The sequence below is a fragment of the Leifsonia shinshuensis genome, from assembly GCF_014217625.1.
In the GTDB taxonomy this organism is placed as follows: Bacteria; Actinomycetota; Actinomycetes; order Actinomycetales; family Microbacteriaceae; genus Leifsonia; species Leifsonia shinshuensis_A.
This window is the reverse complement of the sequence record NZ_CP043641.1, coordinates 3,307,056-3,420,306: the sequence shown is the minus strand read 5'-3', so window position 1 is coordinate 3,420,306 and position 113,251 is coordinate 3,307,056. Positions and strand designations below refer to the sequence as shown.

The 113,251-nt window shown below is 71.3% G+C and carries 106 protein-coding genes (2 of these 106 only partly in view); 53 read left to right on the top strand and 53 right to left on the bottom strand.

Annotated features, from left to right (window positions below):
* The 6 genes from kynA to purQ form a co-directional block, all read left to right on the top strand.
* A protein-coding gene (gene kynA, locus F1C12_RS16645; RefSeq protein ID WP_185276004.1) for a tryptophan 2,3-dioxygenase crosses the window boundary here: on the top strand, nt 1-632 show its 3' portion. It extends 229 nt beyond the left edge of the window; 632 of the gene's 861 nt are visible here — the last part of the coding sequence; its start codon lies beyond the left edge, outside the window; the stop codon is at nt 630-632.
* A complete protein-coding gene (locus tag F1C12_RS16640; RefSeq protein WP_185276003.1) occupies nt 629-1,822 on the top strand; it encodes an amidohydrolase family protein in 1,194 nt (397 codons plus the stop codon). The genes kynA and F1C12_RS16640 overlap by 4 nt, the downstream gene beginning before the upstream one ends.
* Nucleotides 1,819-3,159, top strand: coding sequence for a kynureninase (locus F1C12_RS16635; RefSeq protein WP_185276002.1), 1,341 nt, complete (start codon nt 1,819-1,821; stop codon nt 3,157-3,159). The genes F1C12_RS16640 and F1C12_RS16635 overlap by 4 nt, the downstream gene beginning before the upstream one ends.
* Nucleotides 3,156-4,076 carry a PaaX family transcriptional regulator gene (locus F1C12_RS16630; protein ID WP_185276001.1) on the top strand — a complete coding sequence of 307 codons (921 nt, stop codon included), beginning with the start codon at nt 3,156-3,158 and terminating at the stop codon, nt 4,074-4,076. Before F1C12_RS16635 ends, F1C12_RS16630 begins: the two co-directional genes overlap by 4 nt.
* Nucleotides 4,077-4,143: 67 nt before the next feature.
* Entirely contained in the window at nt 4,144-4,377 is a 234-nt protein-coding gene (gene purS / locus F1C12_RS16625) for a phosphoribosylformylglycinamidine synthase subunit PurS (RefSeq protein ID WP_258045953.1), read from the top strand.
* Entirely contained in the window at nt 4,377-5,075 is a 699-nt protein-coding gene (purQ, locus tag F1C12_RS16620) for a phosphoribosylformylglycinamidine synthase subunit PurQ (RefSeq protein ID WP_185275999.1), read from the top strand. Before purS ends, purQ begins: the two co-directional genes overlap by 1 nt.
* Here purQ and F1C12_RS16615 read toward each other — a convergent pair.
* Both F1C12_RS16615 and F1C12_RS16610 read right to left on the bottom strand, forming a co-directional pair.
* A complete protein-coding gene (locus tag F1C12_RS16615; protein ID WP_258045952.1) occupies nt 5,047-6,363 on the bottom strand; it encodes a low temperature requirement protein A in 1,317 nt (438 codons plus the stop codon). The two genes, purQ and F1C12_RS16615, sit on opposite strands and share 29 nt — an antisense overlap.
* A 13-nt stretch (nt 6,364-6,376) precedes the next feature.
* Entirely contained in the window at nt 6,377-7,171 is a 795-nt protein-coding gene (locus F1C12_RS16610; RefSeq protein WP_185275998.1) for a helix-turn-helix transcriptional regulator, read from the bottom strand.
* Between the two features lie 77 nt (nt 7,172-7,248).
* Between F1C12_RS16610 and ilvD the strand changes: the two genes are divergently transcribed.
* Nucleotides 7,249-9,114, top strand: coding sequence for a dihydroxy-acid dehydratase (ilvD, locus tag F1C12_RS16605; protein WP_185275997.1), 1,866 nt, complete (start codon nt 7,249-7,251; stop codon nt 9,112-9,114).
* 15 nt (nt 9,115-9,129) lie between these two features.
* Here ilvD and F1C12_RS16600 read toward each other — a convergent pair whose 3' ends face one another.
* Nucleotides 9,130-9,720 carry a GrpB family protein gene (locus tag F1C12_RS16600; protein WP_185275996.1) on the bottom strand — a complete coding sequence of 197 codons (591 nt, stop codon included), beginning with the start codon at nt 9,718-9,720 and terminating at the stop codon, nt 9,130-9,132.
* Between the two features lie 20 nt (nt 9,721-9,740).
* On the bottom strand, nt 9,741-10,118 hold the full coding sequence (locus tag F1C12_RS16595; protein WP_185275995.1) for a TfoX/Sxy family protein: 378 nt from the start codon (nt 10,116-10,118) through the stop codon (nt 9,741-9,743).
* 219 nt (nt 10,119-10,337) lie between these two features.
* On the opposite strand from F1C12_RS16595, the gene F1C12_RS16590 reads away from it, so the two are divergent.
* Nucleotides 10,338-11,267 (top strand): DUF2599 domain-containing protein, encoded by a 930-nt coding sequence (locus F1C12_RS16590; RefSeq protein ID WP_185275994.1) that lies wholly within the window; start codon nt 10,338-10,340, stop codon nt 11,265-11,267.
* Between the two features lie 319 nt (nt 11,268-11,586).
* Nucleotides 11,587-13,905, top strand: a complete 2,319-nt coding sequence (purL, locus tag F1C12_RS16585) for a phosphoribosylformylglycinamidine synthase subunit PurL (protein WP_185275993.1) — start codon at nt 11,587-11,589, stop codon at nt 13,903-13,905.
* Between the two features lie 71 nt (nt 13,906-13,976).
* On the opposite strand, the gene F1C12_RS16580 is transcribed toward purL, so the two are convergent.
* Nucleotides 13,977-14,888, bottom strand: a complete 912-nt coding sequence (locus F1C12_RS16580) for a DMT family transporter (RefSeq protein ID WP_185275992.1) — start codon at nt 14,886-14,888, stop codon at nt 13,977-13,979.
* Between the two features lie 56 nt (nt 14,889-14,944).
* Nucleotides 14,945-17,062: a transglycosylase domain-containing protein gene (locus tag F1C12_RS16575; protein WP_185275991.1), complete on the bottom strand. Its 2,118-nt coding sequence runs from the start codon at nt 17,060-17,062 to the stop codon at nt 14,945-14,947.
* A 193-nt stretch (nt 17,063-17,255) separates the two neighbouring features.
* Here F1C12_RS16575 and F1C12_RS16570 point away from each other — a divergent pair, with 193 nt between their 5' ends.
* The 4 genes from F1C12_RS16570 to F1C12_RS16555 all read left to right on the top strand — a co-directional run bounded on the left by F1C12_RS16570 (nt 17,256) and on the right by F1C12_RS16555 (nt 21,767).
* Nucleotides 17,256-18,443, top strand: a complete 1,188-nt coding sequence (locus F1C12_RS16570) for an LLM class flavin-dependent oxidoreductase (RefSeq protein ID WP_185275990.1) — start codon at nt 17,256-17,258, stop codon at nt 18,441-18,443.
* Nucleotides 18,444-18,481: 38 nt separating this feature from the next.
* Nucleotides 18,482-19,177: a CE1759 family FMN reductase gene (locus tag F1C12_RS16565; RefSeq protein WP_185275989.1), complete on the top strand. Its 696-nt coding sequence runs from the start codon at nt 18,482-18,484 to the stop codon at nt 19,175-19,177.
* Nucleotides 19,178-19,272: 95 nt separating this feature from the next.
* Complete coding sequence (gene rhuM, locus F1C12_RS16560) at nt 19,273-20,208, top strand: virulence protein RhuM/Fic/DOC family protein (protein ID WP_185275988.1); 936 nt, start codon at nt 19,273-19,275, stop codon at nt 20,206-20,208.
* A gap of 80 nt (nt 20,209-20,288) precedes the next feature.
* The gene (locus F1C12_RS16555) at nt 20,289-21,767 is read left to right on the top strand and encodes a glycosyltransferase family 2 protein (RefSeq protein ID WP_185279018.1); all 1,479 of its coding nucleotides are present in this window, start codon (nt 20,289-20,291) and stop codon (nt 21,765-21,767) included.
* A gap of 6 nt (nt 21,768-21,773) precedes the next feature.
* Here F1C12_RS16555 and F1C12_RS16550 read toward each other — a convergent pair whose 3' ends face one another.
* Nucleotides 21,774-22,193 carry an organic hydroperoxide resistance protein gene (locus F1C12_RS16550; protein ID WP_185275987.1) on the bottom strand — a complete coding sequence of 140 codons (420 nt, stop codon included), beginning with the start codon at nt 22,191-22,193 and terminating at the stop codon, nt 21,774-21,776.
* A gap of 103 nt (nt 22,194-22,296) precedes the next feature.
* Between F1C12_RS16550 and F1C12_RS16545 the strand changes: the two genes are divergently transcribed.
* The gene (locus F1C12_RS16545; RefSeq protein ID WP_258045951.1) at nt 22,297-22,575 is read left to right on the top strand and encodes a hypothetical protein; all 279 of its coding nucleotides are present in this window, start codon (nt 22,297-22,299) and stop codon (nt 22,573-22,575) included.
* Between the two features lie 10 nt (nt 22,576-22,585).
* Here the strand turns inward: F1C12_RS16545 and F1C12_RS16540 are convergent, their stop codons facing one another.
* Genes F1C12_RS16540 through F1C12_RS16525 form a run of 4 tightly spaced genes read right to left on the bottom strand, consistent with a single transcriptional unit; the run spans nt 22,586 to nt 25,911 of the window.
* The gene (locus F1C12_RS16540; RefSeq protein ID WP_185275985.1) at nt 22,586-23,509 is read right to left on the bottom strand and encodes an SDR family NAD(P)-dependent oxidoreductase; all 924 of its coding nucleotides are present in this window, start codon (nt 23,507-23,509) and stop codon (nt 22,586-22,588) included.
* Between the two features lie 4 nt (nt 23,510-23,513).
* Nucleotides 23,514-23,828, bottom strand: coding sequence for a chorismate mutase (locus F1C12_RS16535; RefSeq protein ID WP_185275984.1), 315 nt, complete (start codon nt 23,826-23,828; stop codon nt 23,514-23,516).
* Between the two features lie 38 nt (nt 23,829-23,866).
* Nucleotides 23,867-25,201 carry a permease gene (locus tag F1C12_RS16530; RefSeq protein WP_185275983.1) on the bottom strand — a complete coding sequence of 445 codons (1,335 nt, stop codon included), beginning with the start codon at nt 25,199-25,201 and terminating at the stop codon, nt 23,867-23,869.
* Nucleotides 25,198-25,911 carry an ABC transporter ATP-binding protein gene (locus F1C12_RS16525; protein ID WP_185275982.1) on the bottom strand — a complete coding sequence of 238 codons (714 nt, stop codon included), beginning with the start codon at nt 25,909-25,911 and terminating at the stop codon, nt 25,198-25,200. Before F1C12_RS16525 ends, F1C12_RS16530 begins: the two co-directional genes overlap by 4 nt.
* 181 nt (nt 25,912-26,092) lie before the next feature.
* Here F1C12_RS16525 and F1C12_RS16520 point away from each other — a divergent pair, with 181 nt between their 5' ends.
* The 4 genes from F1C12_RS16520 (at nt 26,093) to F1C12_RS16505 (ending at nt 29,687) form a co-directional block, all read left to right on the top strand.
* A complete protein-coding gene (locus tag F1C12_RS16520; protein WP_185275981.1) occupies nt 26,093-26,545 on the top strand; it encodes an SRPBCC family protein in 453 nt (150 codons plus the stop codon).
* Nucleotides 26,542-26,982: a MarR family winged helix-turn-helix transcriptional regulator gene (locus F1C12_RS16515; protein ID WP_185275980.1), complete on the top strand. Its 441-nt coding sequence runs from the start codon at nt 26,542-26,544 to the stop codon at nt 26,980-26,982. The genes F1C12_RS16520 and F1C12_RS16515 overlap by 4 nt, the downstream gene beginning before the upstream one ends.
* Nucleotides 26,983-27,040: 58 nt before the next feature.
* Nucleotides 27,041-28,324, top strand: a complete 1,284-nt coding sequence (locus F1C12_RS16510; protein WP_185275979.1) for a GNAT family N-acetyltransferase — start codon at nt 27,041-27,043, stop codon at nt 28,322-28,324.
* Between the two features lie 127 nt (nt 28,325-28,451).
* Nucleotides 28,452-29,687 carry a Fic family protein gene (locus F1C12_RS16505; RefSeq protein WP_185275978.1) on the top strand — a complete coding sequence of 412 codons (1,236 nt, stop codon included), beginning with the start codon at nt 28,452-28,454 and terminating at the stop codon, nt 29,685-29,687.
* On the opposite strand, the gene F1C12_RS16500 is transcribed toward F1C12_RS16505, so the two are convergent.
* Nucleotides 29,684-30,970 carry an adenylosuccinate synthase gene (locus F1C12_RS16500; protein WP_185275977.1) on the bottom strand — a complete coding sequence of 429 codons (1,287 nt, stop codon included), beginning with the start codon at nt 30,968-30,970 and terminating at the stop codon, nt 29,684-29,686. The genes F1C12_RS16505 and F1C12_RS16500 overlap by 4 nt on opposite strands.
* Before the next feature lie 224 nt (nt 30,971-31,194).
* On the opposite strand from F1C12_RS16500, the gene F1C12_RS16495 reads away from it, so the two are divergent.
* Genes F1C12_RS16495 through F1C12_RS16465 form a run of 7 tightly spaced genes read left to right on the top strand, consistent with a single transcriptional unit; the run spans nt 31,195 to nt 40,650 of the window.
* The gene (locus F1C12_RS16495) at nt 31,195-34,056 is read left to right on the top strand and encodes an MMPL family transporter (protein ID WP_185275976.1); all 2,862 of its coding nucleotides are present in this window, start codon (nt 31,195-31,197) and stop codon (nt 34,054-34,056) included.
* Between the two features lie 12 nt (nt 34,057-34,068).
* Nucleotides 34,069-35,985: a hypothetical protein gene (locus tag F1C12_RS16490; RefSeq protein ID WP_185275975.1), complete on the top strand. Its 1,917-nt coding sequence runs from the start codon at nt 34,069-34,071 to the stop codon at nt 35,983-35,985.
* Nucleotides 35,986-36,030: 45 nt separating this feature from the next.
* Entirely contained in the window at nt 36,031-36,723 is a 693-nt protein-coding gene (locus F1C12_RS16485; protein ID WP_185275974.1) for a TetR/AcrR family transcriptional regulator, read from the top strand.
* Nucleotides 36,720-37,442, top strand: coding sequence for a hypothetical protein (locus tag F1C12_RS16480; RefSeq protein WP_185275973.1), 723 nt, complete (start codon nt 36,720-36,722; stop codon nt 37,440-37,442). The genes F1C12_RS16485 and F1C12_RS16480 overlap by 4 nt, the downstream gene beginning before the upstream one ends.
* A complete protein-coding gene (locus F1C12_RS16475; protein WP_185275972.1) occupies nt 37,439-39,334 on the top strand; it encodes a YhgE/Pip domain-containing protein in 1,896 nt (631 codons plus the stop codon). The genes F1C12_RS16480 and F1C12_RS16475 overlap by 4 nt, the downstream gene beginning before the upstream one ends.
* A 60-nt stretch (nt 39,335-39,394) precedes the next feature.
* Nucleotides 39,395-40,240, top strand: coding sequence for a metallophosphoesterase family protein (locus tag F1C12_RS16470; protein ID WP_185275971.1), 846 nt, complete (start codon nt 39,395-39,397; stop codon nt 40,238-40,240).
* On the top strand, nt 40,237-40,650 hold the full coding sequence (locus F1C12_RS16465) for a DUF3052 family protein (protein ID WP_185275970.1): 414 nt from the start codon (nt 40,237-40,239) through the stop codon (nt 40,648-40,650). The genes F1C12_RS16470 and F1C12_RS16465 overlap by 4 nt, the downstream gene beginning before the upstream one ends.
* A gap of 9 nt (nt 40,651-40,659) precedes the next feature.
* Here the strand turns inward: F1C12_RS16465 and F1C12_RS16460 are convergent, their stop codons facing one another.
* Entirely contained in the window at nt 40,660-41,388 is a 729-nt protein-coding gene (locus F1C12_RS16460; RefSeq protein ID WP_185275969.1) for a TrmH family RNA methyltransferase, read from the bottom strand.
* Nucleotides 41,389-41,469: 81 nt separating this feature from the next.
* On the opposite strand from F1C12_RS16460, the gene F1C12_RS16455 reads away from it, so the two are divergent.
* Both F1C12_RS16455 and F1C12_RS16450 read left to right on the top strand, forming a co-directional pair.
* Nucleotides 41,470-42,270: an HAD-IIA family hydrolase gene (locus F1C12_RS16455; protein ID WP_185275968.1), complete on the top strand. Its 801-nt coding sequence runs from the start codon at nt 41,470-41,472 to the stop codon at nt 42,268-42,270.
* 42 nt (nt 42,271-42,312) lie between these two features.
* Nucleotides 42,313-42,861: a DUF4303 domain-containing protein gene (locus F1C12_RS16450; protein ID WP_185275967.1), complete on the top strand. Its 549-nt coding sequence runs from the start codon at nt 42,313-42,315 to the stop codon at nt 42,859-42,861.
* A 10-nt stretch (nt 42,862-42,871) separates the two neighbouring features.
* On the opposite strand, the gene F1C12_RS16445 is transcribed toward F1C12_RS16450, so the two are convergent.
* Entirely contained in the window at nt 42,872-46,315 is a 3,444-nt protein-coding gene (locus tag F1C12_RS16445; RefSeq protein ID WP_185275966.1) for a septum formation family protein, read from the bottom strand.
* A 77-nt stretch (nt 46,316-46,392) separates the two neighbouring features.
* Complete coding sequence (gene pyrE / locus F1C12_RS16440; RefSeq protein ID WP_258045949.1) at nt 46,393-46,941, bottom strand: orotate phosphoribosyltransferase; 549 nt, start codon at nt 46,939-46,941, stop codon at nt 46,393-46,395.
* A 65-nt stretch (nt 46,942-47,006) separates the two neighbouring features.
* Here pyrE and F1C12_RS16435 point away from each other — a divergent pair, with 65 nt between their 5' ends.
* Complete coding sequence (locus F1C12_RS16435) at nt 47,007-47,852, top strand: exodeoxyribonuclease III (protein WP_185275964.1); 846 nt, start codon at nt 47,007-47,009, stop codon at nt 47,850-47,852.
* Nucleotides 47,853-47,904: 52 nt separating this feature from the next.
* Nucleotides 47,905-48,366 (top strand): hypothetical protein, encoded by a 462-nt coding sequence (locus F1C12_RS16430; RefSeq protein ID WP_185275963.1) that lies wholly within the window; start codon nt 47,905-47,907, stop codon nt 48,364-48,366.
* Here the strand turns inward: F1C12_RS16430 and F1C12_RS16425 are convergent.
* The 3 genes from F1C12_RS16425 to F1C12_RS16415 all read right to left on the bottom strand — a co-directional run bounded on the left by F1C12_RS16425 (nt 48,281) and on the right by F1C12_RS16415 (nt 49,969).
* Nucleotides 48,281-49,147, bottom strand: a complete 867-nt coding sequence (locus tag F1C12_RS16425; RefSeq protein ID WP_185275962.1) for a hypothetical protein — start codon at nt 49,145-49,147, stop codon at nt 48,281-48,283. The genes F1C12_RS16430 and F1C12_RS16425 overlap by 86 nt on opposite strands.
* A gap of 12 nt (nt 49,148-49,159) precedes the next feature.
* Nucleotides 49,160-49,633: an acyltransferase family protein gene (locus F1C12_RS16420; RefSeq protein WP_185275961.1), complete on the bottom strand. Its 474-nt coding sequence runs from the start codon at nt 49,631-49,633 to the stop codon at nt 49,160-49,162.
* Nucleotides 49,634-49,732: 99 nt separating this feature from the next.
* Nucleotides 49,733-49,969 carry a hypothetical protein gene (locus F1C12_RS16415; RefSeq protein WP_185275960.1) on the bottom strand — a complete coding sequence of 79 codons (237 nt, stop codon included), beginning with the start codon at nt 49,967-49,969 and terminating at the stop codon, nt 49,733-49,735.
* 145 nt (nt 49,970-50,114) lie between these two features.
* On the opposite strand from F1C12_RS16415, the gene F1C12_RS16410 reads away from it, so the two are divergent.
* The 5 genes from F1C12_RS16410 to F1C12_RS16390 all read left to right on the top strand — a co-directional run bounded on the left by F1C12_RS16410 (nt 50,115) and on the right by F1C12_RS16390 (nt 54,568).
* Nucleotides 50,115-50,969 carry an ABC transporter ATP-binding protein gene (locus F1C12_RS16410; protein WP_185275959.1) on the top strand — a complete coding sequence of 285 codons (855 nt, stop codon included), beginning with the start codon at nt 50,115-50,117 and terminating at the stop codon, nt 50,967-50,969.
* A 75-nt stretch (nt 50,970-51,044) separates the two neighbouring features.
* Complete coding sequence (locus F1C12_RS16405) at nt 51,045-52,079, top strand: aliphatic sulfonate ABC transporter substrate-binding protein (RefSeq protein WP_185275958.1); 1,035 nt, start codon at nt 51,045-51,047, stop codon at nt 52,077-52,079.
* A 7-nt stretch (nt 52,080-52,086) separates the two neighbouring features.
* Complete coding sequence (locus tag F1C12_RS16400) at nt 52,087-52,968, top strand: ABC transporter permease (RefSeq protein ID WP_185275957.1); 882 nt, start codon at nt 52,087-52,089, stop codon at nt 52,966-52,968.
* A gap of 124 nt (nt 52,969-53,092) precedes the next feature.
* The gene (locus tag F1C12_RS16395; RefSeq protein ID WP_185275956.1) at nt 53,093-53,560 is read left to right on the top strand and encodes an SRPBCC family protein; all 468 of its coding nucleotides are present in this window, start codon (nt 53,093-53,095) and stop codon (nt 53,558-53,560) included.
* Nucleotides 53,561-53,590: 30 nt separating this feature from the next.
* The gene (locus F1C12_RS16390) at nt 53,591-54,568 is read left to right on the top strand and encodes a helix-turn-helix domain-containing protein (RefSeq protein ID WP_185275955.1); all 978 of its coding nucleotides are present in this window, start codon (nt 53,591-53,593) and stop codon (nt 54,566-54,568) included.
* On the opposite strand, the gene F1C12_RS16385 is transcribed toward F1C12_RS16390, so the two are convergent.
* The 3 genes from F1C12_RS16385 to F1C12_RS16375 form a co-directional block, all read right to left on the bottom strand.
* Entirely contained in the window at nt 54,543-54,911 is a 369-nt protein-coding gene (locus F1C12_RS16385) for a hypothetical protein (RefSeq protein ID WP_185275954.1), read from the bottom strand. The two genes, F1C12_RS16390 and F1C12_RS16385, sit on opposite strands and share 26 nt — an antisense overlap.
* Before the next feature lie 148 nt (nt 54,912-55,059).
* Entirely contained in the window at nt 55,060-55,959 is a 900-nt protein-coding gene (locus F1C12_RS16380; protein WP_185275953.1) for an SDR family NAD(P)-dependent oxidoreductase, read from the bottom strand.
* A gap of 7 nt (nt 55,960-55,966) precedes the next feature.
* Nucleotides 55,967-56,743 (bottom strand): DNA alkylation repair protein, encoded by a 777-nt coding sequence (locus F1C12_RS16375; RefSeq protein ID WP_185275952.1) that lies wholly within the window; start codon nt 56,741-56,743, stop codon nt 55,967-55,969.
* 284 nt (nt 56,744-57,027) lie between these two features.
* Between F1C12_RS16375 and F1C12_RS22845 the strand changes: the two genes are divergently transcribed.
* The 5 genes from F1C12_RS22845 (at nt 57,028) to F1C12_RS16350 (ending at nt 64,926) form a co-directional block, all read left to right on the top strand.
* Nucleotides 57,028-58,674 (top strand): sigma-70 family RNA polymerase sigma factor, encoded by a 1,647-nt coding sequence (locus F1C12_RS22845; protein ID WP_185275951.1) that lies wholly within the window; start codon nt 57,028-57,030, stop codon nt 58,672-58,674.
* Nucleotides 58,675-58,747: 73 nt separating this feature from the next.
* Nucleotides 58,748-61,846, top strand: coding sequence for an isopeptide-forming domain-containing fimbrial protein (locus F1C12_RS16365; protein ID WP_185275950.1), 3,099 nt, complete (start codon nt 58,748-58,750; stop codon nt 61,844-61,846).
* 44 nt (nt 61,847-61,890) lie between these two features.
* Complete coding sequence (locus tag F1C12_RS16360) at nt 61,891-63,384, top strand: SpaH/EbpB family LPXTG-anchored major pilin (protein ID WP_185275949.1); 1,494 nt, start codon at nt 61,891-61,893, stop codon at nt 63,382-63,384.
* Nucleotides 63,381-64,274 carry a class C sortase gene (locus F1C12_RS16355; RefSeq protein ID WP_185275948.1) on the top strand — a complete coding sequence of 298 codons (894 nt, stop codon included), beginning with the start codon at nt 63,381-63,383 and terminating at the stop codon, nt 64,272-64,274. Before F1C12_RS16360 ends, F1C12_RS16355 begins: the two co-directional genes overlap by 4 nt.
* Nucleotides 64,267-64,926, top strand: coding sequence for a class F sortase (locus F1C12_RS16350; protein ID WP_258045948.1), 660 nt, complete (start codon nt 64,267-64,269; stop codon nt 64,924-64,926). The genes F1C12_RS16355 and F1C12_RS16350 overlap by 8 nt, the downstream gene beginning before the upstream one ends.
* Here F1C12_RS16350 and F1C12_RS16345 read toward each other — a convergent pair.
* Nucleotides 64,910-65,110 carry a hypothetical protein gene (locus tag F1C12_RS16345; RefSeq protein ID WP_185275947.1) on the bottom strand — a complete coding sequence of 67 codons (201 nt, stop codon included), beginning with the start codon at nt 65,108-65,110 and terminating at the stop codon, nt 64,910-64,912. The genes F1C12_RS16350 and F1C12_RS16345 overlap by 17 nt on opposite strands.
* Before the next feature lie 164 nt (nt 65,111-65,274).
* On the opposite strand from F1C12_RS16345, the gene F1C12_RS16340 reads away from it, so the two are divergent.
* From F1C12_RS16340 to F1C12_RS16330, 3 genes are all read left to right on the top strand, one after another.
* On the top strand, nt 65,275-66,720 hold the full coding sequence (locus F1C12_RS16340) for a DUF6421 family protein (protein WP_185275946.1): 1,446 nt from the start codon (nt 65,275-65,277) through the stop codon (nt 66,718-66,720).
* Between the two features lie 80 nt (nt 66,721-66,800).
* On the top strand, nt 66,801-67,442 hold the full coding sequence (locus F1C12_RS16335; RefSeq protein ID WP_308458012.1) for an SDR family NAD(P)-dependent oxidoreductase: 642 nt from the start codon (nt 66,801-66,803) through the stop codon (nt 67,440-67,442).
* Between the two features lie 89 nt (nt 67,443-67,531).
* On the top strand, nt 67,532-68,602 hold the full coding sequence (locus F1C12_RS16330) for a threonine aldolase family protein (RefSeq protein ID WP_185275945.1): 1,071 nt from the start codon (nt 67,532-67,534) through the stop codon (nt 68,600-68,602).
* A 207-nt stretch (nt 68,603-68,809) separates the two neighbouring features.
* Here F1C12_RS16330 and F1C12_RS16325 read toward each other — a convergent pair whose 3' ends face one another.
* Genes F1C12_RS16325 through F1C12_RS16310 form a run of 4 tightly spaced genes read right to left on the bottom strand, consistent with a single transcriptional unit; the run spans nt 68,810 to nt 73,020 of the window.
* Nucleotides 68,810-69,793: a glycoside hydrolase family 43 protein gene (locus F1C12_RS16325; protein ID WP_185275944.1), complete on the bottom strand. Its 984-nt coding sequence runs from the start codon at nt 69,791-69,793 to the stop codon at nt 68,810-68,812.
* Nucleotides 69,790-70,707 (bottom strand): carbohydrate ABC transporter permease, encoded by a 918-nt coding sequence (locus tag F1C12_RS16320; protein ID WP_185275943.1) that lies wholly within the window; start codon nt 70,705-70,707, stop codon nt 69,790-69,792. The genes F1C12_RS16325 and F1C12_RS16320 overlap by 4 nt, the downstream gene beginning before the upstream one ends.
* Nucleotides 70,704-71,717: a carbohydrate ABC transporter permease gene (locus F1C12_RS16315; RefSeq protein ID WP_185275942.1), complete on the bottom strand. Its 1,014-nt coding sequence runs from the start codon at nt 71,715-71,717 to the stop codon at nt 70,704-70,706. Before F1C12_RS16315 ends, F1C12_RS16320 begins: the two co-directional genes overlap by 4 nt.
* Nucleotides 71,707-73,020 carry an ABC transporter substrate-binding protein gene (locus F1C12_RS16310; RefSeq protein ID WP_185275941.1) on the bottom strand — a complete coding sequence of 438 codons (1,314 nt, stop codon included), beginning with the start codon at nt 73,018-73,020 and terminating at the stop codon, nt 71,707-71,709. Before F1C12_RS16310 ends, F1C12_RS16315 begins: the two co-directional genes overlap by 11 nt.
* Nucleotides 73,021-73,192: 172 nt before the next feature.
* On the opposite strand from F1C12_RS16310, the gene F1C12_RS16305 reads away from it, so the two are divergent.
* From F1C12_RS16305 to F1C12_RS16295, 3 genes are read left to right on the top strand one after another with little or no spacing between them, the layout of a single operon-like run.
* Nucleotides 73,193-74,203 carry a LacI family DNA-binding transcriptional regulator gene (locus tag F1C12_RS16305; RefSeq protein ID WP_185275940.1) on the top strand — a complete coding sequence of 337 codons (1,011 nt, stop codon included), beginning with the start codon at nt 73,193-73,195 and terminating at the stop codon, nt 74,201-74,203.
* A gap of 36 nt (nt 74,204-74,239) precedes the next feature.
* Complete coding sequence (locus F1C12_RS16300) at nt 74,240-76,057, top strand: glycoside hydrolase family 2 protein (RefSeq protein WP_258045947.1); 1,818 nt, start codon at nt 74,240-74,242, stop codon at nt 76,055-76,057.
* Nucleotides 76,058-76,095: 38 nt separating this feature from the next.
* Nucleotides 76,096-77,958, top strand: a complete 1,863-nt coding sequence (locus F1C12_RS16295; protein ID WP_185275939.1) for a family 43 glycosylhydrolase — start codon at nt 76,096-76,098, stop codon at nt 77,956-77,958.
* 7 nt (nt 77,959-77,965) lie between these two features.
* On the opposite strand, the gene F1C12_RS16290 is transcribed toward F1C12_RS16295, so the two are convergent.
* A complete protein-coding gene (locus F1C12_RS16290) occupies nt 77,966-78,715 on the bottom strand; it encodes a GNAT family N-acetyltransferase (RefSeq protein ID WP_185275938.1) in 750 nt (249 codons plus the stop codon).
* A 53-nt stretch (nt 78,716-78,768) separates the two neighbouring features.
* Between F1C12_RS16290 and F1C12_RS16285 the strand changes: the two genes are divergently transcribed.
* Entirely contained in the window at nt 78,769-79,092 is a 324-nt protein-coding gene (locus F1C12_RS16285) for a hypothetical protein (protein ID WP_185275937.1), read from the top strand.
* Nucleotides 79,093-79,125: 33 nt separating this feature from the next.
* On the opposite strand, the gene galU is transcribed toward F1C12_RS16285, so the two are convergent.
* The 7 genes from galU to F1C12_RS16250 form a co-directional block, all read right to left on the bottom strand.
* Entirely contained in the window at nt 79,126-80,100 is a 975-nt protein-coding gene (gene galU / locus F1C12_RS16280; protein ID WP_219732628.1) for a UTP--glucose-1-phosphate uridylyltransferase GalU, read from the bottom strand.
* 34 nt (nt 80,101-80,134) lie between these two features.
* A complete protein-coding gene (locus tag F1C12_RS16275; RefSeq protein WP_185275936.1) occupies nt 80,135-81,529 on the bottom strand; it encodes a UDP-glucose dehydrogenase family protein in 1,395 nt (464 codons plus the stop codon).
* A gap of 17 nt (nt 81,530-81,546) precedes the next feature.
* A complete protein-coding gene (locus F1C12_RS16270) occupies nt 81,547-83,040 on the bottom strand; it encodes a glycoside hydrolase family 26 protein (protein ID WP_258045946.1) in 1,494 nt (497 codons plus the stop codon).
* Complete coding sequence (locus F1C12_RS16265; RefSeq protein WP_185275935.1) at nt 83,033-84,559, bottom strand: glycosyltransferase family 2 protein; 1,527 nt, start codon at nt 84,557-84,559, stop codon at nt 83,033-83,035. The genes F1C12_RS16270 and F1C12_RS16265 overlap by 8 nt, the downstream gene beginning before the upstream one ends.
* A 674-nt stretch (nt 84,560-85,233) precedes the next feature.
* Nucleotides 85,234-86,358: a hypothetical protein gene (locus F1C12_RS16260; RefSeq protein ID WP_185275590.1), complete on the bottom strand. Its 1,125-nt coding sequence runs from the start codon at nt 86,356-86,358 to the stop codon at nt 85,234-85,236.
* 269 nt (nt 86,359-86,627) lie between these two features.
* Nucleotides 86,628-86,978, bottom strand: coding sequence for a helix-turn-helix domain-containing protein (locus F1C12_RS16255; protein ID WP_185275282.1), 351 nt, complete (start codon nt 86,976-86,978; stop codon nt 86,628-86,630).
* A 19-nt stretch (nt 86,979-86,997) separates the two neighbouring features.
* A complete protein-coding gene (locus F1C12_RS16250; protein ID WP_258045872.1) occupies nt 86,998-88,131 on the bottom strand; it encodes a tyrosine-type recombinase/integrase in 1,134 nt (377 codons plus the stop codon).
* A 186-nt stretch (nt 88,132-88,317) separates the two neighbouring features.
* Between F1C12_RS16250 and F1C12_RS16245 the strand changes: the two genes are divergently transcribed.
* The gene (locus F1C12_RS16245) at nt 88,318-88,617 is read left to right on the top strand and encodes a hypothetical protein (RefSeq protein WP_185275934.1); all 300 of its coding nucleotides are present in this window, start codon (nt 88,318-88,320) and stop codon (nt 88,615-88,617) included.
* Between the two features lie 21 nt (nt 88,618-88,638).
* Here the strand turns inward: F1C12_RS16245 and F1C12_RS16240 are convergent, their stop codons facing one another.
* The gene (locus F1C12_RS16240; protein ID WP_185275933.1) at nt 88,639-88,989 is read right to left on the bottom strand and encodes a UBP-type zinc finger domain-containing protein; all 351 of its coding nucleotides are present in this window, start codon (nt 88,987-88,989) and stop codon (nt 88,639-88,641) included.
* A 174-nt stretch (nt 88,990-89,163) separates the two neighbouring features.
* On the opposite strand from F1C12_RS16240, the gene F1C12_RS16235 reads away from it, so the two are divergent.
* Nucleotides 89,164-90,153 (top strand): CorA family divalent cation transporter, encoded by a 990-nt coding sequence (locus tag F1C12_RS16235; protein WP_185275932.1) that lies wholly within the window; start codon nt 89,164-89,166, stop codon nt 90,151-90,153.
* A gap of 131 nt (nt 90,154-90,284) precedes the next feature.
* Nucleotides 90,285-90,875, top strand: coding sequence for a nitroreductase family protein (locus F1C12_RS16230; RefSeq protein ID WP_185275931.1), 591 nt, complete (start codon nt 90,285-90,287; stop codon nt 90,873-90,875).
* Between the two features lie 106 nt (nt 90,876-90,981).
* On the opposite strand, the gene F1C12_RS16225 is transcribed toward F1C12_RS16230, so the two are convergent.
* On the bottom strand, nt 90,982-92,031 hold the full coding sequence (locus tag F1C12_RS16225) for a zinc-dependent alcohol dehydrogenase family protein (RefSeq protein WP_185275930.1): 1,050 nt from the start codon (nt 92,029-92,031) through the stop codon (nt 90,982-90,984).
* Nucleotides 92,032-92,158: 127 nt separating this feature from the next.
* Here F1C12_RS16225 and F1C12_RS16220 point away from each other — a divergent pair, with 127 nt between their 5' ends.
* On the top strand, nt 92,159-92,782 hold the full coding sequence (locus F1C12_RS16220) for a GNAT family N-acetyltransferase (protein ID WP_185275929.1): 624 nt from the start codon (nt 92,159-92,161) through the stop codon (nt 92,780-92,782).
* A gap of 19 nt (nt 92,783-92,801) precedes the next feature.
* Here F1C12_RS16220 and F1C12_RS16215 read toward each other — a convergent pair whose 3' ends face one another.
* On the bottom strand, nt 92,802-94,961 hold the full coding sequence (locus tag F1C12_RS16215) for an ATP-dependent Clp protease ATP-binding subunit (protein WP_185275928.1): 2,160 nt from the start codon (nt 94,959-94,961) through the stop codon (nt 92,802-92,804).
* A 99-nt stretch (nt 94,962-95,060) separates the two neighbouring features.
* On the opposite strand from F1C12_RS16215, the gene F1C12_RS16210 reads away from it, so the two are divergent.
* Nucleotides 95,061-95,429, top strand: a complete 369-nt coding sequence (locus F1C12_RS16210) for a hypothetical protein (RefSeq protein ID WP_185275927.1) — start codon at nt 95,061-95,063, stop codon at nt 95,427-95,429.
* 69 nt (nt 95,430-95,498) lie between these two features.
* Here F1C12_RS16210 and F1C12_RS16205 read toward each other — a convergent pair whose 3' ends face one another.
* The 6 genes from F1C12_RS16205 to F1C12_RS16180 form a co-directional block, all read right to left on the bottom strand.
* A complete protein-coding gene (locus F1C12_RS16205) occupies nt 95,499-96,125 on the bottom strand; it encodes a copper resistance CopC family protein (protein WP_258045945.1) in 627 nt (208 codons plus the stop codon).
* 1 nt (nt 96,126) lies between these two features.
* Nucleotides 96,127-96,924: a YcnI family copper-binding membrane protein gene (locus F1C12_RS16200; protein WP_185275926.1), complete on the bottom strand. Its 798-nt coding sequence runs from the start codon at nt 96,922-96,924 to the stop codon at nt 96,127-96,129.
* Between the two features lie 86 nt (nt 96,925-97,010).
* Nucleotides 97,011-97,649, bottom strand: a complete 639-nt coding sequence (locus F1C12_RS16195) for a hypothetical protein (RefSeq protein ID WP_185275925.1) — start codon at nt 97,647-97,649, stop codon at nt 97,011-97,013.
* A 122-nt stretch (nt 97,650-97,771) separates the two neighbouring features.
* Entirely contained in the window at nt 97,772-99,289 is a 1,518-nt protein-coding gene (locus F1C12_RS16190; RefSeq protein ID WP_185275924.1) for an APC family permease, read from the bottom strand.
* A gap of 136 nt (nt 99,290-99,425) precedes the next feature.
* The gene (locus tag F1C12_RS16185) at nt 99,426-100,100 is read right to left on the bottom strand and encodes a GNAT family N-acetyltransferase (protein WP_185275923.1); all 675 of its coding nucleotides are present in this window, start codon (nt 100,098-100,100) and stop codon (nt 99,426-99,428) included.
* A gap of 166 nt (nt 100,101-100,266) precedes the next feature.
* On the bottom strand, nt 100,267-101,388 hold the full coding sequence (locus F1C12_RS16180) for a class I SAM-dependent methyltransferase (protein WP_258045944.1): 1,122 nt from the start codon (nt 101,386-101,388) through the stop codon (nt 100,267-100,269).
* Between the two features lie 49 nt (nt 101,389-101,437).
* Here F1C12_RS16180 and F1C12_RS16175 point away from each other — a divergent pair, with 49 nt between their 5' ends.
* Nucleotides 101,438-101,902 (top strand): hypothetical protein, encoded by a 465-nt coding sequence (locus F1C12_RS16175; protein ID WP_185275921.1) that lies wholly within the window; start codon nt 101,438-101,440, stop codon nt 101,900-101,902.
* Nucleotides 101,903-101,949: 47 nt separating this feature from the next.
* A complete protein-coding gene (locus tag F1C12_RS16170) occupies nt 101,950-103,104 on the top strand; it encodes a glycosyltransferase (protein ID WP_185275920.1) in 1,155 nt (384 codons plus the stop codon).
* Here the strand turns inward: F1C12_RS16170 and F1C12_RS16165 are convergent.
* The 10 genes from F1C12_RS16165 to F1C12_RS16120 all read right to left on the bottom strand — a co-directional run.
* Nucleotides 103,101-103,649 carry an isochorismatase family protein gene (locus F1C12_RS16165; protein WP_185275919.1) on the bottom strand — a complete coding sequence of 183 codons (549 nt, stop codon included), beginning with the start codon at nt 103,647-103,649 and terminating at the stop codon, nt 103,101-103,103. The genes F1C12_RS16170 and F1C12_RS16165 overlap by 4 nt on opposite strands.
* 50 nt (nt 103,650-103,699) lie before the next feature.
* Nucleotides 103,700-105,940 carry a glycoside hydrolase family 31 protein gene (locus F1C12_RS16160; RefSeq protein ID WP_185275918.1) on the bottom strand — a complete coding sequence of 747 codons (2,241 nt, stop codon included), beginning with the start codon at nt 105,938-105,940 and terminating at the stop codon, nt 103,700-103,702.
* The gene (locus F1C12_RS16155; protein ID WP_185275917.1) at nt 105,937-107,103 is read right to left on the bottom strand and encodes a glycoside hydrolase family 15 protein; all 1,167 of its coding nucleotides are present in this window, start codon (nt 107,101-107,103) and stop codon (nt 105,937-105,939) included. The genes F1C12_RS16160 and F1C12_RS16155 overlap by 4 nt, the downstream gene beginning before the upstream one ends.
* A 77-nt stretch (nt 107,104-107,180) precedes the next feature.
* Nucleotides 107,181-108,422: an ABC transporter substrate-binding protein gene (locus tag F1C12_RS16150; protein WP_185275916.1), complete on the bottom strand. Its 1,242-nt coding sequence runs from the start codon at nt 108,420-108,422 to the stop codon at nt 107,181-107,183.
* A gap of 58 nt (nt 108,423-108,480) precedes the next feature.
* Nucleotides 108,481-109,296 carry a carbohydrate ABC transporter permease gene (locus F1C12_RS16145; protein ID WP_185275915.1) on the bottom strand — a complete coding sequence of 272 codons (816 nt, stop codon included), beginning with the start codon at nt 109,294-109,296 and terminating at the stop codon, nt 108,481-108,483.
* Entirely contained in the window at nt 109,289-110,236 is a 948-nt protein-coding gene (locus F1C12_RS16140) for a carbohydrate ABC transporter permease (RefSeq protein WP_185275914.1), read from the bottom strand. Before F1C12_RS16140 ends, F1C12_RS16145 begins: the two co-directional genes overlap by 8 nt.
* A gap of 5 nt (nt 110,237-110,241) precedes the next feature.
* Nucleotides 110,242-111,450 (bottom strand): ROK family transcriptional regulator, encoded by a 1,209-nt coding sequence (locus F1C12_RS16135; protein ID WP_185275913.1) that lies wholly within the window; start codon nt 111,448-111,450, stop codon nt 110,242-110,244.
* Between the two features lie 123 nt (nt 111,451-111,573).
* The gene (locus F1C12_RS16130) at nt 111,574-111,912 is read right to left on the bottom strand and encodes a hypothetical protein (RefSeq protein ID WP_185275912.1); all 339 of its coding nucleotides are present in this window, start codon (nt 111,910-111,912) and stop codon (nt 111,574-111,576) included.
* Nucleotides 111,906-112,253, bottom strand: coding sequence for a hypothetical protein (locus F1C12_RS16125; RefSeq protein WP_185275911.1), 348 nt, complete (start codon nt 112,251-112,253; stop codon nt 111,906-111,908). Before F1C12_RS16125 ends, F1C12_RS16130 begins: the two co-directional genes overlap by 7 nt.
* A 14-nt stretch (nt 112,254-112,267) precedes the next feature.
* Nucleotides 112,268-113,251, bottom strand: partial view of a hypothetical protein gene (locus tag F1C12_RS16120; RefSeq protein ID WP_185275910.1) — the 3' portion only. The gene runs 156 nt beyond the window's last position; the window shows 984 of its 1,140 coding nt (coding positions 157-1,140); its start codon lies beyond the right edge, outside the window; it ends in the stop codon at nt 112,268-112,270.

Below are 113,251 nucleotides of genomic sequence, written 5' to 3'. Positions count from 1 at the left end.
GCGCCGACGAGTTGCCGCAGGCGCTCAAACGCATCGCCCGGGTCAAGCACATCCAGAAGACGCTCACGGAGCAGTGGTCGGTGCTCGCGACCCTCACGCCGACCGAGTACGCGCAGTTCCGCGGCTTCCTCGGCAACTCGTCCGGCTTCCAGTCGTACCAGTACCGCGCGGTGGAGTTCGTGCTCGGCAACAAGAACCGGAGGATGCTGTCGGTCTTCCGCGACGACCCGGGAGCACTCGCCCTGCTCACCGAGCTGCTGGAGGCGCCGAGCGTCTACGACGAGTTCCTGCGCTACCTGGCGCGCGCCGGGCACGCCGTGCCGCAGTCGCTGCTCGACCGCGATGTGACGCAGGCGCACGTGTTCACCCCGGAGCTCGTGCCGGTGTTCCGCGACATCTACGAGCACGCCGCGGAGCACTGGAGCGAGTACGAGGCGTGCGAGGAATTCGTGGACCTGGAGGACAACTTCCAGCTCTGGCGGTTCCGCCACCTCAAGACCGTGCAGCGCACCATCGGTATGAAGACGGGCACCGGAGGCTCGACCGGCGTCAGCTTCCTGCAGAAGGCGCTGGACCTGACGTTCTTCCCCGAGCTGTTCGCGGTGCGGACCGAGATCGGGGCGCCGGAGTGAGCGACCCGCTCGCGCCGAACCGGACCATCCAGGTGGACGCGGTCTGGACCGGCGACGGCTTCGACGGGCCGACGCTCTTCACCGTCGACGGTGATCAGCTCACGCTCGCGGACGCCGTCCCGAACCCCGTCACGGACGCACCCGCGCCGGCCGACTCCACCGGCCCGCTCCTCCCCGCCAGCCCGCGCCTGCCCAACAGCCCGCTCCGCCCCACCAGCCCGCTCCTCGGCGGCACCCTCATCCCATCGCTCATCGACCACCACACGCACCTCGGCCTCACCGACCCGGGCGCACTCTTCGCCGGCGGCATCACGCACGCGGTCGACCTCGGCTGGATCCCGGAGGTCGCGACCTCCTGGCGGGCCGACCTCCCTGGCCGGCCGGCGGTCGCGATCGCGGGCGCGCTGATCACCGCCCCGGGCGGCTACCCGGTGGCGTCCGGCTGGGCGCCGGAGGGCGCTGCGGCCGAGGTGGGCGGCCCGCGCGAGGCCAGGCAGGCGGTGCGGAAACAGGTCATGCTGGGAGCCTCCCGCATCAAGGTGGCCCTCAACAGCGACGCCGGCGAAACCGTGGACAACTCGACTCTCGCCGCGATTGTGGAGGAATCCCACGCGGCCGGGCTGCCGGTCGTCGCGCACGTCCAGGGGCCGGGGCAGACCGCCCGCGCGGTGAAGGCCGGCGTCGACCAGCTCGCGCACACGCCGTTCACCGAGCGACTGGACGACGTGCTCATCGCAGAGTCCGCCCAGCGCGGGATGACGTGGATCAGCACGCTCGACATCCACGGCTGGGGTGTCCCGACCGGGCAGTACCGCACCGCCGTCGACAACCTCCGCCGGTTCGTCGCCGCAGGCGGGCGCGTGCTCTACGGCACCGACCTCGGTAACGGCGACCTCCCCGTTGGCGTGAACGCACGGGAGCTCGCGGCGCTGCAGGAGGCCGGGCTGACGGGTGCCGCGCTCGTGCGCACGATCGCAGGCCGCGCGGCAGAGCCGTTGGGCGAGACCGCGACCGCGACCGACGAAAACCGCCTCGGCCCCCGCGTCGCCTGGATCCCCACCCCACCTCCCGCCGACGACCGCGACCTCCCCGCCTGGCTCGCCACCGTCCGCGGCGTGCGCGTCCCCGACCTCGCGAACATCACCACCACCTCCACCGCCTCCCGACCGCCAGGACAGGACACCCCATGACCGACATCCCCGACGACCTGTTCGCCTACGACCCGCTCGACGACGAGGCCGCGGCGGCCGACGCCGACACCCTCGCCGGCGACGCGCTCGGCGCCGCGCGCGACCTCGACGCGGCCGACCCGCTCGCGCACTTCCGCGAGCGCTTCGTCGGCGTCGCCCCCGCCGACGGCGCCCCCGACCTCGGCACCGCCTCCCCGGTCGCCGCGTACTTCGACGGCAACTCGCTCGGGCGCCCCACGCTCGCGAGTGTCGAGCGGATCCACCGGTTCCTCGTGGACGGCTGGGGCGGCCGGCTCATCCGCGGCTGGGACGAGGAGTGGATGGAGCTGCCGTTCCGCATCGGCGACGCCCTCGGCGCGACGGCGCTCGGGTCCGCGGCGGGTCAGACGTTCATCGGCGACTCCACCACCGTGCTGCTCTACAAGCTCGCCCGCGCCGCCGTGGATTCCCTCCCCGAGCGCAGCGAGATCGTGCTCGACACCGACAACTTCCCGACCGACCGCTACGTGCTCGACGGGATCGCGCGGGAGCGCGGGCTCTCGCTGGTCTGGATCGAGGCGGACACCGAGGCCGGCGTGACGCCCGAGCAGGTCGCGGCGGCGGTCGGGCCGCGCACCGCGCTCGTCGTGCTGAGCCACGTCGCCTACCGCTCCGGCTTCCTCGCCGACGCCCGCACCATCACGCGGATCGTCCATGACGCGGGCGCGCTCGTGCTCTGGGACCTCTGCCACTCCGCCGGCTCCGTACCGGTCGAGCTCGACGCGTGGGACGTGGACCTCGCCGTCGGCTGCACCTACAAGTATCTGAACGGCGGGCCAGGCTCGCCCGCGTTCGGCTACGTGAACGAGCGTCTGCAGCGCCGGCTCGTGCAGCCGATCCAGGGCTGGATGGGCGTGCGCGACGTCTTCCTGATGGGGCCCGAGTACCAGCCCGCCGACGGCGTCCGCCGCTTCATCTCCGGGACTCCCCCGATCGTCGGGATGCTCGCCCTCCAGGACACGGTCGCGATGATCGCGGAGTGCGGGATCGACGCGGTGCGTGCGAAGTCCGTCGCGCTCACGACGTTCGCGGTGCGGCTCGCCGACACCTGGCTGACGCCGCTCGGGGTGACGCTGGCGAGCCCGCGCGACCCTGCGCAGCGCGGCGGCCACGTCACGCTGAACCACCCGGCGATGCGGGAGGTCACGGCGCGGCTGTGGGAGCGCGACGTGATCCCCGACTACCGCGACCCGGACGGCCTCCGCATCGGACTGTCGCCGCTGAGCACGAGCTTCGAGGAGGTCGCGGTGGGGATGGCGGCCGTGCGGGATGTGCTGGGGCAGCTGATCACGGAATGAGCGGGCAGGTGGAGGAGGCGGCGCGGGACGCCGGCGGGCGTGTGGTGCGCGACGGGGAGGCGGCGGACGCCCCCGCGCGCGAGGACCTCGAGGCCCGCAGCGGCTCCGCCACCGCCATGCTCCGCACGATCGTCGGCAGCACCCTGCGCCCGCTCGGCGGCTGGATGAGCGCGGCCGGCGCCGTCGAGCTGATGGCCGCGCTCGGGATCCCGGCCGCCACCGCCCGCTCCAGCCTGGCCCGGCTGTGCGCGCGGGGCGTCCTGGTCCGGGAGCCGCGGGACGGGGTCGCCGGCTACGCGCTCGACCCGGCCGCGCTGCCGATGCTGGAGCGCGGGGACGCGCGCATCTTCGGCGATCGCGCGACGCCGGCCTCCTGGTGCCTGGTGTCGTTCTCGTTCCCCGAGCACCAGCGCTCGCAGCGGCACCGGCTGCGCAGGACGCTCGCCGCGCTCGGCTGCGGGACGGTCGCCGACGGCCTCTGGATCGGGCCCGACGCGCTGGAGGCCGAGCTCGCGGAGGTCGCGCGCGAGTTCGGCGCTGACCTGTTCACCGGCGCGCAGCCGGCCGGCGGGCAGCTCACCGGCACGACCACCAGCCCTGCGCCCGCCGCCCTGGCCCGCTGGTACGACCTCCCCACCATCCGCGCCCTCCACGACTCGTTCCTCTCCCGCTTCGAGTCAGCAGCACCCCCAGCAGACGACCGCGCCGCCTTCGCCGAATGGATCCGCCTCCTCGACGAGTGGCGCGTCATCCCCTACCGCGACCCCGGCCTCCCCGCCGCCGCCCTCCCCGCCGACTGGCCGGGCGCAGCCTCCGCCGCCCTGTTCGCGCGCCTGCACGCCGAGCTCGCCGGCCGCGCGCTCGCCTTCGCGGCGCAGACCGCCGACGCGGACCGAGGGGCCTCCGCCCCACGGTAGAATCGCTGTGGCCCGGATGCGCGAGTGGAGCGGAGATCACCCTTTGTCGACGATCGTTGTGGAAGTCATGCCCAAGGCTGAACTGCTCGACCCCCAGGGCAAGGCCGTCGCCGGCGCTCTCGCCCGCATCGGCAAGGGCGAGTTCTCGGGAGTCCGCGTCGGCAAGCGGTTCGAGCTGACCGTCGACGGACCGATCGACGACGAGATCCGCGCCGCGGTCACCGAGATCGCCAACGAGATCCTCTCCAACTCGGTCATCGAGGACGTGGTGGGCATCCACTACCCGGGCGAGGACGCCTGATGCGCATCGGCGTCATCACCTTCCCCGGCTCGCTGGACGACCGGGACGCGCTGCGCGCGGTCCGCATCGCCGGCGCCGAGCCGGTCGCGCTCTGGCACGGCGACCACGACCTCCAGGGTGTCGACGCCCTGGTGCTGCCCGGTGGCTTCAGCTACGGCGACTACCTGCGCTGCGGCGCCATCGCCTCCCTCTCGCCGATCATGACCGAGGTCGTGGACGCAGCGGGCAAGGGGATGCCGGTGCTCGGCATCTGCAACGGATTCCAGATGCTCGCCGAGGCGCACCTCGTCGCCGGCGGCCTCATCCGGAACGACCACGGCAACTTCATCCGCCGCGACCAGCACCTGATCGTCGAGAACGCGGACACCCCGTGGACCAGCGGCTTCGAGCAGGGTCAGGAGATCGTTATCCCGCTGAAGAACGGCGAGGGCGGCTTCATCGCGTCGGCCGAGGAGCTGAAGCGGTTGGAGGGCGAAGGCCTGATCGTCTTCCGCTACACCGAGGTGAACCCGAACGGCTCGCTGGACGACATCGCGGGCGTCCGCAACGAGCTCGGCAACGTGGTCGGCCTGATGCCGCACCCCGAGCACGCGGTCGAGCCGGGCTTCGGGCCGGACACGGCTGCCGCGATGCGGTCGGGCGTGGACGGCCTGACGTTCTTCACGAGCGTCATCCGCTCGGCTCTCGTGGAGGCCTGACCGGCCCACCGCCGGCCTCCCCGATCTGCCGTGCCAGCGCCGCCGCCTGGTGCCGGTACCCCACGGTCTCGTACCCGACCACGACGACGGCAGGCGACAGCGTCACCAGCATCAGGCTGAGCCCGAGCGACCCTCCCACCGCGGCCAGCCACACGGCCGCGACCAGCACGACCACCGTCCCGGCGAACAGCCCGACGTGGAACGGGTCGCCCTCGTGCACCAGGTACGTGTAGAGCAGGAACAGCACGACCGAGAACAGCAGCACCGGCGCCGCCACGCTGACGATCGCACCGGTCACCCCGATCGACGCCTCCCCGTCGACGAAGTACGCGACGACGTGCAGCCCGGCGCCCGTGGCGGCGATGGCGGAGAACAGCAGCACGTGGCTGTACCCCCAGACCACCGCGCGCCGCCGGTGCCGGCGCAGGATCGCGGACGAGGGGATGATGAAGTAGGTCCACCACAGCCCGAAGGTGAGGCCGACACCCGCGACGGCGACCAGCGCCGCCTCCACGCTCCAGCCGTGCGCCGCCACCAGCGCAGCCACCGACGTCACCGTCCCGAACAGCACCTCGCCGAGGGCGATGATCGTCAGGAGGCCGTACCGCTCGGCGATGTGGCCGGCGTTCCACGGCGTCCCGCCGAGCCGGGTCTCCAAGAACGCCGGGCCGCCGAGCTCCACCAGGTACAGCAGCACGGCCACGACGAACGCCGTCAGGAAGTCGGGCGCGGCGAGCGCCAGGAGCACCCAGCCGACCTGAGCCGCCGTCACGAAGCCCGCGTAGCCCAGCGCGACCCGGCGCCTGGCCCGGTCCTGCACCGCGGCGCGCAGCCACTGCGCGACGAGCCCGATCCGCATCACCACGTACCCGGCGACCACCCCGCCGATCAGGAGGCTGCCGCCGTGCTCCACCGAGGCGAACAGCGTCGGCAGCCCGAGCGCGAGGACGATGACGCCGACCATCTGGACCAGCGTCGTCACCCGGTAGAACCAGTCGTCGGTGTCGTAGGCCGACGCGAACCAGGAGAAGTTGATCCAGGCCCAGCAGATCGCGAACATGGCGAACACGAACGCGCCGATCCCGGCGGCCACCTCCCCGGCCGCGAGCAGGTGGGCGAGCTCCTCCCCCGCCTGGCCGAACGCGATCACGAAGGTCAGATCGAAGAGCAGTTCCAGCGGCGTGGCGGCGCGGTGCGCCTCCCCGGGGTCGCGTCCGGTCATCCGCATCAGGCGGTGGTTGAACCCTGTGCCCGCGGTCGGAGGCGTTCTCGGTGTGCTCGACGACACCCGCCCATTCTGCTCACCCCAGCGCCGTGTACACCACCACCCGCAGGTCCGGATGGTCCGTGGGCGCGAGCTGGTGGTGCTCCAGCGTGACCTCGCCCTGCCGGGGATGCCGGAACCGCCGCTCGCGCGACGCGAATCCGCGGATGTCGTAGCGCTCCCATGCCGCGCGGAACGCCGGGCTGGCCTCCCGCAGCCGCTCCACGAGCGCGCGCACCGCCGGGTCTCCCGCCCGCGTCCCCGTCTCGGCGCGGAACTCGGCCAGGAATCGCGCGCTCGTCTCCTCCCAGTCCGGCAGCAGCTCCCGCACCGCCGGGTCGGTGAAGACCAGCCAGAGCAGGTTGCGGTCCTCGCGCGCGACCCGCGCGACGTTGGGGTAGAGGTCGGCGTACGCGTCGTTCCAGCCCGCGATCCCCCAGTCGGGCGCGAGCGCGAACGCCGGGTTGGCGCCGAGCGCGTCGAGGAGGCGCTGCACGTGCGCCGGCGCATCCTCCACCGGCCGCGTCGGCACGAGCGTCGGCAGGCCGAACCCGGCGAGCGAGAGCAGGTACTCGTGCTCGGGCGGCGAGAGCCGCAGCGTGCGCGCGACCGCCTCGAGCACCGAACGGGACGGGTTGATCTGCCGGCCCTGCTCCAGCCAGGTGTACCAGGTGACGCTCACGCCGGAGAGGTAGGCGACCTCCTCGCGGCGCAGCCCGACGTCGCGCGAGCGGCCGACCGGCGGGAGGCCGTACTCCGTGCGCGGCGCCTGCTCGCGCCGGCTGCGCAGGAAGCGGCCGAGCTCGCCGCGGCGGTCGTCCTGTTCGGTCACGCGGTCGATACTAGTGCTCCCACTACTAGTAGCAGCGCCGTCTTCCACGCGCGCGACCTCGGCCGAAGGATGGGAGCATGCCTGCTCTCCGCTCCCGCACTGTCACCCACGGCCGCAACATGGCCGGCGCCCGCGCACTGCTGCGCGCCGCCGGCGTCGCCCGCGAGGACTTCGGCAAGCCGATCGTCGCCGTCGCGAACAGCTTCACCGAGTTCGTCCCCGGTCACACCCACCTGCAGCCGGTCGGCCGCATCGTCTCGCAGGCGGTTCAGGCCGCAGGCGGCATCCCGCGCGAGTTCAACACGATCGCGGTGGACGACGGCATCGCCATGGGCCACGGCGGGATGCTGTACTCGCTGCCGTCGCGCGAGCTGATCGCCGACTCGGTCGAATACATGGTGAACGCGCACTGCGCCGACGCTCTGGTCTGCGTCTCCAACTGCGACAAGATCACGCCGGGCATGCTGCTGGCCGCGCTGCGCCTGAACATCCCGACCGTGTTCGTCTCCGGCGGCCCGATGGAGGGCGGCCGCACGGTGCTCGTGGACGGCACGGTCCGCAAGCTCGACCTCATCTCGGCGATGGCCGACTCCGCGAACGACGCGGTCTCCGACGAGGACCTGCTGCGCGTCGAGGAGGCCGCCTGCCCGACCTGCGGCTCGTGCTCCGGCATGTTCACCGCCAACTCGATGAACTTCCTGGTCGAGGCGCTCGGCCTCGGCCTCCCGGGCAACGGCTCGACCCTCGCCACCCACACCGCGCGCCGGGCGCTCTACGAGAAGGCCGGCGCGACCGCGGTCGAGCTGGCGCACCGCTACTACGACGGCGAGGACGCGTCGGTGCTCCCGCGCTCGATTGCGACCCGGGAGGCCTTCGGCAACGCGATGGCGCTCGACATCGCGATGGGCGGCTCGACCAACACGATCCTGCACCTGCTCGCGGCGGCGCGCGAGGGCGGCATCGACTACGACCTGGACGACATCGACCGGCTCTCCCGCCGCGTCCCGTGCCTCAGCAAGGTGGCGCCGAACGGCGCGGCGCTCGTGGAGGACGTGCACCGGGCGGGCGGCGTCCCCGCGCTGCTCGGCGAGCTCGACCGGGCCGGCCTCCTCGACCGCGGGGTGCACAGCATCCACGCGCCGTCCCTGGAGTCGTGGCTGGCGGAGTGGGACATCCGCGGCGGGTCGGCGACGGACGAGGCGATCGAGCTGTTCCACGCCGCCCCGGGCGGGGTGCGGTCGGCGCAGGCGTCGTCGCAGTCGGCGCGGTGGGAGACACTCGACACCGACGGCGCGGCCGGTGTGATCCGGGATGTCGCCCACGCCCACTCGGCGGACGGCGGCCTCGCGATCCTCCGCGGCAACCTGGCGCCGGACGGCTCCGTGGTGAAGACCGCGGGCGTCGACCCGAGCATCCTGACTTTCTCCGGCCCGGCCGTGGTGGTCGAGTCGCAGGAGGAGGCCGTGGACGCCATCCTGACCAAGCGCGTGCAGGCCGGCGACGTCGTCGTGGTCCGCTACGAGGGGCCGCGCGGCGGCCCGGGGATGCAGGAGATGCTGTACCCGACGTCGTTCCTGAAGGGCCGCGGCCTCGGCGCGAAGTGCGCGCTGATCACCGACGGCCGGTTCTCCGGCGGCACGTCCGGCCTGTCGATCGGGCATGTCTCGCCCGAGGCGGCGGCCGGCGGCGTGATCGCGCTCGTGGAGGACGGCGACACGATCACGATCGACGTCGCCGCGCGCAGCATCCGCCTGGAGGTGTCCGATGCGGAGCTCGACGCGCGGCGGGAGGCGCTGGCGTCCGGCCGCGGGTTCCGGCCGCTGGATCGGGAGCGGCCGGTGTCGGCGGCGCTGCGGGCGTACGCGGCGATGACGCTGTCGGCCGACCAGGGCGCGGCGCGGGATGTCGACCAGCTGACGCGGGCGGCGGTCCCGACCGCCTGAGCGGCGCCCGGCCGGCTACAGCAGCCCGGCCTCCCGGAACGCACGGTCGTAGATCTCGCGGATGACCGCCTGCTTGCGGAGGTTGTACTCCTGCACCGCGTCGGCGCCCGGGATCGCGGCGCGCTTGGCGTCCACGTACCGCTCCCGGTCGTCCGGGTGGGTGCGCAGCCAGTCACGGAAGATCCGGTGCCGCACCAGCTCCGGGCTGTCCGGGCTCCACACGTGCAGGTTCGCGCGCGGCCCGGACATGCGGGTGAGGCAGCGGTGCTCGTGCCAGGACGGCTCGCGGATGGTCAGCCGGTAGCCGATCGACTCCAGCGCGGGCAGGTAGGCGGCCTCGTCGCGCGAGTCGGCGAGGGTGAGATCGAGGTCGATGACGTCCTTCGCCGCGAGCCCCGGAACGGAGGTCGAGCCGACGTGCTCGAGTCCGAGGACCCGGTCGCCGAGCGCCGCCCGGATGTCCGCGGCCAACGCGGCGGCGCGCTCCGGCCAGCCCGGGTCGTACTCCACGATCACGACCGGCTCGGGAGGCGGCGGCCCATCGACCCACGGGTCCTCGTCCGGGTTCGGGTCGGAGTGGTGGGTGATCTGCTCGGGAGTCGGCATCCTGCGAGAGTAGTCCGCGGTCAGGCCTTCGGCGCGCGCGGCTTGCGCGGCTTCTTCTCCTTCGGCGGCATCCGCCCGACCTGCTCCAGCGCGACGCCGATCCACTCGCGGAGGCGGTCGGGGTCGTCGCGCCAGGCGGCCGGCAGCGACACGTAGCCGCCCATCGGCCGCTCGGCCGGCCCGTACGGACCGGTGCCGTCGATCGCCTGCAGCTCCTCGCGCACGGCGTCGTCGGGCAGCCGCACCCCGACGCTCTCGCCGAACAGTCCGGCGAACATGTTGCCGTTCACGAACGCGCCCAAGTTCGCGAACATCGGCTTGACCTCGACACCCGGGGCGTCGGGGACCACCGAGCGGAACAGCTCCATCGTCTCCTGCGACGGTCGTGGGATCTGCATGGCTGGCCTTCCGTCCGGCAGCGGGATGTGCACAACAGTACGTGTCCACATCCTGCCACTCGGCAGGGCAGCGCGCCTTCCGCGTCGGAGAGTGATCGCTGTCGGGGTTGATAACAGGCCGGCATGTGTGTCAACATCACAGTGTTAGTGTTTACATTTTAGACGATTGATTCTACGAAGGAGTAGTTCATGAAGCTTCGCAAGCGATCCCGCACAGTCGTGAAGACGATCGCCGTCCTGGGTGCCTCGGCGCTCTCGGCCTCGCTACTCGGAGCCGCGGCAGTCTCGTCCAACGCTTCTCAAGACGCCGAAGAGACGCTCGCCGCGATCGCGCCAGACGCTGTGAACGACGCAGCGGAGGACACCTCTGCCACATCGGCTGAAGTGACAGCCACAACAGCCGACTCGACTGTTACGCTGCCGCTCGATCCGGAACAGGGCATCACGGTCGAAGCCGGGGACACGACGTTCACCATCGAGGTTCCGTCCGCAAAAAGCGCGAGCGGCTCGATCAACTCGGATTCGGGCATCGTCTCGTACGACAACCACGACGGCTCGGCCACGGTGGCAGTCGCCAACGAGGACTCCTCAACGTCGCTGCACACCATCATCGAGGGGCCGAACGCTCCTCGGGCGTACGCGTACGACTACGCAGGAGACGTGCGACTCGCGCAGCTCCCGGACGGCGGCGTCGTGCTGATCGGCTCGTCCGGCGATCTGGTCGCGTCGATCGCGGAGCCGTGGGCCAGGGACGCCAGGGGAAAGGCGGTCGCGACCCGTTACATCGTCACCGGGAACACTCTCACGCAGATCGTCGAGCACGACGCGAGATCGACCTACCCGATCGTCGCGGACCCGACCACTCTCGGAAGTAACGCCTTCTACACCAAAGTTGTTCAGAACAGTGGCGCTCAGGGCACGTACATCAGCGTCTACCCGGCGCAGATCAAATGGAACGCCTACAGCGGTGACACGATCTACGCGAACTACCGTGCGCTCGTTCCTTCCGCTTACCAGGGCAACAAGTGGCGCGACCAACTCGTCTGCCATGCAGCGAACGTCGGCATCTGGAAGGCCCCCTGGAATCTCGACTCCTGGCGGCCCGATGTCGGCTATGCGCGCACCGTGCTCGCCGGTTGCAACCCCTGAGATGCAGAGCTGACGAAATGAAGAGACCGCTCCTCGTCGCCGTGGCTTCCGTCACCGCCGGATCGATCGCAGCGCTCTGGGCGGGTGGCGAGCTCTTCTCCGCGGCTCTTCGAGCCGATCAGCTGGGGACGCCGGGTCGGCTGGACCCGATCGGCATCGCCATCTTCGGCGCGGGACTACTGGCTGCGTCGGGCGGTGTGGTCGCAGCAATCTACACATCGGCGAGATGGTTCCGAAGTCGGCACGCGGGGCCGGGCGCTCCCGACCCCCGGTAGACTGGCTCCCATCCCCACCACCGCCAGCAGCCTGGAGTGCCCGCGTGACCGACACCACCGTCCAGCATGTCGTCGACACCGTCGCGAACGCCGCCGCGACTCCGGAGAAGGAGCAGCCGTACGCGGCGCTCGGCCTCAAGGACGACGAGTACGCGCAGATCCGGGAGATCCTGGGCCGCCGCCCCACCTCGGGCGAGCTGGCGATGTACTCGGTGATGTGGTCGGAGCACTGCTCCTACAAGTCGTCCAAGATCTACCTGCGCCAGTTCGGCCAGAAGGTCACGCCCGCGATGAAGAAGAATCTCATGGTCGGCATGGGCGAGAACGCCGGTGTCGTGGACGTCGGCGAGGGCTGGGCGGTCACCTTCAAGGTGGAGTCGCACAACCACCCCTCCTACATCGAGCCGTTCCAGGGCGCGGCGACCGGCGTCGGCGGCATCGTCCGCGACATCATCTCCATGGGCGCGCGCCCGGTCGCGGTCATGGACCAGCTCCGATTCGGCCGCATCGACGACCCGGACACCGCGCGCGTCGTCCACGGCGTCGTCTCCGGCATCTCGTTCTACGGCAACTGCCTCGGCCTGCCGAACATCGGCGGCGAGACCTACTTCGACTCCGTCTACCAGGGCAACCCCCTGGTCAACGCGCTCTCGGTCGGCGTGCTGCGGCACGAGGACCTTCACCTCGCCAACGCGTCCGGCACCGGTAACAAGGTGGTCCTGTTCGGCGCCCGCACCGGCGGCGACGGCATCGGCGGCGCGAGCATCCTGGCCTCCGACACCTTCTCCGAGGGCGGCCCGACCAAGCGGCCGGCCGTGCAGGTCGGCGACCCGTTCGCCGAGAAGGTGCTCATCGAGTGCTGCCTCGAGCTGTTCCGCGACAAGCTCGTGGAGGGCATCCAGGACCTCGGCGCCGCCGGCATCTCCTGCGCGACGAGCGAGCTGGCCTCCAACGGCGACGGCGGCATGTTCGTCGAGCTCGACAAGGTCCTGCTGCGCGACCCCACGCTCACGGCGGAGGAGATCCTCATGTCCGAGAGCCAGGAGCGCATGATGGCGGTCGTCAAGCCCGAGCTGCTCGACGCCTTCCTCGCCGTCACGGCCAGGTGGGATGTCGAGACCAGCGTGCTGGGCGAGGTCACCGAGACCGGCCGCCTCGTCATCAACTGGAAGGGCGAGGAGATCGTCAACGTCGACCCGCGCACCGTCGCGGTCGACGGGCCGGTGTACGAGCGCCCGGTCGCCTACCCGACCTGGATCGACGCCCTCCAGGCCGACTCCGCCAGCGTGCTCGCGCGCCCCAGCACCGGCGACGAGCTGCGCGAGCAGGTGCTCGCCCTGCTCGGCAGCGCCAACCTGGCCGACAAGAGCTGGATCACCGACCAATACGACTACTTCGTCGGCGGCAACACCGCGCTCTCCTTCCCGGACGACTCGGGCATGATCCGCGTCGACGAGGAGAGCGGGCTCGGCTTCGCGATCGCGACCGACGCCAACGGCCGGTACTGCCAGCTCGACCCGAAGCAGGGCGCCAAGCTCGCCCTCGCGGAGGCCTACCGCAACGTGGCCGCCTCCGGCGCCGTCCCCGCCGCGGTCACCGACTGCCTCAACTTCGGCAGCCCGGAGAACCCCGAGGTGATGTGGCAGTTCTCGCAGGCGGTCGAGGGCCTCTCCGACGCCTGCCTAGAGCTCGAGATCCCGGTCACCGGCGGCAACGTGTCGTTCTACAACCAGACCGGCGATGTCCCGATCTTCCCGACCCCGGTCGTCGGCGTGCTCGGCGTGATCGACGACGTCGCGCGCCGCATCCCGGCCGGCTGGCAGGACGAGGGCGAGAACATCTACCTGCTCGGCGTCACCCGCGAGGAGCTCGACGGGTCGGCGTGGGCCGGCACCGTCCACGGCCACCTCGGCGGACGCCCGCCGGCGATCGATCTCGCGGCGGAGCGCACCCTGGCGGAGACGCTGCACGCGGCCTCAGTCGAGGGCCTCGTCTCGTCGGCGCACGACCTCGCCGACGGCGGCCTCGCCCAGGCGCTGGCCGAGAGCGTCATGCGGTTCGGCGTCGGCGCCCGCGTCTGGCTCGGCGAGGTGCTGGAGCGCGACGGCGTGGACGCCGCGACCGCGCTGTTCAGCGAGTCCACCGCTCGCGTCATCGTCTCGGTGCCGCGCGAGGACGACGTGAAGTTCCGCGGGCTCTGCGAGGGACGCGGTGTGCCCCTGCTCCGCATCGGCGTCACCGACGCCGAGGTGGGCGCCCAGCCGGTGCTCGAGGTGCAGGACCTGTTCACGGTCGGCATCGAGGAGCTGCGCGGCGTGCACCGCTCCACGCTCCCGGAGCACTTCGGCCCGACGGTCGCCTAGCCACCACAGATTCGTGACGAATGTCACTTCTGGCGCGGCCAGAATCGACATTCGGCACGAATCTGCGCGGGTCAGTCCGCCTGCGCGACCAGCTCGGCCTGGCGGCGCGTGAAGATCCGTACGCGCTGCTGCGTGAGCAGGATGCCGCACAGCACGACCGCCGCGCCCACCGGCTCGTTCCAGCTCAGGTGCTCGCCGAGCACCAGGATGCCGAGCGCGACGCCGACCACCGGCGTCACGTAGGTCACGCCGGACGTCGCGGTCGGACCCCAGGCCCGCAGCACGTTCATGTTCCAGATGTAGACGACGCCCGTGCCGAGCGCGCCCAAGGCGAGCAGGCTCAGGAGCACGGGCCAGCTGAACGTGATCGGTGACAGCGCCACCACCGGCGTCAGCAGCAGCATGATGACCGCCGCCAGCCCGATGTTGAGAAAGGCGACCGAGGTCGCGGGGATGTCGCGATGGCTGATGAACCGGCGGATGTAGCCGAAGCTGAAGCCGTAGCAGGTGACGGCGCCGAGGCACGCGAGCTGGCCCCAGACGCTGCCGGACAGCGCGGCGATCGACCACGGCCCGACGACGACCACCACGCCGACGACGCCGACAAGCACGCCCAGCACCTGGTCGCGATTGAGCTTCTCGACCCGGAAGGCGGCCGTGGCGAGGATCGCCGTCGTGATCGGGGTGACCGCGTTGTAGATGCTGGCGAGGCTGGAGGACACGTACTGCTCCGCCCAGGCGAACAGCAGGAACGGCACCACGCAGTACGTGATCGCCACGACCACGAAGTGCAGGTACACGATCGGCTCCTTCGGGAGCCGGCTGCGCGTGGCGAGCACGATGATCCCGAGCGTCACCGCCCCGAACACGAGGCGCGCCCACGCCACCTGCCCGAAGGAGACGCCCTCCAGCGCCACCTTCATGAACAGGAAGCTGGCGCCCCAGACGAGACCCATCGCGACGAACTGCAGAGCGACCTTCACTCGTCGAGGCTACTGCCAGCCGCCGACTCCGACCGGCGGAAATCGGACGCGGCGGCTCAGTCGCGCACGGGCCGCGAGGAGGCCTCGGGGAAGCTCTCCCCGGGGAGCACCGTGTTCGCGGCCGTCATGTACTGCTTCCAGACCTTGTGGCGGAGTAGGTCGCCCTTGATGCCGCCGATCGTCGATCGCCGCAGCGAGACGCCCCCGTTCACGTTGCCGACCCAGACGGCGGTCGTCAGCCGGGTGGTGGATCCGACGAACCAGGTGTCCTTCTCGGAGTCGGTCGTCCCCGTCTTTCCGAACACGGGGACGCCGTCGTACGGGTTGGACTCTCCTCCGGTGCCGCCGCGCACGACGCCCTGCAGCGCGGACGCCATGGCCGCCGCGACCTCCTCCGACACGGCCTCGGTGCATCCGCTCTGCGGCACCGGAAGCTCGGCCCCGTCGGGCCCGACGATGCGGTCGATCGCGATCGGCGAGCAGTGGACGCCCTTGTTGGCGATCGCCGCGAACGCCGCGGCCATCCGCAGCGGCGAGACCTCGTTCGTCCCGAGGATGTCGGACACGTAGGAGGTCAGCGGCTTGCCGTCGGCGCGCTTCACGCCGAAGGCCTCCGCCGTCTTGCGGATCTCGCACTGGTCGAGCTTCTGCGCCATCGAGAAGTAGGCCCCGTTGACCGACTGGGCGGTGGCGGATCGGACCGAGATGTTCCCGGGCTTCTGGCCACCGTCGTTCTTGGGCGTGTACGTGCCGCCACTCGCGCCCTGGCAGCTGTCCTTGAAGGAGGACAGTTGCAAAGCCCGCGAGTCACCGTTGACGACATCGTTCAGCGACCGGCCGTCCTTCAGCCACTCGGCGAGCGTGAAGACCTTGTACGTCGAGCCCGCCTGGAAGCCGCTCGAACCGCCGTAGTCGAAGTCGGTGCCGTAGTTGACGGCGGTGTTCTCCGGGGAGATCGCGTCCTGGTCGGCGTTGAAGTCCTTGTTCTGGGCCATGGCCAGGATGCGGCCGGTGCCGGGCTCGACGGTCACCAGCGACGACCCCAGGTCGAGCACCTCGGTGCTCCGCGGGATGTACGCGTCGACCGCAGCGACGGCGGAGGCCTGGAGGTCGAGATCGAGCGTCGTGTAGATGTCGTAGCCTCCCGTCGCCAGGGTGGAGTACTCGGGGTCCGAGGCGTCCGGGAGGACCTTCTCGTTCGTGATGACCCACTGCACGTAGTCGCAGAAGAATCCCGCGCCGAGCGGGTTGGCGGCGTGGCAGCCGGTCGACGGCGGCGTGATGTTCGGCTCGATCGGGGTGGCAGCGGCCTCGTCATGCTGGGTCTGCGTGATCTTGCGCTCGTGGAGCATGGCGGCGAGCACGTCGTTGTCGCGGCGGTACTTGTTGTCCCCGAGGTTGTCCGGCTCGTCGATGCGGAAGTCGTTCGGCGCGTTGACAGTCGCCACCAGGGAGGCGGCCTGCGCGAGCGTGAGGTCGGCCGCGGTCACGCCGAAGTAGTACTCGGCTGCCGCTTCGATGCCGTACACGGTCCCGCCGAAGTGCGCGATGTTGAGGTAGCCGAGCATGATCTGGTCCTTGGTGAGCGCCTTCTCGAGTCCGATGGCCAGTCGCATCTCGCGCAGCTTCCTGTCCATGCTGGTCTTGGTGGCCTCCGTGTAGGCGGCCGCTCGCTCGTCCTTGTCGCGGATCGCCTCGGCACGCTGCACCAGGATGTTCTTGACGTACTGCATGGTGATGGTCGAGGCGCCCGAACCGACCTCCCCGGCGGCCGCGTTGCCGATCGCGGCACGCAGGGCCGACGGGATGTCCACGCCGCCGTGCGTGTAGAACCGAGGGTCTTCGGTGGAGACCAGCGCGTCCTTGACGTAGGGCGAGATGGCCTCCCACGAGACGCTCTTGCGATTCTGGTCGTAGACCGACGCGAGGAGCACCGGCTCGCCCGCGTGGTTCTTGGCGTAGATGTCGGTCGTCTGGGCGAGCGCGTCCGGCGTCAGGGCCTCCGGCATCGTCTCGAAGAGGTGGAGGCCGGTCTCCGTCGCGACCCCGGCGACGGCGACCACCGGCGTCAGCATCGCGCTCACGAGCACGCCCGCGGTGACGCTGAGTCCGACGAAGCCGAGCGCTGCCGCAGCGCGCCGACGTGGCTGTTTCGAGTTGTCCTGCTCCCCCATGAGGCCCCAGCCTGCCCGATCCGTCTGGGAAAAGCCTGACGTGTGATATACGCGAACCTGAGGCGGGAACACCCGATCCTGGCCTCCGTCCCACCCGTGCGCCATGCTGGTGCCACCGCCGGGAATACTTCCAGCTCTGCGCCGTTATATGCGTTTGCATAGATACGGCGAGAACCAACCTGAGGAGCCAGCAATGCAGTACGGAATCTTCTCCGTCAGCGACATCACCCGCGACCCGGTCTCCGGCGAGACCCCGAGCGAGGCGGAGCGCATCGACGCGATCGTGAAGATCGCCACGCACGCGGAGGAGGTCGGGCTGGACGTCTTCGCGATCGGCGAGCACCACAACCCGCCGTTCTTCTCCTCATCGCCCACCACGTTGCTCGCCCACATCGCCGCCCTCACCGAGCGCCTGATCGTGACGACCTCCACGACCCTGATCACCACGAACGACCCGGTGCGACTGGCCGAGGAGTACGCGATGCTCCAGCACTTGTCCAAGGGCCGCATGGACCTGATGCTCGGCCGCGGCAACACCGGCCCGGTGTACCCGTGGTTCGGCCAGGACATCCGCCAGAGCCTGCCGCTCGCGCTGGAGAACTACAACCTCCTGCACCGGCTGTGGCACGAGGACGTCGTGGACTGGGAAGGCAAGTTCCGCACACCGCTGCAGGGCTTCACCTCCACCCCGCGCCCCCTGGACGACGTGCCGCCGTTCGTCTGGCACGGCAGCATCCGCACCCCGGAGATCGCGGAGCAGGCCGCGTACTACGGCAACGGCTTCTTCGCGAACAACATCTTCTGGCCGAAGGAGCACTACCAGCGCCTGATCGCCTTCTACCGCGAGCGCTTCGAGCACTACGGCCACGGCACCGCCAAGCAGGCGATCGTCGGGCTCGGCGGACAGGCCTACATCGGCAAGACCTCGCAGGAGGCCAAGAAGGAGTTCCGTCCGTACTTCAACGAGGCCCCCGTCTACGGCAACGGCCCGACGATGGAGGAGTTCACCGAGGCGACCCCGCTGACCGTGGGGAGCCCGCAGGAGGTCATCGACAAGACGCTGACCTTCCGCGAGTGGGCGGGCGACTACCAGCGCCAGCTGTTCCTGATGGACCACGCCGGCCTGCCGCTGAAGACGGTCCTGAAGCAGCTCGACCTGCTGGGCGAGGAGGTCATCCCGGTGCTCCGCAAGGAGACCGACGCCCGCAAGGATCCCTCGACGCCCGAGGCCCCGACGCACGAGTCGCTCGTGAAGGCGAAGTACGGCGAGACCGCACCGCGCCAGCCGCGGCCGAACGCCAACCGCGGCGACAACGTGACCGGCGCCTCGCCCTACCAGGACTCGGCAGACGAGTTCCAGGCGGAGTACCCGGCGCTCTGAGCGCCCGGCGTTCGAATCCGATTGCAGAGAAGGACACCATGACCAGCACCGACCAGCGCCCGTTCCGGGTGGTCGTCGTCAACGCGGGCGTCAGCGACCCGTCGTCCACCAAGATGCTCGCCGACCGCCTCGCCCTCCGCGTGGAGGCCGCCGCCCAGCGCGAGGGCCACACGGTCGAAACGCAGAACCTCGACCTCCGGGAGCTACTGCCCGAACTGTCCGGCGCGCTCGCGTCCGGCCACCTCGGCCCGCGCTTCACGGCGGCGATCGAGGCGCTGGCAGCGGCCGACGGCATCATCGCGACGGCTCCGGTCTACAAGGCCGGCCCGAGCGGGCTGTTCAGCTCGTTCTTCCAGGTGCTCGACAACGACCTCCTGATCGCGAAGCCGGTGATCCTCGGCGCGACCGCGGGGACGGCCCGGCACGCGCTGGTGGTCGACGAGCAGATGCGCTCGATGTTCGCCTACCTCCGGACGATGACGGCCCCCACCTCGGTGTTCGCGTCGACGGAGGACTGGCAGGACAACGCCCTGGGCAAGCGGATCGACCGAGCGGCGCGCGAGCTGGTCGTGCTCATGGAGACCGGTGTGGAGGCCCGCATCAAGGACACGTCCTGGAACAGCTACCAGCACGAGTACGGCTCTGCCGGAGGCAACGAGCTGGGGATCGACCTGGGATCGGACCTGATGCGGCTGGCGGCCGGCGGGACGCTGGGCGGGCCGGCGCGGAGCTGACGCAGCTGCGCGGGTAGGTGTGGAGGGCGGGTCCTGGTTCCACAGGGGCCGCCCTTCTTCCTGCTCCAGGTTGGTCGGGCGAGCAGAATGGCCGCATGGATGACGTCGAGATCTACCAGTCCGCGGATGGTGCTGTCCGGCTGGAGGTCAGGACGGATGGCGAAACCGTCTGGCTGACCCAGGCCCAGATGACGAGCTTGTTCGGTCGGGATAGGACCGTGATCGTCCGTCACATCGCGAACGCCGAGCGCGAGGAATTGGACGGAATTCCAACCCGTGCATATTTTGCACAGGTTCGATCCGAGGGTGCTCGACTGGTCGAACGAGACGTCGAGCATTTCAATCTCGACGTCGTCCTCTCCGTCGGCTATCGGGTGAAGTCCGCGGAGGGAGTCCAGTTCCGACGCTGGGCGAACGACGTTCTCCGGCACTACGTCGTCGAGGGCGTCGCCACGAACGAGGCCCGGCTCCGGGAGATCGGGGCGATCGTCCAATTGCTCGGGCGGTCGCCTGACACGACCGTCGCGGGCATCGCCGAAGTGCTCAAGAGATACACGCCCGGTCTCGAACTCCTCGACGAGTACGACCGACGCGAGGTGCCACCGATCGCCGGCGAAACTCCCTCGTTCCGCCTGACGTACGATTCGGCGCGCCAGGTCATCGATCAGGTCGCGACCCAGTTCCCGCACGACAACCTGCTCGGCCTCGAACGCGGCGACGCGTTCCGAGGCATCATCGGGAACGTCGAGCAGACGTACCTCGGCGAGGAGCTCTACGACAGCGTCCAGGAGAAGGCCGCCCATCTGCTCTACTTCGTGACGAAGGACCATCCGCTTGCCGACGGCAACAAACGATCCGCCGCGGCGCTGTTCACCTGGTACCTCGAACAGAACAGAGCCACAGCCGATGATTCCGGCCACCCGCTCGTCAGCCCGAAGATGCTCGCGGCCGTCACACTGATGACCGCCATGTCCCGGCCCGACGAGAAGGAGTCGATGATCCGGCTGATCGGGAACTTGATCACACGCTGATCACCGGCCCCCTCCCGATCCCGCACCCCGTCCGCGGTACTCTGTCCAAGACGGAGGGGAGCCGCGTGGACGTGCTGGGCGTGCTGGAGTGGATCGGCGTCGTGGTGTGCCTGATCCTGGCGCTGACCGGGCTCATTCCGGTGATCGCGGCCGCTGCGACGTTCGTCGTCATCCCGTTCCACGCCTGGATCAACCACTACAAGAAGGCCGCGCCCTACCTCCCGCGCGTCGCCATCGTCGTGCCCGCCTGGAACGAGGGGGCCGTGATCGGGGCCTCCATCGACCGGCTCATGGCGCTCGACTATCCCAAAGAGGCGCTGCGCATCTACGTCGTGGACGACGCCAGCACCGACGACACCCCCGTCGTCGTCGGCAGCCGTGCCGAGCAGTACCCGGGCAACGTGTTCCTGCTGCGCCGCGAGCAGGGCGGCCAGGGCAAGGCGCACACGCTCAACCACGGCATCGAGCGCATCCTCGCCGAGGACTGGATGGAGGCGCTCCTCATCATGGACGCCGACGTCATCTACCTGCCCGACTCGCTGCGGCGGATGACCCGGCACCTGGCCGACCCCGAGGTCGGCGCCGTCTCCGCGTACATCCGGGAGGGCAGCCGCGACCGCAACTATCTCACCAAGTTCGTCAGCGTCGAGTACGTGCTCTCGCAGCCCGCTGCGCGGCGCGCCCAGAACGTCCTCGGCGCGCAGGCCTGCCTCGCCGGCGGTGCCCAGCTGCACACCCGCGAGAACCTGCTCGCCATCGGCGGCCGGGTGGACACCTCCACGCTCGCGGAGGACACGATCACGACGTTCGAGACGCAGCTGCACGGCAAGAAGGTCGTCTTCGAGCCGCACGCGCACGTGCTCGCCGAGGAGCCGCGCGCCGTGGACGCGCTCTGGAAGCAGCGGCTGCGCTGGGCGCGCGGCAACGTCTCCGTCACGGCGCGCTACTCGAAGGTCTGGTTCCGGCCGTCGCGCGTCCACCATCTGGGCGCGTGGACGTTCGGCATCGTCTGGTTCAGCCTGTGGCTGCTGCCGCTGATCATGGTGACCTCGGCGATCGGGCTCGCGGGGCTGCTCTTCCTGCAGAACGAGCTGGCCGCGAATGTCTTCCGCGCCCTCTGGATCTCGGCCGCGCTCGCCTACCTGTTCGTGCTCATCCTGGGCTCGCTCACCGACGCGAAGACGAGTCGCAAAGAGCTCGGCCACATCCTGCTGTTCCCCGGCATCATCAACATGATCGTGATGATCACGGCATTGTTCCCGCCGATCACGCTGGTGTGGCTGCCCGGGCTGTTCGGGGTCACGCTCAGCGACGAGGCGCTGTTCCTGCTGACCCTCGCGATCTACATCTGGATCCCGTTCTCGATGGTCGTCGCGTGGCTCGCGCGCCGCTCCGAGCGGACCCGCGCCGGGCGCTGGCTGGCTCCGACGCTGATCTACCTGGCGGGATACGGCTCCCTGCTGTGCGCGATCACGTTCGACTCCTACCTCAAGGAGCTCGCGGGCGCGGAGGCGCGCTGGGACAAGACCGAGAAGGTCGGGAGGGTCGCGGCGAACTGACGCCGGTCAGTCGACCAGCGTCAGCTTGACCGGGACGTTGCCCCGCGTCGCGTTCGAGTACGGGCAGACGTGGTGCGCCTTCTCCATGGTCTCCTCCGCCGTCTCCCGGCCGAGACGCGGGATGTAGACGTCGAGCTCGACCGCGAGGCCGTAGCCGCCCTCGCCGTTGGCGCCGATGCCGACGCTCGCCGAGACGGCCGCGTCGGAGGTGTCCAGCTTGCCGGCGCGGCCCACCGCGTGGATGGCGCTCAGGAAGCACGCCGCGAAGCCGGCGGCGAACAGCTGCTCGGGGTTCGTGCCCTCGCCCGAGCCGCCGAGCTCGCGCGGCGGGCGGGTGTCCAGGTCGATCAGGTCGTCCTCGCTGCGGACGTGACCGTCGCGTCCGCCTCCGGAGGCGTGCGCGATGGCGGTGTAGGCGATGTCCATGACGTACAGCCCAGTCGACCGGACTGAGCGTCCGCTGAGAGCGCGCCCAGCATCCTGATGTAGGTGGATTCGGGTAGCGTTGCGAGCGATGAGAGTGCACGGCGTGACGCAGACCACCGAGACCCGCGAGCTGACCGCCGAGGCGGACGACGCCGAGACGGCACGCGCCCTCGTCGAGGAGCAGGTTCCCGAGGGTTTCGAGCTGCTGCAGGTGCACAACGCGATGCCCCGCGGCGGACGCGTGATCGCGACGGCGGTCATCCGGGAGGCCGCGACCCGGCAGATCGAAGCCGACGGAGCGGACTACCCGGCCGCCCGCGACGCGCTGCGCGCCCAGGTGCCCGAGGGCGAGCGGCTGCTGTCGATCGTCGTCGACGACTGACCAGCGCGGATCAGCGGACCGTGAACTCCTGATCCGACGCGGCCTCCAGCAGCGGCCACAGCCGTGCCCCGGTCCGCGGCGACCGTGACGCCCGCGTGGCCCGGCCGCTCGCCGGCGCGCCCTTCGTGAGCCCGGCCGGCCCGAGGTAGCCCTCGCCGGTCAGGGTGGGGTCGAGGACGGCCCGCACCGGAACCCACGCGCCGTGGTCCTTGCCCTGCGTCCACGCCGCCTGGAGGTTGTCGGCGAACCGCTTGGCGCGGCTCGGCTGGTTGACGCCGCGGACGCCGGGCGTGCGGCCGGAGGTCGAGTAGCCGGGATGCACGACCAGGCTCGCCACCCCGCTGCCCGCAGCGCGGAGCCGGCGCTCCAGTTCGAAACCGAACACCTGCGCGGCGATCTTCGAACCGGAGTAGGCGCGCCAGGAGGTGTACGACCGCTCCAGCTGGAGGTCGTCCAGCCGGAGCGAGCCCAACCGGCTGGCCAGCGAACCGAGCGAGACGATCCGGGCGCCATCGGTGCGCTCCAGGGCCGGCAGGGCACGGGCGACGAGGCGGAAGTGGCCCAGCACGTTCGTGGAGAGGACGAGCTCGTTGCCGTAGCGGTCGGTGCGGCGTTCGCGCGGCGGGTGCACCATCCCGGCATTCAGGACGAGGGCGTCGACGCGCTCGCGTTCGAGCAGCGACTCTGCGAGGGCGTCGACGGAGGCGCGGTCCGTCACGTCGAGGGGTGTGGCCTCCACGCGGGCGCCGCGCACCCGCCGACGGATCGCAGCGACGGCGGACTCCGCACGCTCCGGATCCCGGCAGGCGAGCACGACGCGGACGCCTGCGCCGGCCAGCTGCTCGGCGGTGAAGTAGCCGACGCCGGCGTTGCCACCGGTGATGACGACCGTGCGGTCGTGGGCGTCGGGAAGCTCCGCAGGGTCCCAGGCCACCGCCTCAGCGGCCGTTCTCGGACGCGATGCGCTCGTGGTGGTGGATGACCTCCGCCACGATGAAGTTGAGGAACTTCTCCGCGAACGCGGGGTCGAGGTGGCTCTCCTCGGCGAGCACGCGGAGGCGCTGGATCTGCTCGCGCTCGCGCTCCGGGTCCGCGGGCGGGAGGCCGTGCTCCGCCTTCAGCGCGCCGACCTGCTGGGTGAACTTGAACCGCTCGGCGAGCATGTGGATGACGGCCGCGTCGATGTTGTCGATGCTCTGCCGGATGCTCCGCAGCCGCTCCAGCGCCTGCACGGTCGACTCGTTCTCAGCCATGCTCCGACCCTACCGGCCCGGAGGGTGACGCAGCTCGCTCAGAGCGACGGCGCAGGCTCCGCGATCACGTGATGGAGGACCCTCCGGGTCGCCCGGATGGTCACCCGCACCAGGAGCACGCCGCCGATCAGGCAGGCGGCCACCATCAGCAGCGAGAGCGGCGCCAGGAGCAGGGCGGCGCCCGTGAGCGGCAGCACGACGACCGCGGCGGTGAGCGCCGAGCCGATCGCGGTCAGCGCGAGCGGCGAGAGGACGGCGAGCGCGCGGGCGGCGTCGATGTCGGCCTCGGCCATCCCGATCCGGTGGAGGCTGACGTAGAGGTCGCGCCGGTCGAGCACGGCCGCGGCCTGGTTCACGCCGACGGAGCAGGCCACCATCAGGAAGGATCCGATCACGACGATCACGACGCCGGTGCGGATGTCCGCCACGAGCGTGTCGGAGACGGGATCGCCGCCCGCCCCGGCCGCCGCGTCGGCGAGCGCCAGCCCGACCCCGGCGAAGACCGCGACGAAACTCGTCATGGCGACGCCGGAGACCTGCCGCCACGCGGCCTTCGGCGACTCCAGGATCGCCCGCGCCGCGAGCAGCCGGCGCGGTGTGCGGGCCCGCCGGACCTGGAACGTCGCAGCCAGCCGCAGCACCCACGGGCCGACCAGGTTGAGCACGGCGATCGTCGCGCCGAACCCCGCGCCGAGGAGGGCGACGATGAAGGCCGGCCCGACGGCGCGCATCCCGGCCATGACCGCGACCGTCGCGAGCACCACGGCCACCGCGATGAGGGCGCGGAGCCAGTGCATCCGCGGCGCGGTCTGCCGGGTGCGCACGCCCAGCGGGGAGACGATGACGCCGTGCAGGCCGAGCGCGGCGCTGACGGCGGCGAGCGCGGCCACCCCCAGCACGGCCAGCGCGATCCCGCCGGGGGCGAGCAGGGCGGCGTTTCCGAGCGGAGTCCCGCGGAACGGGATGAGGCCGACCAGCAGGGAGACGGGCAGCGAGAGGATCACCCCGGCGAGCGCGCCCGCGACGGCGAGGATGGTCGACTCGATCACCGTCAGCGCCGCGACCATCCCCGGGGTCGCGCCGAGCAGCCGGAGACCGCTCAGACGCGCGTCCCTGCGGCGGGCGGAGAGCCGGGCGGCGGCCCCGCCGAGCCCGGCGAGCGGGACGGTCAGGAGGGCGACGGCGACGATCGCGAGCGCCTGGTAGACCAGCGCGAGGTCGTCGGTCCAGGAGAAGAACCGCTGCGCGCCTCCCGCCACGACGATCAGGAGGAGGGTCGCCGTCGCGAAGGCGACGACCGGAAGCACGACGGTGGACCGGTCGGCGCTCGCGCTCCGGCGGGCGAACAGCCAGGCGAGCCGGAGCGTCGTCACCGGGTCACCGCCTCGTCCACGATGCGGCCGTCGGACAGCCGGAGGACGCGCGAGCAGCGCCTGGCGACCTCGTCGTCGTGCGTGACCACGACGAGCGACCGGCCGTTGCCCGTCGTCGCCGCGATCAGCGCGGCCATCACCTCGGCCGAGGTCGTCGAGTCGAGCGCCCCGGTCGGCTCGTCGGCGAAGACGACCGGGGCGCCGGTGACCTGCGCCCGCGCGATCGCGACGCGCTGCGCCTGACCGCCGGAGAGCTGGCCGATCCGGCGGGCCTCCATCCCGGCGAGGCCGAGGCGCGCGAGCCAGTCGGCGGCGTGCTGCTCGGCCTCCCTGCGCGGCGCGCCGGACAGCATGAGCGGGAGGCCGACGTTCTCCACCGCGGTGAGCTCGGGAAGCAGCAGGCCCTGCTGGAAGACGAACCCGAAGTATTCCCTCCGCAGCCGCGAGCGCTCGGTCTCGCCCAGTACGGTCACCTCGACCGGGCCGCCGGGCGCGTTCAGGGTCACGGTGCCGGAGTCGGGGCGGACGATGCCGGCGAGGCAGTGCAGCAGGGTGGTCTTCCCCGACCCGGACGCGCCCATGATGGCGACGGACTCGCCCGCGGCGACGCGGAAGTCGACGCCCGCGAGCGCGGCGGCGGAGCCGTAGGCCTTGGTGAGGGCGATGGCGTGGAGGACGGGGCGCGCGGGGTCGGGCACGGGTGTGGTCATGTCATCCAGCCTCCCCGGGCGGGCCGGGGCGGCGCATCGGCCGGGAGTCGGGATCGGGGCGCGACGCGTCATCCGCGAGAGGTGGGACCGCGGTACGACCTCGGTCAGGGGGCTTGTGCCGGACGCATCGTCGTTTTACTCTATGCATAGATGATCTACGCACAGAGCAAAGGAGTTCATCATGTGGACCACCCAGGAGACCGCCGTCACCGCCCTCCCCCGCGAGCGCGTCTGGGAGGCCGTCCGCGACCTCCACACCGGCGCGCTGAGTTACGACGGCGCCGACCGGTTCGAGCTGCACGGGCCCTTCGCGGTCGGCACCGAACTCACCGTGACGCCCGAGGGGCAGGACCCCATCCGCTCCCGCATCGACGTGCTGGAGGACGGGCGCACATACGCCGACGTGACCGACCTCGGCGACGTCCGGCTGACCTTCCGCTACGACCTGGAGGACGAACCAGCGGGTGAGGCCGGCGGCACGCGCGTGCGCTACTCCCTCACCATCGACGGCGCGGGGGCCGACGCGGCCGGTCCCGAACTCGGTCCGCAGATCAGCGCCGACTTCCCCGAATCGCTCGCCGCGCTGCTGGCCGAGGCCGAGCGCCGCGCCGGACGGACGACACTGGACGCATGACGGACTTCCCCGAGGGGCCGGCGACGAGCCCCGGCTTCCTCCTCTGGCACGCGACCCTCCGCTGGCAGCGCGCGATGGTGGAGGCGCTGCGTCCGCACGACCTGACCCACGCGCAGTTCGTGCTGCTGGCCTCCGTGTGGTGGCTGAACGGCCACTCCGAGAGCCCGAGCCAGGCGCGGCTGTCGGAGCAGACCGGATCGGACCCGCGGATGACGTCGGAGGTCGTCCGCCGGCTGGTCGCGAAAGGCCTGCTGGAGCGCGCGGCGGACCCGGCGGACAGCCGGGCGAAAGTGCTTCGCGTGACCGCGGCGGGAGCGGCCGAGGCGGAGAAGGCGATTCGATCGGTGGAGGCGGCGGACGCGGCGTTCTTCGCTGAGGCGCAGCAGGCGGCGCCGGGTGCGCTGCTGCCGGTGCTGCACGCGATGGCGGGACGGTGACGGTTCCGGGTTCCTGACGGTCCTGTCCCGCGCCACACCGCCCCGATACGGTGGGTCCATGACCCAGACGCACCTCACCGCACCCCTGGACGCCCGCTCGGCGGCCGATCTGGCCGGGGCCGGGCTCCGGCTCGCGCTCGTCGACCTGACGGACACCGCCGCGCTGGACGCGTGGATCGTCGCGGACTTCCGCGGCTTCCACGGCCGCCGGCCCAGCGAGGAGGTCCTCGAGGAGGCCAGGGGGAACTTCGGCGGCCGGCGCACCACCGCGGTCTACGACGAGGGCGTGAGCACGCCGGTCGGCACCGTCAACTCGTGGGTCGCGCCGCTCACCGTCCCGGGCGGCGGCGCCCTCGACACCTGGGCGATCAGTTCCGTCACGGTCGCGCCGACGCACCGTCGCCGCGGCGTCGCGACCGCTCTGCTCGGCGCCGAGCTGCGGACCGCGCACGCGCTCGGCGTCCCTGCCGCCATCCTCACGGTGTCGGAGTCCACGATCTACGGGCGCTGGGGCTTCGGTCCCGCCACCTTCGTGACCGGCTGGAGCGTGGACGCCAAGCGGGTGCGCTGGACCGGCGCGCCGACCCCGGGCCGGCTGGCCTTCACGACGCCGGACGAGTACCGCGAGACCGGCCGCGCCGTCCTCGCCGAGGCCATGGCCTCCCGTCACGGCGAGATCGGCCTCGAACCGTACCTCGCCGACCGCCTGCTCGGCCCGCTCAAGGGCGACGACGACGCGGCGCGCTACCTCCTGGTGCGCTACGACTCCCCCGAGGGCCGGCCGGAGGGCTTCGTCAGCTATGTGGTGCGCGGGGGCGAGGAGGACTTCTCGCGTCACGTCGTGGAGGTGAACTACCTGGCCGCCGCGACCGACGCCGCGCTCACCGCACTCTGGCGCTACCTCCTCGAACTGGACCTCGTCGCCGAGGTGAAGGCCTGGACGCGCGGCGTGGACGAGCCGGTGCAGCTGCTGGTGCAGGACATCCGCGGCGCCCGCATCACCAGCGTCCAGGACCACCTCTGGGTGCGGATCCTCGACGTCCCGGCGACGCTCACCGCGCGCCGCTACGAGAGCGACGGCGACCTCGTCCTGGAGGTCACCGACGAGCTCGGCTTCGCTTCCGGCCGCTACCGGCTGATCGTGGAGGACGGCGAGGCGCGCGTCGAGTCGACCACGGACACGCCGGACGTCACGCTGCCCGTGGAGTCGCTCGGCAGCGTGTACCTGGGGCACGACCTGTCCCGGGGGCTGGCTCTGGCCGGACGCATCCAGGGTGACGCGGAGGCGCTCGACCGGCTGTTCCGCACGACGGTGCCGCCGCGGCTCAGTACGTGGTTCTAGGGGTGAGCCGGAATAGCGGTGCAGTTATTCCGGGTTGGGTGGCATAAGTCGGAATAACGAGTGTCTTATTCCGGTTTATCGTGCTTGAATCGGAATAAGCACGGAGCTATTCCGGGTTAGGGGTGCCATGAGCGGTGCGAACGACTGGGTTCCCCACGGCGTCGAGACCATTTCCTGGCGGAGCAGGAGCGGTCGTGGTGCGCGCGCCGACCGGATGCTCACCTCGGTGGAGGCGACCATTCCGCCGTTCATCGCCGAGCTGGTGTTCGTGAGCGACCCGTCGATCCAGGTCGCCCAGGAGGCCGCGATCCGCGCCCTCGCCGAGCTCGACGCCGACACCGGTCCAGGCGCCGGCGCGATCTCCGCGTTCCTGATCCGCACGGAGTCGATCGCCTCGTCCAAGATCGAGCACATCGAGGCGACGACGGAGGACTTCGCCCGTGCGCTCGCCGGCGTCAAGGCGAACACGAGCGCGACTGCGATGGTCTCGGCCTCGAATGCCATCATGCGTATGGTCGACGATGCCGGACGAACCGGACGGATCACCCTCGACTCGATGTTCGACGCCCACCGCACTCTGCTGTCCGACGATCCGAGCGAGGCTCCGTACGCGGGGCAGGTCCGCGGCGTTCAGAACTGGATCGGCGGCAGCGACTTCTCCCCGCTCGGAGCCGAGCATGTGCCGCCGGCCGTCGAGCGCGTCCTCCCGCTCCTCCACGACCTCATCGCGTTCTCCAACCGCGACGACATCCCCGTCGTCGCGCAGGCCGCGATCGCGCACGCCCAGTTCGAGTCGATCCATCCGTTCACCGACGGCAACGGACGCATCGGCCGGGCTCTCATCGGCGCGATCTACCGGAGGCGCGGGCTGACGTCGAGCACGACGCCACCAGTGGCCTCCGCGCTCGCCGCCGACCAGGACGGCTACTTCGAGCTGCTGACGGCATACCGGCGTGGAGTGGCGACGCCGATCGTCCGCGAACTCGCCGACGCCACGCGTTTCGCGGCCGAGGAGGCGCTCGTCTCGGTTCGCGCCATCCGCGAGCTCCCCGAGGAATGGGAGGCCGGGCTCGCGCCCCGGGCCGGCAGCGCGCTGTCCGCGCTGGTGGAAGGTCTGCTCGACACCCCGGTGTTCGACGCCGAGTCGGCCGAGGCACGTATCGGGCGGTCGACCTCGGCCACGTACGAGGCGCTCGAGCGGTTGGAGGACGCCGGGATCACCCTCCGCATCACGAACCGTCAGCGGAACCGCGTGTGGGCGGTCACCGCGATCATCGACGAGCTCGACTCGCTCGACTGGCGGATCGCCGCACGCGCCCGGGCGCGGAGCGCGGCCGAACCACGTGAGCCGGTCGCGCCCTAGTCCACCAGGTCGTGCCGCACCACGATCTCGTCGCGGGCCGGGCCCACGCCGATCGCGGAGATGCGGGCGCCGGAGATGGCCTCCAGGGCGAGCACGTAGTCCTGCGCGTTCTTCGGGAGGTCCTCGAACGTGCGGGCGCCGCTGATGTCCTCGGTCCAGCCGGGGAACTCCTCGTAGATCGGGACGGCGTGGTGGAAGTCGGTCTGCGACGACGGGACCTCGTCGTGGCGCACGCCGTCCACGTCGTAGGCGACGCAGACCGGGATGCGCTCGATGCCGGTCAGGGTGTCGAGCTTGGTGAGGACGAAGTCCGTCACGCCGTTGATGCGGGCCGTGTAGCGCGCGACCGGCGCGTCGTACCAGCCGGTGCGGCGCGGGCGGCCGGTGGTGGTGCCGAACTCGAAGCCGCGCTCGCGGAGGAACTCGCCCCACTCGTCGAACAGCTCGGTCGGGAACGGGCCGGCTCCGACGCGCGTCGTGTAGGCCTTCACGATGCCGATCACGCGGTCGATGCGGTTGGGCCCGATGCCCGAGCCGGTCGCGGCGCCGCCGGAGGTGGAGCTGGAGGAGGTGACGAACGGGTAGGTGCCGTGGTCGACGTCCAGCATCGTCGCCTGGCCGCCCTCGAAGAGCACGTACTTGCCGTCGACCAGCGCCTCGTGCAGCAGCAGCGAGGAGTCGACCACCATCGGGCGCAGCCGCTCGGCGTAGCTGAGCAGTTCCTCGACTACCTCGTCCACGCCGATCGCGCGGCGGTTGTAGACCTTGACCAGCAGGTGGTTCTTCTGGTCGAGCGCGCCCTCCACCTTCTGGCGCAGGATGTTCTCGTCGAAGAGGTCCTGGATGCGGATGCCGACCCGGTTGATCTTGTCGGCGTAGGTCGGGCCGATGCCGCGGCCGGTCGTGCCGATCTGGCGCTTGCCGAGGAAGCGCTCCGTCACCTTGTCGATGGTGCGGTGGTACTGGGTGATCACGTGCGCGTTCGAGCTGACCTTGAGGCGGGACACGTCGACGCCGCGGGCGATCAGCCCGTCCAGCTCCTGGAACAGCACCTCGAGGTCGACCACGACGCCGTTGGCGATCACGGGCGTGACGCCCTCCGTCAGGATGCCGGACGGCAGCAGGTGCAGCGCGTACTTCTCGTTGCCGACGACGACCGTGTGGCCGGCGTTGTTGCCGCCGTTGAACTTGACGACGTAGTCGATGCGGCTGCCGAGCAGGTCGGTGGCTTTGCCTTTGCCTTCGTCGCCCCACTGGGCGCCGATGATCACTATCGCGGGCACGTTTCGTCCTCTCGAATGTCGGGAGTGCGTCGGCGCCTCGCGGACGACCGTCGCACTCGATCCTATCGCGAGCGTCTCCGGGGGCTCCCCGACCGCCGCATTCGGCACGAATGTCGAGAATCGCGAGCCGAAAGTCGACATTCGGCACGAATAGCGGGGCGGCCGGAAACGAGCCCGGAAACGAGCATTGTCGCGAAGCTGAGCAACGCTCTACATTGGCCCCGATGTCGTCGCTCCTGTACCTGCTGGGCCGCGCCGCCTTCCGGGCGCGCAGACGCGTGCTGGTCATCTGGCTCGCAGCGTTCGTCCTGCTGCTGGGCGGGGCGGCGCTGCTGAGCAACGGGACGGACAACACGTTCACCATCCCCGGCACCGAGTCGCAGCAGGCCCAGGACGCCCTCGCCCGCACCTTCCCGCAGGTCAGCGGCACCTCCGCCCAGCTTGTAGCGGTCGCCCCGAAGGGCACGGACGTGCACGATCCGGCGTTCCAGTCGGCGGTGGAGTCGTCCGTGGCGTCGATCGCGAAGATCCCCCAGGTCACCTCCGCATCCTCCCCGTACAGCGGGCCGTCGACGGGGAACATCGCCGCGGACGGATCGGCGGTCATCGTCCCCATCCAGCTCTCGGTCGCACAGACCGCGGTGCTGCCGTCCACCTCCGACGCCTTGCAGCGCGCCGGCCGCGACCTGGAGGCCGCTCTGCCGAAAGGGTCGGAGGTCGCCGTCGGCGGGCAGCTCTTCTCGCAGACGGTCGCCGGGATCAGCGTCACGGAACTGCTCGGCATCGTGGTCGCGTTCGCGGTGCTGATCGCGACCTTCGCGTCGGTGATCGCGGCGAGCCTCCCGCTCATCACGGCGCTGCTCGGGGCGGGGCTGTCGCTGTCGCTGATCTTCGCGGCGACGCACTGGCTGACGATCGCTTCCACGACGCCGCTGCTGGCGCTCATGCTCGGGCTGGCGGTCGGGATCGACTACGCGCTGTTCATCATCTCCCGCCACCAGGAGCAGCTGAAACACGGGATGGCGCCGGAGGAGTCCGCCGCGCGCGCGGTCGCGACGGCGGGGTCGGCTGTGGTGTTCGCGGCGGTCACGGTGATCATCGCGCTGGTCGGGCTGAGCGTCGCGGGGATCCCGTTCCTCACGACGATGGGCGTGGCGGCGGCGCTCGCGGTGACGTTCGCGGTGCTGATCTCGATGACGCTGACGCCGGCGCTGCTGGGGTTCGCGGGGATGCGGGTGGTGGCGAAGCGGTATCGGGGTGATGCGGGAGTGAAGGCTCCCTCTTCCCCCGTCCGCCATCCGATCGCCGGGTTCTGGGTGCGCCTCGTCACGCGCATCCCGATCCTCACCGTCGTGCTGGTCGTCGCGCTGCTCGGCCTGGTCGCCCTCCCGGCCGCCTCCCTCCGGCTGGCGCTCCCGGACGCGGGCTCCCTCGACGAGCACGAGCCGGCGCGGATCGCCTACGACCTCATCGCCGAGCACTTCGGGCCGGGCTACAACGGCCCGCTCATCGCGACCGGGTCCGTGATCGGCAGCACCGATCCCGTCGGGCTGATGAACGACCTCGGGGCCGAACTGGAGACCGTGCCGGGCGTCGCGGCGGTCCCGCTGTCCACACCGAACGAGACGGGTGACACCGGGATCGCGCAGGTGGTCCCGACCGGCGCACCCGACTCGGAGGCGACGCAGGCGCTCGTGGCCAAGCTGCGCTCGATGCACGACCACTTCCAGCGCGAGTACGGGATCGACCTCTCCATCACCGGATACACGGCGGCCGGCATCGACATCTCGTCGCGGCTCGGCGGCGCGCTGCTGCCGTTCGCACTGCTCGTCGTCGGGCTGTCGCTGGTGCTGCTGGCGATCGTGTTCCGGTCGATCGTCGTGCCGGTCACGGCGGCGCTCGGCTACCTGCTCAGCATCGGCGCCGCGTTCGGCGTGACCAGCCTGGTGTTCATGAGCGGCTGGCTCGCCGGGCCGCTCGGGGTCGCACACATCGGGTCGGTGATCAGCTTCATGCCGATCATCGTCATGGGCGTGCTGTTCGGGCTGGCGATGGACTACGAGGTGTTCCTGGCGAGCCGGATGCGGGAGGAGCACATCCTCGGGGCGGACACCAAGGACTCCGTCCACCGGGGATTCCAGGGCTCGGCGAAGGTGGTCACGGCCGCGGCGGTCATCATGTTCGCGGTGTTCGCTGCGTTCATCCCGGGCGGCGACGCGCAGATCCAGCCGATCGCGCTCGGGCTCGCGGTCGGGGTCGCGGTGGACGCGTTCGTGGTGCGCATGACGCTCATCCCGGCGGTGCTCGTGCTGTTCGGGAGGGCGACCTGGTGGATGCCGCGGTCGTGGGACCGTGCGCTGCCGGTGCTCGACATCGAGGGCGAGGGCGTGCAGGCGGAGCTCGACGCGACCGGCTGGCCGGAGCCGGGGACGAAGTACGCGCTGGCGGCGGACGGCGCGCGGGCCGGAGGGTCGGGGGCGCTCGACGCGCTGGTCCCGCCAGGCGGGGCGATCGTGGTCACCGGGCCGGGGCACACGGCGCTCGCACTGGCGATCGCGGGGCGCGCGCCGCTGACGGCGGGACGGCTGAAGGTGGACGGGCTGCTGCTGCCGGTCCGGAGGTCGTCCGTGCGGTCGCGGGCCGGGGTCGCTCGGCTGGACCGGGCGGCGGACGCGGTCGCGGCGGTCCGGGATGCGGCGGACGGGCGGCCGGCGGTGGTCGTGGTGGACGGGGCGGAGGCCGTGGTCGGAGACGAGCGGCGGGCGCTCGCGGGCGAGTTGCAGCGGGTCGCGGATGCGGGGGCCGCGGTGGTTCTGGCGGCGACTACGCCGGAGGCGGTGGCGGATCTGCTGCCGGTGGTGAGGACGGCGCAACCCGAATCTCCAGCCGAAACCGAAACCGAAACCGAAACCGAGCCCCAGCCTCACGCCGAAACCGAGCCCGAGCCCGAGCCCGAGCCTGAGCCTCCTGCCGAATCCACCGACCCCACCGTCCCCGCCGACGCCACCGCCCCCGCCGACCCCACCACCCCCACCGACCCACGCGACGGCGACGACGCCGCGCTCGACTCGCACCTTCCCTCCTGACGGGAGCGCACCATGACCGATCCATCCGCCGGACGGGCGCCGTTCGGCGCGCGCGCCGGGACCGAGCGCACGCGCGTGATCACGCTGGTCGGGCTCGCCCTCGCGCCGCTGCTGGTCCTGACCGTGCTCGGCTGGGGCCTCTTCTCGCCCGTCCAGCACCTCGACCGGGTGACCGCAGCCGTCGTCAACAACGACACCCCGGTGACCGAGAACGGCAAGACCATCCCGCTCGGGCGGCAGTTCGCCGGGTCGTTGATCGCGGGCACATCCACCGTCTCTGCGTCCGGGAGCACCAGCCCGACGGAGGCGCCACCCTCCACCGACGCCATGAACTTCACCTGGGTGCTGACCAACGACAAGGACGCGGCGTCCGGGCTCGCGAGCGGGCAGTACGCGGCGGTGCTCACCATCCCGTCGTCGTTCTCGGCCGACGCCACGTCGTTCGGCGGCGCGGCGGCGAGCGCGAAGCAGGCGACAGTGACGGTGCAGACCAGTCCGGCGTCGGCGCTGGTCGATCCGGCGCTGGCGGCGGCGGTCACGCAGGCGGCGACGGCCGCGCTCGACCGGCAGCTCACGACGCAGTACCTCCAGAACGTGTACGCGGGCTTCAACACCATCAACCAGCAGATCGGGTCGGCGGCGTCGGGGGCGGCCTCCCTGTCGTCCGGCGCCGCCGCGCTGGCGCAGGGCACGCAGTCGCTGGCGAGCGGGGCGGCCACCCTGGCGTCGGGCACGCAATCGCTGGATGCCGGCGCCCAGTCGCTCGCGTCGGGGCTCGACACCCTGAGCGCGAAGACGCAGTCGCTGCCGGCGCAGACGCAACAGCTCGCAGCCGGGTCGGCGGCGCTGGCGGGAGCGGCGGACCAGGCGTCGGCGGGCGTGGGCTCCGCGACGGATCAGTTCGCGCAGGTGGTCGCGCAGCTGTGCGCGACGGGACCGGCGGTGTTGTGCACGCGGGCCACCGCGGCGCTCGCCACGCTGCAGCAGGCGAACAACGGAATCGCGGCGTTCGCAAGCGGCTCGAACGCGGTCGCCTCCGGCAACGCGGCGCTGGCGGGCGCGATGCCTGCGGTGGTCGACGGGATCGACGCGTCCGCGTCGGGCGCGTCGCAGGTGGCGTCCGGCGCTGCCCAGACCGCCTCCGGCGCGGCGTCGGTGAGCTCCGGCGCGGCGTCGGCGGCGACCGGCGCGAGCCAGACGGCGGACGGCGCAGCGCAGCTCGCCTCGGGTCTTGCGCAGGCGACCCAGTCCATCCCGACCTACAGCGACAGCGACATGACCACGCTCTCCGCCGTCGCCGCCCAGCCCGTCGTCGCGGTGCAGAAGGCCCCGCCGACCGGGATCGGGACGCTTCCGCTCTACGCGGTCCTCGCGCTCTGGCTCGGCGGGATGGCGACCGCCCTGGCCCGGCGCGCTGTGCCGTCGCGGATGCTGCTCACGACGACGCCCTCGGCGCTGATCGCGCTGCGGTCGGCCGGGATCGTCGCGCTGATCGGAGCGGCGCAGGGCGTCGTCGTCGCGGGCGCCGCGCAGTTCGGGCTCGGCCTGCGGCCGGACGTGTGGCTCGGCTACGCGCTGGCCGCCGCCTTCGTCGGGGCGGTGTTCGGCGTGCTCAACCAGGCGCTGGCGGCCGCGTTCGGCGGAGTCGGGCGGCTGGTGGCCCTGGTCGTCGGGATCGTGGCGCTGACCGCCGGACTGTCGTCCACCATCCCCGCGGCGCTGTCGTCGGTGGCCGCGTCGCTGCCGACCGCGCCGGCGCTGGCGATGCTGCGGGCGGCGGCGAACGGGGAGGCCGGGACGGCGTTCGGCGCGAGCGGGCCGCTCCTGGTGTACGCGGTGGGCGCGCTCGCGCTGACGCTGGCGGCCGTCGCTGCGCGGCGCAGCGTGCGGCTGCCGAAGGTCGCGGACGGGAGGGCGGTGGCAGCATGATCACTTAACTTGCACACCAGTGTGCAAGAAGAGTACGATCGTCGTATGCCCACCACCCCCGCGCCCAGCCCCGCCGCGCCCGCACGCGCACCCCGGCGCGACGCCGCCGCGAACCGGGAGGCCCTCCTGGTCGCCGCCGCCGCCGCGCTCAATGAGGACATCGACGCCTCCCTGGAAGCCATCGCCGCCCGCGCCGGGCTCAGCCGCCGCGCGGTCTACGGCCACTTCGCCAACCGCGACGAACTCCTGATCGACGTCTTCACGCGCGGCGCCGCCCGGCTGGCCGCCCTCCTCGACCCGGTGTCGCACCCCGACGCCCGCGTCGAGATCGCGCTGTTCGGCGCGACGCTCTGGGCCGAGGTGGAGCACATCCGGGTCAGCGCCGCACTGGCCGTGCGCGGACCGCACCGCGAGCTGGTCGGCACCGCGCTCGACCCGGCGCGCGAGCGGCTGCGCGGCACGGTCGGCCGCGGGATGGCGGACGGCACGATCCGCACCGACCTCGACCGGGAGACGGTCACGCGGCTCATCGAGCACGCGGCCGTGTCCGTGCTGGACGAGGCGACGCGCGCGAAGCTCTCCGACCGTGACGGGCACCGGCTGGTCATCCTGGCCGCGCTCTCCGCCGCGGGGATGGGCTGGCGGGAGGCCGGCGAGCTGCTGGCGGCGACGCCAGAGCTGGCCTTCGACGCCGTCCAGGGGCCTTCCGAGCCGACCACGGAGGCCTCCACCCGATGAAGATCGTCCTTGACTCCGTCGCCAAGGGCCCGCGCGACACCGCCCTCCCCGCGACCTCCGTCGTCTTCGAGACGGGCCAGGCCGCGCTCTCCCGAGCCGAGACCGAGCAGCGGCCGACCGTGCTCGGGCTGATCGCGTCCGGGCGGATGCGGCCAGACTCCGGCACGGTCACGATCGACGGCCGCACCGACTTCGGCGCCATGCGCCGCCGTATCGCGCTGGTCGACGCCCCCGACGTCTGCGAGCCGGCGCCCGATGTGACCGTGGCCGGGATCGTCGCCGAGGAGCTGATGTTCGCCGGCCTCGCCTCCCATCCGCTCGCGGTGCGCCGCCGGCTGGCCGGGCTGGGTGCCGCCGAGTACGCCCGGTTCGCGATCGGGACCGTCCCGCCGACCGTGCGCATCCGCCTCCTCACCGAACTGGCGCTGCTGCGGACGGGCGTCGAGGGCGTCGTGATCGTCTCCCCCGACCGGCACGGCGGCGACCCGGTCGAGTGGTGGCGGTTCGCCCGCGAACTCGCCGGACGCGGGATCGCCGTGCTCGTCGTGGCGGGCGACGCCTCCGCCGCGGCGATCGCGGCCTCCGCGCTCGTGTCGCGGCAGTTCCCCGCGGAGGAGGATGCCTCCGCGCCTCAGACCTTTGACGAAGACCCGGGACGGGACGACACCGACGATCTGTTCCGTCCGGAATCGGGTGACCTGATCGTGGAGAACTCATGAAGATCCCCCAGATGATCGCGGCGGAGTTCCGCCGCCTGACCGCCAGCCCGATGTCCATCGTCGCGCTCATCGCGCTGATGTGCGTCCCGGTGCTCTACGGCGGCCTCTACCTCTGGGCGAACCAGAACCCGTACGCGAACCTCGACCGCATCCCCGCGGCGATCGTCGTGGACGACACCGGGACGACCGTCGACGGCAAGACCGTGAACTACGGCGACCAGGTCGCCGACCAGCTCATCGCGGACGGCTCGTTCCAGTGGCACCGGGTCGCGTCCGGCTCCGCGGCGACGGGTGTGGACGACTCGAAGTACGACTTCAGCATCACCTTCCCGTCGGACTTCTCCACCGCGCTCGCGTCGGCCTCCGGAACGTCGCCGCAGCGCGCGATCGTCACCCTGACGACCAACGACACCAACAGCTACCTGGCGTCGACCATCGGCACCCAGGCGGCCGAGAAGATCCGCACCTCCATCGTCAAGCAGGTGAACGAGGAGGCCGCCCAGCGATTCCTGCTCGGCCTCGCGGACATCCGCTCCAGCCTCGCGAAGGCCGAGGACGGCGCCGCGCAGCTCGTGGACGGCAGCGCCAGCGCGCAGAGTGGGGCCTCCCAGCTCGCGGACGGCACCGCACAGCTCGCCAGCGGGTCGCAGACGCTCGCGACCAAGCTCGGCGATCTCTCGTCCGGTGCCGCGCAAGTGCGCGACGGCGCGGCGCAGGTCAGCGCGGGCGCGGCCCAGGTGTCGGCGGGCAACGACCAGCTCGCCGCGAAGGCGAACCAGGCCGGTCAGGCTGCGGCGAAGCTCGCGACCGAGGCGCCGGCGGCGGGGCAGCAGCTCATCGCGCAGCTCACGGCCGCGGGCGTCAGCCAGCTCGTCATCGACCAGGTGCAGGCGGGACTCGACGGCATCGACCAGAAGGTCCAGGCCGGCAACACGCAGATCCAGTCGGCCGTCGGGCAGGTGAACCAGCTCGCGGCGGGCTCCGACCAGGTCGCGGCCGGGGCGGCCCAGGTGTCCTCCGGCGCATCGCAGGTCGCCGACGGCGCGTCGCAGGCGCAGGCGGGCGCGAGCCAGCTCGCGAGCGGCGCGTCCTCCGCGGCGGCCGGCTCGGCGCAGCTCCGGGACGGCCTCAACACGCTGCACGACGGCACCACCCAGTTGCACGACGGCCTCACGAAGGGCGTCGCGCAGATCCCGGACAACTCGCCCGCTCTGCAGAAGAAGCAGGCCTCCACGATCGCCGACCCGGTGAACCTGAAGAACGACTCCGTCACCTCCGCCGGAACCTACGGCGCGGGCCTGGCGCCGTTCTTCGTCGCACTCGCGGGCTGGATCGGCATCTACGCGCTGTTCCTCATCGTCAAGCCGGTGTCCCGCCGGGCGATCACCGCCCTCCACTCTCCGGTGAAGATCACGCTCGCCGGCTGGCTCACGCCCGGCCTGCTCGGCGCGGTGCAGATGATCGGCCTGTTCGCGATCGTGTCCGGCGCGCTCGGCTTCGGCATCCACAACTCGCTCGGGATGTTCGGGATGATGGCGCTCGCGTCGGTGACGTTCGCGGCGATCATCCTCGCGCTCAATGTCTGGCTCGGCAGCGTCGGCCAGTTTCTCGGGCTGGTGCTGATGGTGCTGCAGCTCGTGACGGCGGGCGGGACGTTCCCGTGGCAGACGCTGCCCGGGCCGCTCGCGGCGCTGCACCACGTGCTGCCGATGTCGAACGCCGTGGACGGCATCCGCCAGCTCATGTACGGCGGCAACCCGGCGACGGCGTGGGCGGACGCGGGCGTGCTCGCGGTGTGGATGCTGATCGCGCTGCTGGTGTCGGCGATCGGGGTGACCCGGATGACGCACTTCCGGACGCTGCGGGACCTGCGGCCGTCGCTGATCGGGTGAGGCCGCGCCACGGCGGCGCGCGGCTTCGGCACGTCGGCGCCCGGCGCTAGGGTGGGCGGCGTGACCGACCGACTGCGGATCCTGCACCTCAGCGACACCCACCTCTACGGCGACGGCCGGCTGCACTACGGGCTGGTCGACACGCTCGCCGGGCTCGACCGGGTGCTCGTGCGCGCCGGAGAGCTGGAGGCCGTCGACCTCGTGGTGGCGTCGGGCGACCTGTCCGACGACGGGAGCGCGGCCTCCTACCGGCTGCTGCGGGAGCGGCTGGAGCCGTGGGCGGCGGCGCGCGGGGCGGTCGTCGCGTACGCGATGGGCAACCACGACCTCCCTGGGCCGTTCGAAGAGGTCCTGGGGGCGCGGGAGACCGTCCTCCCGGTGCGAGGCTTCCGGGTGGTGACGGTCGACACCACGGTCGCGCGTTCGGGGTACGGGCTGATCGGCGCGGAGCGGCTCGATCGGCTGCGGGAGGTGCTGGCGACCCCCAGCGCGAACGGGACGATCGTGGTGCTGCACCACCCGCCGGTCCCGCCGACGACCGGCCTGTTCGAGACGTTGCGGCTGGTCGACCCCGCTCCGCTGCTCGACGTGTGCTCGCAGGGGGATGTGCGGCTGATCCTGGGCGGGCACTACCACCACGCGCTCGCCACGTCGGCCGGCGGCCGTGACATCCCGGTCGTCGTCGCCCCGGCTGTCGCCAACACGACGGACGTGCTCTGGCCGCCGCCGCGGGAGCGCGCAGAACGCGGGGCCGGGTTCGCGATGGTGGAGCTGTCCGCGGACGGGACCGTGCGCGCTCACGTCGTCCGCGCGCCGGCGGCCGACGACGGGGAGACGGTCTACGACCTGTCCGCGGAGGCCATCGCCCGGATCGCGGCGGACGCCGGCTGGAAGGGCGCCTCGTGAGCGGCGCCGGCTACTCGGGCACGCCGCTCTGGAAGAAGCTCGGGCTCAAGCCGGGGATGCGCGCACAGCTGCTGCACGCCGACCCGGGCTGGGCGGTCCCGATGGAGGACGGCCCGGCCGACGTCGACTGGCTCGCGCCCTCCTCGACCGAGCCGGCCGGGCTGATCGTCGCGTTCTACCGGCAGGCGGCGGAGTACCTGGCCGAGCTGGACGCGCTCGCGCCGCGCATCCACCCGGCAGGGATGATCTGGGCGGCCTGGCCGCGGAAGGCCGCCGGCCACGTCAGCGACATCGACGAGAACCTGATCCGCGACACCGCGCTCGCGCGGGGCCTGGTGGATGTGAAGGTCGCCGCGCTGTCCGAGGACTGGTCCGCCCTGAAGCTCGTCATCCGTCGCGAGAACCGCTGAGCGCGAGGACTACTCCGGGAAGTCGACGTGCTGCACGACCCACGCGTGCATGGCGACGGCCGCAGCCGCCGACGCGTTGATCGAACGGGTGGAACCGAATTGCGAGATCTCCACGACGACGTCGGCTGCCGCCAGCGCGGCCTCGGACAGGCCCGGCCCCTCCTGGCCGAAGAGCAGCACGCACTCGCGCGGCATCCGGTAGGTCTCGATCAGCACCGAGCCCGGCACGTTGTCGATCGCCACGATGGGGAGGCCGGCCTCCCGCGCCCAGGCGACGAAGGCCTGCACATCGTCGTGATGGACCACGTGCTGGTAGCGGTCGGTGACCATCGCGCCGCGCTTGTTCCAGCGCCGGCGGCCGATGATGTGGACGGTGTCGGCGGCGAACGCGTTGGCGCTGCGCACGATGGAGCCGATGTTCATGTCGTGCTGCCAGTTCTCGATCGCCACGTGGAACGGATGGCGGCGCAGGTCCAGGTCGGCGACCACGGCCTCCATGCGCCAGTACCGGTACCGGTCGATGACGTTGCGGGTGTCGCCGTGCCTCAACAGCTCTGGATCGTAGCGGTCGTCGTCCGGCCACTCGCCGGGCCACGGGCCGACGCCGTGCGTGGTCAGCTCGGCGGACGGCGGGAGGTCGCCGGGCAGGTCGCTCGGCAGATCGCTCGGCAGATCGCTCGGCGGCTGGGGCGTTTCCTGACTCACCGACTCAGCGTAACCGGAGCGGTCGCTCGGCATCTCGACAGCCGCCGGAAACCCTCCCGCTACCGCCCGGGCAATAAGCTGGTGCCGTCACTTCACCACTGGAAGGGGTCCTGCGTGGCGCGACGCGACGAGATCGAATGCTGGCTGACCGACATGGACGGCGTGCTCGTCCACGAGAACTCCGCACTCCCGGGCGCGTCCGAGCTGATCCAGCAGTGGCGCGACCAGGGCACGCCCTTCCTGGTGCTCACCAACAACTCGATCTACACCCCGCGCGACCTCGCCGCCCGGCTGCGCGCGTCCGGTCTCGACGTGCCGGAGGAGTCGATCTGGACCTCCGCGCTGGCCACGGCCGACTTCCTGAAGTCGCAGAAGCCGGGAGGCAGCGCCTACGTCATCGGCGAGGCCGGACTCACGACCGCCCTGCACGAGGCCGGCTTCATCATGACCGACACGAACCCGGACTACGTGGTCGTCGGCGAGACCCGCAGCTACTCGTTCGACGCGATCACCAAGGCCATCCGCCTGATCGGCGCCGGCGCACGGTTCATCGCGACCAACCCGGACGCCACCGGCCCGAGCGCCGAGGGACCGCTGCCCGCGACCGGCGCGGTCACCGCGATGATCACGAAGGCGACCGGCGGCATGGAGCCCTACGTGGTCGGCAAGCCCAACCCGATGATGTTCCGCTCGGCGCTCAACCGGATCGGCGCGCACTCCGAGAACACCGCGATGATCGGCGACCGGATGGACACGGACGTCGTCGCGGGCATCGAGGCCGGCCTCCACACGATCCTGGTGCTGACCGGGATCAGCGACCAGGCCGAGATCGACCGGTACCCGTTCCGCCCGGACGAGATCCTGTCCGGGGTGAAGGAGCTCGTCGCGGCGGCTCCCGTCGAGTCGGACCTCTGACCCGCCGCCGATCCACAACGCCCCAGAGAGAGAAGCACCACCATGGGCGTCCTCCCCTCCGACGACTACGAGCGCATCCGGTCGGCCATCCGCGACGCGGCACGGTCCGCGTGGCGTGACCTCCGCGCCGCCCGGCCCGACGAGACCTTCTACTACTTCGGGCTCGCGACGACCCCGCAGTCGCACCGTCCCGCGCCGACGGCGTCCTCCCGGGAAGGCCTGGACCGGACGATCGCGGGCTACCGCGAGCAACTGGTCGAGCTGCTCCACGACGAGGTGCGCTGGTCGGACCTGGAGTCGCCGTACGCGCTCTACGGCGACGCGCATTTCCATGCCGTCGATGGGCTCTTCGACGCCCTCGGGGACCCGTTCGACCGCGCGGAGGACGTGAACGCGACGCTGCGGGAGGCGATGGTCGAGGCGCTCCAGGAGCTGGACGCGGAAGGCTTCTTCGGCGAGGGCGCCGCGCGCGACGCCGTGGTCGTGGACGTGACCGTCCGCGACGGCGCCACCACCCTCGCCGGCCTGGCGTCGGCGGGACGGCTCAACCCCGCGGCGGCCCTCCAGGGCTACGGGCGCGCGGCGGGCTGACGCCGACCGGTCAGCCGGTCGGCCCCTGGCCGGCGACCGAGGTCGTCAGCGGCTGGCCGCTGGACCGGTTGGCGAAGCAGTAGTACGACCGCTGGCCACTCTTCCACTGCGCCTCGGTCGCGGGGAACGAGCCCTGCACCTGCAGGTCGGGATACGCCGCGGCCGCGTTGAGGTCGATGACGCCGGACGCGGTGCACAGCGTGTTGATCTGCTGCGCGAGCGCGTCGGCGCCCGGATACGGGGCGGCCGGGTCGGCCGAGACGAGGTTCGTGTAGACGAGCTGCGCGGAGTGCGCGGCCGTGCAGTCCACGACGGTGAAGGTCTCGGCCCACGGGTTGGTGTACGGCTGGAGGCACTCGCCGCCGCCGAGGGTGTCCCACGCGTGCGTGCCGGGGCCGACGGCCGCGGCGGGCTTCGGGCTGACGGTGGGGGTCGGCGTGGGCGTCGGGGTCGGCGTGTGCGTGGCGGTGCTGGAGGCCGACGGCTTCGGTGAGGCGGCGGTGGCGCCGAAGAGCGACGGGAGACGCGTCCCGAGGGCGAAGAGGCCGACGAGGACGAGCAGGACCGCGAGCACGCCGAGGATCAGGAAGAGTCGGCGGTTGAGCGGGTGCTGAGGGGTGGACGGCGGGGTGGGAGGTGCCGGCGGGGTGGTGGTGGGGGTGGCGGTGCTGGAGGTGCTGGCGGTGGGTGCCGGGGCGGTCCAGGGTGCGGGAGTGGGTGTCGGCGTGGCCGCGTGGGCGGGCGCGGAGGCGGAGGCGGAGGCCGCACCGGCGGGAGCCGCACCGGCGGGAGCCGCACCGGCGGGAGCCGCACCGGCGGCAGCGGCGGCGGACGCGGCCGCGAGAGACGCCGCGGCGGCGGCGGAGCCCGTGGTACCCGCACCACCATCATTGGACGCGGGCGAACCGGTGTCGGCCGGTGGCGGGGTCGTGTCCCGCGCCGCGGCGGCGGCGTCGAAGGCGACGGTCGGGGTGTCCAGGGCGTCGAAGGCCACCGTGGGCGTCAGGAGGGCGTCGAAAGCACTCGTCCCCGAGCCGACCTGGGGTCCCTCCAGCCCGGCCGACGGCTCGCCGAAGGCGAATCCGGTGGCGTCCGGCTCACCCGGGACCCCGTGCTGCTGCGCGGCTTCGTGCCGGGGCAGCGCGTCGGGTTCGGGATGCGCGTCCTGCTCACGGTCGGCTGCGAGGTCGGGGAAGAGGAGGGCGTCCATCCCGAGCGCAGCCGCGGGCAGCACCGCCTCCGCGTCGTGCGATGGCGCCGGGGCGGGCAGGTCGTGCTCGCCGACCGGAGCGGAGTCGACAGGCCGGGCTGGTCCGCCCGGCTGGTCCACGGAGTCGGCAGGGCCACCGTACGGGGCAGGCTCCGCCGGGTGGACAGGCGGGACGAACGGTGCGGACTCCGCGCTCTCCACGGGTGCGAACGGGGCCGGCTCGGTCGCCGGTTCGGGAAGTTCGTCGGACGCCGGCTCCTCGTCGATGCCGAAGTCGCCGAAGAGGGCGGCGATGCCGTCGTGCTCCTCGTCGTCCGGTTCGAGGGTCGCGTCGTCGCGCTCGGCGGCCGGGTCGTCCGCCGTACGCTCCGGCGCGGTGGCGGGCTGCGTGGCGTCGGCCGGCGAGGCGTCGGCCGGCGAGGCGTCGGCCGGCGAGGCGAAGAGGTCAGGGCCGGCGGCCGAAGCGGCGGCGAGCGCCTCCGCGTCGAACGGGCTGGTCGCGGGCGACGGCGGCGCGCCGAGGATCGCCTCGGTCTGGGCGGCGGCGGCGGCATAGGCGTCCGGCCCCGCCGCGGGCTCCGCGAGGGGAGGCGGCGTGGGGGAGGCCTGACCGTCGGTCGCTCCGCCGGCCGCGGCCCAGGCCCGGGCCTGAGCATCCGCTTCGGCCTGCGCCTGTGCGTCGGCCTGCGCCTGCGCTTCGGCCCGTGCCTGCGCTTCGGCCCGCGCCTGCGCTTCGGCCCGCGCCTCCGCTTCAGCGCGCGCGTCGGCCTGCGCCTGCGCGTCGGCCTGCGCCCACGCATCGGCTTGCGCCTGCGCTTCGGCCTGCGCCTGCGCGTCGGCTCGCGCCTGCGCGTCGGCCTCGGCCTGCAGCGCGTCCTTGCGGGTCTGCGGCGCCGGAGGGAGCGGGATGATCCCCGTCGTGTCCCCGAGCAACGGGCGCGGAGCGGGGCGCTCCTCCTCGAACATCCCGAGCAGGGCGGCCAGTCCGTGACCTTCGATGGGTCCGGTCGGCGGGGACGCAGGCTCAGGCTCGGAAGCTGTGGGCTCGGAAGCTCCCGGTTCGGACACCACGGGCTGGGGAGCGGTGAAGCCGGGCACGGCCTGATCGGGCGTGCCCGTCTCCAGAGTCTGCTCGGGTCCGGAGAAGCGGTCGGCGACCTCCGGCGGCTGCGGCATGCGCAGCGCGGCTACGAAGCCGGTGGGTTCGAACGGCTGGATCGGCGTCGTCGCTGTGGACGGCTGAGTCGGCTCCGGCAGGGAGGCGGCCGCGGGCGCAGTCGGCTCAGGCGCCGGGACGGAGTCCGGAAGGGGCTCCGCAGGGGGCGCGAGCGTCGACTCGTTCGCCGGGATGTGATCGGGAACCGGCGCGGACTCGGGCGCCGCGGTGGGCGCGGGCGCTGCGGTGGGCGCGGGCGATGCGGTGGGTGGCGCGGCCGCCACGGTGGGCTCGGACGCCGCGGTGGGTTGAGGCGCTGCGGTGGCCTCGGGCGCTGGGGCGGACTCCGGCGCCGCGGCGGACTCAGGCCCTCCGATGGGCTCCGGCGCTGCGGCCGGCTCAGGCGCTGACTCGGCGGGTGCCGCGGCCGGGGTGGGCGGTGTGGCCGGCTCCGGTGCGGACTCCGCGGGCACCGCAGGAGCCGGGATCGGAGCCGAAGGCGTCGGCTCCACGAAGTTGGATCGGCGGACCGGAGCCGCGTCGGCCTCGTCATCCTGGGCCGGGTCGAACAGCGAGGTCCCTTCGGCGGGCTCCGGGGTCTCGCGGGAGGTCAGATTCCACGTGAAGCCGGGCGCTGTCGGGGCGATGGCCGTGCCGTCCGGAACGGCGCCGTCGCCCTCGTCGCCGGTGGGCTCGGTCGGCTCGGGCTCGCGCAGGAGGTCCTCGAACGCGGACGCAGCGGCCGGGGCCGGGCTGGCCGGAGCCGGAGGCTCGATCGCCTCCGAATCACCCAGAAGGTCCTCGAATGCGGACGGAGTCGCCGGCGCAGGCGCAGCCGGCGCAGGCGCACCCGGCGCAGGAGGCTCGGTCGCCTCCTGCTCGCCCAGAAGATCCTCGAACACGAACGGAACGGTGGGGGCGGGGCCGGCCGACACCGGGGGCTCGGACGGCGTGGCCGCCTCCTCCGGAGAACCACCGTCCTCCGCCTCAGCCTCCGCCTCCGGCACCTCCGGCGCCGGCGGCGCCGGCGGCCGCGTCAACGGCCGCCCGCCGCTCAGCTGCGCGAGGAACCACTCCGAGCTCCCCACCTCCGGTTCGGTGGGCTGATTCGGCTCAGCGTTCCGGTCCGGCTCCTCCCCCGCCGGGGGTTCGCGGTGTTCCGCCACTACTCCAGCCCCAGATCCTCGAGGCCGATGGCGGCGAAGTACGGGTAGCCGGCCGACTCGATGACCTCGCGTGCGCCCGTGTTGCGGTCGACGACCACGGCGACGCCGGCGATCTCGGCTCCGACCTTCTTGAGGGCCTCGATGGCCTTCAGCGGGGAGCCTCCGGTCGTGGAGGTGTCCTCCAGCACGATGACGCGCTTGCCCTCGAGGTCCGGGCCCTCGACCTGCTTGCCTCGGCCGTGGTCCTTCGGCTCCTTGCGGACCACGAATGCGTCGTAGGCCAGCCCGCGCGCCGCGCCCTGATGCAGGATCGCGGCGGCGACCGGGTCGGCGCCCATCGTCATCCCGCCGACGGCGACCACGTCCGGGACCTCCGCGATCAGGTCGATCATGACCTGGCCGATCAGCGGCGCCACGCGGTGGTCGAGGCTCACCTTGCGCAGGTCGACGTAGTAGCTGGCCTTCTTGCCGCTGGTCAGCGTGAAGTCGCCGTGGAAGACCGCCTCGGCGGAGATGAAGTCGATGAGCTGCTGTCGTGCGTCGGTCACGTCTGACATTCTACGGTTAACCCGTTCCCGGCAAGGGGGTCGGCGGTCCCCGATACGATCGGGGCATGCGCGTCGCCACCTGGAATGTGAACTCCATCCGCACTCGAGTCGCCCGCGTGGTGGACTGGATGGTCCGGGAGGACGTGGACGTCCTGGCCATGCAGGAGATCAAATGCAAGCCGGAGCAGTTCCCGTACGAGGCGTTCGAGGCGGCCGGTTACGAGGTCGTCCTGCACGGCCTCAACCAGTGGAACGGCGTCGCGATCGCCGCCCGGCTGCCGATCGAGGACGTCGAGATCGGCTTCCCGGACATGCCCGGGTTCCTGAAGGACCACGACGGCCCCGACCTCCCGAAGGAGGCCCGCGCGATCGGGGCGACGGTGGACGGCGTGCGGCTGTGGAGCCTGTACGTCCCCAACGGCCGCTCGCTGGACGACCCGCATTACGTCTACAAGCTCGACTGGCTCGCCGCCCTCGCCGCGGACACGCAGCGCTGGCTGGCCGAGAACCCGGGCGAGCAGCTCGCGCTGATGGGCGACTGGAACGTGGCCCCTCTCGACTCCGACGTCGGCGACCCGAGCCTGATCCCGGGCGCCTCCACCCACATCTCGCCGCCGGAGCGCACCGCGTTCGCCGCGTTCGAGAAGGTGGGGCTGACCGATGTCGTGCGGCCGATCGTGCCGGACGGGTACACGTACTGGGACTACAAGCAGCTCCGCTTCCCGCGCAACGAGGGGCTGCGGATCGACTTCATCCTCGGCTCAGCGGCCTTCGCGGACCGGGTGTCGGATGCGAGCATCCACCGGAACGAGCGCAAGGGCGACGCGCCGAGCGACCACGTGCCGGTGCTGGTGGAGCTGGCGGAGGTCGCGACGGAAGAGGACGACGACGACCGGCCGATGATCTGGTGAGCGCGCCCGCTCGCTGATTGCGCGCAGACCCGCAAGGCGGTATCCCGGTGTCATGCGCACCGCGCCGCCGCGCCGCCCGGCCATCGCCCTCCTGGTCGCCTTCGGCGCGCAGTTCGCGCTGGGGATGCTGCTCAACCTGTTCGTGGAGCTCCCCAAAACGCACCCCGGCAGCACAGGGGACGAGTACTTCTCACGGTCGTTCACAAGCCTCGCCTGGGCGCTCAGCGGCGGCGCGGGGCCGGCACTCCTGATCCACGCGTGGCTCGGTCTGCTGCTCGCGCTCGGAACGCTCGCCCTGTTCGCCCGCTGCCTGGCCGGGCGCGTGCGCGGCTGGCGGTGGCTCACCGGGATCGCGGCGCTGTTCACGGTGGGCGCGTTCTTCAACGGGATGAGCTTCGTGGACTACGGCGAGGACTTCAGCTCGGCGATCATGGCCGGCTGCTGGCTGATCGCGGTGACGCTGCTGGTGACGGCGGTGGTGCGGAGGCCACGGGAGGGTGGGGTCGTCGGCTGACGATGCGGTCCGGGCGGATGAGGATGAGTGCCGACGAGTACAGACTGAGACCGAACACGGCGAGCGTCGGGTCGAGGCCGTGGATCAGGATGATGAAGGGCGGCGCGAACGCGAGCAGAGCCGCGAGGTGCACGCGCCAGGCAGGCGCTCGAGTCTCGGCGGCGGTGAGCGGGCGCGGTCCGCGCTCGAACCGGGCCAGACCGAGCGAGAGCAGGAGCACGAGCGCGATCGCGGCGGCCAGGACCAGCGGGCGGCTCGCCCACCAGTCCGGACTGCCGGGGGCGGGATGCCATCCGGGCACGAGCAGGCAGACACCGGTGATCGCGATGATGCAGATCAGGTGCCAGAGGTAGACGGTCATCAGCCGACTGCCGACGACGAATGTCAGGACGCGGGCCGGGCGCGTGCGCACGAGCGCGGTCAGCGCCGGGTGGAGGAGGGTGAGTCCGCAGAGCTGGACGATCGCGAGCAGTCCGATCGCGAACACGGCCGGGTATTGGTTGGCGAGCATGTCCGGCGAGTACACGCCGCCGGCAACCCCTGCCGCGAGGAGGGCTGCCGCGGCAGCGGCGAGGGCGACCAGCCGGCGGCGACGCATCCGGAAGAAGACGCCGTCGGCGTAGAGGAAGCCGAGCTGCTGGGCGAACAGCCAGACGAACGCGAGGTTGATCAGGCCGAGGAGCGTGACGCCGGTGCCGAGCCGGAACAGGTCGACGGCTGTAGCGCAGCCCGCGAGGGCGACCAGCGTGTGCCAGGGTGCGCGCTCGTGCAGGCGGATCATCAGCGGCGCGGCCTACTGGCAGAGCAGGAAGGCGGCAAGAAACCACAGCGGCGTCCCGACGCCGGCCGCGACTCCCGAGATGACATCTTCGGGCGCGCTTAGCCCGCGCGCGGTCCACAGGGCGACGGTGAAGAACACGAACACCGGCAGGGTCGGCCGCACGAGTCGGATGAGCCGTGCGTACAAGAAGTCGGAGGCGTCACCGCCTCTCGAGCGGAGGGAGCGCCAGCCGGTGATCGCGGCGAACCCGCCGAGCGCGAAGAACAGCGGCATCACCTGGCCGAACACGGACACCGCGGCGAACCAGGGCTGCTCGGTCAGAGGTTTGGTGATCTCCAACGCGCCGTCCGCCCCGAAGCCGACGCCAACCATGAGGAGATGCGCCACGACGACCACGAGCACGCAGCAGACGCGGACGAGGTCGACGGCGAGGTCGCGCCGGGAGAGGTCGATGGCGGAACGTGAGGCGGGTGTCGGCAGGCTCATATTTCCAATCCCAATGCATGAAGTTAATACACGGTAGGGATCGGGGGCGCGGTGCCGGAACCGTGCTGGCACGCAATTCCGACCGGACTGGACCGTGCGTCAGCGGAAGGTGGGGGCCCGATCGGCGTGCCGGGTGCCGATGACCTCGCCAGTTCGCGCGTCCACCACGGTCACGGCATCGAAGCGAGGCGTGAACCCCGGGAAGACCGGGAGCGGCTGCGACAGGGACGGTTCGCCGGGGTCGACCGCCGCGGCTGCCGGGCCGGCGAGGAGGGCACCGCTCACGACAAGACCGGCGACGACCGACGCTGCGGCGAGGCTGCGCTTCGATCTCATGGCACAGTCCCTCCGGTCGGCATGGTCGATGTCAGATAACAATGTCACGGAATCGGGACCGGCCGACAACCCCACAACCTTTCGTTACGCCGCATTGCGCCCCCGCGAGCGGCCGCTGGGCCGCTGTCGGTAGCGTCGGAGGACCATGGCCTCCCTCTCGTCCTCGTCCGCGTTCTCCGTCGACTTCGTCGGTGTCGGGCGGGCGTTCCCCGGGACGCGGCGGCGCGGAGTCGCACCCGCGGCGAGGCCCGTGCTCCGGGACGTGTCGCTGAGCGTCGAGGCCGGTGAGGTCGTCGCCATCCTCGGCGCCAGCGGGTGCGGGAAGTCGACGCTCCTGCGCATCGCGGGCGGACTCGACTCGCCCACGGCCGGCGCGGCGCTCATCGACGGGTCGCCGGTCGCCGGGATCGACGCGCGCTGCGCGGTCGGGTTCCAGGAGCCGCGGCTGCTGCCGTGGCGGTCGCTCGCGGACGACGTCGCGCTCGGGCTGCCGCGGGGGATCGACCGCGGCGACGGGCGCGAGCGGGTCGGGAGGCTGCTGGAGCTCGTGGGGCTGGACGCGTCCGCCTCGCTGCGGCCGCGGGAGGTCTCCGGCGGCATGGCGCAGCGGGCCTCGCTCGCCCGGGCGCTCGCCCGCAACCCCGGCGTCCTCCTGCTGGACGAGCCGTTCGGGGCGCTCGACGCGCTCACCCGGCTGCGGATGCAGGACCTCCTCCTCGACGTCCACGCCGCCAACCCGGCCACCATCCTGCTCGTCACGCATGACGTGGACGAAGCACTCCAGCTCGCCGACCGCGTCATCCTGCTGGGCCGCGAGGACGGCCGTGACGGCGCGACCATCCGTCGCGTCGTCACGGTCCCCGGCGCCCGGCCGCGCGACCGGGGCTCCGCGGCGCTCGCCGAGCTCCGGGCCGAACTGCTCGACGGGCTCGGCATCGACCGGCACGGGAGGGCGCTGCACGACCGCCAGGCGCCGGCCATCGCACCGTTCCCGTACTGAGCACGCCACCCGGCACCGAACAGCACCGCACCGCACAACACAGCACCGCCACACCAGACCCGAGAGGCACCCCGCATGCACCGCAGACCCACCCTCCTCACCGCCGCCGCGGCCGTCGCCGCCGCTGCCGCCCTCCTCCTCTCCGGCTGCGTCGCCGGCGAGGGCGCCGCGTCCGGCTCCCAGAGCACGGCCGGCGTCACGAAGGGCGGCACGCTCAACATCGACTTCGCGACCTACAACCCGCTGAGCCTGGTCATCAAGAAGGAAGGCTGGCTCGAGAAGGCGCTGAAGAAGCAGGACATCACGGTCAACTGGGTGCAGTCGGCCGGCTCCAACAAGGCGAACGAAGCGCTGCGCTCTGGCGCGATCGACGTCGGGTCCACCGCGGGCTCGGCCGCGCTGCTCGCGCGCGCGAACGGCTCCGCGATCAAGACCATCGACATCTTCTCGCAGCCCGAATGGTCGGCGCTCGTCGTCGGCCCGAACTCCCCGATCACCTCCGTGAAGGAGCTCAAGGGCAAGCAGATCGCGGCGACCAAGGGCACCGACCCCTACTTCTTCCTGCTGCAGGCGCTGGAGGCCAACGGGCTGTCGGCGAACGACGTCACCATCCAGAACCTCCAGCACGCCGACGGCTGGGCGGCGCTGCAGAACGGCTCGGTGCAGGCGTGGAGCGGGCTCGACCCGATCATGGCCAACGCCGAGAAGTCCGGCGCGAAGCTGATCTACCGCAACGTGAAGTTCAACACCTACGGCTTCCTCAACGCCACGGAGTCCTTCCTCTCCTCGAAGCCGGATGTCGCGCAGACGGTCGTGAACACCTACGAGTACGCGCGCGCCTGGGCGCTGAAGCATCCGGACGACACCGCGAAGATCCTCGCGGACGTCGCCGGCATCGACCCGTCGGTGGCGACCACGGTGATCACCGAGCGCACCAACCTCGGCGTCTCGAACGTCCCCGGCCCGGCGCAGCTCGCCGTGCTGAAGAAGGTCGGCCCGATCTTCGTGCAGTCCGGCGACGTGCGCACGCAGGGCGACATCGACAAGGCGCTCGACAGCCTCCTCGACCCGGCCTTCGCGAAGAAGGCCGACCCGAGCGCGATCGGCTGAGCGCGGGATGACGTACCAGAACGCGCCCGAGGGCGACGGGCCGCTCCTCGTGGTCGGCGGGCCCGGCGACGGCCTCGTGGCCACGTCCGTCGCGCGCGAGACGCCGCGGGAGGCCTCCCCCACCGCGCCGTTCCTCTCGCGCCGCTGGGTGCGGGTCGTCGGCGGCGCGCTGATCCCGGTCGTCCTGCTCGTCGCGTGGCAGCTCGCCTCCACGTCGGGCGCGTTCTCGTCCTCCCAGCTCCCCACCCCGGCGATGGTCGTCCAGGCGGGTGTCGATCTCGCGCAGCGCGGCCTCCTCGGCCTCTACATCGCCATCTCGACGCAGCGCGTCCTGATCGGCTTCGCGTTCGGCGCCGCCCTCGGGCTGCTGTTCGGCGCGATCGTCGGGCTGTCGCGTCTCGGCGACATCCTGTTCAGCCCCACGCTCGGCGCGATCCGGGCGGTGCCGTCGCTCGCCTGGGTGCCGCTGCTGATCCTGTGGTTCAAGATCGGCGAGGACTCCAAGATCATCCTCATCGCGATCGGCGCGTTCTTCCCGGTCTACACGACCGTCGGCGCTGCCCTCCGGCACGTCGACCGCCAGCTGGTGGAGGCCGGCCGCGCCTTCGGGCTCGGCGGGGTCCGGCTGTTCACGACGGTGCAGCTGCCGTCCGTGCTGCCGTCGGTCGTCTCCGGCCTCCGGCTGGCGCTGGCGCAGGCGTGGCTGTTCCTGGTCGCCGCCGAGCTGATCGCGTCGTCCATGGGGCTGGGCTTCCTGCTCAGCGACTCGCAGAACAACGGGCGCACCGACCGGCTGTTCCTGGCGATCATCCTGCTCGCCATCCTCGGCAAGCTGACGGACTCGCTGGTCGGGCTGTTCGAGCGGTGGGCGAACCGCCGCTGGGCCTGACACGAGACCCGCGGGGCCACCCGCCACTCCCACCATCCCGGACGACTGTCGACCCCCTCGCACGCATCGGCGACCCCGCTTACCGTCGGCGCCGAATCCGCACATCGAGGAGAGGAACCGGCTTATGACCACCGTGACCGAGAGCGTCGACGTGAACGTGCCCGTCACCACCGCGTACAACCAGTGGACTCAGTTCGAGAGCTTCCCGCAGTTCCTCGATCAGGTGGAGGACATCCGCCAGGTCGACTCCACCACCAACCACTGGCGCGTGAAGATCGGCGGCGCCGTCCGCGAGTTCGACACCGTCATCACCGAGCAGCACCCGGACGAGCGGGTGGCCTGGAAGAGCGTCGCGGGCGACGTCGTCCACGCGGGCGTCGTCACCTTCCATCGTCTCTCCGACGACAGCAGCCGCGTCACGGTGCAGTTCGACTGGCAGCCGGGTGATGCGATGGAGAAGGTCGGCGCAGCGCTCGGCGTGGACGACCACGCCGTCAAGAAGGACCTCCGCAACTTCAAGGAGTTCATCGAGGCGCAGCCCGCGGAGACGGGCGCCTGGCGCGACGACGTGGACCGCGGAGGCGTCGCCTGACCCCGTGGGGCTCTGCTAGATTCCCGCCCCATGAAGCCTGGGGAGCAGCCGCCGGATCGAGGATTCGCGCGGCTCCTCCTGGGTTTCGACGAGACCCGCCGTCGCTTCACCGAGACGACGGTCCCGCTGATCTGCACGAGCACGGAGCAGCAGACCTTCCGCACCGCCGTGAGCGGCGCGATGATCGGCGGGATCGTGTTCAACGCCATCGGCGGCTCGCGCCACACCGTGGAGCAGCCGGAGCAGCACGGCGGCAGCGAGACCGGCGCCAACGCGATGATCCACATCCAGCTCTCCGGGGAGAGCGCGCTGACGCAGGACGGCCGCTCCGCCGTGGTGCGGGCCGGTGACATCACCGCGTACTCCGCTGCCCGTCCGTTCCGGCTGGACCACGGCGGGGAGAGCCTGATCGTCCGGATCCCGCATCACGCGCTGCCGGTCCCGGCCAGCATCGTGGACGAGGTGGTGGCGGTGCGGTTCGCGCGCGAGCGTCCCCTCGTCGGCATCGTCCATCCGCTGGCCGCGCAGCTCGGGCGCACGGTCCACCGCCTCCAGGGCGGCGCGGGCAGGCGGCTGGCCGAGAGCGCCGTCGGCATGCTCGGCGCGGTCGTGGTGGAGACGCTGCAGGACCGTGGCGACCGGACCAGGGAGTCGCAGCTCGACGCGGTCGTCGAGTACATCGAGCTGAACCTCGCCCGGCCCGGGCTGACGGTGGCAGAGATCGCGAGCGCCAACTTCATGTCGGTACGCACGCTGCACGCGCTCTTCGAGGAGCACGACAGCACGGTCGCCGCCTGGGTGCGCACACGCCGCCTGGAGCGCTCCCGCCGCGACCTGGCGGACTCGGCGTTCGCGGGCCTCCGGATCGGGGAGATCGCCCTGCGCTGGGGTTTCCGGGACGCCGCCCACTTCAGCCGCGTCTTCGCCGACCGGTTCGGGGCGTCGCCGCGTGCCTTCCGGGCGTCGGCCGCCGGGGCCGCAGTCAGCTCCGGCTCGCCCGGCGCTTGACGGCGTGCGTCGCGGCGAGGCAGCCGCTCGTCACCAGCAGGACCACAGCGAGCGCCGCCATCTTCCAGGCGTGGAGGCTGCCGTCCGGCACGGTCGTCGCCGTCGGGGTGGCGGCGTCGACCTCCGGGGTGAAGCCGCGGAGCGCGAGAGGGTCGGTGGGGGTGACCCGGCCGGCGAATGTGCTCAGAGCTGTGGCGTCGTCCGGAGTCGTCGCGAGCGTGATCCCGGTCGTTTCGGCGGCGAGGGAGGTCAGCGGCCGGCTGACGTCGGTGGCGACTACCCCGATGCCGACTGCGACGACCAGTGCGAGGGCCGAGCCGACCCGTGTTCCGATCCAGTTCATGGTGCGTTGCCTTCCGAACGAACAGGCCCGGAGCGGGCCCGCGCATCCAGACTCCACGGGAGGAGCGGTGCGCCGGCATCCGGCTGCACGGATATCCATGTCCTGCCGCCGGAACTGCATGGATCGTCAAGTCGACTGCGGCCGGCGGTCAGCGTCCGGTGAACTCGTCCATCGAGCTGTAGACGCCGAACAGCCGTCCGGCCAGGGCGTCCCACGCGCGGGTCGGGAGGACGCCCTTCAGCGTCTTCGCGAGCCCCACCGACCACGGCAGCAGCAGGACCGGCTTGCCCGCGAGCATCGCCCGCCAGACCCGGTCGACCACGTACTCCGGGGTGAGGATCGGGGTGAGCAGCGGCCCGCGGGCGCCCTCGAACATCCCGGTGTCGATGTAGCTCGGCGCGACGGTCGTGACCTTCACGTGGCCGTAGCCCTGCTGCTCGAGCTCGAGGCGGAGGCTGTCGCTCCAGTTGATGACGGCGGACTTGCTCGCCGCGTAGACGCTCATGCGCGGGTTGGCGAGGGTGCCGGCCGCCGACGCGATGTTGACGATGCGCGCCTCGCGGGGGCTCGAGATCATGCCGGGCAGGAACTCCCGCGTCGTGTACATCGGCGCCAGCGCGTTGACCTGCATGGTCGCGCGGGTGTCGTCGCCGTTGTCGTGCTCCCAGAAGAACTTGCCGCGCACGATCCCCGCGTTGTTGACGAGCACGTCGACGCCGTCGAGCTCCTTGCGGACCGACTGGGCCGCCTGGGCGATCCCGCCGAGCTCGCGGAGGTCGACGACGTACGGGTGGATGCTGGTGCCGGCGTTCCGCGAGCCGGTCGCCGAGCTCGGCGAACCGGCCGGAGCGCCCCACGCGGTGACGGTGCGGCCCGCGAGCACTTCGCCGCGCAGGCGATCGGTGAGGCGGGTGAGGCCGGCCTCGTCGCGATCCCACAGCACGACGGCCTTGGCGCCCTCCCGGACGGCGCGCTCCGCGTAGAGGAGGCCCATGCCGGAGGCCGCGCCGGTGATCAGGACGCGTGCGCCTCGAACCGTTCTCGCCATTCGTCCATCATCCCAGGCCTGCGGCGCGCCGGGGTCGGCGGGGCAGCGCCCGGTACGCCGCCCGGGTCGCTGCGTCGAGGTGCTCGGTCGCGTAGGCGAGCATCGTGCGCGGCATCCGCGCGGCGTGCTCGTCCAGGAAGCCGACCAGCAGCGCGCGGTCGACCCGCTTGCCGGTCTCGCGCAGCATCCACCCGACGGCCTTGTGCATGAGGTCCTCCGGATCGTCCAGCAGCCGGGCCGCGAGCTCTAGCGTCGTGGAGGCGTCGCCCGCCTTCAAGAAGGCGAAGGTGGAGAGCACGGCCACCCGGCGCTCCCACAGCACCGGGCTGGCGGCGAGCTCGTCCAGCAGCCCCCGCGGGCGGTCGAGGAGGAACGCGCCGAGCACGTACTCGGCGGACGCGTCCACGAGGTCCCAGTTGTTCACGCGGCCGTCGCGCACCGCCCGGACGTAGAAACCGGCCAGCCGCTCCCGCTCGGCGTCGTCGCGGGTGCGGGCGGCGCTCGCCCGGGCGAAGGCGGCGTTCAGGACGATGAGCCCGGCCAGCCTGTGCTCGTGGACGGGGCTGTCCAGCAGCGCACGGACCTCCGGCAGCGGCAGGCCGGCGAACCGCTTCGCGACCGCGCGGGTCTGCGGCACGCGCACGCCGATGAAGAGATCGCCCTCGCCGTACTCGCCGGGCCCGGTCTTGAAGAAGCGCTGCAGGAAGACGGCGTCGGCCGGATCGGCGACCGCGGCGAGCGCGTCCTGGACGTCGAGGGCCGTCGGGCCACTCTGCGTCGTCATGAGAGAACCCCGTCCACGAGAGAACTCTAGGCCGCTGGTTCGCGGGGTGTCCGGCTATCCCGAATGTGCGGACACCCCGCGAGCAGCCTCCCCACGGGGCTGCGCCGGCCGGCAGGGAGCCGGGCCGGCAGTGTGAGAGAGCGGCTCGGCCGCCATCCATGACGCGGACGGCCCTGGATCACCCCACACGTCGGGTTTCGTCATGGAATGGCCGTCCGGCGCTCTCTCCAGCGCGCAGTCGTCTCCTTCCCGGAGACGCCCACCAGTCCCGACCTGGAGAGCCCGTGTCCCGTCCCGCCGCCCGCAAGGGCGCCCCTGATGCCCTGTCCGACAGCCAGCTCGTCGATCGCACCCGCGACGGCGACGAGCGGGCGTACGCGGAGCTGTGGCAGCGCCACTATCGCGCCGGCGTGACCGTCGCCCGCGCGTACACGGCGGCTTTCGACCCGGACGACCTGGTGTCGGAGGCGTTCACGCGGATGTTCGCGGCGATCACGGACGGCGGCGGACCCACCTCCGGCTTCCGGCCCTACCTGTTCACGGTGATCCGGAACACGGCGGCGAGCTGGGGGCGGCGCGCTGCGCGCGAGATCGCGATCGAGCACGCCGAGGAGATCGAGGACCTGCGGTTCACCGAGGCCAGCCGACTGGCCGAGCTGGACCGTTCGCTCGCTGCCCGGGCGTTCCGCGCCCTCCCGCCGCGGTGGCAGGAGGTGCTCTGGTACACGGAGGTCGAGGCGCTGCCGCCGCGCGAGGTCGCGCCGCTGCTCGGGATGAAGGCGAACTCCGTGGCGGCGCTGGCCGTACGGGCGCGGGAGGGCCTTCGCGCCTCCTGGATCCAGGCCCACCTGGCGACGGTGCGGGAGGACTCGGAGTGCCGCTGGGCGATCGAGCACCTGGGCGCCGGCCTCCGCAAGCGCCTGTCGGCGAGCGTGCGCCGCCGCCTGGACGACCACCTCGCGGGCTGCGGGGACTGCCGCCTCGTCGCAGCGGAGGCCGTGGAGGTGAACCGGCGCCTCGGCTTCGTGCTCCTGCCGCTCGCCGCGGGGATCGGGGGCGCGGCGGCGTACGCGAGCGGGACGGCGAACGGCGGGGCGGCCGCGGCGAGCGCCGCCGAGCCGGGCGCGGGATCGGCAGGAACCGGGTCGCGCGCGTGGGACTCGACGGCCTGGAGGTCGACGGCGGTCGTGGCGTCGGCCGTCGTCGCGGCGACCTCCCTCGTCGCGGTAGCGCTCGGCGTCGCGCCCCGCGAGACGGTGTCGGCGCCGGTCGCGGGCAGCGCTGCGCACTCGGCTGCCGCCGCACCGGGCGATGCCGGCGGTGCGGCTCCGGCGCCCGTTCCCGTCGGCCCTCCAGCGGAGCCGGATCCCGCTCCGCCCGCGACTCCCGACGACACCACGGGTGCTGCCGTGTCCACTCAGCCGGATGCCGACCGGGTCCCCACGACGACCGTGACACCGACAGCGACGCCGACCGCGAGTCCGACGCCGACCGCGAGTCCGACGCCAACCGCGAGTCCGACGCCGACTCCCACTCCGACCCCGACGCCGACACCTCCCGCCGCGCCGCCCCTGCCCGCACCGGCGATCCTGACCCCGTCGACCACGATCCGCTCGCGGCACGCCACCGTCTCCGGTACGGCGCTCCCCGGCAGCAGCGTCGCGGTCGCCCTTCTCGGCGCCTCCGGAACAGCACAGGCGCACGCGAGCGGGACCACGACGTCGGCCGGGATGTGGTCCGTCACCCTCGACCTCTCCGCGCTGCCGGACGGGGACTACACCCTCACCGCCGTCGCGTCCGACGGCAGCGGCACGAGTGCGCCCGCCACCTCCCCCGTCGCTCTCGATCGCGCGCACGCACACGGCAGACAGCAGGGTCAGCGAACTCACAGGACGGGACGCGTCACACCCGGGGGTGAAATCGCTCCTTAACTTCGAACCAGTCGCGAGCCCTCGACTCGCGCCCGCTGGTCCGCACCCGAAGACCCGACTCGGAGGACCCGAAGTGCTCGCATCCCCCCTGCGCCCCGCCGCGCGCCGGCCTGCCGCGCGCCGTCTCGCCGCGCTCGTCGCCGCCCTCCTGGTGTGCCCGGTCGCACTGCTGGCGGGAGGCCCGGCACTCGCGGCGGGAGCCACCGCCAGCCTGTCCGTGACGATCACGCCCGCGACGACCCCCATCCCGTCCGGCGCGACCGCGCAGTGGACCGTGAACTACCAGTGCTCATCGGTCGACCCCTCCGTCACCTCCTGCGCCAACGCGCAGATCGCCATCGCCGTCGCCAAGCGCTCCCCTCAGGACAACGCGGTGACCTGCACCGTCGGCGGCTCGACGGGGAACGGCGACTTCGCCCCCACCGCGAACGGGTTCGCCGGCACCGGGACGGGCAGCAGCATCCCGGTCGGGGCATCCGGCCAGCTCACCTTCGCGTGCAAGACCGCGAACGGCACCACGCCCGATCAGTCGACGCTCACGGCGACGGCCACGTTCAGCTCCAGCTCGGCCGCCGCCCCTGCGACGGCCACGGCGGCGCCGATCACGATCACGGCCAAGCCCGCGATGAGCGTCACCAAGGTCCTCCTCGGCGCATCCGTGCTCGACGGCGTGACGGCTTACCAGCTCACCGGCGACTACACGAAGTTCGTCCCGGGCAACGGATTCTGGGACACCAGCAACCCGGTGCTGGTGGACACGCTCCCGGCCGGCGCCGTGTTCGTGGCCGCCTCCAGCGGAGGCGTCTACAACGCGGCCGCCAACACGATCACCTGGCCGTCGAGCGCCGCCGCCGACAACTGCTGCGGCCCGGACATCAGCGTCACGGTGCAGGTCCGCTACCCGTCCAGCACGTTCGGACCGACCAACACGGTGACCAACACCGCGACGTTCACCGCGACCACCGTCACCGACCCCTCGACCGTGTCGGCGACCGCGAGCGTCAGCCACACCTTCGCGAACAACCCGGTCTCCTCCGGCGCGTTCTCCAAAACGGTGGTGCCGAACAGCACGAGCGCCGGCGCGATCTTCAAGACCGCGAACTTCCACTGGAACCTCCAGATCGCGAACACCGGCAACGTGCCGATCGGCGGCACGCTCTACGACTACGCCCCGTGCGGCAGCGCACCGCTGAACAACTCCGTGCCGCAGAGCTGCACGACTCCCGGTTTCACCGCGAGCGAGTTCGAGAACGTCCCGCAGGGGTCGGTGTTCACCTTCTACCTCGCCGACGGGACGACGCAGACCGTGACCAAGTCGACGGACGGCTCGGTCCCCTACCCGGTCCCCGCGGGCTGGCTGATCGGCGGCTACGCGATCGCGCTCCCGCCGGGAGCGGTCAACCCCTCGTCGACCCTCATCATCAACGTGGACGGCAAACTCACCGCCGGCGACGCCTACACCCCGACGACCCAGACGAACTGCGCGCAGTGGTCGCTGACGAACGCGCCGCCGACGACCCTGACGAACATCGGCGACACGGACAAGTCGTGCGCCGTGGCGTACTTCGAGGACGCGGCGGCGGACGTGATCATCGCGAAGTCCTACACCGGAGGGCCGAACGCACTGGTCTCCGGTCAGATCGCGCCCTGGAGGCTCCTGGTCTCGAACAAGGGCGCCGCCGGCGACGCGCACTATCTCGACGTCCCGGTCCACGTCACGGACACCCTGCCCGCAGGGGTGAGCTACGTGCCCGGCAGCGCGGTTGTGACCAGCACGGCGGGCGGACTCGCCTACGCCGCCGCCTTCACGACGGCGGACATGACCGTCAGCCAGAGCGGGCAGACGCTGACCTTCACCTTCCCGCCGGGGAGCGTCCTGAACCGGCAGCAGGCCTTCACGATCCAGCTCGACACGGTGGTGAACCCGGGAGTGGGCGCGTCCACGCAGACCAACACGGCCAGCGTGTGGGACGACGCCGACCCGGCGTGGGCTCCGAGCCCGAACACGGGCACGACCTCCACCGCCTCGTTCGCCACCGGGACGTCGGCGCAGGCCGGCGCGCAGAAGGAGGTCGAGGGGCAGTACGACAGCCGGTTCCTGTTCTCCGTGCCCGGCGCTCCGGCCATCGGCACCTCGCCGGCGGGCGGAACGTCGCAGTGGCGGCTGAACATCGGCTCGCTGGGCTCGACGCCGATCACCGGGCTGGTGGTCTACGACGTCTTCCCGTCCGTCGGAGACACGGGCGTGTCCGGCGGGCAGAGCGGCGTGGCCCGCGGCTCCCAGTTCCAGCCGACGCTCGCGCGCGCACTGACGCTGCCGACCGGGGTGACCGCGACCTACTCCCTCAGCGCGAACCCGTGCCGACCCGAGGTCTACCCGAACCAGCCCGCGGGCTGCGGGCCGACCTGGCTCACCGCCGCGCAGGTGACGGACTGGACGCAGGTGCGCGCGGTCCGCATCGACGCGACGGCGCTGACGTTCCAGCCGGGTCAGACGGTGGAGGTCGACTACGCCATGAAGCTGCCGGCGTCGGCCGCCCCGGGCCAGGTCGCCTGGAACTCGCTCGCGTACGCGGCCTCCAGCCCGAGCGGCCCCCTGCTCCCGGCGGAGCCGGTGAAAGTCGGCATCCGGGTCGCGACGCCGCCGAGTGTCGCGATCGTCAAGACCGACGCCGCAGGGAACCATGCGCCGACCGCCGCCACCGCGGTGACGCTCGACGCGACGAAGACGACCGGCCTCACCTTCGCCGTGACGAACACCGGAGGCGAGCCGCTGCAGAACGTCACAGTGAGCGACGCGATCGTCGCGGGCTCGGCCACCGTCGCGGGGCTGAGCTGCGCCTTCCCGGACGGTTCGACCGGCACGCAGTGGAGCGGTCCGCTGGCGGTCGGCGCGAGCGTCCACTGCACCGCGACGCTGGGCGCCCTCGGCTTCGATGCGGTCCACGCCGACGCCGCGAAGGTGGCGGCCACCGGTGCGCTCAGCGGCACCCCGGTCTCCGCCGTCGACCAGTACCACGCCCGGACGCCGGACGCCCCGGCGATCGTCCTGCCCCTCACCGGAGGCGTCGGCACCGATGTCGTCGCCGTTGCAGCCATCGCGGCGTTCACCGTGGCGGCCGCGCTGGCCGCGTGGCAGCTCCGGCGCCGGCTGCGCAGACTCCCGCGCTGACCACCAGCTCCTCTCCTCCACCCGAACACAGAACAGGAACCTCCATGGCCATCACAAGAAGACGCGCCATCACGAGAAGACCGGCCGCAGCGATCGGCATCGGCGCCCTCGTCCTGCTGGGCGCTGCAGCCTTCGCCGCACCCGCGAACGCGGACACCACCGGCGGCAACGCGCCGGCCGGTCCGTACACCCTGACCATCACGAAACTCCAGAATCCGGCAGGCGGCGGGACGCCGGCCGACGGCACCCCGCAGACCAGCAGCCTCCCGCCGATCCCGGGCGTCGTGTTCAGCGTCGCACCTGTGAACGGCGTCGACCTGACCAGCCCGGCGGGATGGACGACCGCGGCCGGCCTGACGGTGAACGCCGCCGGCCAGGTCGTCGGCGGGGGCACCACCTACACGACCGGCGCCGCGACCGCGCTCCCGGCGACCGGCGCAACGGGAGTCACGACGTACTCGACCTCCACCGCTGCCGTCTACGAGGTCACCGAGACGAGCGCTCCGGCCGGCACGGAGCTCGGCGCCCCGTTCCTGGTGACGCTTCCGCTGCCGCAGAGCGGGAACTGGCTGACGGACGTGTCCGTCTACCCGAAGAACACCGTGCAGGGCGCACCGGTCAAGACGGTCGACGACGCCGGCGCGTACGGCGTCGGCTCCTCCGTCACCTGGAGCGTGGAGTCCACCGTCCCGAACCAGGTGGCGGGGGATGCCTTCACCCGGTACTCGCTGGCCGACCCGCTGGACGCGCGGCTGACCCCGCCGGCCGCGGCGTCGGTCGCGGTCTCCCTCGCCTCCCCGACCGGCGCCGCCATCGCACTGCCGGCGACGGACTACACCGTCAGCGTGGCGGGCCAGACCGTGATGGTGGACTTCACCGCCTCCGGCCTCGCCCTGCTGACGGCGAACCCGGGCGCGGTCGTCACCGCGGCGTTCCCGACCGTCGTCAACGCCGTCGGCGGCGGGACGATCCAGAACATCGCGAACCAGACGATCTCGACGCAGTCGGGCTCGACCACGACCACGCCGTCCGACATGGTGCAGGAGACCTGGGGCGACGTGACCCTCCACAAGGTCGACCCGAACGGGAAGGCCCTGGCCGGCGCGCAGTTCCAGGTGTTCAGCTCGAAGTCCGACGCGCAGAGCCTGAGCGACCCGGTCGCGGTGGGCGGGGCGACCACCTTCACCTCCGACGCCTCGGGCGACGTCGCGATCGACGGACTCAAGGCGCAGAACGACGGCGCCGGGGCGGACCTGAGCTACTACATCGTCGAGACGCAGGCACCGGCGGGCTACGTGATCGCACCGGCCTTCGCGCAGTCGGCCGGAGGTTACGCGCAGACGGTGGCCCCCGGCTCCAGCGCGAACGCGACCGTGACGGTAACCGACCCGCAGGCCCCGCCTATCGCGCTGCCGCTGACGGGCTCCACCGGGACCGCGGTCTTCGTCGGCGGTGGCCTCGCGCTGGCCGCCCTCGCGGTCGCCGCGGCCGTCCTCGTGGTTCGCCGCCGTGCCAGCGAGGAGGAGCCGGCCGCGTGAGCGCAGCACAGCAGCGGAGGGCCGCCGCCGAGGGACGGTGGCGGCTCTCCGCCCTGTCGGTGGCGGTCACCGTGCTGTGTCTCCTGGGCGTGGGCGTCGCGCTCTACCCGGCGACCGCCAGCTGGTTCAGCGCGACCGAGGAGGCTGAGCGGATCGCCCAGTACGGCGACGCCGTGACGGCCATCGGTCCCGCCAGCCGCCTGGAGGCGCTGAAGGAGGCCGAGGCCTACAACTCCGCACTGACCGGCGGCGGCGCCGTGAAGGCGAACGAGCGCCTCCCCGTCGGCACGGCCTCCGCGCTGCCGCAGGGCTTCGACTACGACCGCCTGCTCGCCGCGAACGCGTACGGCCTGATGGGCCGCATCGTCATCCCGTCCATCGGCGTCGACCTCCCGATCCTCCACGGCACCAGCGACCCGACGCTCGCGGAGGGCGTCGGACATCTGGAGGGGACCTCGCTCCCGGTCGGCGGCCTCGGCACGCACGCCGTTCTCGCCGGCCATCGCGGGCTCGCCTCGGCGACGCTGTTCACGAACCTCGACAGGGTGCGCGATGGCGACACCTTCACGCTCTACGTCTTCGGCGAGACGCTGACCTACCGCGTCTCCAGCATCGCGGTGGTGGACCCGGACCAGACCACGACGCTCGACCCGGTGCCGGGAAAGGATCTCGTGACCCTCGTGACCTGCACACCGCTCGGCATCAACAGCCAGCGCATCCTCGTCACCGGAGAGCGCGTGACGCCGACTCCGAAGGTCGCGGTGACCGAGGGTCGTGAGCCGGCGGCCGGGCCCGGGTTCCCCTGGTGGGCCGCCGGTTTCGCGGGCGCGGTCGTCGCGGGCGGCGGGTACATCGGGTGGTCGGGCCGCAGCCGGGCGCCCCGTGGCTAGGCGCGCGCGCACCCGCCGCCGGCCCGGCGCCGCGCGCATCGCGATCGCGGGGGTGCTGTGCGCCGTCGCGATCGTCGCCGGCGCCCTCACGGTGTCGTCATACCTCGGCGGCGACCAGCCGAGGGACATGCGCGGGAATCCCGTCGACCTCCCCGCCCCGTCGGAGGCCGTGCGGCGGAGGACCGAGGCCGTCGCCCAGGTGCACGGGATGACGCTGCGCGTGCCCTCCGCCGGCCTCGCCGTTCCGCTGGGCGAGCTGAACGAGGTGGACGGCGTCATCGACCCGCCCGGATTCTCGTCGGCGTATCTGGTGCGCAATTACGGCGCGCAGCTCGCGCATGCCGGCAGCGGGACCGTGTTCGTGGTGATGCACTCGTGCCGCGGCGGAGCGGTGTGCCCTGGGAACTTCCTCACCGATCTGACGGCGGGGACGGCGTCCGTCCGGGTCGGCGCCGATGTCTTCGTGGGCGGCCTCCACTACCGGGTCACCGGTTCGGAGACGGTCCACAAGCCGGACGTCCACGCCGATGCGGCACTCTGGGCGAACGCGCCCGGGCGGCTCGTGCTGCTGACCTGCCTCCAGACACCCGCCCAGACCGCGTCGGTGGCCAATCTGGTCATCTCGGCGCAGCTGGTCACGACGGCAGGCTGACCGTCCCGCCGCCGAAGCGCGCCACCCACTCGGCGTAGGTGTGGTCCTCGCCGATGGGGCAGTCGCAGGAGATGCGGACCCACTCACCCGACCGGGCGGCGAGGATGCGCTCGACATGCGGGACGGCGGAGTTCGTGTGCTCGTTCATGATCATGATGAAGAGAGCGAGACGGCGGCCGAGCATGACGAGACGATGGTTTCGTGCGCCATCCGCCCACTGCGCGCAGCTTTCCGTCGAAACTGTCAAGAAATCGTCCGGACTTCGCGGTTAGGCTCGGATCAGAGCGCCCACTCGGCGCTCCATCGCAGTGCCGCGAGCGCGGCCGATCGTACGACGGGAGGTTCGTCATGTCTCAATTCGTCCCGCAGTTCACTGCAGGAGCCATTGTCGGGGAGCCCGAGGTCGTCGAGGACGCCCGTCCGGTGCGCGAGGTCGCGACGCATCCCGCGTGGCTGCGGCTGAAGGGGGCGGCGACCGCCCTCCAGGCGCTGCAGGTCAAGGACGGCTCGGTCGAGCAGGAGTCCGACAAGCCCGCGGCCGCGGAGCTCACAGCCACGATCGTCGACGCCGTCGACGAGCTCGCCCCCTTCTTCCCGCATGACGCCGACTACCTCGCGGCGCTCCGCCACGACTTCGGCCGCTGGGCGGACGAGGGCTTCGGCGTGCCCGACTTCCTGGACGCGCTGAACGCGTTCCAGCCGCAGCAGCACCGCGTCGACGGCCTCGGCCACCTGGTCGTGTTCCCGATGTACACGCAGAACGGCAGCACGAACCGGTTCGTGGAGGCCGTGCTGGTCGAGGTGATCTGGCCCGACTTCATCGCGGCGCTGGAGGCCGGCGACTACGGCAACAAGCTGTTCGTCGCGCTCCGCTTCGTGGACTTCACGCCCGGCTACGACACCAACTCGGCCGTGCTGTTCCCGGAGACCGTCGCGATGCGCGAGATCCCCTCGTTCACGTGGGGTGCGATCTTTCAGGACCGGGAGGCCGCCCGCTACCGCCGGGTCGTGGCCGCCGCCGCACAGATAACGAAACTGGAGCTGCCGGAGGACGCCGCCCGGATGCTGGAGGACCAGCGGCTGACGGAGGAGACCTTCGTGATGTGGGACATCATCCACGACCGCTCCCACATGCGCGGCGACCTGCCCTTCGACCCGTTTATGATCAAGCAGCGGATGCCGTTCTTCCTCTATTCGCTGGAGGAATTGCGCTGCGACCTGACCGCGTTCCGCGAGTCCGTCCGCCTGGAACGTTCGCTGGGCGCCCTGCCGGAGGTCGAGCTGTCGGATGCGCAGAAGCAGATCCGTGACCACGCGAAACTGGTGCAGTACGCGGTGATCTTCGACCGGATCTTCCGGTTCGCGATCACCGGCAGCCGGATCCGCAACTACGACGGCCTCGGCGGGCAACTGCTCTTCGCCTGGCTGCACCAGCACAACGTGCTGCACTGGACCGACACCCAGCTCACCATCGACTGGGACGAGGTCCCCGATGTTGTGGTGGCTCTTTCGGATCGGATCAATGACCTGTACTGGCGCTCCATCGACCGGCCCAAGGTCGCGCACTGGCTCGCCGCCTACGACATGCTCACCCAAACCCTCACCCCGAACCCGGCGTCGGTGTGGGCACGGGGGCTGTCGGATGAGGTCCTCGCCGGTCCGCCGAAGGGATACACCGACGCCGTCCTGGACGACGAGTTCCCGCTCTCGATGTTCTACGAAGCGCTCAACAAGAAGATGACCGCCGTCATCGAGTCCACCTCCGGGATCACCGGGACGACGGACGAGGCGTGACGGATCACGGAGGTTCGGAGTCGGCGCGGTTCTCACCCGAAGGGACCGCGCCGACTCCGGCGACTGACGCCGCCGGGGCCCTGAACGGGCGCCTCGTGCTGATCGCCGGCGCGACCAGCGCGTCCGGCGAGGCCGTCGCGCGCTCGCTCAGCGACGCAGGCGCGACCGTGCTCGCCGTCGGCACCCGGCAGGAGGCGCTGGACGCCCTGGCGGAGGCGGTCCCCGGCGTCGACACCCGCGTCTGCGACCTCGCGGACCGCGACGCGGTGGCCGAGCTGGCGATGCGCATCCACCTCAAGTTCGGCCGGATCGACGGTCTGGTGCACCTGGTCGGCGGCTGGCGCGGCGGTGGCGGGATCGCCGGGCAGAGCGACGCGGACTGGGACTTCCTGGAGCGCGGCTTCCAGACCCTGCGCAACACGACGCGGGTGTTCTACGACGACCTGGTGGCCTCCCCCGCCGGCCGGCTGGCCGTCGTGTCCTCCACCGCGGTCGACAAGCCGTATGCCGGCGGCGCGAACTACGCCGCGGCCAAGGCGGCAGCCGACGCCTGGACGCGCGCCGTCGCGCAGGGCCTCGGCAAGGAGGCACCGCAGTCGGCCGCGGTCGTGTTCGTGGTCAAGACGCTGGCCGGGCTGGAAGCTCGCCTCGGCGACGAGGTCGTCGCCCTCTGGGACACCGACGCCGCGTCGATCAACGGGACGCGCATCCCGCTCCTCTGACATTCGTGCCGAATGTCCACTTTCGCGGCGCCATAAGGCACATTCGTGCCGAATCGGGGCCGCATCCTCAGCGAATCTAGGATGGAACAGTGACGCTTCAACTCCATGACCTCAACCTGCGCGGCTTCGCGTCGGACAACTACGCGGGTGTGCACCCGGAGATCCTCGACGCGATCGCGGCCGCCAACAACGGCCACCAGATCTCGTACGGCGAGGATGTCTACACCGAGCGCCTCCACGAGGTGTTCGCGGAGCACTTCGGCGCGGGCGTGCAGGTGTTCCCGGTGTTCAACGGCACCGGCGCCAATGTCGTCGGCCTGCAGTCGATGGTGCCGCGCTGGGGTGCGGTCATCTGCGCCAAGACCGCGCACATCAACACCGACGAGGCCGGAGCCCCCGAGAAGGTCGGCGGCCTCAAGCTGCTGACGATCGAGACCCCCGACGGCAAGCTGACCCCGGAGCTCATCGACCGGGAGGCCTGGGGCTGGGGCGACGAGCACCGCGCACAGCCGCTCGCGGTCTCCATCACGCAGACCACCGAACTCGGCACCGCGTACACCGTCGAGGAGATCCGCGCGATCGCCGAGCACGTGCACGCGCGCGGCATGAAGCTGCACATGGACGGCGCGCGCATCTCCAACGCCGCCGCCACGCTCGGCGTGCCGCTGAAGGAGTTCACCACCGACGCCGGCGTCGACGTGCTCAGCTTCGGCGGCACCAAGAACGGGATGCTCTACGGCGAGGCCGTCGTCGTCCTCAACCCGGCCGCGTCCGAGGGCCTGCTCTACCTCCGCAAGCTCAACATGCAGCTCGCCTCCAAGATGCGGTTCATCTCGGCGCAGCTCATCGCACTGCTGCACGACGACCTCTACCTGCGCTCGGCGTCGCACGCCAACGCGATGGCCTCCCGGCTGCGCGGCGCGCTGGAGGCCGGGATCGCCGACGGCAGCATCCAGGGCGTCGGCTTCAGCCAGGCGACCGAGGCGAACGGCGTCTTCGCGACCCTGCCGGCCGGGGTCGCGGACCGGCTGCGGCAGCACTTCCGGTTCTACGACTGGGATGCCGCCCGCCACGAGGTGCGCTGGATGTGCTCGTTCGACACCACCGAGCAGGACATCGACGACTTCGTCGCGGCGCTGATCGGCGAGCTGGCGGCCTGATCGGGCCGTCCCCCTCGAACTGGGGACAGACCGGGGTACAAGGTTGTCCTCCATTTGACCGACACATTTGGTAGTCTCTAAGAGTCGACGGAGGAACCCGAATAATCCTCCAGCGATAACCCCGAAACGCATGCCGGGCTGTGTGGAGTAACCCTAGTATCCACACCGCCCGGCATCGTGGGTTAACGGCGTCGTATCAGCCGAACCTCAGCCCTCGGCCGGGACCGGAACGCCGCCGCGCCAGGCCACCGGCACGGCGTGGAGGCCGCGGTAGACCGTCGCGTCGTCCCAGGAGTGGAACAGCATCCAGTCCCTGCCCTTGAACGTCACCAGGTCGGCGCCGCCCGGGCCGCGGTAGCGACCGCCGCTGCCCGTCGTCGACAGGATCGGGCCGTCGTGCTTCGCGTACGGGCCGAGCAGGCTGGAGGCCGTGGCCGCGCCGGTCGCGTAGGAGTCGCCGCCGTAGTCGTTGGCCGAGTACAGCAGCACGTAGGAGCCGCCGTGCTTCACGATCACCGGCGCCTCGACCAGCTGGCCCTCCCAGGGCTCGGTCTGCTTGATCAGCTTCGTCTCGGCTCCGACCAGCGCCGTGCCGTCGGAGGAGAGCTGCTGCACGTGGATCCAGGTGTCCAGCCCGCAGCAGTTGCCGTCGTTCTTCCACGCCAGGTACCGCGTGCCATCGTCCGCCGTGAACACACTCGCGTCGATCGCGCCGCCCTCGTCGACCGGGCATACCAGCGGGGTCGCCGACGGCGACGAGAACGGACCGGCCGGGTCGGAGGCGAACGCCGCTCCGATGCACTGCCGTCCGCTCGCCGTGTCGGTCGCGCTGAAGTAGAGGGCATAGCGTCCACCGGTCAGAGCCGCCGGGCCAGGAGCCCAGGTCTTGCCGGGGGTCGCCCACGACGGCAGCTCCGGAAGGGCGTCGGCGCCGCTCATCGTCCAGTGCCGCATATCGCTGCTGGACGCGAGCTGCACGTTCATCCCCGGCGCGTTCGTCGCGTAGACGAAGACCCGGTCGCCGACGACGAGCGCGCCGGGGTCGGGGAAGTCGCGGTCGAGCTGGAACGCGGCCAGGGTGGGCGCCGGGCTCGGCCCGGCGGCGCCCGCGGCGCATCCCGTCAGCGCCCCGAGCGCGAACGCGGCGGCGAGCGCCGTGCCCGCCGCCGCGCCGACCTGTCTGCGGCTCACCCCTTGACCCCGCTGGTCGCGACGCTCTCCACGATCTGCCGCTGAGCGAAGAAGAACAGGATGAGCACAGGGACCGACGCCACGACCGCGCCCGCCATCACGATCGCGAAGTGCGTCGAGTACGCGCCCTGGAGCTGCGAGAGCCCGGGCTGCAGCGTCAGGTTCTCCGGGCTCAGCAGCACGTACACCGGCCAGAGGAAGTCGTTCCAGTTGGCGAGGAAGCTCAGCACCGCGAGCGTGGCGAGCGCCGGCCGCGCCAGCGGGATGACGATCTGCAGGAAGATCCGGAGGTCCCCCGCGCCGTCGATGCGCGCGGCCTCCTCGATCTCCGCCGGCAGCCCGACGAAGAACTGCCGCAGGAAGAACACCCCGAACGCGCTCGCGGCCCCCGGGATGGTGATCGCCCAGATGGAGTCGAGCCAGCCCAGGTTCTGCACGATGAGGTAGTTCGGGATGAGGAAGATGACCGGCGGCACGAGCAGCGTCGCCACGATCAGGCCGAACACGATCCGCTTGCCCACGAACTCGAGCCGGGCGAGCGCGTACGCCGCGAGGGAGGCCGTGACCAGGATGATCACCGACTGCAGCGCCGCGGCCGCCAGGCTGTTGAGGAACCAGCGGAACACCGGCTGCTGCCCGTTGGCGATGGTCGAGTACGCGTCGAAGGAGAACGGGTTCGGAAGCGCCGAGTACGGGTTGCGGATGGCGTCGCCGTCGGTCTTGAACGACGTCAGCAGGATCCACACCAGCGGCAGCACCACGATGAGCGCGAGCACGATCAGGATCGCGTAGAGCACGCTCTTGCGGAGCGCCTGCTGCGGGGTCTGCTTGCGCCGCGCCGGGATGCGCCGGCCCGGCTCCTGCTCGTCGGGGGCGGGCCGGCCGGAGTCGGGGCGGGAGGTCACGGTCGTCATGAGGCGCTCTTCTCTGCCCGCTCCCGCTGGATGCGGAAGTTGACGATGCTGATGATGGCGAGGAAGGCGAACAGCACGTAGCTCATGGCCGACGCGGCCGCCATGTTGTTCTGCGACAGGCCCTGGTCGGCGATGTACATGATCGCGGTGCGGGTCGTGTTGCCCGGACCGCCCTTGGTGAGCAGGAACGACTGTCCGAACATGTTCGCGCTGGCGAGGATCGTGATGGTCACCACGAACGTCATCACCTGCCGGAGGCCGGGAAGGGTGACGCTGATGAACTGCCGGAACGCGCCGGCGCCGTCGAGCGCCGCGGCCTCGTAGAGGTCGGCGCTGATCCCCTTGAGCCCGGCCAGGATGATGACGGTGTTGAAGCCCATCGTCCACCAGACCGTGACGCCGACCAGCGTGATCCACGCCCACGGCACGTCGACGGTCCAGGGGAGGTTGTCGGGCAGGCCGATCATCCCGAGCACGTGGTTGACGATGCCCGACTGGGTGTCGAGCAGGTACTTCCAGATCACGCCGATGACCGCGACGCCCAGCACGTACGGGGCGAAGAAGATGGCGCGGAAGAACGAGCCGGCGCGGATGCGCTGGTTCAGCAGCACGGCGACCAGCAGCGGCACGAGCAGCAGGAACGGCACGCTCGCGACGGTGAAGATGCCGGTGGCGAGCATGGACTGCCAGAAGTCGCCGGAGGTCGCGCTGCCCGGGGTGAACAGCTCGATGTAGTTCTTGAGCCCGACGAACGACTGCGTCGCGCGGAACGGGCTCCAGTTGGTGAGGCTGATCCATAGGCCGAAGACGGCAGGCGCCAGCACGAACACCAGGAACAGCACCAGGAACGGCGCGAGGAACAGGTAGGCGACGCCCGTGCGACGGCGGCCGCCCGGCCGCCCGGCCGCAGCGCGTGCGGACCGGGTCGACCGGGCGGACCGTGCCGAACCGCGCGAGCGGGGCGCCCCGGTCTCCCGGGGCGCCACCAGCGAGTCGGTGTCAGTTGCCATACGTGTCTTTGTTCTGCTTGATCAGCGCGTTCGCCTTGGCGACGGCGTCGTCGAGCGCCTGCTGCGGGCTCTTCTTGCCGGTGATCGCCTCGTTCACCGCGGTGGTGATGGTGGCCTCCACGCTCGTGATGCCGGGTGCCGTGGCCTCGTAGTGTGCGTTGGGCAGCTCGTCCAGGAACGGCTTCAGGGCCGGGTAGTCCTTGACCAGCTTCGGGTCGTCGCGCACCGAGTTCTTGGCGGGCAGCTCTCCGGTCTTGGGCCAGTCGGCGGAGTTGTCGTTCATCCACTTGACGAACGTCGCGGCGGCCGCGGTCTTGTTCTTGTCCTGCCCCTTGTTGTTCATGAACATCCAGTGGGTGGAGCTCGACCAGACGGCCTTCTTGTCGCCGATCTGCGGCACGGCGACGGCCTGCCAGTTCAGCTTGCCGAACGCGGTGTTCGTGGTCTGCCAGACGCCGTTCCAGTTGAACGCCGTCTTGCCGGCGATGAGGGCGTTGATGTTGCCGTCCTGCGCGACGTTGGCCGGGCTGTAGCCGTTCTTGATGAGGTCGGTCATCCAGGTCAGCGCCTTGACGCCGGCCTCGGAGTTGAAGGTCGCCTTCGTCACCGGCTTGTCGAAGAGGTCGCCGCCGTACTGCCAGAGCAGGCTCTCGAACTCGAAGGTGCCGGTGAAGACGTAGCCGTCCACCCACTCGCCCTGCACGCCCGCCGTCTTGAGCTTGGCGAGTGCCGCCTCGTACGAGGTCTTGTCCGCGGGGATCGAGCTCGGGTCGACGCCGGCCTTCTGGAGGACGTCCTTGTTGACGTACAGGCCGAGCGGCGTGACGCTCCACGGCACCGCGTACTGGGAGCCGTTGTACTTGCCGGCGTCCATCAGGCCGGCGGGGAAGTCGCTCGCCGAGTAGCCGAGGGACTTGACGATCGAGTCGGCCTTCAACACGAGCCCCTGGGCCGCGTACGTGGCGATGTCGTCGCCGTGGCCGACCGCGACGTCCGGGCCCTTGCCGGCCTTGACCGCGAGCGGCATCTTCTGGCCGATGTCCGACCACTGCATCGGGACGTCCTTGACGACGATGTTCTTGTGCTCGGAGTTGAACTTGTCGATCATCTTCGGCACGAGGACGGGGGCGGCGCCGCCGGTCCAGCCGTTCCAGAAGCTGATGGTCACCTTCGGGCCGGTGTAGTCGCCCGAGGAGACCTCGGAGCCTCCCGACCCGCCGTTGCTACCGCACGCCGTCAGCGCGAGGCCGAGCCCCACCGTGACAGCGGCTGCGACCGCGCGCACCGCGAATCGCTTCTTCATGTGATCTCTCCCTTGAGTGCTCCCCGCAGCCGCTGAGATGCGGCGGTCTGTCCCGGGGAGGGCCGATGGTGTCTCTGCATGTTTACAGCGCTAGATATTTGCTGTCAAGCGGTAGCGGTTTTCCTGCGACGGTACACTCGTGCTCACCAGAGCCACGGAGACAGGAGCCGACATGGCCGTTCGCTTGCAGGACGTCGCGGAGTACGCGGGCGTCTCGATGAAGACCGTCTCCAACGTCGTGCGCGACTATCCGCACGTCAGCCCGAAGATGCGCGAGCGCGTCCAGAAGGCCATCGACGAGCTCGGTTACCGGCCGAACGTCATGGGCCGCCGCCTCGCGACCGGGCGCACCGGACTCCTCGCGCTGGCGTTCGCCGATGTGCGCATCCCCTACTTCGCCGAGCTCGCCCGGGTCATCGCCGACGCGGCGGAGGAGCGCGGCTACCGGGTGCTGCTGGAGCAGACCGAAGGCACGCTGGACGGCGAGCGCGCCGTCGTCTCGGCCAGTGAGTCAGGGCTGGTCGACGGGATGCTGTTCCAGCCGAACCTGATGAACTCGACCGAACTGGCGCAGAACCGCGCGGACATCCCGCTCGTGGTGCTGGGCGAGAACGCGGCGCCGCTCACCGTCGACCAGCTCATGGTGGACAACGTCGCGGCGGCCCGCACGGCGACGGCGCACGTGATCGCTCACGGCCGCCGCCGGATCGGCTTCGTCGGCCACGAGGCCGGGGGCCTGACCCGGACCTCCACGCTGCGCATCGCCGGCTACCAGCAGGCGCTCGAGGAGGCGGGGATCACCCCGGATCCCGGCCTGCTGATCTCGACGGCGGCGATCAGCGCGTCGAGCGCGGTCGCCGCCGTGGGCGACGCGCTCGACGCCGGACTGCAGTTCGACGGCCTGGTCTGCCGCGACGACCTCGCGGCGATCGGCGCCCTGCGCGCCCTGCACGAGCGGGGCGTCCGGGTGCCGCAGGACGTGGTGGTGACGGGCTGGGACGACATCCCGATGACGCAGGTCACCTACCCGTCGCTGACCTCCATCGCCCCGGACCTGAAGGCGCTGGCCTCCCGCGCGATGGACATGCTGCTGGAGCGCGTGGCCGGCTACGACGGCATGGGCCGGCACGAGCTCGTGCCCTACACGCTGGTGACGCGGGAGAGCGCTCCCGCGGTTTTCTGACTTTACAGCGCTGGATAGTTGCGCCATGCTTGGGGCGTGCTCGACTCCATCTCCACCCGTCACCGCTCGTCCGGCCCCGCCCTGCGCGCCAGCGACCAGGACGGCTGCCACCCGCGCCCGCAGCTCATCCGCCCCGCCTGGCTCGACCTCGGCGGCGCCTGGACCTTCGCCTTCGACGACGACGACCGCGGCCACGCCGAGCACTGGGAGCGCCGCGGCGAACTGCCCGAGCGCATCATGGTGCCGTACCCGTCGGAGTCGCCGGCGTCGGGGGTCGGCGACACCGGCTTCCACCCGGTCGTCTGGTACGCGCGCCGCATCGCGGTGGACGAGCTGCCCGAAGGCGAGCGGACCCTCCTGCACTTCGGCGCGGTCGACTACCGCTGCGAGGTCTGGATCGACGGCCGCCTCGCCGGACGCCACGAAGGCGGCCAGACCCCCTTCACGTTCGACATCACCGACCTGATCGAGGGCGACGAGCTGACCATCACGGTCCGTGCGGAGGACGACCCGTTCGACGTCTCCCAGCCGCGCGGCAAGCAGGACTGGCGCGAGCGCCCGCACTCCATCTGGTATCACCGGACGACCGGGATCTGGCAGCCGGTGTGGCTGGAGGGCGTCCCCGCCCTCCACGTGGCCCAGGTGCACTGGAGCAGCGACATCCACCGCGGCATCGTCACCGCCGACCTCCGCTTCGCCCAGCGTCTTCCCGAGGGGTCTCGCGTTCGGCTGGAGCTGGCGCACGGCGAGCAGTCGCTGGCGTCCGTCGAGGTCGTCGTCTCCGGCACGCGCGCCGAGCTGGTCGTCCCCGTCGCCCGGCAGCACAACGGCCAGGCCTACGAGGAGCTGCTGTGGTCGCCGCAGCGGCCGACGCTGATCGACGCCACCATCTCGGTGACGGCCGGAGGCGCGACGAGCGATGTCGTGCACTCCTACCTCGGCCTGCGCTCGATCGCGGTCGAGAACGGGCAGTACCTGCTCAACGACCGCCCGGTCTATCTGCGCTCCGTGCTCAACCAGGGCTACTGGCCGCAGTCGCACTCCGCCGCGCCCGACTCCGAAGGCCTGCGCCGGGAGGCCGAGCTCATCCTGGAGCTGGGCTTCAACGCCGCCCGGCTGCACCAGAAGTTCGAGGACCCGCGCTTCCTGTACTGGGCCGACCGGCTCGGCCTGCTGATCTGGGCGGAGGCGCCGGCGGCCTACGCGTTCGACGCCGACGCGGTCGAGCGCACGATGGCCGAGTGGATCGCGATCCTCGACCGCGACCGCTCGCACCCGTCGATCGTCACCTGGGTGCCGCTCAACGAGAGCTGGGGCGTGCAGCACCTCGCGCACGACCAGCGGATGGTCGCGTACGCCAAGGCGCTCGTGCACACCACCAAGACGCTCGACCCGACCCGGCCCGTGGTGTCCAACGACGGCTGGGAGCATGTGGAGTCGGACATCCTGAGCATCCACGACTACGACGCCGACCCGGACGCCGTGCGCGAGCGCTACCGCTCGCGCGAGCACATCCTGAGCGCGTCGCACACCTTCCCCGGCCGCCGGCTCGTCGTGGACGGCGCGCAGCGGCTGGACGTGCCCATCATGCTCACCGAGTTCGGCGGCATCTCGTACATCGAGCGGCCGAGCGACGACGCCTGGGGCTACTCGTCCGCCGCGACCGCCGACCAGTTCGCCGACCGGCTCGACGCCCTGTTCGACGCCGTGCGCGCGAGCCAGGGCCTCGCCGGCTTCTGCTACACCCAGCTCGCCGACACCGGGCAGGAGACCAACGGTCTCGTGTTCGAGGACAGGCGGCCGAAGGTCCCGCTCGCCCGCATCCGCCGGGCGGTGACCGGGCTGGAGGCCTGACCCACCGAAGCACCATCCAGCGAGACGAAGGAGTCTTCATGCGCACCACGACAGTCGCACTCGCGATCGCCGCCACCGTCGCACTGCTGCCGTTCGCCCCGGCGACGGCGGCGGAGCCGGGGGCGTCGCCGGGAGGCTCACCCGGCGTCTCGGCCTCCGGGCGTCCGACGACACCCGGGAGCTACCAGAACCCCATGACGCTGCGGCTGCCGTCGGGTGAGACCGCGGCCAGCTGTGCCGACCCGTCGGTCATCCACGGCGCCACCAACGGCGACACGAACTGGTACCTCTACTGCACGACCGACGCTCTCACCGCGACCGAGAAGAACGCGGACGGCTCGCTGGTGATGCACAACGTCCCGACCTACCGGTCCACCGACCTCACGCACTGGACCTACGCCGGGGACGCCTTCGCGCAGAAGCCGTCGTGGCTCGGCGCGAACGGCTCGATGTGGGCGCCGGACGTCGTGTTCCGCAACGGCCGCTACTACCTCTACTACGCGGCCTCCGACTCCGCGCTGCCCGGCGGCGGCTCGGCGGTCGGCGTCGCGACCAGCAGCAGCCCGACCGGGCCGTGGACGGACACCGGGACCCCGGTCGTCGCCCCGCAGGCGCACCCGTCCGATCCGAACGCGCGCCGCTGGGAGTTCGACCCGGAGGTCATCACGACCGGAGGCACGAGCTACGTCTACTTCGGCAGCTACTACGGCGGCGTCTTCGCCCGGAAGCTCAGCGCCGACGGACTGACCTCGATCCCCTCCACGGAGACGCCGATCGCGATCGACAACCGCTACGAGGGCACGAACATCGTGCAGCACGACGGCTGGTTCTACTTCCTCGGCTCGGCGACGAACTGCTGCGCAGGACCGCTCACCGGCTACAGCGTGTTCGCCGCGCGCTCGCGCAGCCCGCTCGGTCCGTTCGTCGACCGCGACGGCGTCCCGATCCTGGCCAACCGCGTCGGCGGCACTCCCGTGCTCGCGCAGAACGGCAACCGCTGGGTCGGCGCGGGGCACACCGCCGTGGTCACCGACTTCGGCGGCCAGGACTGGATGGTGTACCACGCGGTCGACAAGAACGACCCGTACTACGCGGGCGACGTCGGCTACACGAAGCGCCCGGTGCTGATCGACCCGCTCGACTGGCACGGCGACTGGCCGTCGGTGCGCGCCGGGGCGGGACCGTCCGACTCCGTCATGGCGGGTCCCGCGGCCCAGCCCGGCCAGCGCACCGCCTACAAGGCCGCCTTCACCCCCGACCCCCGTCCCGGCCGCCCCGACCTGTCGCGCTCGACCGAGTTCGACGGAACCGCGCTCGGCGCGAACTGGAGCTGGGTGCGCCAGCCGGACCCGTCCACGTACGCGGTGAAGGGCGGAGCGCTGACCTGGCAGACGCAGGCGGCCGACCTCCAGCCTCCTGCCACCCCGCTCGCGTCGGTGCTCACCGAGTCCGCGCCCTCCGGCGACTACGTCGTGGAGACGAAGGTCTCGGTGAACACGCCGAACGACGGCAGCGTCCACAACTATGTGCAGGGCGGCCTCATCGTCTACGGCGACGACGGCAACTACGTGCGGCTCACCTCGAACAGCATCTGGGACACGCGGCAGACCGAGTTCGGCAAGCACGTCTCGCCGGTCCCGGCGGGCTACCCGAGCTACGGGAACGGCGTCGTCGGGCCGGTCGCCGCCCAGACGTACCTGCGGATCGTCCACCGCGCGCAGCAGGGGACGGATGCCTACACCGCGTACACCAGCGTCGACGGCCGGACTTGGGACAAGGGCGACACCTGGACGGCCGACCTGGGGGCGCATCCCCGCATCGGACTGATCTCGCTGGGCGGCGCCGGATACACGAGCACGTTCGACTACGTGCACGTCAGCGCGCTGGCTGGTCAGCAGTAGGCGCGGCTCAGCCGGCGGGAGCCGTCCAGTACGCGTAGTGCGAAGCGGGACGGAAGCCGAGGCCGGAGTAGAGCGCGTGGGCGGCCGCGTTGTCCGCGAGCACCTGGAGCCACAGGTGCCGGACACCGCGGCCGCCCGCCGCTTCCGCGAGGGCGACGGCGAGCGCGCGGGCCAGGCCGCGGCGGCGGGCGGCCGGGAGGGTGGCGACGGCGTAGAGCCCGGCCCAGTCGCCGGCGAGGGCGAGGCGGGCGACGGCGGGCGGGGCCCCATCGTCGCCGTCGGCCGCCGCGTAGAGCGCGGGGCCGGCCTCCAGGATGCGGGCGACGATGGCCCGCTCGGCGTCGCCGCCGCGGCCGTCGACCGCCCACCAAGTGGCCAGCCAGCCCGGCTGCGGGGTGTCGGAGACGGCGATGTCGGCCACGGACGCCGCCGAAGCGACCTCCGCCCGGTCGGCCACCAGGATGTCGGTGCGCGAGTGCTCGCGGTAGCCGCGGCGGGCGAGCGCTTCGCCGAGGGCCGGCGGCGATGCCGGGCTCACCTGGAACGCCGCCGGCAGGCCGCGCTCTCGGTACCATCGCTCGGCCCGCTCGATCGCCGCCTCCACGTCGGGCACGACGCCCGCCGTCAGCACAGAGTTCGCGCGGTTCGTGACGCCGCCCGTGGCCCGCAGGGTCCAGCCTCCCAGCTCGTCGCGCTCCAGCGCCGGCCAGCCGCGATCGGCGAGACGGTCGAGGACGGCGGGCTCCGGCGGGCGCATCCGTCGACTGTATCCGCTGCCGCGGCCGGCCGCGAAGGCGTACCCTGCGTGCCATGACCGACACGAAGGCCGCGCCCGCAGCCGGCGCGGAGCCGTTTCCTGCGGCAGAGATCGCCGGACTCAAGGCCAAGACCGTTGCGCACGTCGTGCACTACCGCAGGAAGACCTACGTCACGATGCCGTCCGAGGGCTACGCCCTCCTGAAGCGCGTGCGGACCCTGCTGCGCGACGGCACCACCGACCTGGTGCCGCTGGTGCACCGCGACGGCTTCGTGTGGCTGGCGATCGGGCCGAACATCCCGATCGCGGTGGACGAGGTGGAGACCGACAGCGGCGAGAGCGAGAAGCACACGCTCAAGCGGCTCGGGCTGCGCTGACGCTGCCGGACTCCCGACTCCCGACTCCCGCGCTCAGGCGCCCGCGATCTGCAGGAGCTGTCGTGCCGCCGGCTCGATCGGGACGGGCAGCGCCGGGATCGACCCGGTGTCCGCCGGCCCGGCGTTCGCGGCGAAGTCGCGCAGCCAGGGCAGGAGGTCCGGCCCGAGGTCGTCGCGGGCGACGGCGAGCTGCACGATGGCCTTGAGGTAGTCGAGCCGGTCGCCGGTGTCGTAGCGTCGGCCGCGGAAGACGACGCCGTGCACGCCGCCGGTCCAGGCCGGGGCGGTGGCCAGCCCCTCCAGGGCGTCGGTGAGCTGGATCTCGCCGCCCTTGCCCGGGGCCGTCTTCTCGAGGATGTCGAAGATCTCCGGGCGCAGCACGTAGCGGCCGATCACGGCGTAGTTCGACGGCGCGTTCTCGCGGCTCGGCTTCTCGACCAGGCCCGTGATGCGCACGACGTCCTCGTGCTCGGTCGGGACGACGGCCGCGGCGCCGTAGAGGTGGATGGACTCGGGCGGCACCTCCATGAGCGCGACCACGGTGGTGTTGAGCGCGTGCTGCACCTGCAGCATCCGGGTCAGCAGCGGGTCGCGCTCGTCGATGATGTCGTCGCCGAGCAGCACCGCGAACGGCTCATGGCCGATGTGCATCTTCGCGCGCAGCACGGCGTGGCCGAGCCCCTTCGGGTCGCCCTGCCGCACGTAGTGGAGGTCGGCGAGCGACGTGGAGTAGTTGACCTTGTGCAGGCGGTCGGTGTCGCCCTTGCGGGCCAGGGTGTCCTCCAGCTCGGCGTTGCGGTCGAAGTGGTTCTCGAGCGCGTTCTTGTTGCGGCCGGTGACCATCAGGACGTCGTGGAGGCCGCTGGCGACCGCCTCCTCGACGACGTACTGGATGGCCGGCTTGTCGACCACCGGCAGCATCTCCTTCGGCATCGCCTTGGTCGCGGGGAGGAATCGGGTGCCGAGACCCGCGGCCGGGATCACGGCCTTGGTGACGTAGGTGCTCATGTCGTTGCTCTTCTCTCGAGTCGGGGTGCCGGGGTCAGTGGATGGGCAGGGCGTCGGGGACGAGGGCGGCGGATGCGGGCACGCGGCCCATGCCGAGGACGGTCCAGCCTGCGGCGTTCCAGGCCGTCGCATCCAGGCAGTTGCGGGCGTCGATCACGGTCGCGCCCGCGGTGAGCGCGCGCACGGCAGCGGGGTCGGCCCCGGTGAACTCGTCCCACTCGGTGAGGACGACGGTGAGGTCCGCTCCGGTCAGCGCGTCCTCCATCGACTCCGCGTAGCCGAGGGTCGGGAAGAGCCGCTGCGCCGTGCCGCGCGCCTGCGGGTCGTACACGACGACCTGCGCGCCGCGCAGGTGCAGGGCGGCGGCCACGTTGAGCGCGGGCGAGTCGCGGACGTCGTCGGTGTGCGGCTTGAACGCGGCGCCGAGCACGCCGATCCGCCGGTTGAGCACCGAGCCGCCGAGCGCCTGCAGGGCCAGGTCGATCACGCGCTGCCTGCGGCCCATATTGATCTCGTCCACCTGCTGGAGGAGTCCGACCGCGGCGTGCGCGCCCAGCTCGTTCGAGCGGTGCATGAGCGCGCGGATGTCCTTCGGAAGGCAGCCGCCGCCGAAGCCGAGCCCCGCGTTGAGGAACTGGCGCCCGATGCGGGAGTCGTGGCCGAGCGCGTCGGCCAGGAGCGCGACATCCGCGCCCGCGGCGTCGCACACCTCGGCGATGGCGTTGATGAAGGAGATCTTGGTGGCCAGGAAGGCGTTCGCGCTCACCTTCACCAGCTCAGCGGTCGGGAGGTCGGCGACCAGCACCGGCGTCCCGTCCGCGATCGGCTTCGCGTAGACACGGCGCAGGACGGCCTCCGACCGCTCAGAGGTGCCGCCGAACACGAGCCGGTCGGGCCGCAGCGTGTCGTCGACCGCCTTGCCCTCGCGCAGGAACTCGGGGTTCCAGACGAGCTCGGCGTCGACGCCGGCGGGCGCGGCCTCCGCCACGATCGCCCGCAGGCGCGCGCCGGTGCCGACCGGGACCGTCGACTTGCCGACGATCAGCGCGTCATGGGTGAGCGCCGCCGCGATCCCCCGCGTGGCGGCCTCCACATAGCTCAGGTTCGCGGCGAACGAGCCGGACTGCTGCGGGGTGCCGACGCAGATGAAGTGCACGTCGGAGGCGGCGACGGCCTCGGCGAGGTCCGTCGTGAAGCGCAGCCGCCCCGCGGCGACGTTCGAGCGGATCAGCTCGGGCAGGCCCGGCTCGAAGAAGGGCGCGCGTCCCTCGGTGAGCTCGGCGACCTTGTGCGGGTCGGTGTCGACCCCGACGACGTCGAAGCCGAGCTCGGCCATCGCGGCGGCGTGCGTCGCGCCGAGGTAGCCGGTGCCGATCACGCTGATGCGCGGGGCGGGGAGGTCCTTCTGGGGCTTCTTGCTGGTGGTCATGTCGATTCCTTCCGGAGTCACGGAGCCGGGGTGAGGGTGAAGTCGTCTTCCGGCCGGGTGAGGCCGGCGATGAACGCCGACAGCGTGTCCGAACGGGAGTCGATACGCCAGTCGTTGGTGGCGCGGACGCCCTCCACGTAGCTGGTCACGGCGAGGTTGAACCAGGAGAAGCCGATGATGTCGGAGTTCTCCGGTTTGGCGAGGGCAGTGAAGAAGGAGGTGATCCAGCCGGGCTTGTGGCCGTCGGTCTCCGACGCTCCGACCTCCGCGAGGATGATCGGCTTCTTCGTGATGCTGCGCAGCTTGTCGAGGCTCGGCTGGAACGTGTAGCCGAAGCTGAAGTCGTTGTCGGACTTGTACGGCGGGCGCAGGTAGCCCGACAGCCCCACCCAGTCGACGTAGTCGTCGCCGGGGTAGAGGTTCTCGAGGTAGCCGGCCGCCTTGTGCGTTGCGGGGAGGTTGTTGACGATGTTCGGCGCCCACACCCAGACGACCAGGTCGTTCGCGCCCTCCTGCTGGAAGATGTCGTGGACGTGCCGCCACATCTTCACGTAGTCGCCCGGACTGTTGCCGTTGATCGGGTTGCCCGCGCCGTCGTTCTCCGACCACGGGTACCAGATGCCGTTCATCTCGTGGTCGAGCCGGATCGCGAGCGGGAGGCCGCTCGCGACGACATCCTTCGCGTACTGGTGCAGGTAGGCGTCGAAGTCGCCTCCGATGATCTTCGGGAGCGAGTAGTCCGGCGCCGAGTTGGACGAGTTGTCCGCGCTGCTCGGACGCGACTCCCAGGTCATCATCGGCATGCGGCCCTGCTGCCAGGCGCGCTTGACGGCGTCGGCGCGGAACGTCTGGTCCCAGCCCTGGAAGTAGCCGACCAGGTTGGGCGAGACGCCAATCTTCGTGCTCGTGGCGTCGAAGGTGGCCCAGTTGAACGGCGCCTGGTCGGTGTACATGCCGAAGTAGCGGGTCGACGGGTCCAGGAGGTCGGCGCGGGCCGGAGCTGTGACCGGGGTGTCCGCGCTGCCGGACGAGCTCGACGCGGGCTTGCCGGAGGCCCCCGCACCGGTGGACGAGTGAGTGGACGAGTTACCGGACTTCGCCTGCGCGGCGGCGAGCTGCGCCTTGACGCTCGCGAGTTCGCTCTGCGCGGCCTGCGCCTTCTGCTGTGCGACGGCGAGCTGCTTGGCGGCGCCGGCCTGGGCTGCGACGGACTCGGCCTGCATCGCGGTCATCTTCCCCTTCTGGGAGGCGATGGTCTGCGTCGCGCGGTCGAGGTTGCGCTTGAGCTCCGCGTTCTGCGTGGCGAACGGCGTCACGGTCTCAGTGGCGTCGGCGACCGCCTCGCGCAGCGGAGCCCCAGTGGGCGAGACCCACACGTAGGCGGAGATGCCGATCAGGACCATGGCCAGCGCGAGGAAGGCGGCCAGGGTGGCCTGCGAGCGGGACTTGGACTGGGCCCACCAGCTGTGGGCTCGGCCGGCGACGCGGCCGGTGAAGGTCGGGCTAGACAAGGAACAGGGCCTCCAGGGTCAGGATCGCGATGCCGATCAGGTACGGGATGGCGGCGAGCGGGTTCAGCCGGCGCCGGGTGGTCTTCTTGGTGGTGGTCTTCTTGGTGGTGGTCTTCGCCTGCGCGCGGGTGGTGACGGCGGTCGTGGGGCGCGTGGCGATCGCGAGGGCGGTCGCGGAGGTCACCCCTCCGACGGCGTCGGGTAGGTCGACACGCTCGGCGGTGGTCGTCCCGAGCGCGGCGATCTCGTCGTCCGAGCTGATCTCCCCCGGCCCTCCGGCGTACGCCCCGGCCCTGGTGCCCCAGCCGCTGGCATGCGCCATCCGGAAGAAGCCGAGCAGCCGGATCGGCATGAGGAAGAACGTCGAGACGATGATGAAGATCGGCAGGCGGAAGAAGTCGCTCGGCTTCTCGGAGAGGTGCCGGATCTGCCGGATCGACATGCTGATCACGGACGACGCGACCATCAGCGCGACCACCGTAATGATGCCGCCCTGGATGCCGTAAGACTTCAGGAAGCCCTCGTAGAAGTTGTAGCCCTGGCCGGTGATCGACCGGTACACCCAGCCGCCCAGCACGCCGGCGAGGATGAACGGCAGCAGGATGTCCATCACGAAGAAGAACGCCAGGATCGGCGCGTGGCCGAGCATCCACGGCAGCATCCGCATCGTGTTGTACTGGCTGCCGCGCGCCCAGCGGAGCTGCTGCTTGAACAGCTTCTTCACCTTCAGCGGGGCGTCCGTGTAGCAGAGGCTGGTGTGCTGGTAGACGGTGCGGTAGCCCTCCTTCAGCGTCAGGTTGGTCAGCGTGCGGTCGTCGGAGACCTCCAGGAACACCCCGAGGAACTTCTCGGTCATGAACTTGTCCATGACCCGCATCAGGATCGAGCGGCGGAAGGCGATGGTCCGGCCGGGGAGGCAGCCGATCTGCCCGACGACGCTCTGCGCGGGCATCGAGTAGAGCGCGCGCGAGTTCTCCAGCCAGTCCGCCCAGCGGGTGATCCAGCTCCGCTCCGGCTCCAGGATGCGCTGCTTCGTGGTGACGCCGCCCACGCGCTGGTCGGCGAACGGCTTGACCAGCTCGCTCAGGGTGTCCTGGGTCCAGACGGTGTCGGAGTCGACCAGGACGGTGATCTCGCCGGTGGACATCCGCGTCCCGATCATCACCGCGTTGCGCTTGCCCGGGATGGGCGTGTGCACCCAGCGCACCAGCGGCGCGAACTCCTCGCACACCTCCGCCAGCTCGGGGTTGGGGGCGCCGTTGATGACGACGATGATCTCCCCCGGCCGCTGCTCGACCATGCGGCCGAGCACGTCGCGGAACAGGTCGAGCGGCTCGTCCACGACCGGGACGACGACGCTGGTCGTGCCGTGGAACTCGCCGGTGTACGGGCGGTAGCGGCGGGACATCAGGACCTTGACGATCCAGATGACCCAGATCAGGGCGGAGTAGATGGCGAACAGGTAGAACTCGGGGTGGCCGCCCAGCATGTGCCGGAGTTGCAGCAGGAAGATGAACACGAGACAGGCCTCTCGGGGTGCTGAAAGGGGATGGCATCCACGTCGGCGGGGATCTGGTCGGTTCGGGTGGTCCCAGTTGTACGGGGCGGGATCGACGCCCCGCAAGTGGGGGTGGAACGGTCTTGACGGCGCGCGGGCTGTCTGCATGCGGGGGACGTGTCCGCCGACTTGCCGACACGACGAGGCGGCCTGTGATCGAGGCATCGAAATGCTGATCAGAGGATCGATCGACGGATCGGATCCCGGGCGTGGCGGAGCACGAAGAGAACGTTCCGTGTACCCCGGTCGGAGCGGGAAAGCGCTCTCTGTGAGGTTACGAAGATTTACACGCACGACACACGGCGTTCACACGGGAGAGCGCTTTCGCCGGCCCTCCGGGCTTCGCCGGACGGGCCTACTGCGAGCGTCACCGGCGGGGCTATGCTGACGCCGTGAGCGCACAGGCCGGCTTCGCATCCCGCACCGCACGACGCGGTGGACCAGCCGTGCGGACGCGTCGCCGCGTCGCCGCCGCCCTCGTCGGCGTGGCCGTCCTGGGCCTCCTGACCGGTTGCGATCTGCTCGCCCCACAGGACACCAAATACATCCAGGAGACCGCGGACGGCGTGAACGGCGACATCGGCCCGATCTTGACTGGCAGGGTTGGCGTATTCGAACCCCGTGAATACTCGCTGTCAGGTCTGCCGGTCGGCGGCGTAGTTCGCCCACGAGCCGCCAGCGTTCGCGCTGATGCGGACGATGGTGAGTGGGCGCAGTCCGAGGATGCTGGCGAGCATCGCGGGCGGGATCTCTCGGGTGAGCTGCTCGGCTGCGGCCAGGCGCAGTTGCCTCGGCTGGATGTCGAGTGTTCGGCGCAGCCGGTTCGCTAGAGCGTTCTGGGTGATGTGGGTGCCGGCGTGGTTTCCGGGGAACAGCCATCGGGTCGGGAGCTGCTCGGCCGTGCCGGCGCGGCGGCGGACCGGGAGTTGGCGGATCACGGTCGCGAACGGCTCGGGCAGTTCGAGCGCGTCAGTGCCGAGGGCGAGGTTCGTGCCGGTCTCGGTGACGGTCACGTCGTCGGTCGTGAGCGCAACGACCCGGTTCACCGGTTGCGCGTAGAGCACGATGAGCGCGGCGGCGATCCGGTCGGCGGGATCGAGGGTGTCGTCGGTGATCAGTCGCCGGGCGATCTGCCAACGCTGTTCGGTGTCCATCGGGGTGACGGGCTGTCCGACGTAGGTGGGCGGGAGCTCGATCTCTCGGGGCAGCTGACGGTTCTGGCGTGCCCAGGTGAGGAACGGGCGGACGACGTGTCGGATGGCGCCGGGGCCCGCGAACCACGAATCGATATCGTGCTGGGTTGCCTCGTCCAGATGCCGGTCGACGTCTTGCAGTCCAGCGAGGAAGGCGACGACCTGTTCGATCTGGCGGGTAGCGTTGCGCGCGCTGATGTCGACGCGCTGTTGCTCGTCCAGAGTCCGCAGCCGTGGCAGGACTTTCCAGTTGAGCCAGCGCGTCGCGAGCTGCCGGTGCTCGTGATCCAGCGGTGCGGTCAGATCCAGGACGCGGGCTTCGAGGCGGCGCAGGCTTCGATGAGGGTCCGGCTCGAGGAGCCCAGCGGCGATCAGCAGCGCGCGCAGATGCTCGGCTGCTCGGCGTTGCGGGAACCGGTCGAGGGTGTCGTGGCTGAGCGGGATGCGGCCGGTGTCGAGGTCGCGCAGCAGGTCGCGGGTGCGGGTCAGCCAGCGGCGGGTCGTGAGGGGTTCCGCGGCGAGGACCGACGCGTGCAGCGGGGCGAGCACGCCGTCTCCGGTGAGCACGCGGTCAAGGTGCCGCCGCAGCGCGCAGGGATTGCAGACACGGTTCCCGTCGATGCCGACGAGGAGGACGTCACTGCGGCTGCAGTCCTGGCAGTGTTTCCTGGCTCGTTCACGACACCATCGGCAGCGGCCCTCGAAGTCGAGCAGCCGATCCGGTTTCTCGCAGCGGGAGCAGTCGCCGCGCACTCGACCGACGCCCTTGCTGCAACGCGAGCAGAGCCCACGGCCGGGCATCGCGGCGCGGTCGCAGAGCTGACAGGTTTGTCCCGTCACTTGCTGCGGGTGATATCCGCGCGCCGCGGGGTGCGGGTCTTCGCCGTGGCCGAGACGGCAGTGGGTTTCCCGGTGGTGCCGGTAGCTTTGACGGCTGCGGTCTCGGCGACGGGCTCGATGAGGTCGTTCGGGGTGCAGCCGAGGATGTCGCAGAGCGCGGTCAGAGTGCGCAGGCTCAACCGCTCGGGGGTGCCGGTGACGAGCCGATATACCTGCGCTTCAGACAGGACGATGCCGCGCTCGGCGAGCAGCGGAACCAGTGTCGTGGTGGCGAACATCTCCTGGGCGGCCATCAGCCGTCGCAGGTGCCATCGGTATCCCAGGCGGGGCTGGGGTGTGCGTGCCATCGTGTTCCTCCTCGGGGTCTCACTCGGTCTCGGGCTGGAAGGCGCGGTCGAGGGCTCGGCGCAGCGCCTTGTTCTTGTAGTCGGCGCCGACGGTCGTGTAGATCGCGGTCGTCGAGCCCCAGGAATGGCCGAGCTGCTGCTGCACGAACAAGTGGTCGAAGCCGTCTTCGAGCAGATGCGTCGCATACGAGTGGCGCAGGCAGTGCGGGCCGAGGTTCCGGTCCAGACCGATCGCGTCCCGGTACTCGGCGAACCGTCGCGAGATCGCATCCGCGCTGACGCGGGCGCGCCGCTCAGTCGGCCACAACGCCGTGCCTGTCGCGTCGTAGAGCGGGCGAAGCTCCTCCGTCCACTCCGCGACGGCCTCGGCCGCCCACCCCATCGTGGTCAGAACGGTGCGACGCCTGGGCGGGCTGCCGCGCAGTGCTTTGCCGTAGCGGACGGCCAGCGCCCCGTATCGGCCGAACCCGATAGCCGCAGCGTTGCCCGACCAGTCAACCGTCTCCAACTTGGAGGCTTCCCGCCGGCGCAGACCCCAGGCGTAGATCGTCTTGAACAGTGTCGCGTCGCGGAACGCCGCCAGCCAGCCCTTGCGGCCCGTCGACTGCACCTGGGAGACGCGCTGGTCGCAATAGTCGAAGAACGCTTGGAGCTCGTCGCGCGACAGCGGCCGGTTGCCCGGCCGCCCCTCGTAGTCGCTGCGATGGATCACCGTGTTCCACTCGTGGAACACCTGCACCGGCACGTCTCCGAAGTGCCGTTCGCAGACCTCGTGCCACTGATAACGGGGATCGGAGAGGTAGCCGCAGAACAGCGACACCGCCATCTGGTAGTTCCGCACCGTCGAGTGCGCCATCCCCGCCGAGACCATCTCCGCCGTCCACGCCTCGACATCGCCCGGCGTCCAGTGCCACGGGTAGTCGTTCGTGAACGACGCGAACCGGCGAACCGTCAACAGCCGACGCTCGATCGTCAACCCCGACAGCATTCGGGACCGCTGCTGCAGCTCCCAGCCCTCCAGCATCGCCGCGAGCACGGTCTCCTCGGCGGCGAACAGCGCCACGCCCGGTGTGAGCAGCCGCGCCGCTGGGCTGCCTTGAGCAACGCGCACCGACCGCTCCTCCTCGGGACCATCCGCACCTCGCACCGACACCCGATGATGATATCATTCATCAGATGCACGATCCGGGGTGAGGTTCGCTCCTCGTTTCCGCACCGCAGCACCTCATGTGGCGTTTCTACGCAGCGACCACAGGGCCCGAGGCGACGCAGCCTCGGCCGGTCTCGAATCCCTGAATCCTGCATCAGATGCAATTCCCCAGCCTTCATCGGCAACGCGGTGCTGCTCACGGCGCAGTCGTCCTCCCCCGCGAGTCTCGTCGCGACCCTCGTCAACCAGGGCGAGTCGAGCGAGGAGGTGCGCATCGTCACGTCGGCCGGGTCCGAGACGGTCACCGTGAAGCCCGCCGAGTCGGTGCAGCTCGGCACCTCCGACGGCCAGTCCGTCACGTTCGACGGCCTGGACGCCAAGCCGGGCGCGCTGGAGCCGGTGACGTTCCAGACCAGCACGGTGACGGAGACGCTGGATGTGCCGGTGCTGGACGGGTCACTGCCGCAGTACCAGGATCTGGTGCCCTGAGCTCAGTCCATTCCGTCGCGTTCAGCCGCGCGCGGCCAGGACCTCCTGCCAATCGGCCGGCACACGCTCGGCCGGCCCCGGGGTGGTCTGCGTCGCGGGATGGCTGTCCGGCGGCGCGAGCAGCGGCCCCTCGACGTAGGCGTCGAGTGCGTAATCCCAGAACCAGTCCTCCCCCGGCTCGAAGCTCTGCGCGACCGGATGCCCCGTCGCCGCGGCATGCGCGCGGGCATGCCGGGACAGCGAGGAGTCGCAGCACCCCACGTGCCCGCACTCGGCGCAGCGGCGGAGATGCACCCACCACCCTCCGGACGCGTCGCAGTCGGCGCAGCCCGCGCCGGACGGCGGGACGGTGGGGTCGAATCCGTCGGGCATGACGGCCTCCTCTGCAGGTGTGTGCGCTCAGCCTAGGCAGCGGCCCGGCGGCCGGGAAGTGCCACCACAACTGGGGCCGTGCCGTCACCACTTCCTGAGAACTCCATCACGGTCAACCGGCGGCGACTCAGCGGGGAGGTCGTAGGTTGGAGCGTCAGCCTACGAGGAGGTCGCGTGTCGCAACAGGTTCAGGAGTCGCTCCAGCTCCGGGGGTCGCTCTTCGACGGGGACCAGCGCACCGACGTCGGCTCCCTCGCCGAGGTGCTGGACGTGCTCCAGACGAGCACCGCGTTCGGCTACCTGGAGATCCGGGACCCCGACCGCCTGCAGCTCGCCGAGCTGGCCGACCGGCTCGGCGCCGACGACATCATCCACCCGCCGGCGTCGGCCTCCACCGGGCACATGCCCATGGTCGCCGGCGAGCACGTCCGCCTGTCCACTCACCGGGTGCAGCTGGAGGAGCCGACGTTCCAGCTGGTCGTCGCGGACCTGCACATCTACGTGCTGCCGCGGCTGCTGATCCTCGACCACGACGGCGACTTCGACTTCGAGCCGCTGCGCGCCCGGCTCGCCACCGAGAAGCGGCACCGCGACCAGGGCGTCGGCTGGCTGCTGTGGATCGTGCTGGACGAGCTGCTCGGCGAGGCCGGCGCCGCCCTCAACGCGCTCGACGACGAGCTGGACGACATCGAGGACGTGCTCCTGGCCCCCGGTGCCAAGCCGGCCATCATCCAGAACCGCGTCTATCAGCTGCGCAAGTCGGCCTCCCGCCTGCGCCGCTGCCTCCTCCCGCTCCGCGACGCCGTTGACGCCCTGCTCCGCCGCGAGGCCGACTGCGTCAGCCCGGCGCTGTTCCCGCTCTTCCAGGGCCTCTACGACCGCGGCGTGCACCACGTGGAGTGGGCGGACTCGCTGCGCGACCTGGTAACCGCGCTGTCCGACACGCAGATCGCGATGGAGGGCAACCGCCTCAACGTCATCATGAAGAAGGTGACCAGCTGGGCGGCGATCATCGCGGTCCCGGCGGCGGTGACCGGCTTCTACGGCCAGAACCTGCCGTACCCGGGCTTCAACACGATGGGCGGCCTGTGGATGTCGACGCTGCTCATGGTCGTGGGCTGCGGCGGGCTGTACCTGACGTTCAAGCGGAAGGACTGGCTGTAGGGCGTCCGGCATCCCCAAGGAGACACGTCACCAAAATTCCGGAATACTCTCCCAGCTCCATGTGTTCACATGGATATAGCTGGGCAATGGAGCCTCGTCACCCTGTTTCCACCGTCGAGGAGTCCCATCCCATGTCGCTGACCGACACCGTCACCCGCACCGCCGACACGTCCTTCCCGCTGCTGCCCGCGCTCGCCGAGCGCTGGAGCCCGCGCGCCTTCGACACCGAGGCCGTCATCGACGAGGACAAGCTGACCGCCGCCCTCGAGGCCGCGCGCTGGTCGCCGTCCGCCAACAACTCCCAGCCGTGGCGCTTCATCGTCGCCCGGCGCGGCACCGAGGCCTTCGACGCGATCGTCGCCAACCTGATGGGCTTCAACCAGATGTGGGCCGGCGCGGCCGGCGCGCTCGTCGTCGCCCTCGCCGAGGTCGTCGACGCGGAGGGCAACGAGCGTCGCTGGGCCACCTACGACGTCGGCCAGGCCGTCGCGCACCTGAGCGTCCAGGCCCACCACGACGGCCTGCACACCCACCAGATGGGCGGCTTCGACCCGGCGGGGATCCGTGCCGCGTTCGACGTCGAGGAGCGCTTCGTGCCGGTCTCCGTGACCGCCGTCGGCATGCTCGGCGACGTGGACGCGCTGCCCGAGCCGCTGCGCGAGCGCGAGCTCGCCCCGCGCACCCGCAACGCGCTGGACGAGGTCGTGCTCGTCAACTCCTGAGGCCTCCCGCCCCGCAGACCGGAAACCCCCGTACCCGGAAACCCCCGCAACACACGGAGAAGGGCACGTCGCGTTCGCGACGTGCCCTTCTTCGCATTCGGATCCGTTACGGCCGCACCAGGGTCTTGATCGCGCGGCGCTCGTCCATCGCGGCGTAGGCCTCGGCGATGTCCTCCAGCGGCACCTCCAGGTCGAAGACCTTGCCCGGCTCGATCGCGCCCGACCAGACGTCCTGCAGCAGCTCCTCCACGTAGTTGCGCACCGGGGCGACGCCGCCGTTCACGCCGACGTTCGTGTTGAACAGTGTGCGGATGGGCAGCTCTGCGCCGCCGTTCGGGACGCCGACGTAACCGACCATCCCGCCGGGACGCGCGGACCGGATGGCCTGGTCCATCGACTCCTTGGTGCCGACGGCCTCCAGCACGCAGTCCGGGCCGATGCCGTCGAAGAGGTCCTTGACCGCCGCGATGCCCTCCTCGCCGCGCTCGGCGACGATGTCGGTCGCACCGAACTCGCGGGCCAGCGCCTGGCGCGACTCGTGCCGCGACATGGCGACGATGCGGGACGCGCCGAGCCGCTTGGACGCGAGCACCGCGCACAGGCCGACCGCGCCGTCGCCGACCACGACGACGGTGCTGCCCTCGGTGACGCCGGCGGAGACGGCGGCGTGGTGACCGGTGCCCATCACGTCCGACAGGGTCAGGAGGCTCGGGATGAGCTCCGCGCGCGGGTACTCCGGCGTCGCGACGAGCGAGCCGTCGGCGTGCGGCACGCGCACCTTCTGGCCCTGGCCGCCGTCGGCGAAGCCGCCGACCTTGTCGTCGGCGCCCCACCAGCCGCCGTGCAGGCAGGAGGTGCTGACACCGTTCTTGCAGTTCTCGCAGGTCATGTCGCAGTCGTAGAACGGGGCGATCACGAAGTCGCCGACGGCGATGGTCGACACCTCGGGGCCGACCTCCTCCACGACGCCGACGAACTCGTGGCCGATGCGGCGCGGGGAGGCCGTCGGCGTCACGCCGCGGTACGGCCACAGGTCGGAACCGCAGACGCACGCCGCCACGACGCGCACGATGGCGTCTCCGCCGGTCGAGAGGACGGGGTCGGGGACTTCTTCGAGGCGCACGTCGCGCTCTCCGTGGATGATGGTCGCAAGCATGCCCTCCAGCCTACGCGCGGCAGGTGTATGGCCCCTCTCTGCGGGCCAGAGGACGGGGCGGTGGATGCCCTAAGCTCGCATCCGTGCTCCGCGGAATCCCGCGTGCGAGCCGAGGAAGGACCCGCCTGTGCCCGACGTTTCGCGACGTGCCGCGACGGCGCTGCGCGCGGTCGTGCTCGGAGTGACCGAGCTGAACGTCGTAGAACCGCGGACCGTCCGGCTGCGGCCGGTCGAAGCACGGGAGACCGGCGACCCGCTGGAGACCAGCGAGGCCGGCATGCCCTCCGCCGTCCGCCCTGGCGCAGTGACGTCGAGGCCCGCGACCGCCGCCGACGAGCCGTTCCTCCGGCGCGTGTTCCGGGACGTCCGCCACGGCGATCCCGGCACGGGCGCCGCCGTCCCCGACCCGTCGCTGGGCGTCAAGTACCGCGCGCACTCCGCCGACCGGCGCGACCGCTATCCCGACGCCGAGACCGCCATCGTCCTGGAGGACGGCGAACCTGTCGGAACCCTCACGCTGCACCACGAGGACGGCCGCACGCACCTCGTGGACCTCGCCGTCGTCGCCGGACGCCGGGGCCGCGGCATCGGCTCCGCGGTGCTGTCCGGGCTCCTCGCCTCGCACCACCGGCTCACGGTCACGGTCTGGGAGCAGAACCTCGGCGCCCAGCGACTGTACGAGCGGCACGGCTTCTCGGTCGTCGCCGAGCAGTTCGGCTACCTGCTGATGGCGACGGAGGCCGACCGCTGACGGCCGGCCCCCGCACGTCCTAGACCTCCTCGCGCACCGGGGCGACAGTGAGCCGCTCGCCGGACGGGTCGAGGTCGACGCGCACCGTGTCGCCGTCGCGGATCTCGCCCGCGAGCAGCTCGGTGGCCAGCCGGTCCTCGATCTCGCGCTGCATCAGCCGGCGCAGCGGGCGCGCCCCGTAGATCGGGTCGTAGCCGCGCTCGGCCAGCCCGCGCCGGGCGTCCGGGGTGACCGCCAGCTCCAGCCGGCGCTCCTCGAGCCGCCGCATCAGGCGGTCGATGTTGAGCTCCACGATCTCGCCGAGCTCCTCCTGGCTGAGCGCGGAGAACACGACGATGTCGTCCAGCCGGTTGACGAACTCCGGCTTGAACGCCTGCCGGACCATCTGCAGCACGGCCTCCTCGCGCTCGGTCTCGTCCAGCGTCGGGTCGACCAGATGCTGGCTGCCGAGGTTGGAGGTCAGGATCAGGATCGCGTTGCGGAAGTCGACCGTGCGGCCCTGGCCGTCGGTGAGGCGGCCGTCGTCGAGCACCTGCAGCAGCACGTCGAAGACCTCGGGGTGCGCCTTCTCGACCTCGTCCAGCAGGATGACCGAGTACGGGCGACGCCGCACGGCCTCCGTCAGCTGGCCGCCCTGCTCGTAACCGACATACCCGGGAGGGGCGCCGACGAGCCGCGAGACGGAGAACTTCTCCCCGTACTCACTCATGTCGATGCGCACCATCGCCTTCTCGTCGTCGAAGAGGAACGCGGCGAGCGCCTTCGCCAGCTCGGTCTTGCCGACGCCGGTCGGACCGAGGAACAGGAACGATCCGGTCGGGCGCCCGGGGTCGGAGATGCCCGCCCTGGTGCGCCGGACCGCGTCGGCGACCGCCTGCACGGCCTTCCTCTGGCCGATGATGCGCCGGCCGAGCTCGTGCTCCAGGTTCAGCAGCTTCTCGGTCTCGCCCTGGGTGAGCCGGTCGACCGGGATGCCCGTCCACGCGGCCACGACCGCTGCGATGTCGTCGGCGGTGACCTGCTCGTTCACCATGCGGGGGTGGCTGTGCTCGGCCTGCTCGGCCTCCGCCAGCTCGCGCTCGATGTTGGGGATGGTCTCGTACTCGATGCGGGAGGCCTCCTGGTATCGGCCGTCGCGGAGGGCGAGGTCGCGGCTGGTCTTGGCCTCCTCCAGCTGCGAGCGCAGTTCGCCGACCCGGTTGAGCGCGGCCTTCTCGGCGCGCCAGCGCTCCTGGAGCTCTTCGAGGGTGTCCTCCTGCTCGTGGAGGCGCTCGCGGAGCTGCGCCAGGCGGTCCTTGCTGGCGTCGTCCTTCTCCTTCTTGAGCGCGAACTCCTCGAGCTTCATGCGCTCGACCTGGCGCTGCAGGGTGTCGATCTCCACCGGGGCGGAGTCAATCTCCATCTTGAGCCGGCTGGCGGCCTCGTCGATCAGGTCGATCGCCTTGTCCGGCAGCTGCCGCGCGGTGATGTAGCGGTTGGAGAGGGAGGCCGCGGCGACCAGGGCGGAGTCCTCGATGGTGACGCCGTGGTGCGCCTCGTAGCGGCCCTTCAGCCCGCGCAGGATGGCGACCGTGTCCTCCACGCTGGGCTCGCCGACGTACACCTGCTGGAAGCGGCGCTCCAGGGCGGCGTCCTTCTCGATGAACTCGCGGTACTCGTTGAGCGTGGTCGCGCCGATGAGCCGCAGCTCGCCGCGGGCCAGCATCGGCTTCAGCATGTTGGAGGCCGCGACCGAGCCCTCCCCGCCGCCGGCTCCCATCAGGATGTGCAGCTCGTCCACGAAGGTGATGATCTCGCCCTCGGCGTCGTTGATCTCCTTGAGGACGGCCTTCAGCCGCTCCTCGAACTGGCCGCGGTACATCGCGCCCGCGACGAGGGCGGACAGGTCGAGGGTGACCAGCTGCTTGCCCTTGAGCGAGTCGGCGACGTCGCCCGCGACGATGCGCTGGGCCAGCCCCTCCACGACGGCCGTCTTGCCGACGCCGGGCTCGCCGATGAGCACCGGGTTGTTCTTGGTGCGCCGGGTCAGCACCTGGCTGACGCGGCGGATCTCGGCGTCCCGCCCGATGACCGGGTCGAGCTTGCCGCTCTTGGCGATCTCGGTGAGGTTGATGCCGTACTGTTCGAGCGCGCTCTTCGCGTCCTCCTGCGTGGAGGGGGCGCCCTGCATGTTCGCCATGCTGTTGGGTTTCCTTTCGAAGTCCTGTGACAAAGTTGAGTCTAATAGGCTCAACTTTGGTTCCGCCAGGGGTATTCCGATGCGACTACCCTGACTCACATGATCGACCCGTTGGACGCGCGAGTGGTACTGCTCGACGGCACGACGGCCGCCACGCTCGCCCAGGTCCTCCCGCTGCTGCTGCTGACCCTCATGGTCGAGCTGCGCCGCGTGGAGGTGCACCGGCGCGGGCGCATCCGGCTGACCCGCACGCTGCTCGCCCTGTTCTTCATCGTGTTCGGCATCGTCGAGCTGGTGCTGGTGATGTCGATCGACGGCACGTTCATCCCGTTCGAGTGGACCGACCTGGCACTGGCTCTGCTGATCTTCGGCCTGCTCGGCCTGCTGTTCTGGCTCTCCCTGCTGGACGCCCCCAGCACGCGCAAGCGCACCCGCGACGACGCGCGCGCCGAGCACCCCCGCTCCTGATCTGCCGAGGGGCACGTAAACGCCCCTAAAACGGTGTTTTGAGGGCGTTTACGTGCCCCTCGGCGGTGGTCAGGACTCCGTCGGCGGCTTGCGGCGCGTGAGGAGGAGGATGACGACTCCGATCAGGGCCAGGGCGACGATGCCGATCGCGATGCCGATGACCAGGCCGAGGTTGCCGTCCGAGGACGCTTTGGTGGGCACGGCGGTCGAGGCGGTCGAGGACGGGGCGGGCGCCGCGCCGGGGGTCGCCTTCGAGCTCGTGCAGCCGGGGGCGGTGGTGCCGGGCACCGCCGCGGTTCCCGCCGGCGGCTTGTAGGTGAAGCCGTAAGAGCCGGAGACCGTGTGGCCGTCCGCCGAGACGACCTGCCAGTCGACCGTGTAGGCGCCCGCGGCGCCGAGCGCGGTCGGAGCGGAGACGGTCGTGTCGAGGATGGTCGGGCATCCGGTCTCGAAATGCTTGCCAGACGCGTCGGTGACGCGGAGGATCGCCGACGAACCATCTCCGCCCAGGTCGAGCACGCGGTCGTTGAACGTCAGCTTCACCTGGTCCAGTTGCTCGGTCTGCGTGGCGCCGCTCGCCGGCGAGGTCTGCACGAGGTAGTCGTGCGCGCTCGCGGCGACGGTGGGCGTCAATGCCAGCGCGACCGCCGCCAGGAGGCCGGCCCCGGCGAGCACGCGGGTCGTCATTCTCGTCATGTCACTTCTCCGTTGAGGTCGAGGAGGTCGCCGGCGCCGTGCGCGGACGTCTGGTCGCCGCGAACACCGCGACGACGAGCGCGATCGCGCCCAGCGCGAGTCCGCCGATCCCGAGCCCGATCGCGACCGCCGCTGCGCCCGGCGATGCTGCCGCGGTCGTCGGCGAGGTCGCACCGGATGTGGCCAGCACGCTCGACGAGCCACCCACGGCCGGAGGCGCGTCGTTGATGTAGACGGTCGGCGCGGGGTGCTCCGGCTCGGCTCCGGAGGCCGGCGTCTTCTCGTCCCAGTTCACGACCGTGCCGTCCGAGTAGTACTGGTGGGTCGGCAGGACGATGTTCCCGGTGTCGGGCATCGCTCCCGCCGAGATCACGAACTGCTGGAACTGGCCAGGCGCGACCTGGACGCCCGAGGCGGCCGTCCAGATCACCTTGACCGGCGCCTCGGTCACGGTCCCGTCGTCGGTCTTGATGGGCTTGGAGAGCTTCTCGTTCACGACCTGCGTGCTCCAGCCTGCGATCGGCTGGTACGAGACGGAGCCGAGGGGCGTGTCGGTCGGGAGGTCGACCTCCAGCTTGACGGTACCTGCGGTCGCCGACTCGGTCGGGACCTTGAAGGTGAGCGTCGCGTAGCTGCCCGGCGCGGCCTGGTTCGGGCCGACGGTGACGTGGGCGCTGGCCGCGAGCGGGGCGGAGAGCGCGAGGGCGATGGCGGCGACCGAGGCGGCGCCGGCGAGGCCCAGCGTGCGGGTGCGGGAGGTGCGGATGCGCGCGTGGGTGCGCACGGAAGTGCTGTTCATGGGTTCGTCCGATTTCTCGGCCGCACGGGGCGGCCGGGTGGGGAGGATGTGGGGTGCCTTCCCCGGACGGCGACGAGCGTGAGCGTTCAGCCGGCCGGGACGACGACCCGCGGCGGCCCCCGGTGGCGCAGCGCCCCGATCAGCGCCTGCAGCCCGTGCAGGGTCGCCGGGACGGTGTCGACCGGCGTCGAGACGCGGCTCGGCGCCACCGGCGTCACTGCGGTGACGCGGTCGACGAACCGGCACAGCGTGAAGAATGCGAACCGCGCGACGGCGAGCAGCGTGCGCTCACCGTGAAGCAGCACCGCGATCGTCAGGGCGGCGGCCGCGGCGTGGGCGAGCCACATCCAGACGTCCGCTCCCAGGAAGGTCGGGCCTGCCGTCACCGCGTCCACGGCAGCGGGCGCCCCGGGCACCAGCGTCAGGTGCATCCCGGCGTGGAGGTGGCCGCCCATCGGCATCCCGCTGAAGCTCGCCGACGGGCTCAGGGTGAACAGCGCGTGGAACAGGAACTGGCTGACCGCCACGGACAGCGTCACCCGCCAGGGCGCCGCGCGCTTGCCGACGAGGACGATGCTCGCCAGCGACGAGAAGACCAGGCTGAGGGTGAGGGCGAGCGCGCTGGGCGCCTCCCCGCCTCCCGCCATGTGGAACAGCGCGGCGACGAGCGTCGCGACACCGGCGGCCGCGAAGCCGCGGGCGACCCGTGCTCCGCGCGAACTCATGCCTCCACTCTACGCGGCGTCGAAGAACCCGCCCCACGTACGGACGCCACCGCCGAGCACCCCGGGGTTGGGAGGATGCTCGGCGGTCGCGTCGGGTCGGGCAGGGCCGCGTTGGGCTCGGGTCAGAGCGCGGCCGGGTCCCTGTCGTCGATGTTCGCCGGGGCCTTCGCGTCGAGCTCAGCGGGGAGCTCGAGCGGACGCCGCGTGTAGTAGGCCTTGCCCTTCTTGTAGAAGAGCACCAGCGGGATGATGCCTACCGCGATCAGGCCGACGCCGAGGACGTTCACGATCGGGTCGTTCTGCGTGATGCCCATCACGAAGATCACGCCCATGAAGATCGCTCCCGCCAGCGGCCAGAGGAAGATCAACAGGAAGTTCTTCACCGATCTGAACAGCACCCGGCGGTAGGCGACGACCACCGCGAGCCCGGCCAGCGTGTAGTAGAACGCGATCTGCATGCCGATCGACGCGATGGCGTTGGTCATGATGTCGCCGACCGTGCCCAGCAGGTTCGAGCCGATGAACAGGATGATCGAGACGCCGACGACGATCAGGGTCGCGAAGGCCGGGGTCTTCCAGCGCGGGTGGATGCGGCCGAACGCCTTCGGGATCGTGTGGTCGCGGCCCATGGCGAACAGCGTGCGGGTCACCTGGATGAGCGTGGTCTCCAGCGTCGCGATTGTGGACAGCGCGACAGCGACCACGAGGATCTTGCCGCCGATGCCCGGCCACACCGCGTCGCCGAGGACCGACAGGATGTTCGCGCTGTTGTTCTCGATGGTCTTCGACGGCAGCATGACCAGCGTCGCGATCGTGAAGATCTCGAACAGCAGGAACACGATGACGATGCCGATGATGCCGGCGGAGCCCGCGTTCTTGTGGCCGTCCTTGGTCTCCTCGTTCAGGTTCGAGGAGACGTCCCAGCCCCAGTAGTAGAAGGCGGCGATCAGGGCGGCCGAGACGAAGACGCCCTGGCCGGTCAAGTGGCTGAAGCCCAGCCAGTCCCACGAGAAGTTCGGGCCGGCGTGGCTGCTGGTCGCGGCGCGCACGATCATCAGCACGGCGAAGAGGATCAGGATGCCCACCTCGATGAGCGACATGATCCACTGCGCGCGGGCGGTCACGTGCACGCCGAACAGCACGCACGCCGCCATCACGAGGAACCAGATCGCCCCGACGCCGGTGATCAGCCAGGCGTTGTTGGCCTGGTCGGGCGCGAACAGCGTCACCGTCATCGCGCCGGCCGGGAGGGCTCCCGCGACCATGAAGATCGTCGCCGAGATGACCAGCGCCCAGCCCGACAGGAAGCCGAGGATGGGGTGGAGGGCCCGGGCGACCCACGAGTAGGTGGCCCCGGCGTTCACGTCGGCGCGACCGAGATAGAGGAACGCCCACGCGATGCCGAGCATCGGGATGCCGCACCAGAGCAGTGCGGCGGGCGCGCCGAGGGCTGCGGCGCCCACGAGCGTCGCGGTGGTGGCTGCGATGGAGTACGCGGGCGCGCTGCCCGCCACGGCCATCACGATGGAGCCGGCGGCGCTCACCCCGTCCGCCTGCAGTGCGTGCTTGTCTTCGCCCCCGCGAGGGTCGGCTCCGTTGCCGAGTGCTACGGAATCCGGCCGGGAATCTTCCTGCGTCATTGCTCTCCCTGGCTAGGGTCGCGTATGCGACAGGGGGACGTTAGCAATTCCAGGACCCCAGGACAAGCCTTTTCGCCACGAAATCGGTCGTGAATTTGATGGAAACAGACGGAAACCGAGGCGGTTGAGGGCCTACTCAGAGATTATCGACACTTTTCGTCCCGAACGGCGGGGTCTCGACGGCCCCGCGTGACGGCTGGGCCGCGCGTTCGGCCGCGTAGTCGGCCTCCGACAGCACGAAGGTGATCCGCTGCACGGTCCCGCCCGCGAGGCGGAACCCCAGCCGGAGGGCCAGCCGCGCCGACGACACGTTGGACCGGTCGACCACCGCGGTCACCAGGCACGCGCGCAGCTCGCCGAACGCGAGGTCGAGCATCGCGCGGGCGGCCTCCGTCGCGTAGCCGTGGCCTCCCTCGGCGGTGAGCTGCAGCCAGCCCATCTCGGCGACCCGGGTCTCCGGCGCGACGGTGCGCAGGTGCAGCGACACGTCGCCGATCACGCGCCCGTGACGCTCGACCGCGAGCACCAGGAGGTCGCCGGCGCCGGCGAGCTCGGTGTGCGCCGTGCGGGCGAGCAGGTGATCGTGCGCTTGGCGCGCGGTGCGGAGCGGCCAGTCCAGGCCGCGGCGCACCTCCTCGTCGTCCTCGATGCGGCGCCAGTCCGCGGCGTCGCTCGCGCGATAGGGCCGCAGCAGCAGGCGCGCCGTCCGCACCTCGTGGGCTTCGACCGGCATCCCGAGCACCGGGGAGCCCCACAGCGAGCGCAGGGCGTGGCGGCCCAGCAGACGCGGGCGGCGCGGGAGAGAGGTCACAGCGTCCTCCTCTCCTTCCTCGACCGTAGAACGGCCGCGCTATGGCTGCGCTGCGACCACCGCGGTCAGTGTGAGAAGCCCGGAAGCGTCCCATAGCCCACGCACAGGGCGCGGCGCCCGCGCCGAAGGGCACGCAAACGCCCGCGAAAGCACGGTTGAGGGGCGTTCACGCGCCCTTCGCGGTGGAGGCCGTGACGGTGAACTTCGGGTTGCGGGCGATCTGGCGGGTCGGGCCGACCGCGCGCTCCAGGGCGGGACGGTAGCCCAGGTGCGAGTTCCACACGGTCCACAGCTCGCCGCCCGGCGCCAGCACCCGGCCGGCGTCGGCGAACATCCGGTGCGCGATCCCGGTGTGGACCGCGCCGCCGATGTGGAACGGCGGGTTGAGCACGATGAGGTCGGCCGACTCGTCCGGCTGGGAGGCGAGCCCGTCGTCGCGCACGACCTCCACCCGCTCGGCCACCCCGTTCGCGGCGGCCGTCGCCCGGGCCGACGCGACCGCGGCCGCGGACTGGTCGGTGGCGATCACGCGGATCTCCGGCCGGGCCGTGGCGAGCGCGGAGGCCAGCACCCCGGTGCCGCAGCCGAGGTCGATCGCGGTCCGGGCGTCAGGCGCGGCGTCGCCGAGCACGGTCAGCAGGAATCGCGTTCCGATGTCGACGGTCGCACCCGCGAACGCCGCGCCGTGGGCGCAGACGTGGAGCCCGGTCTCCGCGTCGAACGCCCGATCGGGCCAGCGGTCGAGCGCGGTGGCCGCCGCCGGCTCGGGCGTGCGGGCCGTGAGCACGCGCGCCTTTTGCCGGGCGAGCGACGCCTGCACGTCGCCGAACACCTCCCCCAGCACGCTGTTCATCGCGGTGGTCATGTGCTTGAGCATCCCGCCCGCGTAGACGACGACCTCCGGATGCGCGTGCTCGGCGGTCAGCGCGGCGATCTCCGCCAGCGCCTCCAGGCTCCGCGGCAGCCGCAGCAGCACCGTCCGGGCTCCGGCCACGAGGGAGCCGTCGAGCGGCCGGTGCTCGTAGGAGCCGGCCAGTCCGAGCTCGTCGGCGTTGGCGTCGAGCGCCCGCTCGGCGGTCAGCGGGTCCTGGTGGACCCGGATGCTGCGGGCGCCGCGAGCCGCCGCGGCGAGGGTGAGCGCTCCGTAGGCGTCGCCGACGACGACCAGGCCGTCCCGGAGGACGTCGTCGCCGGCGAGGTCGGCGATGAGCCGGTCGGCGGCGTCCGACGCGAAGAGATTGGGCGCCTCGACGTCGGGCCGGCGGCGGAGGCGCTCGTAGGGGAACACCGGTTCAGTCAATCAGACCCCGGGCGTCGCCGTGTGATACTCCTGACCCATGACCGCCCCCGATCCGCACGTCCTCGCGCCCGGGCTCGCGCCGACGCCGTTCAGCGCCGCGGAGATCCGCGCCGGCTGCCCCGCCGGTCGGGTGTCGATCGTCCGGACGCCCGATGGCCTGACCGCCATCCGCTTCGCCGAAGGGGATGACGACGGCGCCTGGATCGAGGACACCCCGCTCGATGAGACCGGGAAGCCCTCCGGGCCGGTCGAGCGCGAACGGTCGACGTGGCTGGAGCTGCAGGAGCACGCCGCCTTCCCGGTGGAGCACACCAGGATCGACCGCTGCGAGTTGCTCGGACCGCTGGAGCAGCGCCGCTGCCTGCGCTACACGGTGCGACGCGGAGAGGCGACGCTGGTGTTCTGGTTCGCGGTCGACCTGCCGGGGATGCCGATCCGGGTCGAGCGCACAGAAGGCGGGGTGACGCGGACGACGCTCGAGGTGATTCGGGTGGGTTTCTGAATCCGGTCGCCTGAGACTCCGGTCTCTCGTCCTATATGTTTGATTCCATGAGTGATCGGCATCCACGCCCGCGCGTGACCGTCCACCTCGATCAGGGGCAGTCGCTCGACGCGTGGACCGCCCGTTTCGACGACGGGCGGGCGTGGGAGCGCACCCCCTACAGCTACGGCGAGGCCTCGGCGGCGGTGCGGCTGCGCTTCAGCGCCGACGCGCGTGAGACCCGCTGGGGGCGGCTCGCCCGGAAGGCCTTCGCCCGAGTCCTCGGCTTCGACCTGATCCACGCGTGGCGCAACCGCGACGGCATCCTCGACTGCGACGTCGTGTGGACCCACACCGAGCGGGAGCACCTCGCGGTCGCCCTGCTGTTGAAGATCGCGCGACTGCGGCGACGTCCGCACCCGCTGCTGCTGGCGCAATCCGTCTGGCTCTACGACCGCGGCACGCTCCGGAACCCCGTACGCCGCGCCCTGGTCCGGTGGCTGCTCGCCGAGGCGGCCGTGCAGACGACGCTCAGCACGGTCAACGCGGAGGCGGCGCGACAGCTGATGCCCGGCCGGCGCGTGCTGCGCATCCCCTTCGGGGTCAACGACGATCGCGCGACGCCCGCCGCCGCGCCCGACTCGTCGCGTGACTCGCCTCGCCCGCTCGTCATCGCCCCGGGCAACGACTGGGAGCGCGACTGGACGGCGCTCGCCCGCGCCGCGGCGCTCGTGCCCGAGCTCGATGTGCGCATCGTCGCCGCACCCGCGCGGGTCCGGATCGACGGGGCGCGTCCCGCGAACCTGGAGGTCGCGCCGACGCCCGGCGTCTCGGAGCTGGCCGAGCTCTACGACCGGTGCGTCGCCGTCGCGGTGCCCGTCGTGGCCAACAACCACGCGTCGGGCGCGACGGTGGTCGTGGAGGCGGCGCAGCGCGGTATTCCGATCGTCACCGCACGCGCGGGCGGGATCGAGGAGTACGCGGAGGCGGCCGGGGCGCTCTTCTACCGGGCCGGCGACGCCGACGAACTCGCGAGCCGCCTCCGCGAACTCGCGTCCCAGCGTCGGCATCGCCTTCCGCCGACCGCGGCGACGCGGGGGCTCACCGGCTCGGACTACGCGGCACGGCACGTGCTCCTGACGGACTGGCTGCTCGGGTCGGGCGAGCACGATCGGCGCGTGGAGGAGTTCGTCCCGGTGACGGACGTCCTGGCCACTCCCTAGAACGTCACCTCCGCCGCCCGCACGACCTCCGCCGTCCTCCCCGGAGCCCGGTGGTTGCCCCAGTACAGGTTCGTGTGCGCGATCACGAGGTCCGGCGTCGGCGCGCCCCACTCGCTCAGGTCCTCCGTCGTGTGGGCGTCGCCGACCAGCGTCACGTCGTAGCCGCGCACCAGCCCGCCGTGGATCGTCGAGCGGATGCACTCGTCCGTCTGGGAGCCGGTGACGACCAGGCGGCCGACGCCCGCGGCGGCGAGCACGTCCTCCAGCTGCGTCTCCTCGAACGCGTCGGCGTAGTGCTTGGGCACCAGGGCCTCGGACTCGTCGCGGGACAGCTCCGGCACGTACTCCCACGCCTCGCTGCCGTACTCGACGTTCTCGTCGGAGTGCTGGATCCAGACGACCGGGACGCCCTCCGAGCGCGCCCGGTCGACCAGGTCGTGGATGGTGCCGACGACGTCGTCGCGAAGGTAGGCGCCGCCGATGACACCGTTCTGGACGTCGATCACGAGCAGCGCAGAGCCCTCGCGGCCGTGGAGTGTTGTCATGTCGTCCCCTCACGCTCGCCGGCTGCCTCGCACGGCGAACGGGGACGAGGCTACCCCTCCCCGAACGCGAACACGAGACGCAGCCGCTCCGTCGCCTCCGCCCGCGCAAAGACCGGGATGCGGTCGATGGGCGCGGCCGCCTCGACCGTCCGGCCGCCGGAGACACTGTCGCCCGACCACACGTCGACCCAGTCGCCCTCCGGCAGATAGACCGCCACCGACTCGGCGCCCGGCTCGAGCACCGGGGCCACCAGGAGGTCGTCGCCGAGCATCCACTCGCCGGTCGCCTGCCACACCTCGGGATCCGCCGGGTGATCGAAGAACAGCGGGCGCATCAGCGGGCGGTCGGTGCGGATCGCCTTCGCTGCCTCCTCCGCCAGGTACGGGAGCAGGCGCTCGCGGAGGAGCACGAACTCGCGGAACAGCGGCAGGACCCGGTCGTCCGCCGTGCGCTCGGCGATGTTCCACGGGGTGCGGTCGCGCGACGGGGTGCGGTGGTGGTTGAACTCGGAGTGGTACTGCATGATCGGCATGAACACACTCGCGGCGGTCGCCCGGAGGTACAGCTCGGCGTCGGGGATGTCGCCGGAGAAGCCCGCGATGTCCCAGCCCCAGTACACGATTCCGCTCGCGGCGGCGGAGAGTCCGGCGTTCACGGACCAGCGGAAAGCGTCCCACGTCGAGTTCTCGTCGCCAGCCCAGAACGCGCCATGCGCCTGGGAGCCGGTGAAGCCGGCGCGGCTGAACGTGACGGGAGCCTTGCCCGAGGAGCGCAGGAGCTCGCCGTAGGCGGCCGCGTAGGCCACCGGGAACGTGTTGTTCTTCTCGTCGCCGCGACGGCCGTCGAGGTAGACGAGCTCACCGCCCCAGGCGTGCTCGCCGCCGTCGGTCTTGAAGCCGTCGACACCGACCTCGTCCACGAGGTAGCGTCGCTTCTCGGTCCACCACGCCGCGGCGCGCTGGTCGGTGAGGTCGGGCATCAGCGCCAGCGGGAACCACCAGCCGCGGTTACGGTACGGGCGGGTCCCTCCCGCCGGGGCGGGCTCGCGGATCAGCACGTCGTCCTGGATCGCCGCGCGGGCGTCGGCCGCCGCCTGGCCCTGCGGGTGGGGGCGCATCTTCATCAGCGGGATCTGCCACAGGTGGAGGCGGATGTCGCGTGCGTGCAGCTCGTCCGTCATCCCCTTCGGGTCCGGCCACGCCCCGCCCGCCGGGAAGTCGAAGTCGGCGAGCCGGTGCGGTGCGCCGTCCTGGGTCACGGCGTAGCGGGCGTCCCGGAAAGCGGTGAAGGTGCTCTCGTCGCTCCACGCCTCGATGACGACCGAGCCGACGGGGATGTCGTGCTCGCGGTGCAGGTCCATCTGCCGCATGACCTCGGCCTGCGTGTTCCACTCGTTGCCGCTCGCCCAGAGCCGGAACACCCACGACGGGAGCTCCTCCGCGCGGCCGACGCCGTCGAGGAAGCCGCCGAGCACGGCCGCCGGGTCGCCGTCGAAGAACCGCACGGCGATCGAGCCGTCCGGACCGGTCTGCGCCTCCACGCCGATGGCGCCGGGGTCGGTGGCGCCGAGGTCGAACCAGACCCGGCGGGAGGTGACCACGTGGAAGCCCCAGCCGGCGCCGCCGACGACGTGCGCGAACGGCATCGGCAGGTAGGTCTTGCGCTCGGCGCCCTGGCTCTTGTACTGCTCGAAGACCACCGAGTCGAGCTCGGTGCCGGTGTGGTCGATCGCGTCGTAACGCTCTCCGAAGCCGGTGACGTGCTCGCCTGCCGCCAGCCGCAGCGCGAATCGCACCCGGTGGACGCGCACGCCGTCGTCGAGCGCCTGGACGGAGTCCTGCACGACACGGGAGGCGCCGACGGCGTCGACCAGCTCCGGCGCTGGCCGCCAGGTCGCCGCGCGGAAGTCGAACCAGCGCGTGCGCTCGAGCCGGCCGCCCTGGTGGCGGGCGGTGAACCGGTAGCGGTACGCGCCTCCCGCCTGCAACGCCGGGGTGACGACCTGCCATCCGCCGACCGCTCTCGCCAGCCGCGCCTGTGCCGACGCGAGGTGGCCGCCGTCGGTGACACGGCCGCGGGAGGTGGTCGCGACGCGCTCCAGGGTCAGCTCGACGGTCTCCCTGTCGCCGCTGTCGGGCGTCCAGGCGAGCTCGACGGTGACGGAGTCGACGGAGGCGTCCGCGCGGACCCCGAGGGTGGCCGTGCTCCCGGCCTCCGGTTCGACCGGCCAGCGCTGTTCGGTGTCGACGGAGTAGGGGTGACCGGAGCCTGCGGGCCGGTGACGGATCATCGTGCGAGTCCTTCCAGGACGGAGTCGGTGGCGGGGGCGGCAGAGGTGTCGGCCGCGCTGTCGGGCGCGGTGGCGTCGAGTTCCGCGCCGAGCCGCAGCAGCATGGCGTGGCTCCACAGCAGCGGAGTCGCCACGGTCCCCCAGCGGTCCACCCATTCCCAGCGCATCCCGGGGGCGATCAGGTGAGCGCTGACCTGCTCGGGGAGGTCGAGGTCCTCGGTGGCGGTGGAGGCCGCCCACTCGTACAGCTCGACCGCTCGCGCGCGATCACCCGCGGCGAGCTGGGCCAGCCCGAGGAAGCAGCTGAGCAGCGGCCACTGGCCGCCGCCGAAGAAGGTGTCGCCGAGGTAGCGGTGCGTCCCCCCGTTGACCGTCAGGTGGCGCTCCAGCAGATCGATGGTCGCCGCGCCGGTGGCGGAGCGGGGGTCGGCGAACCCGAGCGGGGCGAGCGCGGCCGCGAGACTCCCGTCGACCGCGGTGCTGCCGAGCCACTTCACGAGATGACCGGAGAGTGTCCCGCGCTCCTGCACGAGCCGGCGGATCGCGGCCGACGCGTCGCGTGCTCCGGCCTCTCGCGCACCGTCGAGGAGGCCGGCATCGGTCACGGCGTCCAGCCCGGCCGCCACGCACGCGAGCGTGGAGACGTGCACGTGCTCGCTGTGCTCCTCCCACCAGTCGTAGCAGGGCCGATCCCAGGAGGCCACGAGGTAGTCGGTCGTCAGCCCGATCGCCTGCGACCAGCGACCAGCGTCGACGTTGTGGCGGCGGGAGTGCTCGACCACGGCCCAGAGCCACGTGCCGTAGCCGTCGAGCTGGAAGTCCCACCACTCGTCGTCTCCGGCGCCCCCGGCGAACGTGTAGCGGGCGGGAAGCATCTGCGCCCCGGCCGGAGGCCGGCCGGCCCGCGTCTCCGCGACGATCCAGTGGATGTGGTCGGCGCGGTCGGTGAGCACAGCGGCGCACCAGTCGAAGAAGCGCTCTGCGCTCTCCGCCTCCCCCGTCGCCGACATGCCGTCCGCGATGAACGCACCGTCGCGGAACCAGCTGTAACCGGTGTAGGCCGAGAACGTCGGGCTGGCGGGGTACGCGCCCTCGGCGGTCTGCAGGCTGGCGATCAGGGCACGGCTGCGCTCGGCGAGCGGGGAGGAGGTGTAACGAGGCACGTCGGTTCTTCCGTTGTGGGTGGGGAGCGCGGGCCCGGCCGCGCCGGAGTGGGGGTCCCTGGCGCGGCCGGGCGGTATCACTTGAGCAGCGAGGTGACCTGGTCGGCCGTCGACGGGATCGAGGAGGACGTCTTCTGGCGTCCCGCGGCGATCTCGCCGAGGGCGTTGGTCACCGTGTCCTGGATCTTCTGAGAGTTCGCCCCGAGCTGCGGCGCGACAGCGACGTGGTCGAGCGAGTCGAAGACCGCCTGACGGTTCGCGGGGGTGCCGGCGGTCAGGTAGGGCTTGAGCAGCGAGTCGTCGCTGATCGCGGGGATCTCCCAGCCCGACTTGAGCCGCACGTCCACCATCTCCTTGGAGCTCGAGAGGTAGTCGGCCCACTTCTGCGAGGCCGCCTTGTCCTTGGCGTCCTTGGAGACCACGACGGCGTTGGAGAACGTGGCGCTGGCCTTCTGGGCGTCACCCGGCTCGACCTGGACGTCCCAGCCGAAGGGCAGCGTGCCGAGCGTGCTGAACATCCAGATGCCGGTGTGCCACATGGCGAGCTTGCCCGCCTTGAACAGGTTGGTGTCGAAGTCGGCCGTGCCGGCGCCGTCTGCGGCGGTCGGCATCACCGTGCCGGACTTGCCCGCGATCCAATCGGCGGCCTTCTGGCCCGCGGCGTCGCCGAACGCGGCCTTCTTGCCGTTGCTGCTGAGGAACTGGCCGCCGGCCTGCTGGACCGCCTTGTAGTACTCGTTGTAGGTGACCGGCTGGTAGTCGCCCCAGACGCCGGCCGACTTGTCGGTCAGCTTCTCGGCCGCGGCCTTCTCGTCGGCCCAGGTCCAGTCCTTGGTCGGGTAGGAGACGCCGGCCTTGTCGAAGAGGCTCTTGTTGTAGAACAGCACGACGTTCGAGAACGATGTCGGCAGGCCGTACTGCTTGCCGTCCGTCTTGTAGGTGTCGAGCACCGACGTGCGGTACTTCGCGGAGTCCACGTTGTCGAGCGGCTGAAGCACGCCGTCCGCCTGGTAGGTCGCGTAGCTGCCGGCGTCGACGTCGAACACGTCCGCCTGCGTGCCGGCGGAGAGGTCGGTCTGCAGCTTGGTGAAGTAGTTGGCGTAGTCGGTGGTGGTGACCTTGACCGTGATGTTCGGGTTCGCCTTCTCGAACGCCGAGACGATGGTCTGGAGGTTCTTCTCGTTGCCTCCGTTCGAGATGAAGTTCGAGTACGTGACAGTGGCCTTTCCACCGTCCGAGCCGCTGGAGGACGAGCAGCCGGCCAGACCGACCGCGGCGAGGGCCGCGACGGCGATACCGGCGACGAGTGACTTCTTCATGAGGGTGCGATCTCCTTCGATGCTGTGATTCGGGGTGGGTGATGGAGGGGTCGGCCGGCTATTTGAGGCCGGTGCCCGCGACGCCCTGGACGATGTACTTCTGGGCGAAGATGTAGAGCGCGAACATGGGCAGGATGCTGATCACCGAGCCGGCCATCAGGACGTCCCACTGGGTGGAGTACTGGCCCTGAAGGCTGGAGAGGGCGACGGGCAGCGTCTGCATCAGCGGATCGCGCAGGATGATGAGCGGCCAGAGGAAGCTGTTCCACGTGTTGAGGAACGCGAAGACCGCGAGGGTGGCGAGCGCCGGGCGCACCAGCGGGAGCACGATCTGGAAGAACACCCGGAAGTGGCCGGCTCCGTCGAGCGTCGCCGCCTGATCGAGCTCGTACGGGACGGTGCTGATCGCCTGCCGCAGCAGGAACACGCCGAACGCCGACGCGATGGTGGGGAGGATCGCCCCGGCGTAGGTGTTGATCAGCCCGAGGGACTTCATCTCCACGAACAGCGGGACGATGAGCACCTGGAACGGGATCATCATGGTGGCGAGGTACAGCAGGAAGATCGCGCCGCGGCCCCGGAACGGCAGCCGGGCGAACACGTACGCGGCCATCGCGCTGGTCACCAGCTGGAACACCGTGCTGATCACGGCGATCACGAGAGAGTTCACGATCACCTGCGCGAACGGCACCCGCTCGAACAGCGCCAGGTAGGGAGCCAGCGAGGGGTTGTCCGGGATGAGCTTCGGCGTGCTGGTGAGGCTCGCACCGGGGCTGATCGAGGTGACGACCGTCCAGACGAACGGGAAGACCATCACGATCGCGCCGACGACGACGGCGACGTAGAGGAGCGTCTTGCCGACCGGGTTACGCATAGTTCACCCACTTCTTCTGGCCGTAGAACTGCACCAGCGTGACCACGAGGATGACGAGGAACAGCAGCCACGACAGGGCGGAGGCCATGCCGGCCTGGCCGTAGCGGAAGGTCAGGTCGTAGACCTGCTGCACGACCACCTGGCTGGAGTTGTTCGGGCCTCCGCCGGTCATCACGTAGACCTGGTCGAACACCTGGAAGCCGTTGATCAGCGAGAGCACGATCACGAAGAACGTCGAGGGCGACAGCATCGGCAGGGTGATGCTGAACAGGCGCCGCCACCAGCCCGCACCGTCGATCTCCGCCGCCTCGTAGAGGTCGGGGTTGATCGTCTGGAGGCCGGCGAGCAGGATGACCATCACGAAGCCGAGGTCCTTCCAGGCCGACGCCAGGATGATCGACGGCATCGACCACGCCGGGTCGGCCCACCATCCGGGACCGTGGATGCCCACCAGGCCGAGCAGGTAGTTCACCACGCCGACGCTCGGATTGAGCAGCCAGCGCCAGACCAGGGCGACGACGACCCAGCTGGTCACGACCGGCAGGAAGTAGACGCCGCGCAGGAAGGAGCGGCCCTTCAGCTTGGAGTTGAGCGCCAGCGCGAGCCCGAGACCGCCGACGTAGACCAGCGGCAGGTAGCCGACGATGTAGTAGACGGTGTGCAGGAAGGCCTGCTGCGTCGCCGGGTCGGTGAGCAGGTGGGCGTAGTTGTCGAAGCCCACCCACTTCATGTCGCCGATGAGGTTCCACTCGTGGAGGCTGGTCCACGCCGCCGAGATCATCGGGCCGATGACGAACGCGAGCAGCGGGATGAGGCTCGGCAGGAGGAAGACGGCGACGGTCGCCGCGTAGGCGAGCCGGCGCTTGGCCGGGCGCTTGCGCGCGGGCCGGGCGCCGCCGGGCCTGCGCTCGGCGACCTCGTTGGGCCGTACGGCCGACATGACCATCAGCGGCCTCCCGCTGTGGAGACCAGGCGTTCGCGGACCAGCCGGCCCTGCTCGCCTGCGACGCCGTCCGAGTCGAACGGGGTGGCGAGCACGAGGGCCGCGGCGCCCTGCGCCCAGCGGTCGTCCTGCCAGCTCTCGACGGCCACGGCGACGCCGCGCTTGCCGGGGACGAGGGAGGCGCGCAGCGCAGGCTCGAACGTCCCCGCCCAGTGCGCCCACGCTTCGACGCCTTCGCCGAGCAGGACGACGAGCTCAGGATCGAGGACGTTGACGACCCCGGCGAGCGCCCGCCCGAAGACCCGGCCGGCGTCGGCGAAGATGCGGGTGGCGCGCTCGTCGCCGGCGTCGGCGGCGGAACGCAACGCGTCGATGCCGTCGGTCGCGCTGAGGACTCCGGCCTCCCGGCCCGCGGCCACGAGCGCGCCCTGGCCGACGACGGCCTCCAGGCAGCCGTGGTTGCCGCACTGGCAGAGCGGGCCGTCCTCGACCACGGGCACGTGGCCCATGTCGCCGGCGCCGCCCGCGCGGCCGCGGAGGATGGTCCCGCCCGCGACGACGCCGGCGCCGACGCCGTTTCCGATCGTGACGACGAGGAAGTCCTGGCAGTCGCGCCCCTGGCCGAACAGCTTCTCGGCCACGCTCAGGGCGTTCACGTTGTTCTCGACGACGACCGGGAGGTCTAGTGCCCGTCGCAGGGTCGCGCCGAGCGGCACCTGGTTCCAGCGCAGCTGGGTGGAGTCGACCACGCCGACCCCCTGCTCGAGCACCGTCCCGGGGAGGCCGACGCCGACGCCGAGGATGCGGGTGTCGTCGCCGGCGGCGATGAAGACGCGGAGCCGCTCGACCAGGCCGGAGGCGGCGAACGGCGAGACGGCGTCGAAGTCCTCTGTCGCGGAGCGGAGCACGGCCCCGTCGATGCCGACTTCCACGAACGCGATGTGATCGGGTGCGACCTTGACACCGATGGAGGACGCGGTGCGCGAGACCAGGCCGAGCATGCGGGCGGGGCGGCCACCTCCCGAGCTGGCGTGGTCGAGCTCCTCCAGGAGGCCGTCGGCGAGGAGGTCGCGCGTGAGCTGGGTGACGAGCGCCGGGGAGACGCCGAGCTTGCGGGCGAGATCGGCTCGCGAAGCCGGGCCGTGCGCGCCGAGGTGGGCGAGGATCGCCGTGCGATTCACATCGGTGCGGGAGAGGGGAGAGAGCGCCATTGCCTGCCTTTGTTCAGGAGTAAATAAACCATAGAACATAGTCGTGAACAAAGCAACGCGTATTGTGAGGCGTCAGCCGGGCTCGCTGAGGCTCGCTCTCCGCGACGAGCGATCCGAGCGGTGTCAGTCGGTGTCGCCGCGCTCCGCCAGGACGCAGTCCCGTTGCTCGTCGTGCTCCCGGAGCATGGCGGAATACTCTTCTTCGAGCTCGCCGATCCTGCGGCCTGCGTGCGCGACGTTCTCATCGGCGGTGTCCGAGACGCGCTGGAGTTCCTTCCGGAAGCCCGGGTCGTCGGCCACGCCTTCCCGCGCGCCGAGAGTGTAGAAGGTCTCGCGCAGCTGGAACATTCTGGAGCGGTAGAGGTCGAGGTAGTGGTCGGCCGACTCGATTCTTCGCTGTGCGGTCCGGCGCTCCTGGTCGTGCGCGTCCTCCAGCTCGGCCAGCGTTCGGTAGGTCACCATGCGATGCCGTTCACCCCCTGGGCGTAGTCGCCCTCAGCCTTCAACTCGTCGATACCGCGCTGCACCGTGTCTGCGACGGCGCCCGCGAGGACCGTGTTGCCGAGATCCGCGCTGCCGAGGGTGAGCCCGATGCCGGTGCTCGCCGGCAGCACGATCGCGGATTCGCCGACCTTCACCGCGGCGTTGCCGGCGTGGACGATCGGCGGCATCAGGCTGTCCAGGAGCTGGACCGCCGCGCCATGGACCTGCGCCTCGATCCAGTCCTGGACCTCGTGGACACCGGTCTGTATCTCACGGTTGACACCCTCGAAGAGCTCCTGCACGAAGTCGGCGGGATCCATGCTGAGTCTCCTTCCTAACCGCCGAGTCCGAAAGTGAGTGCCCACTGCGCGTCCTGGTGCAGGGTGTTGCGCACGGTCTGGGAGATGCCCTGGCTGAGCTGGCCGACGCGGACGAGATGGCGGTCCACCCGCTCATCGACGGTCCGCACGGCATCCAGGTCGACGTTCTGGTGGACGTGCAGGCGGTGCCGATCCACGCAGCGCTCGATGTCGTAGGCGGTGATCGTCGGCAGGAACGCGGCGGCGTTCTTCGCCGCCAGCAACGCGTCCTCCATCCGCGGGATGATTCGTCCGTTGGCCGACTTGATCTCGATCAGCGCCGTCGCGGTGCCGCCGATGCTCGCCGCGAGACCGAGGGCCGCGATTGAGGCGACTGCGACCAGAGCCCCGGACGCGTTCTTCGCCAGCGAGTTCATAGCGGCGGGGTTGCGCGTGATGCCCGCCAGCCCCTGCAGCAGTGGAGAGACGGCCTCGGACGCCCCGGGGAGGAACGAATCCATCAGGTTCCCGAGGATGTCCTCGAGGCGGCGACCCTTCGCGCCGGCATCCTCGACGGACCCATCCCGAGCGAACCGGAACGCGCTCTTCTCCCCGATGTTGTGATAGTCCAATTCGGAGCGGCCCGGCTTGTCGGTCGCGAAAACCGTTGCCCCGGTCCGGTGGGCGTAGAGGTTGCCGATCAGGTCCCACTCGATCACGTAGTTGGTCAGCCGGTCGCGGCCGGCTCGGATGTCGGCCTCCACCTGTTTCTTCGCCTCTGGAGACAGCCACTCCCACGGGTCCGGCCCGTTGAACGACGCTCCATCCCAGCCGTTCTCGGCAGCCACCAGCAAGGCGAGGAACCCGCCCAGCGAGTGCCCGGCGGTCGAGATGGACGAGCCGGGATGCGCCTGCCGCACGTGATCTGCGAATTGCTTTGCATCGGCCACCTGACTCAGCGGGCCCTGCGTCCCACCGACGATCGTCACGATGTCCTCCACCACGTCGGCGCGGTGGTT

Coding starts and splice junctions, on each gene's coding strand:
- F1C12_RS16550 (WP_185275987.1), bottom strand. CDS start 22,193: ATGGACATCGCCTACACCGCCATCGCGCACGCCTCCGGAGGCGGACGC.
- F1C12_RS16240 (WP_185275933.1), bottom strand. CDS start 88,989: ATGCCCGACGGATTCGACCCCACCGTCCCGCCGTCCGGCGCGGGCTGC.
- rhuM (WP_185275988.1), top strand. CDS start 19,273: ATGGATGACGTCGAGATCTACCAGTCCGCGGATGGTGCTGTCCGGCTG.
- F1C12_RS16295 (WP_185275939.1), top strand. CDS start 76,096: ATGCGCACCACGACAGTCGCACTCGCGATCGCCGCCACCGTCGCACTG.
- F1C12_RS16230 (WP_185275931.1), top strand. CDS start 90,285: ATGTCGCTGACCGACACCGTCACCCGCACCGCCGACACGTCCTTCCCG.
- F1C12_RS16480 (WP_185275973.1), top strand. CDS start 36,720: ATGAAGATCGTCCTTGACTCCGTCGCCAAGGGCCCGCGCGACACCGCC.
- F1C12_RS16170 (WP_185275920.1), top strand. CDS start 101,950: ATGAGTGATCGGCATCCACGCCCGCGCGTGACCGTCCACCTCGATCAG.
- F1C12_RS16255 (WP_185275282.1), bottom strand. CDS start 86,978: ATGGCACGCACACCCCAGCCCCGCCTGGGATACCGATGGCACCTGCGA.
- F1C12_RS16410 (WP_185275959.1), top strand. CDS start 50,115: ATGGCCTCCCTCTCGTCCTCGTCCGCGTTCTCCGTCGACTTCGTCGGT.
- F1C12_RS16275 (WP_185275936.1), bottom strand. CDS start 81,529: ATGACCACCAGCAAGAAGCCCCAGAAGGACCTCCCCGCCCCGCGCATC.
- F1C12_RS16150 (WP_185275916.1), bottom strand. CDS start 108,422: ATGAAGAAGTCACTCGTCGCCGGTATCGCCGTCGCGGCCCTCGCCGCG.
- F1C12_RS16435 (WP_185275964.1), top strand. CDS start 47,007: ATGCGCGTCGCCACCTGGAATGTGAACTCCATCCGCACTCGAGTCGCC.
- F1C12_RS16285 (WP_185275937.1), top strand. CDS start 78,769: ATGACCGACACGAAGGCCGCGCCCGCAGCCGGCGCGGAGCCGTTTCCT.
- F1C12_RS16375 (WP_185275952.1), bottom strand. CDS start 56,743: ATGACGACGCAGAGTGGCCCGACGGCCCTCGACGTCCAGGACGCGCTC.
- F1C12_RS16510 (WP_185275979.1), top strand. CDS start 27,041: ATGACCCAGACGCACCTCACCGCACCCCTGGACGCCCGCTCGGCGGCC.
- F1C12_RS16385 (WP_185275954.1), bottom strand. CDS start 54,911: ATGAACTGGATCGGAACACGGGTCGGCTCGGCCCTCGCACTGGTCGTC.
- F1C12_RS16305 (WP_185275940.1), top strand. CDS start 73,193: ATGGCCGTTCGCTTGCAGGACGTCGCGGAGTACGCGGGCGTCTCGATG.
- F1C12_RS16460 (WP_185275969.1), bottom strand. CDS start 41,388: ATGCCGAGCGACCGCTCCGGTTACGCTGAGTCGGTGAGTCAGGAAACG.
- F1C12_RS16525 (WP_185275982.1), bottom strand. CDS start 25,911: ATGACCACACCCGTGCCCGACCCCGCGCGCCCCGTCCTCCACGCCATC.
- F1C12_RS16210 (WP_185275927.1), top strand. CDS start 95,061: ATGATCGACCCGTTGGACGCGCGAGTGGTACTGCTCGACGGCACGACG.
- F1C12_RS16475 (WP_185275972.1), top strand. CDS start 37,439: ATGAAGATCCCCCAGATGATCGCGGCGGAGTTCCGCCGCCTGACCGCC.
- F1C12_RS16380 (WP_185275953.1), bottom strand. CDS start 55,959: ATGGCGAGAACGGTTCGAGGCGCACGCGTCCTGATCACCGGCGCGGCC.
- F1C12_RS16595 (WP_185275995.1), bottom strand. CDS start 10,118: ATGCAGATCCCACGACCGTCGCAGGAGACGATGGAGCTGTTCCGCTCG.
- purS (WP_258045953.1), top strand. CDS start 4,144: ATGCCCAAGGCTGAACTGCTCGACCCCCAGGGCAAGGCCGTCGCCGGC.
- F1C12_RS16400 (WP_185275957.1), top strand. CDS start 52,087: ATGACGTACCAGAACGCGCCCGAGGGCGACGGGCCGCTCCTCGTGGTC.
- F1C12_RS16635 (WP_185276002.1), top strand. CDS start 1,819: ATGACCGACATCCCCGACGACCTGTTCGCCTACGACCCGCTCGACGAC.
- galU (WP_219732628.1), bottom strand. CDS start 80,100: ATGAGCACCTACGTCACCAAGGCCGTGATCCCGGCCGCGGGTCTCGGC.
- F1C12_RS16415 (WP_185275960.1), bottom strand. CDS start 49,969: ATGAGATCGAAGCGCAGCCTCGCCGCAGCGTCGGTCGTCGCCGGTCTT.
- F1C12_RS16630 (WP_185276001.1), top strand. CDS start 3,156: ATGAGCGGGCAGGTGGAGGAGGCGGCGCGGGACGCCGGCGGGCGTGTG.
- F1C12_RS16125 (WP_185275911.1), bottom strand. CDS start 112,253: ATGGATCCCGCCGACTTCGTGCAGGAGCTCTTCGAGGGTGTCAACCGT.
- purQ (WP_185275999.1), top strand. CDS start 4,377: ATGCGCATCGGCGTCATCACCTTCCCCGGCTCGCTGGACGACCGGGAC.
- F1C12_RS16425 (WP_185275962.1), bottom strand. CDS start 49,147: ATGATCCGCCTGCACGAGCGCGCACCCTGGCACACGCTGGTCGCCCTC.
- F1C12_RS16390 (WP_185275955.1), top strand. CDS start 53,591: ATGAAGCCTGGGGAGCAGCCGCCGGATCGAGGATTCGCGCGGCTCCTC.
- F1C12_RS16315 (WP_185275942.1), bottom strand. CDS start 71,717: ATGGCAACTGACACCGACTCGCTGGTGGCGCCCCGGGAGACCGGGGCG.
- F1C12_RS16495 (WP_185275976.1), top strand. CDS start 31,195: ATGTCGTCGCTCCTGTACCTGCTGGGCCGCGCCGCCTTCCGGGCGCGC.
- F1C12_RS16535 (WP_185275984.1), bottom strand. CDS start 23,828: ATGGCTGAGAACGAGTCGACCGTGCAGGCGCTGGAGCGGCTGCGGAGC.
- F1C12_RS16505 (WP_185275978.1), top strand. CDS start 28,452: ATGAGCGGTGCGAACGACTGGGTTCCCCACGGCGTCGAGACCATTTCC.
- F1C12_RS16190 (WP_185275924.1), bottom strand. CDS start 99,289: ATGACGCAGGAAGATTCCCGGCCGGATTCCGTAGCACTCGGCAACGGA.
- F1C12_RS16205 (WP_258045945.1), bottom strand. CDS start 96,125: ATGACGAGAATGACGACCCGCGTGCTCGCCGGGGCCGGCCTCCTGGCG.
- F1C12_RS16450 (WP_185275967.1), top strand. CDS start 42,313: ATGGGCGTCCTCCCCTCCGACGACTACGAGCGCATCCGGTCGGCCATC.
- F1C12_RS16485 (WP_185275974.1), top strand. CDS start 36,031: ATGCCCACCACCCCCGCGCCCAGCCCCGCCGCGCCCGCACGCGCACCC.
- F1C12_RS16200 (WP_185275926.1), bottom strand. CDS start 96,924: ATGAACAGCACTTCCGTGCGCACCCACGCGCGCATCCGCACCTCCCGC.
- F1C12_RS16140 (WP_185275914.1), bottom strand. CDS start 110,236: ATGTCGGCCGTACGGCCCAACGAGGTCGCCGAGCGCAGGCCCGGCGGC.
- F1C12_RS16195 (WP_185275925.1), bottom strand. CDS start 97,649: ATGAGTTCGCGCGGAGCACGGGTCGCCCGCGGCTTCGCGGCCGCCGGT.
- F1C12_RS16310 (WP_185275941.1), bottom strand. CDS start 73,020: ATGAAGAAGCGATTCGCGGTGCGCGCGGTCGCAGCCGCTGTCACGGTG.
- F1C12_RS16520 (WP_185275981.1), top strand. CDS start 26,093: ATGTGGACCACCCAGGAGACCGCCGTCACCGCCCTCCCCCGCGAGCGC.
- F1C12_RS16130 (WP_185275912.1), bottom strand. CDS start 111,912: ATGGTGACCTACCGAACGCTGGCCGAGCTGGAGGACGCGCACGACCAG.
- F1C12_RS16490 (WP_185275975.1), top strand. CDS start 34,069: ATGACCGATCCATCCGCCGGACGGGCGCCGTTCGGCGCGCGCGCCGGG.
- F1C12_RS16405 (WP_185275958.1), top strand. CDS start 51,045: ATGCACCGCAGACCCACCCTCCTCACCGCCGCCGCGGCCGTCGCCGCC.
- F1C12_RS16360 (WP_185275949.1), top strand. CDS start 61,891: ATGGCCATCACAAGAAGACGCGCCATCACGAGAAGACCGGCCGCAGCG.
- F1C12_RS16565 (WP_185275989.1), top strand. CDS start 18,482: ATGACCAGCACCGACCAGCGCCCGTTCCGGGTGGTCGTCGTCAACGCG.
- F1C12_RS16395 (WP_185275956.1), top strand. CDS start 53,093: ATGACCACCGTGACCGAGAGCGTCGACGTGAACGTGCCCGTCACCACC.
- F1C12_RS16575 (WP_185275991.1), bottom strand. CDS start 17,062: ATGGGGGAGCAGGACAACTCGAAACAGCCACGTCGGCGCGCTGCGGCA.
- F1C12_RS16430 (WP_185275963.1), top strand. CDS start 47,905: ATGCGCACCGCGCCGCCGCGCCGCCCGGCCATCGCCCTCCTGGTCGCC.
- F1C12_RS16215 (WP_185275928.1), bottom strand. CDS start 94,961: ATGGCGAACATGCAGGGCGCCCCCTCCACGCAGGAGGACGCGAAGAGC.
- F1C12_RS16175 (WP_185275921.1), top strand. CDS start 101,438: ATGACCGCCCCCGATCCGCACGTCCTCGCGCCCGGGCTCGCGCCGACG.
- F1C12_RS16515 (WP_185275980.1), top strand. CDS start 26,542: ATGACGGACTTCCCCGAGGGGCCGGCGACGAGCCCCGGCTTCCTCCTC.
- F1C12_RS16600 (WP_185275996.1), bottom strand. CDS start 9,720: ATGCCGACTCCCGAGCAGATCACCCACCACTCCGACCCGAACCCGGAC.
- F1C12_RS16345 (WP_185275947.1), bottom strand. CDS start 65,110: ATGCTCGGCCGCCGTCTCGCTCTCTTCATCATGATCATGAACGAGCAC.
- F1C12_RS16225 (WP_185275930.1), bottom strand. CDS start 92,031: ATGCTTGCGACCATCATCCACGGAGAGCGCGACGTGCGCCTCGAAGAA.
- F1C12_RS16420 (WP_185275961.1), bottom strand. CDS start 49,633: ATGAGCCTGCCGACACCCGCCTCACGTTCCGCCATCGACCTCTCCCGG.
- F1C12_RS16165 (WP_185275919.1), bottom strand. CDS start 103,649: ATGACAACACTCCACGGCCGCGAGGGCTCTGCGCTGCTCGTGATCGAC.
- F1C12_RS16290 (WP_185275938.1), bottom strand. CDS start 78,715: ATGCGCCCGCCGGAGCCCGCCGTCCTCGACCGTCTCGCCGATCGCGGC.
- F1C12_RS16160 (WP_185275918.1), bottom strand. CDS start 105,940: ATGATCCGTCACCGGCCCGCAGGCTCCGGTCACCCCTACTCCGTCGAC.
- F1C12_RS16570 (WP_185275990.1), top strand. CDS start 17,256: ATGCAGTACGGAATCTTCTCCGTCAGCGACATCACCCGCGACCCGGTC.
- F1C12_RS16145 (WP_185275915.1), bottom strand. CDS start 109,296: ATGCGTAACCCGGTCGGCAAGACGCTCCTCTACGTCGCCGTCGTCGTC.
- F1C12_RS16340 (WP_185275946.1), top strand. CDS start 65,275: ATGTCTCAATTCGTCCCGCAGTTCACTGCAGGAGCCATTGTCGGGGAG.
- F1C12_RS16135 (WP_185275913.1), bottom strand. CDS start 111,450: ATGGCGCTCTCTCCCCTCTCCCGCACCGATGTGAATCGCACGGCGATC.
- F1C12_RS16320 (WP_185275943.1), bottom strand. CDS start 70,707: ATGACGACCGTGACCTCCCGCCCCGACTCCGGCCGGCCCGCCCCCGAC.
- ilvD (WP_185275997.1), top strand. CDS start 7,249: ATGCCTGCTCTCCGCTCCCGCACTGTCACCCACGGCCGCAACATGGCC.